This is a genomic window from Achromobacter sp. UMC71, from assembly GCF_014170305.1.
Lineage (GTDB): Bacteria > Pseudomonadota > Gammaproteobacteria > Burkholderiales > Burkholderiaceae_B > Achromobacter.
Genome location: NZ_LZZT01000053.1, coordinates 1 through 83,055, shown reverse-complemented (window position 1 = coordinate 83,055; position 83,055 = coordinate 1). Strand labels below are relative to the sequence as shown.

The window sequence follows — 83,055 nt, the reverse complement described above, 5'->3', positions numbered from 1 at the left end:
CCTCGCCTCCATCGGCGTAGGCATCATCATCATCGCCGCCATCCCGTGGCTCTCGATCGGGTTCCTGCGCTAGGCACAACCACGCGCCATCCCCTCGCCCCGGCAAAGGCCGTCAGCAACGCATCGCTGACGGCCTTTGCCACAAGCATCCCCCCAAAATATGTGGGATCAGGTATGCGGGTTATCTATCGCGGGGTTTCCCTTAGCGCAATCCGGGCGCGTCACGATGCCGCGCCGGCATGGGCCCGGTTTGCGAGGATATTTTGGGGGGATGCTTGTGGCAAAGGCCGTCAGCGATGCGTTGCTGACGGCCTTTGCCGGGGCGAGGGGATGGCGCGTGGTTGTGCCTAGCGCAGGAACCCGATCGAGAGCCACGGGATGGCGGCGATGATGATGATGCCTACGCCGATGGAGGCGAGGTAGCCCATGATGGGCCGGATGCCGGCATCGGGCGAGACGCGGCCGATGGCGCAGGCGGCGTAGTAGCCGACGCCGAAGGGCGGGGCGAACAGGCCGATGCCCATGGAAAGGATGACGACCATGGCGTAGTGCACTTCATGGATGCCCATCTGGTGGGCGATCGGGAAGAGCAGGGGACCGAACAGGACGATGGCGGGGATGCCTTCGAGAACGCTGCCCAGGATGATGAAGGCGATGATGGAGACGGCCAGGAACGTGGCTGACCCGCCGGGCAAGCCCGACATGACGCTGGCAAGCTGGCTGGAGAAGCCGGATTGGGTCAGAGCCCAGGCCATGCTGGTGGCGGTGCCGATGATGAGCAGGATGGCGCCGGACAGGCAGGCGGTGTCGACCAGCATCGGCTTGAGCCGCTTGGGATCGAAACAGCGGTAGACCAGCAGGCCGACGAGCGTGGCATAGACGATGCCGATGGTGGAGACCTCGGTGGCGGTGGCGATGCCTTCGACGACGGCGGCGCGGATGACGAAGGGCAGGGCCAGGGCGGGCAAGGCGATGAGGAAAGCGCGGCCGATTTCGCGGCCGGTGGCTTTGCGCGCCGCGCGCAGCCCCTTGTGGCGATTGCGCCACCAGACGACCAGGCACAGCATCAAGCCCAGGACCAGGCCGGGCAACAGGCCGCCGGTGAAGAGCGCGGTGATGGAAACGCCGGTAACCGACCCGATGGTGATGAGCACCAGGCTGGGCGGCACGGTTTCGGTCTGTGCGCCGGTGGCCGAGAGCAGGGCGACCAGGTCGCCCTCGTCGGCGCCGCGTTTGCGCATTTCGGGGAACAGCACGGGCGCGACGGCGGCCATGTCTGCGGCCTTGGCGCCGGAAATGCCGGACACGACGTACATGGCCCCGATCAGCACATAGGACAGTCCGCCGCGTACGTGTCCCAACAGGCTGGCCAGAAACGCCACCATGCGCTGCGCCATGCCGGTCATTTCGATCAGGACGCCCAGGAACACGAACAGCGGCACGGCCAGCAGGATCAGGTGCGACATGCCTTCGTCCATGCGCCCGACCACCACCATCATGGGAACGTTGGTGGTCAGCGACAAGTAGCCGAACGTCGCCAGGCCGAACGCGAACGCGATGGGCACGCCCGCGAAGACGGTGGCGGCGACGACGCCGACAAAGAAGATCAGCAGATTGAGATTGCCCAGTCCCAGCAAGACCGGTTGCAGCAGCACCAGGATGCCGACCGCCGCACCCACCAGGGCCAGCGCCAGCCCGACGGTGCGCCACTGGGCGCGTTCGACCAGACGCAGCAGCGCGATCACCAGCATCAGGGCCGTGCCGGTGGGCAGCGCCGCGGCTCGCCAGATGTTGGGGATCTCCAGGGCGGCGGTGGTGACGTAGCGCTCTTCCGACGCGTATTCCAGGCCGGGCGCCTGCAGCAGCAGCAGGAAGGCCAGGGCGGCGGCAACGGCAACCATGTCCAGGACGGCGCGGGTGGCGGGGGAGGCCCGGTTGACCAGCGCCGCCATGCGCATGTGCTCGCCGCGCCGGAAGGCGACCACGGCGCCCAGCATGGCCAGCCAGAGGAACAGGATGGAGGCCAGTTCGTCCGACCAGACCAGCGGCGTGTGCAGCGCGTAGCGCGCCACGACCCCGGCGAACAGGATGACGATCTCGGCGACCACCAGGATGGCGGCCGGAATTTCAACCAGATGCCCCAGCGCGTTGTCCAGGGACTGGGCCCAGGCCCGGCGCGGCGGCGCGGCCTGGTCGTGTCCGGAATGCGGATCCACGGCCGGCGAGGGGCCGGCCTGCGCGACGGCCACCCTCATGACAGTCTCCCGACCGATTGCTCAAGCAGGCCCCAGGCCTTGTCCCCGTACTTTTCCTTCCAGCTGGCATAGAAGCCGGCCTTGCGCAGGGCGTCGCGCATGGGCTCGGCGTCGGGCGTGTTGAAGGCCAGGCCTTCTTCGGCCAGCTTGGACTGCAGCTGGTTGTTCAGGGCCAGCACGTCGGCGCGCTCGGCCATGCCCGCGGCATTGATGTGCCTGGCGACGATTTCGCGGATGTCGGCTGGCAGTTTTTCCCAGGCGCGGCGGTTGCCCAGGAACCAGAAGCCGTCCCACATGTGGTTGGTCATGGAGCAGTACTTCTGTACTTCGTAGAGTTTGGCGGTCTGGATGATGGCCAGGGGGTTTTCCTGGGCGTCGACCACGCGGGTCTGCAGCGCGGAATAGGTTTCGTTGAAGTTGATGCTGGCCGGAGAGGACCCCAGGGCCTTGAACATGGAAGTCCATAACGGGCTGACCGGCACGCGGATCTTCAGGTCGCGGAAGTCGCCAGGGCCGCTGATGGCGCGCGAGCTGGTGGTCACCTGGCGAAAGCCGCTGTCCCAGATGTGGTCCATGACGATCAGGCCGCGGCTGTTGATCTCGGCGCGGATATGCGCGCCGAGTTCGCCGTCCATCGCCTTCCAGACGGCGTCGTAGCCGGGGAAGGCAAAGCCCACGCCGCTGATGGACGCGCTGGGCACCAGGGTGGACAGGATCAGGCCGGACAAGGTGAAGAATTCGACCGCGCCGGCGCGCAACTGGCTCAACGTGTCGGTGTCCGAACCCAGCTGGCTGTTGGGGAACACCGCCAGTTCAAAGCGCCCGTTCGTGTCGCGCGCGATGTTCTGGGCCGCTTCTTGCGCCCGCAGGTTCATGGGGTGCGACGGCGGCAGGTTGTTGGCGTACTTGTAGCGAAACTCCGGCGCCGCCAGTGCCCGTTGATAGGGCGCCAGGGCCAAAAGCGCGCCGCCTCCCGCGGCGCTCATCAGTTTCCGACGAGTCGTATTCATGTTGTCTCCTTGATTATGAGAACCGGCCGCCGTCTAGGGAAACCGGATAAAGCGCCGTTGCCGGCATCTTGCTTTATTTCTACATCAGGTCCACTATATGAACCATTAACTAGGATTGAATATATTTAATCATATTGATTTAACCCGGTAAATCAATAAAATAAACGTCAAACAGGGCCATCATGAAAATCCAGGAAGAAAATAACGATCCACAATATGGACCTTCTGCAAATGCTGCGCAGGAGGGCGCTGCCCATGTCGGCGGCGCGCAGGCGATCTCCCGCGCCATGGTGGTGCTGCGGGGAGTCGCGCGCATGCGCGGCGAAGGCGCGGGCCTGCTCGCGCTGACCCGCGCCACCGGCATGAGCAAGCCGACGGTGCACCGGCTGCTGGCGGCGCTGGCCGCTGAGGGCATGGTCGAACAGGACCTGTCCAGCCGGCGCTACTTCCTGGGGTCCGAATGTCATGTGCTGGGCAATCTGGCTAGCGAACGGTTCGGCATCAATCGGCGCGCCGCGCCCGTGGTGGCGCGCCTGGCGCACGAGTGCGGCGATTCGGCGTTCTTCTCGGTGCGGCGCGATGTGTTCGCGGTCTGCGTATTGCGCGAAGACGGCGACTGCCCCCTGAAAACCCACGCCTTGCTGCCGGGCGATCGCCATCCCCTGGGAGTCGGTGCGGGCAGCCTGGCCATTCTGGCCGCATTGCGCGACGAAGAGGTCGAGGAATGCCTGCGGGCCAATGCCGACCTGATCGCGGCGCGCTATCCGCACTATTCGGTGCCCCTGATCCGCAATCTGGTCAACGAAGTGCGTGAACGCGGCTATGCCGTGAACCGCGGGCTGGTGGTGCCGGGCTCCTGGGGTATCGGCATGGCATTGCTCGACGCCGATGGCGGCGTGCTGGGCGCGCTGAGCATCGCGGCGGTGGAGTCGCGCATGGAAAACGAAGACCGGCAGTCCCAATTGGCCAAGCTGTTGTCGCGCGAGGCCAAGCGGCTGCAGGCCCAGTCCAACCCTGGAGACCGGCAGGCGCGGGCGCGACCTCCGGTTCCGAAACTAAAGCCCTGAGTCCGCGGTCCGGCGGGCAAGGGGCCCCCCCTTTTAGGAGACAGCAATGAGCAAGCGTGCCGTGATTGCGGGATGGTCGCACAGTCCCTTCGGAAAACTCGACGATCCCGATACCGAAAGCCTGATGGCCCGCGTCAGCGGCGCGGCACTGGCGCATGCGGGCTTGTCCGCCGGGGCGGTCGACGGCATCTACGTCGGCGTCATGAACGGCGGCTTCCAGAAGCAGGACTTTCAGGGCGCGCTGGTGGCGCTGTCGCAACCCGAGCTGGCCTATGTGCCGGCAACGCGGCTGGAGAACGCCTGCGCCACGGGCTCGGCCGCGTTGTATGCGGCCATGGATTTCATCGAATCCGGGCGTGGACGGGTCGCGCTGGTGGTCGGCGCCGAGAAAATGACATCCCGTCCCAATGCCGAGATCGGCGACATCTTGCTCAACGCCAGCTATCGCAAGGAAGAGGCCGGCATTGACGGCGGCTTCGCCGGGGTGTTTGGCCGCATCGCCACAGCCTATTTCGAGCGCTATGGCGATCAAAGCGAAAGCCTGGCCCGCATCGCCGCGAAGAACCATAAGAACGCGGTCGACAATCCCTATGCCCAGATCCGCAAGGACCTGGGCTTCGATTTCTGCAATACGGTGTCGGACAAGAATCCCTACGTGGCCGCGCCGCTGCGCCGCACGGATTGTTCGCCCGTGTCCGACGGGGCGGCCGCGCTGGTGCTGGCCAGCGAAGACATGGTGGGAGATCTGCGCCGCGCCATCCGTTTCCGCGCCCGCCAGCAGGTCAACGACTTCCTGCCGCTGAGCCGGCGCGACCCCACCGCGTTCGAGGGCGCGGCGCGGGCCTGGCGCGCGGCGCTGGCGGCGGGCAAGGTGTCGCTGGATGACCTGAGCCTGGTGGAAACGCACGATTGCTTCACGGTCGCCGAGCTGATCGAGTACGAGGCAATGGGCCTGGCGGCGCCGGGTGAAGGCCGGAAAGTGGTGCTGGAAGGGCTGACCGCGAAAGACGGGCGCCTGCCCGTCAATCCGTCCGGCGGCCTGAAGGCGAAGGGGCATCCGGTGGGCGCCACCGGCGTGTCCCTGCATGTCATGGCGTGCCTGCAACTGATGGGCGAGGCGCAGGGCATGCAGATCCCCGGCGCGGCGCTGGCCGGCGTGTTCAATATGGGCGGCGCGGCGGTGGCCAATTACGTCAGCATCCTGGAGCGCGCGAAATGAGCGCCCCGCCGGTACTGGAGGCTCTCCGCGCGGACGCGCCCGCGGGCGGCCTGGCGCCGGTGTCGCGCCGCGTCATGAACCTGGCGCACTTCGTGACCCAGGCCGCGCGCCGGCACCCGGAGCGGGCGGCGCTGGTCTGCGGCGATCGGCAACTGAACTGGAAGGCGTTTGATGCGCGCTGTGCGGCGCTGGCGCGGGCCTTGGCCGATCATGGCATCGCCAAGGGCGATCGCGTGCTGGTGCATTCCCGCAATGGCTTCGAGCTGCTGGAAACCCTGTTCGCCGTGCTGCGCCTGGGGGCGGTGTGGGTGCCCACCAACTTTCGCATCACGCCGGACGAGGTCGTGTATCTGGCGCAGGCATCGGGCGCCCGGGCCTTCCTGTGCCACGGCGACTATCCCGAGCATGCGGCCGCGGTGGCGCAGGCGGTACCCGGGCTGGCGTTGCTGGCGCGGCTGGGGCCCGGCGCCTTCGGTCAGTCGGATACCGGCAGCCTGATCGCGGCGCGGCTGGACCAGCCGCTGCCCTGCGCGGACGTGCAGTATGACGATCCGTGCTGGTTCTTCTTCACGTCCGGCACCACGGGGCATCCCAAGGCCGCGGTGCTGACGCATGGGCAGATGGCGTTTGTGATCGCCAATCATCTATGCGACCTGATGCCGGGCACCACCGAGCGCGACGTGAGCCTGGCGGTGGCGCCGCTGTCCCACGGCGCGGGAATCCACTTTCTGACGCAGGCCGCGCGCGGGGCCTGCACGGTGCTGCCGCTCCACGAGAAATTCGACGCCGCCGAACTCTGGCGGCTGGTCGAGGCGCATCGGGTGACCAACATGTTCACGGTGCCGACCATCGTGAAAATGCTGGTAGAGCATCCGGCCGTGGATACCCACGACCACAGCAGCCTGCGCTATGTCATCTACGCGGGCGCGCCGATGTACCGCGAAGACCAGAAGCGCGCCCTGGCCAAGCTGGGGCCCGTGCTGGTGCAGTACTTCGGCCTGGGCGAGGTGACCGGCAACATCACCGTGCTGCCGCCCGAGCTGCACCACGCCGACGATACGCCCGCGGCGCGCGCCGGCACGTGCGGCTTCGAACGCACCGGCATGCAGATCAGCATCCAGGACGACGCGGGCCGCCGCCTGCCGGCCGGCGAAAGCGGCGAAATCTGCGTCTGCGGACCCGCGGTGTTCGTGGGCTATTACGCCAACCCGCAAGCCAATGCCAAGGCTTTCCGCGACGGCTGGTTCCGCACCGGCGACCTGGGCTACATGGACGACGAGGGCTTTCTGTACATCACGGGCCGCCAGTCCGACATGTACATCTCGGGCGGCTCCAACATCTACCCGCGCGAGGTCGAAGAGAAGGTGCTGACTCACCCGGCGGTGGCGGAAGTGGCGGTGCTGGGCGTGCCGGATCCCACGTGGGGCGAGGTGGGCGTCATGGTGTGCGTGCCGCGCGCGGGGCAGACGCTGGCCGAAGACGAACTGCTGGCCTGGATGGCGCCGCGGATGGCCCGCTACAAGCTGCCGCGCCACGTCTTCTTCTGGGATGCGCTGCCGCGTTCCGGCTACGGCAAGATCACCAAGAACCTGGTGCGCAATGCGCTCTACGAACGCGGCTGCCTGCCGGCCGCCGACAAGCCGTAGCGCGGCGCGCCGCGCAGGACCGGCGACAAGGAGGGCCGACGCGCAAGGCAGTGACCCGAAGCAGAAATCAAAAAAGTGGAGACAGAATCATGCAGACGAATCAAGACGCGATCCTGGTGACCGGCGGCGCGTCAGGCATCGGCCTGGCGCTCGCGCGCGGTTTGCTGGACGCCGGCCGCACCGTGCTGGTGGCGGATGTGTCGCAAGAGCGGCTGGACGAAGTCCGGGACCTGGCTGATCCCCAGCGCTATGCGTGCGTGCGCATGGATGTGTCGGACGAAGCCGGCGTGGTCGAGGCGCTGGGCCGGCTGGAAGCGCGCTTTGGCGCGATCCGCGGCCTGGTGAATTCCGCCGGAATCGGCCGCGACGTGCCGTTCCTGGACACCGAGACCGATCTGTTGCGGCGGATCCTGGAAGTCAACCTGGTGGGCTCGTTCGTGGTGGCCCGCGAAGTGGCTCGCCGCATGCGCGACGGCGGCCGGGGCTCGATCGTGAACATCGCCTCGGTCTCGGGTATCCGCGGCAACGCCGGCCGGGCCGCGTACGGGGCGTCCAAGGGCGGGGTCGTGACGCTGACGCGGGTGATGGCGGTGGAACTGGCGGCCTATGGCATCCGCGTGAACGCCGTGGCGCCGGGGCCGGTCGAGACGCCGCTGGTCAATCAGATGCACACCACGCAGGCGCGCCAGGCCTGGGAACGCGTGGTGCCGCAGCATCGCTATGCGGCGCCCGAGGAGTTGAACGGCACCATAAGCTGGTTGCTCGATGACTCCAAGTCCAGCTATGTTACGGGGCAGGTGATCTGCGTGGATGGCGGTTTCACCGCCGCCGGCATGTTGCCTGCCTAGCACTGAGTCGTTGCCCAGGTTCCACTTGATGCGCCACAAGCGCACGGAGTCAAGACCATGCGATACACCACCGTGGATCGTTCGTTGCGGGGAACACCAGCATTGCCCCGCCCCAGAACGCTGATTCATCCGGGTGCCTACAACCCGGTCCGCATACATAGCTGTTCGGCGCTTCAAGGCCGCCATATCCGCCTGGCATTGCGCCCGGGCGCCAGCCTGTTCGACGCCATCGTCCTGGCCTTGTCCCAGGCCGGCGTGGCCAATGCGTCCATGACGCTGCTGGGCGGCGCTTTCAGCCATATCGACTACTGCACCGCGCCGCCGGATCCGTCACACCGGACGGTCGTGGCCTATACCGAGCCCATCGCCGTCGGGCCGGCCTACCTGATCTTCGGCAACGCTACGCTGGGCAAGACCGATAGCGGCATGCCCCTGGTGCATTGCCACGCCGCTTTTCGCGGCGACCGGGGGCCGCCGGCGGGGGGACACCTCGTGCCGCAAAGCACGATCGTCGGGCCACGGCCCATTCCCGTGCTGGTGACGTCGCTGGAAGGTTTCGACCTGCGCGCCAGCTACGATCCTGAAACCAATCTCAGGCTGCTGCAGCCGCAAGAAGGAGGGCGCGATGAGCTCCGCGGAAGTTGAATTCGGCAGCATGGGACGGGTGGCCTACGCGCGTATCGGTCCCAACGAGGACCTGGTGCAGGGCGTGGAAAAGCTCTGCCTGGCGCAAGGCTTTCGTAACGCGTTCGTGCGTGGCGCGCTCGGCAGCCTGGTGGATGCCTGCCTGTATACGCGCGATGGCGGATTCAGCCATATCGCCGGCCCGGCCGTGGAAATCGTCAGCCTGGCGGGCGAGGTCCGGGCGCAACCCGACGGGTCGGTCAGCGCCACGCTGTCGGGCGTGGTGGCGGATCCGCAAGGCCAGGTGCATGGCGGGCCTTTCGTGCCCGGCGCCAACCCCATCTGCATGACGTTCGAGATCACGCTGGAAGAATGGCTGCCCGCCGCCGACGGCGAGGCGGCTGACCGGCTGGAGCGTCGGTAGCGGCGTCCGGCATACCCTCTCTTGCGGCGCGAGAGAGGGGCCGGCGCGGCGTTCAGTTCCTGTTGCGGTCCACCAGCTTGTTGGCGGTGATCCACGGCATCATGGATCGCAGCTTGCCGCCGACGCGTTCCAGCTCCGATTCCGCATTGATGCGGCGGCGCGCAGCCAGCGTGGGCATGCCCGCGGCATTCTCAAGCACGAATTTCTTCGCGTATTCCCCGCTCTGGATGTCGTGCAGGATCTGGCGCATGGTCTCGCGGGTTTCGCGGGTGATGATGCGGGGCCCGGTCTCGTACTCGCCGAATTCGGCATTGTTCGAGATCGAGTAGTTCATGTTGGCGATGCCGCCTTCATAGATCAGATCGACAATCAGTTTCAGTTCGTGCAGGCACTCGAAATATGCCATCTCGGGTGCGTAACCGGCGTCCACCAGCGTGTCGAATCCGGCCTTGATCAATTCCACCGTGCCGCCGCACAAGACCGCCTGCTCGCCGAACAGATCGGTTTCCGCTTCCTCGCGGAAGTCCGTTTCGATAATGCCGGCGCGGCCGCCGCCATTGGCGCTGGCGTAGGACAGGGCGACGTCGCGCGCGGCGCCGGACTTGTCCTGGTGCACCGCGATCAGGTGAGGCACGCCGCCGCCTTGCGTATAGCTGCTGCGCACCGTATGGCCGGGCGCCTTGGGCGCGACCATGATTACGTCGATATCGTTGCGCGGCGTGACCAGGCCGTAATGCACATTGAAGCCGTGGGCAAAGGCCAGCGCCGCGCCGGGCTTGATGCGGGCATCGATCTCGTCGCGGTAGACCTGGGCGATGTGTTCGTCGGGCAGCAGCATCATCACCAGGTCGGCCTGTTGCGCCGCATCGGCGACCGCCTCGACCCGCAGGCCGGCGCTGGCGGCCTTGTGCCACGAAGCGCCGCCCTTGCGCAGCCCCACCACGACCTCCACGCCCGAATCGCGCAGGTTCTGGGCGTGGGCGTGGCCCTGCGAACCATAGCCGATGATGGCGACCTTGCGCTCCTTGATGGGAGAGAGATCGCAGTCCTTGTCGTAGTACACCTTCATTGAAGCTCCTTCCTGTCGGCCTGGGCCTGTTGGCGTGGGTTGCAAAAAACCGGGGCTACGTCTTTGTCCTGGACCTGAGGCCGTGCGCGACCAGGCTCATGGCCTTGCCCAGGCTTTGGTAGACGCCCTTACCCACCAGATACTCGCGCCCCATGCCGGTATAGCTGCCGGGGCGGGCGACCGCGGCGGACAGCGCGGCAGGCGCGGTGGCGGGCAGGCTCAGGCTGAGTTCGACGGCGCCCTTGATGTTGTGCAGCACTGTCTCGTATGCGATCGCGGGCGGCACGCCGTCGGCCTGCAGTTGTTCCGCCAGGACCTGGAACATGTCGTAGAACCAGCCGTGGGCGCAGGCCGCGGCGGTCATCACGGAGAACGTCGCCTCGTCGGGCGCCGGTATCACCCGGCCCAGCGTCGCCAGCAGCGCCGCCGCATCCGTGTGGGCGGGATAGAGCGGAATGGCGCCGGCGCCCACTTCAATGGAAATCACCGGCATGAAGCGGACGACGCCCGCCTGATCGCCCGCGGCGCGGGCGACGTCCGCCAGCGTGACGGTGGCGACGGCCGACAGGAGCAGGTGTTGCCGTTCCAGCGGCAGGCCCGCCAGCGCCGCCATGGCGTCCGCGGATTTCACGGTCAGGAAAATGGTTGGACACTCGGCGGCCAGGGCTGCCTTGTCGGCGGCGATGCGGCAATGCCATTGATCCGCGAGCTGCCGGGCCACGCCCGGGCTCCGGGGCAGCAGGTAGATGGGCCGGCGCGGGGATACCCTGCGCAGGCCCTTGACGATATGCGCGGCCAACTGGCCCACGCCGATGATGCCCAGCGGCTCGTCGCCGCCGGCGGATCCCTGGTCAAACTTCATCGCGGTCATGCCATCGCTTCCAGGAGAGGTAGGCGTTAACGCCGGGCTTGAGCAGTGGCTCGGGGACGACCCTGGACGGCTGCTCGCCGCCGTAGGGCGTCAAATCGTCGGGCAGGCCCAGGGCGATGTGCGCGGCCCGGATGCCGTTGAAGGTGCCGCGCACGCTGCCCAGTCCGTTCTGGCAGCAGGCGGTGATCAGGCCGGGCGCTACTTGCGCGACCGCCGAGGCCCCATTTCGGGACAGGCACAGCCGGCCCGCCCAGGTATGGGTGATGCCGATGCCCCGCAAGGCGGGAAAGCGGCGATTGAAGCCCTTGATGTGCTCTTGCAGCGAATGCGCCAGCTGCGCGGGGCTGGCCGGCTCCAGGCCGATGGCCTGGAAGACGCTGCGGTAGAAGATCCGGTCGCCGCCGAACAGCGGGCCGCGTACCCGGCGCAGCGTGGATCCATGCGGCGCGGCGGGCGTGATCGACCAGGTGTCGCTGCCGCCCAGTGCGCGCGATTGGCCGTCCGTCATGCTGCAGGTGATGGACGCGTAGGTGGTGACGTCGATCAGGCGGTTGGCGTAGTGCCCGAATGCGCGCACGTGGCCGTTGGTCGCCAGGATCACCCGCCCGGCGGCGATCTTGCCCAGCCGCGTGTGCGCGACCAGGCCAGCGGAGCGGTCCAGCCGGGCGACGGGTGAGCGCTCGAATATCCGGATGCCTTGGGCCTGCAAGCCCAGAGCCAGGCTCTTGATGTAGGCGGCGGGCTGGATCATCACGGTGCCCGGCGTGTGGATGCCGCTGCGGTAGTAGGCCGAACCAGTCAGGCGCTGCATGTCGGCGTCGTCCAGCAAGCGGTAGGGCTCGCCCAGCTGGTCCAGGTGACTGGCGTAGCGTTTGACGAGTTGCATGCTGCGCTCAGTGCAAGCGCCGTTGACCTTGCCGCTGCGTGCCATGACGCCGTCCTGGAATCCGTATTCGGCGGCGGCATCCAGCGCGAAGGCAATCGCGTGGCGGTTTTCCTGGATGGTGTGGCGGGCGCGCGTTTCCTCGCCGCCATAGTCTTCCGAACTGAGATCGTGCGTCAGGTCGATCATGAAGCCGGCGTTGCGGCCCGATGCGCCTTCGCCGATCCGCAAGGCCTCCAGCACGATGACGCGGGCGCCGGGTGCCTTCAGGCGCACGGCGCGGGCCGCGGACAGGCCGGCGAAGCCGCCGCCGATGATGAGGACGTCGCACGATTCGTCCTGCTCGACGCTGGCAAACAGGCGTTCGGGCAGGAAGAAGCTGTCCCAGGCCGACACGCCGGCTTCCACCGGCAGCACCCCGGTTGCCGGGGGGCTCATGCGTTGGCGGCCATGGCGCGGCCCTGGCTGGCAGTCACGCGTTTGCGGCACAGGTACAGGCCGCGGGCGCTGGACAGGCCGATGGGGTCGAACTCCAGGGTCAGTCCGGCCGCATCGAACGCACGGCGGTAATCGTCGGCCGAGAAGAAGGACATCTTGTGCTCTTCCACGAAATACTGCACGCCCGCGCTGTCGCTGGTCAGGTAGTGCAGCCACAGGGTCAGCTTGTCGCCGTCGATGCGGTGCCGGGAAATGCGCGCGATGCTGGTCTGACGCGCCGTGACCACCTGGGCGGCGGGGAAACTGTCCATGGCGTCGGGCGCCAGCCAGGGCTCGATCAGGATGACGCCGCCCGGCGCCAGGTGATCGCTGAAGCACTGGATGGCGCTGTGCAGCGCGGTGGTGTCCGGCAGATAGCCGATGGAGCTGAACAGGCAAAGAATGGCGTCGTAGCGGCGGCCCAGCGCGAAGGCATCCATCGACGCCAGGTGATAGCCGCCGGGCCGCGGCCGCTGCCGGTTCTTGGCGCTGGCGATATCCAGGAAGGTCTGGTTGTTGTCCAGGCCGTCTATCTGGTAGCGCGGATTGAAATACCGCGCATGTTCATGGCTGCCGCAGGCCACGTCCAGCACGGCCGCATCCGGCGGCAGGACGTCCTTGATCAGCGCTTCGATCGCCGCCACGTCATCCTGATAGCGCCGCTGGCTGTAGAAGATGTCGTAATACTCCGCGCTCATTTCGAATTGGGTCGTCATGGTGTTTTCCGGGAGGGCAGGGCAACGGGATGGGAGCGGGGGCGGGGCGCCGTCAGGACCAGGGTGGCCATCGTCAGGATCGCGCCGCCCAGCAACATGTACACGGTGCCCAGGGACCCGCCCGTGGTCGCCCACTGGCCGATGGACCAGTTGGCCATGGCGCTGAACAGGCCGAACGCCACCAGGCCCAGCGCATCGATCCGCATGGTGGCGGTGGGCGGGAAGAACGTGCCGATGTAGGCGGCCAGCAGACCCCAGAACGGGTTCAGGGCAACGCCGTGGCCGATGCCCGCCAGGGCAATGGCCGAGGACGTCGGCGCCCACGCCAGAAACCAGGACGCGGCGGCAAACGCCAGGAAGGTCGCGATGATGATCTTGCGGTGGTCCATGCGGTCGGCGATGGCGCCGATCAGCACGCCGGACATCGCGCCGGTCACGCCCAGCACCTGCCAGACCGAGCTGGCCACCTTTTGCGCACGGCCGACTTCGCCGATCAGGTAGGTGCTGAGATAGGTCGTGAAGGGAATGGCGGTCGCGCCCACCAGCCCGGACAGCACGATGGCCAGGCCCGCCACCCGCTTTTGCTCCAGGGTCCAGCCATGCATGCCGGCCACGCTTGCGGCGTGCGCCGATGGTGCCGTGTTCGCGGCGGAGCGGCGCAGAAACGGCGCCAGGATCAGCAGTCCTAGCAAGGCGAAGCCCGACCCCAGCACCCACAGGTCTTCGGGGGCGAACAGCGCGCGGCCATAGTCGGTCAGCACCCCGATGGACAGCATGCCCCACGAGCCTCCGCTGGCGCCGATGGTCAGGATCAGCCCCCGGCGGCCCAGCGGCAGGCAGCCGTTGATCACGCCCACCGCGCTGCTCCAGCTGATGGCCGAGAAGGCGCCCAGCAAGGCAAAGGCGGCCAGCATCAGGTCCGGGCTGTGGTTCAGCCGCAGCAGCAGCATCAGCGCGCCGCAGCAGACGGTGGAGCCGGTCAGCCAATAGCGGGCCGGCAGGCGGTTGCCGGCCAGGCCGAGCAGCAGGGCGCCGCACATGTATGCCACTTGCAATGTGGCGGAAGCCGTGCCGATGAAGGCGTAGTCAAAGCCATACTTCACTTGCAGATCAGGCAGGATGGCGCCGAACAGGAACAGTCCGTAGCCGTGCGTGCCGATCATGATCAGCGTGACGGCAAGGGTCAGGGCATAGATCACGTCCGTCCGTCCCGTTTGCCCTGCAGGCCGGCAAGCAACGCATGCATCAGGGCCAGCGTGCGGTTGTCGATGTCATTGGCGGGGTTGAATTCGGATATCTCCATGCCGACCAGGCGCGGATCGTTGTAGACGCCCTGCATGGCGGTCAGCAACTCGGCCTTGGCCAGCCCATTGGCCGCCGGGGTGCTGACGCCGGGGGCGTCCTCGGGATTCAGGCCGTCCAGGTCGATCGTCACGCCATAACCGCCGGACGCCTGGCGCACGAGGCGCAGCGCATCCTCGAACACGGCGGGCAGTCCCCGGTAATGGATTTCGTCCATGAAGAAGATCCGCACGCCCAGGGATTGCAGCAGCGTTTTTTCCTCGGGCTCGTAGTCGCGGGTGCCGATCAGGCAGACATGGGCGGGCTTGAGCTTGGGCCGTTCCGACAGCAGGGTGGTCAGGCCTTGGTGGCCGTATCCCAGCAACGCGGCCAGCGGCATGCCGTGGACGTAGCCGTTCGGGCTGGTCTGAGGCGTGTGGCTGTCCATGTGCGCGTCGATCCAGATCAGGCCGACGTCGCCTTCGGGCGCCAAGGCCGCGCAGATTCCGGACCAGTAGCCGGCGGCGGCCGAATGGTCGCCGCCGATGAGCACCGGAAAGCCGCCCTCGGTAATGATGTCGAACGATGCCTGCGCCAGTTGCCGCGACAGCGTGATGATCGATTCCAGCACCTGCTGGCTGCCCAGTTCCGAGAAGGCGCGGCCGTCTTCGATCCAGCTATGCCAGCCTACGCGCTTGCGCAGGTCGGCGAACTGTTCGATGTGGTTGCGAAATGCGGCGGGTCCGTCCCGGCTGCCCGCGAACTGGCCGCCGATGCCGCAGGCATAGGCGACGATCTGGATGGGGGGCGGCATTTCAGAGCCGCTCGAGCGCGTATTCAAAAGCATGCAGGAACTCCTCGACCAGCTCGGGGGAAATGTTCAGGGGCGGGGCCAGGCGCAGGGCATTGCTGTCGACGTTCTTGCACAGGATGCCGCGCGCCCGCAGATGCGTGACCAGTTGCGCGCTGGCCTGGGCGGTGCCGTGCAGTTCGACGCCGATCATCAGCCCGCGTCCGCGCACTTGCTTGATCTTGGCGCCTTCGTAGGGCTTGAGGCGTTCGATCAAATAGCCGCCGGTATCCAGCGCCCGCTGGCACAGGTTCTCGTCTTCCAGGATCGACAGCGCCTCGAGGCCGACGGCGCCGGCCAGGGGATAGCCGCCGAAGGTGCTGCCGTGACAGCCGGGGGTCAGCACGTCCATGACGTCGCGCCGCGCCAGAAACAGCGACACCGGAATGGCCCCGCCGCCCAGCGACTTGCCGATCACCACGGCGTCCGGCTGCACGTCGTAGCCATGGCAGGCCAACGCATGGCCGGCGCGGCCCAGGCCGGTCTGGATTTCATCGGCGATCAGCAGCACGTTCTGCGCTTTGCAGATCCGCGCGCAGCGTGCCAGGTAATCGGCGGACGGCACGATGATGCCGGCCTCGCCCTGGATCGGTTCCACCAGGAAAGCCGCGGTGTTCCGGGTGATCGCGGCGGCCAGCGCGTCGGCATCGTCGAAGGGAATCGGCTTGATCCCCGGCAGGTAAGGGCCGAAGCCCTCCCGCGCCTGCGCCGACGTGGACATGGAAATGATGCCCGTGGTGCGGCCATGGAAGTTGTGGGCGCAGCAGATGATCTCGGCCTGTTCCGGCGCGATCCCCTTGCGCTCGTAGCCCCATTTCCGGGCGGCCTTCATCGCGGTTTCCACCGCCTCGGCCCCGGTATTCATGGGCAGGGCGGCCTGATGGCCGGTCGTCTCGCACGCCTTCTGCAGGAAAGCGCCCAACTTGTCCGAATGGAAGGCCCGCGACACGATGTCCAGCGTGTTGGCCTGTTCGGTCAAGGCGCGGACGATGCGGGGATGGCAATGCCCGAAGTTGGCGGCCGAATACGCGCTCATGAAATCCAGGTAGCGGTTGCCTTCAACATCCCAGACTTCCGCGCCCCGGCCCCGGTGCAGCACGACCGGCAAGCTGGCGTAGTTGGGAGCGCCCCACTGGCGCTCGGCTTCGATGAATGCGCGGGCGGTATCCACGTCAATGGCTCCGGCTGCGCGCGCCTGCCGTCCTGGCATAGGACCGGATGCAGGCGTCCAGGATGTCCAGCCCGCGGGATATCTTGTCGCTGTCCGCGCCCAGCGGAATCCGGATGGATTCCGACCGCATGCCCGAATAGTTCTTGGACGTCGCCAGGATCAGCCCGTGGCGCACCAGCGCGTAGTCGGCGAACGCCTCGACGTTGGGCACTTCGCTCTGGACCATGACCTGGGTGCCCGCGGAGCAGGTTTCGAACACCAGCCCGGGAATGGCGTTCAGCATGTCGAAGATGACCGGCCGCGACTGGTCGACGTGCGACACCAGCGGCGTATTGGTCTGCGCGATGATGCCGGCCGCCTGGGCCTGGGCCTCGCCGCAAACCGCCACGCATTCCCGTTCCAGATTGCCCGTCAGGGTTGCAATGGTGTTGCCCGACCCGACCACCCAGCCGATGCGCAGGCCGGGCACGCCGAAGTTCTTGCTGAGCGAGTTGATGAGCACGACCTGGTCGCTGTCGGGCATGCGCGGCAGATGCGAGGGCTGGTTGTCGAACACGAAGTCTTCGTAGACCGCGTCGATGATCACCTTGGCGCCCACCGTTTCGGCGCGCGCAATCAGCTGGCGCAGCACGTCTTCGGGCAGCACCAGCCCGGTAGGATTGTGCGGCGTGTTCACGTAGATGGCCGCCACCTCATCCGACAGCGTTTCGCACATCCAGCCAACCATGTCCGCGTCTTCGGGCGGGTGGACCACGTCAAAGCCATGCGCGGTCATCAAGGCGGTGATGCCGACAAAGGTGGGCGCCTGGCACAGGATGGTCTTGCGATGGCGGGGCATCGCGCCCAGTATCAGCGACAGGCCCTGCGTTGCGCCGTTGGTGACCAGGAGATTCTGCGTCGTCAGCGAGGCGGACGTATCGCCGCCTGGCCGCGCCGCGCGGCTGTTCTCGCGGTCCACCAGCAGATGCAGCAACGCGTCGTTGCCTTCGGCCGGAGCGTAATGGAAGATCTCGCTGCTGGCGGCCGAGCGCGGCCGGAAGCGCTTGGGCCAGACCGGCACGTTCTCGACCAGGTTGATGGCGTCGATCTTGTGGCGGCTGGCGTAGCCGAGCCGCTGCGACAGGTACGACAGGGGGGAGTTATCGCTGGTGATGCGCATCTCAGGCCCTCCTTTTCAGCAGGTAGCCGATTTCCAGGCGGGTCGAATCGACCTCGTTGTCCGGGTAGTCCTGGTGCACGATGTCCAGCTCGCATTTGGCGAATAATTCGCGCCACCACTGGTCGGTGGTCAACTGCTGTTCGGTGAACTCGTGGATCAGGTAGTAGGGGTTGTAGTAGGCCTTGGACAGCCCGTGTTCCATGATGGTCGGGTTGTTGATCTGGTTGTCGACCTCGATCACGATGAGATTCATCTTGGGATAGCGGTTCGTCACCGTCTTCAGGAAATCGATCAGGCCTGCCTCGTCTTCCTGGCCCAGGATTTCATGCAGGATGAACCCCAGGACCATGACGTCCGGTTCCCAGCGGTGGTCGCTGTTGATGAAATCGCGCACGTTCTTGTTGATGACCTTGACGCGGTTGGACAAGCCTTCCTGGTCGATGATCTTTTCCGCCGAGACGCAGGCGTCCTTGCTGGGCTCGACGCCGTAGGCCGTCAGGCCAGGCATGGTTTTGCAGAACTCCACCAGGTACATCGCGTTGCCGCAGCCCAGGTCCAGCAGATTCTTTGGCGGCGCGTCCATGTGGCCCATCAGGCGCTTGGTCAGCGGAATCGCGTCGTAGTGGCTGATACCGCAGCTGCCGATGCCGACCTTGCCGACGTCGCGGGTGGCCCACTTGCCTTCGCCCTTCAGACAGTCGCCGATCTGCACGAAGGTCTGGGTATAGCCGCCGACCAGCATCGTGTACCAGGCCGAGTAGGTAGCCAGCTGCTGCGCCTGTGCCGTGACCGAATACAGATCGCCGTCCTTGGCCACCAGGTTTTCGTTCTGCAGATAGTTCAGGAAGCCGACCAGGCGGTTCTGTTCCAGGTTCAGGCTCTTGGCCATGCTGGCCGCATCCGTGGCCTCTTTTTCCAGCTTGCGGTAGATGCCGGTTTCGAAGAAATGATTGACGCAGATCGCCAGCGTCATCTGGCGGATGGGTTGCAGGGCGGTGATGAGATCTTGCTCGATGTTCTTCAACATGGGGTTCCTTTCGAGTTGGACTGATAAGGGCCGCTATGTCGGCCGGCAATACCCGGCCTTGCGGACAGGACGTCGCAAAGATGTCTACGCGCTTGTGCGCCGCACGCCTGGGAGCGTGGCGGACGAGGGCCGGCGTTTGTGCCCGGGCTGTTCTGGGTGCAGGCGCCCGGTGCGCGCCAGGCTCAGTTCAGGACCAGTCGCCCGTCTTCATCGACGGGTTTCCATTCCTCTTTGAGATCGGCATTGCCATTCGGGCTGGCGATCAGCCCGGGGTAGAACACGCGCCTGCCGTTCTCGTAATCGCCGCCGTAGGGATTGGCGACGTTGCCGAACCAGCGCGAGTCCTTGACGTCGTCCTTCAGCTGATACCGGGTATCGGAGCTGAGACGGCATCGCTTCTGCGAGCTGTTGTTGTCCAGAGCGCCGTGGACGACGTGGCCGCTGAAGCACAGGACGTCCCCAGGCCGAAAATGCGTCGACAGCCAGCGGCCGCCTAGCTTCTGCTGCAGGGCCACGGGATCGCGTTCGAGCCAGCCCAGTTTTTCCTTGGCGGCATCCTTGCTGAAGTAGCCATCGAGCAGAGGATTCTTGTGGCTGCCTTCCAGGATGATCAGCGGGCCGTTGTGCAGGGGAATGTCGCCAAGGGGAATCCACGAGGTCCAGACTTTGCGGGTGCCCCGGCCGATATAGGGAATATCGGCGTGGATGCCGCAGCCTTCGCCGACGCGCATCATCCGCGGCCAGCGGAAATCAAACGGCTGGACCGCGCCGCCCAGAATGCGCTTGAACAGGCCCAGAAGCTCCGGGTGCAGCACCACGCTTTCGTAATGGGCGCCGGTGCGCAAAGAGGTGACGAAGGCGTCCAGATTGATCTGCGTGATATAGCTGGAATCGCGCAGGACGCCATCCATCGGATCGTTGTGGATATTGTCTATTTCACCGACCGTCGCGTACTTCAATAATATTTCGCGGCGGGCCTTCAGCACCGTATCCGGGTCGATCAGACCCCGGACGAATATATAGCCGTCGTCCTCGGCTCTTTGTTGGAGCGCCTTGCCGTCTTCGAGAATATCGTTTGACGCCTTGAGTTCGCCGAAATAGGCCGCGTCCAGGTCAACGGGATAGCCGTTGCAGCTGGTTTTATCCATTTTTCTGCTACCTCCACACTGTGAAGCAACTGGCTGCGGACCCCGTACGCTGTTTTCCGGATCTGCCCTGCGACGGGCAGACTGCGTCGGCTTTATCGAAAGTTGCCGGACTTCGATAATGGTCCATATTATGGACTGCTGTTTTGTTAATACAGTATCTGTGCGCAGGATAAATACTGTCAATATTTTTTTATTAATGGTCCATGATATAGACCTAATAATATTATTCTGATCTTTGAGACGAAAAAATGCTGTTTTCCGCGAGTGCGAAATCACGCGGATAACGGGCCGTTCGCGCAGCGCGAGGTGGGCGCAACGCCCGCCTGAAACCGGGTGCACAAACCCGGCAGGTTCAGTCGCCGGCGGCGGCGGGGGGGCGTTGCGCCGTGATCTGCTTCAGGTAGTCGACCAGGCGTTGACAGGCGGGCGTCAGGGGACGGTCCGCGCGAATGGAGTAGCCCACGTCGCCGAAGGCGCCGAAGACGGTGGTGGGCAGGCGGGCGAGCAGGCCCATGGAGAGGAATTGGGCGGCGGCGTCGTAGGGGATCAGGGCCAGGGCATCGCTGTGCATCAAGATGCCGATGTTGGTCAACAGCGATAGCGACTCGACATGGCGCGCGGGCAGGCGCAGGCCGGCATCGAAGAAGCTGCGTTCGACCGAGGCGCGCAGGGGAGACGTCGGAGCGGGCAGGATCCAGATGTAGTCGATGAGGTCGGCCAGGGCAACCTGCGTGGCGCGGGCCAGCGGATGCTGAGCGCCGACGACCAGGCATAGGTCTTCGCGATATAGCTTGTGGTGGTCGACAGCCACGCCGGAAATGGACGCCATGTCGGAGCCGGGCAGGCGGCCAACGACGATGTCGACGTCGCCGGTGGCCAGGGCGGGCAGCAACTGGGCCGAGGGACCCTCGCGCACGGTGACCTGGATGCCGGGATGTTCGGTCATGAGGCGGGCGATGGCTTCGGGCAGCAGCTTGGCGGACGCGGCGATCAAGGTGCCGACGACCACGTGGCCGCTGGCGCCGCCCAGCACGGCGTCGATGTCGTCGGCCATGTAGCGGATCTCGGCCATCATCGCGTGGACGCGGCGGCCGAGCACCAGGGCCAGCTCGGTTGGCGTGACGCCGCGGTTGGAGCGTTCGAACAGCGTCGCGCCGAAGAAGGCCTCCAGGTCGTGGATGGCCTTGGTGACGGTGGGCTGGGTCAGATGCAATTCACTCGCGGCGCGCGACAGCGAGCGGCGTGCCAGCACGCGTTCGAAGATCTGCAGCTGGTGCAGTTTCAGCTTGTGGCTGAGCGCGTTGGGCGTGATGCGGAAGTTCGACATGCGCGCGGCCGTCCCGGTTGGACGCCGGGGGCGGGGATCCTGTTCCGAAGGAAAAACCGGAAGACGGCCGTGCGCCATGACCGCGCGCCGTCAGGGCTGGCGCGCGAGCGGCTTGTAGGCGACCGCCTTGATTTCAATCAGCAATTGCGGGTGCGGCAACTGATGCACCGCCACGGTGGTGCGTGCCGGCCCATCGGCGTCGAAGAACTCGCCGTAGACTTGATTGTAGCCACCGAAGTCGTTCATGTTGACCAGGAAAGTACTGATCTCGGCCACGTCGGCCAGCGTCGCGCCAGCGGTGGCGAGGATGTCGCGGATGTTCTCGATGACGGCGCGCGTCTGCACGCGGATGTCCAGCGTGGCGGTGCCCATGGCGTCGACCTCGGCGCCGGCGATGCGGTTGTCGGGCAGGCGCGAGCTGGTGCCGGAGACGAACAGGAAGTCGCCTGCCCGCTTGATGTGGGGGTACTTGCCGCGGGGCGTGGCTTTGCCGGCGACGACGGTGGCGCTGACGGGGGCAGTGGTCATGGGTGTCTTCCTTGGATGTGTGGGGATCAGAGCTTGATGCAGACGTTGGTGGGTTCGGTATAGAAATGCAGCGAATGGCGGCCGCCCTCGCGGCCGATGCCGGACAGGCCGCTGCCGCCGAAGGGCGTGCGCAGGTCGCGCAGGAACCAGCAATTGACCCAGGCCAGGCCGACCTTCATCGCCTGGGCCACGCGGTGGCCGCGGGTCAGATTCTGGGTCCAGACGGCGGCGGCCAGGCCGTAGCGGGTGTCATTGGCCAGCCGGATGGCCTCTTCCTCGGTGTCGAACGGCGCCACGTGGCAGACGGGGCCGAACACTTCTTCCTTGATGCAGCGGGCGGTCTCGGGCAGGCCGGTCCAGATGGTCGGCTGCACGTAGGCGCCGGCGTCGCGGGCATCGCCGAACTCGGGCACGCCGCCGCCGGTGATGACCGTGGCGCCTTCCTCGCGCGCCAGGGCGAAGTACGACAGCACTTTCTCGCGATGCTCGCGCGATACCAGCGGACCCATGCCTGTGGCGGGATCGTCGGGCCAGCCGATGCGCAATGCCTGCGCGCGCTCGGCCAGCGCGGCGACGAAGCGTTCGTAGATCGGGCGTTCGACGTAGACACGCTCCGTGCACAGGCAGACCTGGCCGCAATTGGCGAAGACCGAACGCGCGGTGCCCTCGACCGCCGCGTCGAAATCGGCGTCGGCGAATACCAGCGCCGCGTTCTTGCCGCCGAGCTCGAACGACACCGGCTTCACGCCCGGCGCCACGGCGCGCATGATCGCCGCGCCCGTGGCGGATTCACCGGTGAAGGTGATGCCATCGATGTCCGGATGCGTGGTCATGAATTCGCCTGCCGATCCCGGTCCAAAGCCATGCACCAGGTTCAGCACGCCCCCCGGCAACCCCGTGTCGCGCGCCACTTCCGCCAGTAAGGTGGCGGTGGATGGCGTGACTTCCGACGGCTTCATGATGACGGTATTGCCAAAGGCCAGCGCCGGCGCCACTTTCCAGGTCAGCAGCAACAGCGGCAGGTTCCACGGCGAGATCACGCCGACCACGCCCAGCGGCTTGCGATAGGCGTAGTTCAGCGCCTGGCGGCCGTCGGGCGTGTCGGTCATGTAGCTTTCCATGTCCAGCGTGCGCGCCAGTTCGGCGAATGCACGGAAATTGGCGGCGCCGCGCGGGATGTCGATCTGGCTGGCCCACGATACCGGCTTGCCGGTATCGCCGATCTCGGCCTGCAGGAAGTCGTCGAAGCGGCGGTTGATGCCGTCGGCCAGGGCCAGCAGATGGTCGGTGCGGGCGGCGACGGACAAGGCCGCCCACGCCGGCAGCGCGCGGTGCGCGGCGGACACGGCCCGGTCGACCTGCTCGCGGCTGGCTTCGTGCGCCTGGGCGATCAGCGCGCCGTCCACCGGGCTGTGCTTGTCGAAGGTGGATGCGCCGTCTTCGAAACGGCCGTCGATGTAGTTGCGCAGTTGGCGGATCGTCATGATCGAGATTTCCGAAGGGGCCACGGCGCGCGGATTCGCTAGCCGTGGCAATAATGTACGTATACGTACTATTATGGCGATATTAGGCAGCTGTTCAGACGAAGTCAATGCAGGGTTTTGCCGAGGGCGGCGCGATGTGCGCGTCGCGCCAGCAGGTCAGCCTGGCCCTGGCCCGGGGTAGCGGCGCGCCGCCAGCGCCTACAATCGCCTCGCGTATTCCATGGAAAGCCCGATGACCGCCTCCCGTTCCGCCGCCCGTCCGGCCCCGCCGCAAGCATTGCAGGATTTCGACCTGACCCAGGTGGCGTCCCATTTGCTGCGGCGCGCGCATTTCCGGGCCGAGGGGTTGTTCGCGCAGGCCTTCCCGGACGAAGACCTGACCCCGCGCCAGAAGGCGCTCTTGATCACGGTCTATCAGAACCCGGGCGCCACCCAGAACCGCATCGCCGAGCTGATCGCGCTGGACCGCAATTCCTTCGCTGAAATGATCGCGCGCATGACCACCAAGGGCTACGTGCGCCGCACGCGCTCGGCGCAGGACGCCCGCGCCTATGCACTGGAGATCACGGACGAGGGCATGGCGCTCTTGGCGCGCATCCTGCCGCAGGATGCGCAAGTCGAGGCGCAGGTGCTGGCGCCGATTCCGCCCGAATTGCAGCCGGTGTTTCTGAAGTGCCTGCGCCTGATGGCGGGGCTGGAGCCCCCGGACGCACCTTGATGGGCGGCGCGCCGCGTCAAGACGCGGGCGGCCCGGATGGGGAGGGCTGAGGGGGCGCGGGCGTGGATGGCGTCTTCGCAGCACGCCCGAAGCGCAGCGCGAACTGGCGCGTGAACACCGCGCCGAAGAAAAAGATCTGCGCCGAGTAATAGATCCACAGCAGCAACGCGATCAACGACCCCGCCGCGCCATAGGCCGACACCGCCGCACCTCGGCTGAGATACACGCCGATGCCCCATTTGCCCACCAGGAACAGCGCCGCCGTCACGATGGCGCCCGGAATGACGTCGCGCCAGGAAATCCTGGCGCTGGGCAAGAGCTTGAAGATCACCGCGAACAACGCCACCACCACCGAAAACGAAAAGGCGGTGGATAGCCAGTCGGCCACGGTTGCGAACGCCGACGCGGCCCACAGGTCGCCGTAGTATTTGCGCGCCGCGCCCAGCGCCGCGTTCACGGTCAGGGAAATCAGCAGGAACAACGCCAGCACCAGCACCAAGCCGAACGACAGCATCCGGCTGCGCACCATGCCTTGCAGCCCGCCCTTCTGGTTGGCGGATACCTCCCACAGATCGTCCAGGCTGGCCTTGAGCTCGGCAAATGCCGTGGTGGCGCTGAAAATCAGCACGAAGATCGAGATCAGTGCTGCGATCCAGCCGCCGCCCGATTCATGCGCGCTGGCCAGCACCGTCTGGATCACTTCGGCGCCGCGTTCGCCCGTCAGGTCGCGCAGCGACGAGAACAATTCGGACCGCACCGCGTCTTCGCCGAAAAAGGCCCCCGCCACGGCGATCACCAGGATCAGCATGGGCGCCAGGGAAAACACCATGTACAGGGCCAGTGCCGCGCCCTTGCTGGACGCGCGGTGGGTGGACCACTGGTTGGCGGAATCCATCAGCAGCCCGCCGATCTCGGACGGACGCAGGGCGCGCAGGCTCTCGGGTAGACGCATGGGGCTTGGGCTCGGACTTGGGATCCCTCATTGTAGGGACGCATGCGCCGGCGCGAAACCCGCAACTTGTAGGCAAACGTTCCGGCCCCGGCCGGCACGGCCGAAAAGCCGCCTCAATCAGGACGCCGCGGCAGATCGCGTCGCCCAAAAAGAAAAACCCCCGGGGCGAAGGTCCGAGGGTCTTTCAGGGTACTGATCCCCGGCCGGAGCCGGGGAGGCCTTGCAGGAGAAGCGGGACTTAGAAGTCCATGCCGCCCATGCCGCCCATGCCACCCGGCATGGCCGGAGCAGCGGGCTTGTCTTCGGCCAGTTCGACCACGGCGGCTTCAGCCGTCAGCAGCAGGCTGGCGACGGAGGCAGCGTTTTGCAGGGCGGTGCGGGTCACCTTGGTGGGATCCAGCACGCCTTGCTCGACCAGGTCGGTGTACTCGCCGGTCGCGGCGTTGTAGCCGTAGTTGCCCTTGCCGTTCAGCACGTTGCTGACCACGACGCTGGCTTCTTCGCCGGCGTTCGTGACGATGGTGCGCAGGGGCTCTTCCACAGCGCGCAGGATCAGCTTGATACCGGCGTTCTGGTCAGGCGTGTCGCCCTTCAGGTCAGCGATGGCTTGCTTGGCACGCAGCAGGGCCACGCCGCCACCAGCCACAACGCCTTCTTCCACGGCAGCGCGGGTAGCGTGCAGGGCATCTTCGACGCGGGCCTTCTTTTCCTTCATTTCGACTTCGGTGGCAGCGCCAACGCGAATCACGGCAACGCCGCCGGCCAGCTTGGCCACGCGTTCTTGCAGCTTTTCACGGTCGTAGTCGGACGTGGCTTCTTCGATCTGGATACGGACTTGCTTGACGCGAGCCTCGATCGACTTGCTGTCGCCAGCGCCGTCGATGATCGTGGTGTTTTCCTTGCCCACTTCGATGCGCTTGGCTTGGCCCAGTTCAGCCAGGCCGGCCTTTTCCAGCGACATGCCGGTTTCTTCGGAGATCACCGTGCCGCCCGTCAGGATGGCGATGTCTTCCAGCATGGCCTTGCGGCGGTCGCCGAAGCCCGGCGCCTTGACGGCGGTGGTCTTCAGGATGCCACGGATGTTGTTCACCACCAGGGTGGCCAGCGCTTCGCCTTCGACGTCTTCGGCGATGATCAGCAGCGGACGGCTCGACTTGGCGACTTGTTCCAGCACGGGCAGCAGGTCACGGATGTTGCTGATCTTCTTGTCGAAAATCAGGACAAACGGATCTTCCAGCACGGCAACTTGCTTTTCCGGGCTGTTGATGAAGTAGGGCGACAGGTAGCCGCGGTCGAATTGCATGCCTTCGACGACGTCCAGTTCGTTTTCCAGCGACTTGCCGTCTTCGACGGTGATGACGCCTTCCTTGCCGACCTTGTCCATCGCGTCAGCGATGATCTGGCCGATGGACGAATCGCTGTTGGCCGAGATCGAACCGACTTGAGCGATTTCCTTGCTGGTCGTGACCGGCTTGGATTGCTTCTTCAGTTCGGCCACGGCGGCGGCGACAGCCTTGTCGATGCCGCGCTTCAGGTCGATCGGGTTGAAACCGGCGGCAACGTACTTCAGGCCTTCCATGACGATGGCTTGAGCCAGCACGGTGGCGGTCGTGGTGCCGTCACCGGCGTTATCGGAGGTCTTGGAGGCAACGTCCTTGACCAGTTGGGCGCCGATGTTCTCGAACTTGTCCTTCAGTTCGATTTCCTTGGCGACGGACACGCCGTCCTTGGTCACGGTCGGGGCGCCGAACGAGCGCTCCAGCACGACGTTGCGACCCTTGGGGCCCAGGGTGGTCTTGACAGCGTTGGCGAGGACATTCACGCCGCGGACGATGCGCACGCGGGCGTCGTCACCGAACAATACTTGCTTGGCAGCCATTTCTTAGCTTCCTTCGAAAATTCGTTTGAGGCAGGGTTTACTGGACCACGGCGAGGATTTCGTCCTCGCGGATGACGAGCAGCTCTTCGCCGTCAACCTTCACGGACTGGCCGGCGTACTTGCCGAACAGAACCTTGTCGCCAGCCTTCAGGTCGACGGGCAGAATCTTGCCGTCTTCGGTCTTCTTGCCGGGGCCAACGGCCACGACTTCACCTTGATCGGGCTTTTCAGCGGCGCTGTCGGGGATGACGATGCCAGAGGCAGTCTTGCGCTCGTTTTCGAGGCGTTTGACGATCACGCGATCGCCCAGGGGACGCAAGGCCATGAGGAACTCCTGTTACTTAAGAAGAAAGTGAATGATCGGTTAGGCCCGGGAGGGCTGTTAGCACTCACCAGAGTCGAGTGCTAATTATAGGGATGATGTGGTGGGGTTCAAGGGGGTGGGGGTGGGCTGTTACATCTTGGCGGCCCGGTGTCGAATGTGGTTCAACTTGGAATGGGGGCACTCAAGTTGAAACTAGCTGCGTCCCCATATGTCGATAGGGATGCCCTCTGGTGTCGAAATTCATCCAAGTTCGGTTTGGAAATTCCCATGACTATGTTGCAGCGGAAGTGGACCTTGACGGTGGCTGGGTAGGTCCTCGGGCGCGGCAAGCCATGGATTTATCTAGGATGGAAATTTCATAGCACATGAACTTCGAGTGCGGTGTCGCGTGGCGCTACACTCGAAACTGTGCAGTTTCGCCCTCGTCGCTTCGCCTCGTAAAGCAAGTCGTCTGCTCGCTTCATCGCATTGGAGAAAGGTTCTCCCGCTTGTACCAAAGTCACCCCCATACTGGCCGTGAAACGGGAGCTGGGAGCGTGCGGGTCCCAGCGTTGCGCCACGAACTTTGCACGGATCTCCTCGGCGATTGCGGCGGCGCTATCCAAATTTGCCGCGGGCAGTAGCAATAGGAATTCTTCTCCTCCCAATCGAGCAGCGCAGATGTGGGAGGCTGCCACCGGCCGAAGCAGGGCGCCAAATCGCGCCAGTACGATGTCGCCAAACGGGTGGCCGAAGACATCGTTAATGCGTTTGAAATTGTCGATATCGGCCATGATCAGTGCGGTCGGCGTAGCCGCATCCGATAGGGCGCGCCTGGAAACGACGGCGAGAAGGCTGTCCAGCCCCTGTCGGTTCAGCAGCCCCGTCAACGCGTCGGTATGGGCTTGGCGACGATATTTCTCTATTCTGTCGCAGCTCGTCGCTATGAAAACCGCGAGGGTCAGGACAATGCTCCCAAGTAGCCCGGTGTATTGGATCAAGGTCCCCCAGACGGACGTTCTCCATTCTCCCACTGCCAGAAGAGGTGTCGGGGCGGTAATGTACAAGACGCATTGACCTGTCAAAACAAGCGCGATGAAGATAAACGCGGCGCTGAGCACCTTGTCCGACGTAGTTGCAACCTGCATTGCAAAGGAGAGCGCGGTTCGCCAGATCACGAGCGCGCAAAAGGCCTGGACGAAAAACGTCTCCAGCTTAGCGCTGGCAAACAGCACGACTGAGACGATTACCATTATCGTTGAGGCCAGTAGGACCGCAATATCAATGTAGTAAGGGGTCTGCCTGCGACGACGGTTTTGCAGGGCGCGGCAGGCCAATATGACGCCGCCCAAAATGAACGCGTCCTCGACGACTTGTTTATATGGGGAAAGCTCTGTGGCCTGCACGAGCATCACGGTGTAACCAATGCCCAGGCAACCAAGTGCAGAGCCCCACTGGAGCGTGTAGAAGCCAACCGAGCGTGCAGCGCAGAGTCCGAAGGCGCACAACAGAATCGCCGCTGGCACAGACCATTCGAGCAGGGTTGCAGGCATAGATGGGCGAGTACTTGGAAAAGGTTGGGGCGGAGGCGCAGAGCCATTCTGTCGATAGCCGTCCAGCCCTCCGCGCCGCCTGGTCTAGCGTCCGGCACGGACTATGCACACTGCATATGTCGTAAAAGAGTACAGTGTGTCGCAATGTATCGCCAGGTTTCAAAAGTCAAGGATCGTCAAGCGATGCGGCGCGCAATGTGAGCACGAATCGCATTCGCGGAGAGAGTTTCTCCTAATTTGCTCGCTAGGCACATCGTGACGAACGCACGGTGCCGTGGACGTCTGCACTGCCACTTAGTGACGGCCCGAATGACGCAATCGCCTTCTCATTCGTCCGAGAACATATCGGCGTGGACCAACCTGCACAAGAATGGCAAGCAGCTTGGCGCCGCGTGGCATGTCAGTAATGACCGCATCTGGCCGGCAAGCGACCGCTCGCCAGCCAGGATGCATCAAACCTCGGTTTGCTCTGCCATCTCAAGGGCATCGGCGGCCTCGAGCCGTGGCCAGCCATACGTGTGTCCCATCCCGGCCGAGGTCGTGCCGGCGTTCATGCGGAAGTGAAAAATGCCCCCGAGGGGGCATTTTTCATAGGAGTGGCGAAGAACGTTCAGGCCGGCAGGGACGGTGCGTATTGCGCGTCCGAGTTGATCTTTTCGTGGAACTCGACCACCCGGCGCACCACCTTGACGGGAGCGTCTTCGATGATGAAGAGGTCCAGGTCGTGTGCGCCGATCATGCCATTTTCCGAGGTGGCGAACCGCCGCTGAGGGAGTCGCCCACGATCAGATCGCCTCCGACGGTCCAATGCGGCGTTTGGACCGCCCCAGGCACTATCTCCGGTACTGGAGACCAGCTGGGCATGGGCGGGATGCGCGACAGTGTGCTCATAGCGTCATGGTGGGCTGGTCTTCGATCTGGAAGAACAAGGCACGCGGTCCGAGGAAGTCCGCTCCGTCCAGATACTCGAACGCGACGCCCTGGCCCGGTGCGGCCTCCTGCCCGAAGTGCTCGACCCGGTACATCACGCCGCCGATGCGATAGTTGTGGACCAGCGTGGAGACGTTCGGGTTGGTCGTGCGCACGCGGTAGGTCACGATCTCTTCGACCACGCCGCGCACCCCGTGCTTGTAGCGGGCGCGCTTAAGCCTGGGGCTGCGCATGCCCAGGACGAGTCCCATGAGTACGAAGAATGCGGCCAACAGGATCAAGGGCCCGAGGAACAGGCTGCCGGCCAGGGCTACCAGGGCGAGCGCGTAGAAGAGCTTGCGCGCGCCCAGTTCTTCCTTGCGCACCGTCTCGCGGTCGGCATCGCTGATTTCCTCGACCGAATTCAAGGCCTGTGCGCTCATCGGGTATTCTGACCGCAGCAGCACCGGCGGCGAGCCGGGCCACAGCGTCAGCAGATGCAGGCGCACTGGCAAATCTGTCAGCGCCACGGCCGTCAGGGGGCACGAGCCATGACGGGTATCCCTCGTGATTTCGTTCCAGAACGGCAGGGCCACGTCCACGCGCTGCTCGCCGAAGAGGTAGCAGATGCCAGGCCCTTCAGACGGGCCAAAGCCGGTCAGGTGGCCGGAAACGATCTGCTTGGATAGTCGCCCCCTCAACGCCTGGTTGAAGCGGCGCCAAGCGCGCGGCATGCGCAACAACCTGCGTCCAAGAACGGCCGCGAAGCCCCCCACCGCCACCGCGCACGACAGCACCAGCATGCCGTCGGCACCGTGGCGCAGGCTGGGATCGGACACGACCAGGACGACGCACAGGATCGCGCTGCTCGTCAGCAGCAGGAACATTAGGCCAGCGAACACGGCCATCAGCGATCTGCCGCTGCGGCTACGGCGCAGCAGCCGGATGTCCTCCTCGGCCAGGGGTTCTTCCGTGACTTGCAGGATTGCACTCATACTCGCGTAGCCGTCTCCATTGTCACATTCAAGGACTTACGGCAGGCGTCGCCCCGAATGAAAGGTGGCTTACTGATATTGCCGAAGTCCCAGTTGGCGCGATCGGCGACTGCCACTTGGCGTTCAAGGCAGCCAGCGTTTGATCCGGCCGGCCAGCGCCTCCCGGTTGATACCATACCGATCATGCCGCATGGGGAGGGCGCCAGCGACTAATCGGTACTTGCAGCGCACCGACTCGACCAAGCTGGCCTCATCCAGCGGCTTGATGGTCGGGCTTTGCATTACCGCCACGTCGATGTTGTCCCGTGCCAACGCGGCCCGCCTACGACTTCATCCATTAGGTGATCGCCGAAGAGATCCATAACCGTTCAGCCGCTTCGCCTTCGCGCGAATGCACTCGTTCTGCTCGGCCAACGGTAACGTCGACAGGATGGCGAGACCACCTGCACCCGGTCCCAAAGGATTTCTGCTGCCGACATTGACTGTCAGCACCAGGTCGCTTCAGCAACAGGTCTTGAACCTCGCTGGGCGTGTACTGAGCTGGTATTGACCTGACACCGGCCCCCTGCCGGTGTTTTCTCAAGCCGCCTCGGCCGCCCCGGCAGCGGCCCACGGGCCGCCGCCGGGGCGGCTGCTGTGCGTCTCTTCTTCATCGGCATATCCATGGTCTTTAGCCCTCGTGATATGCCTCGCACACAAAATCACGGATGGGCCCGGGCGCTTACCATCAACCGCCGTAGCATTGCGCGTAAGTAAAGTCGACCAAGCGCTTGTCCGAGGCATCCTGTGGCGTGGACGGCTCTACTTGGAAATGCCCGAACATATCGTCGTTGCAGATCCTCACGTTCTTGCGCTGCGTACCTTCCTGCAATACGCAGGAGCCGCCAAAACTGTGATTACTCCCAGCGACGCCAACCGGTAGATCAATCAGCCGGCTGCAACCGATGATTCGGCCGTTTTGCTTCTGATGCGCCAACGATTGGTTGAACGATTCAACACGGGAGTTGGGATCACGAATCGCCACAACATTGACGCATTCGCCACTAACGGTTTGGTTGCCCGGCAGCTTGCAGTCTGAGTACACCTCGCCATTGGCAATATGTGCCTCATTACGCGCCAGCATGGCGATGCGGGTTGTGTATGCCTGCTGCAGGCAGGCGCTGTCTTGACAAATGTCACGCGCGTATTTAATCCAGTTGCGCTGTTCTTTAGTCAACGCTTTCTTGCCATAGGCATCGGTTGCGGCCAGTGCTGTTTCATAGGCCCCTTGCAATTTTCCATCCAGCGCGGATGTCTCGGCATCGCTACAGATCAACCTTTCGGTAGTGCCTACGGCCTTGTTGCAATCAAAACTGGCGGCTTGGGCGCCAGTCCATAGCGTTGCAAGGCCCAACGTAAAGAGAAGCTTCATCGCAGGTGCAAACCGTATCTTCAGTGCGTAGGCGGGTGGGCGTGTTGAATGCGGCTGGGTCATGATCCTATCTTCTCAAGTTGTATGTCGATGATGTCTTGCGTACGGCACAACACATCTGCCTTGTGACACGTCAAATCAGCTTAACCGAGCTAATGCAGATCTCTGGTCTTGTGATCTTGTCGCTGGAGCAGCAGAGGCATTCTTATTCCAATACCGGGCTCAGTTTTTAGGTGGTCGCGTAGTGCTGCCGCCCGCCGATTCCGGTCACGTGCTGCCTTTCCTGTCGGCGCAGGCCATAGACGCCAGGATATGACGCCAGCGTGCGTCAACATGCTGTGCCTGATTGTCCGGTTATTGGACTCGCACCGGCAAGCTGCAATCGGAGAAGAAGACCTCGCACTTCTTGCCGGTCGTTTTCTCGCACGCGTCAATCGCGTACTTGGACGCGATTTCCAGCGTCCGCCCGCGGGCCGAGACGGCATGGTTGCTGCCCCACGCGAGTGCGCCGCATTGATTGGAATAGGTGATGTCGACGCGGCAATTCTTGCCGCCCTTGCGCTGACACATGGCCGTAGCAGCCGTGATGGCGTCTGCCTCGGTGGGCTGGCTTCCGCCTATGCCCGTCATGCCGGAAGCAGCATCCATGACGATCGCGCCCCAGCGTTCCTCCCAGCGGACCTGGGGGGCGGCGTTCCCGCCCGGCCCTCTGTACAGGCCGGGAACCGGCCGGCATTCAACGCCGTTCTGCGTGGGAGTGGGTTTATAGCCGTCCGCGCATCCCTGTTCCGCCGCGGCTGGATTGACCATGGCGACCGTAACGGCAAAGGCGGCAAGCGCGAACGTGAAGGATCGGATGTTTTTCATGAAATTCCGTGTGACGGCCCAACGCCATTGGACGTGTGCGTATTCTAATCACGGAACCCTTTGAATGGGCCGAGGACGGCTTCGATGGCGGCCTTGCGATTTCAGTTGTCGTGGGTTCGAGTCCGGTAATCCCCCCGTAAAAGCGTTGTCGCTAATAATGGGGGAATTACCATGTGGCCGCTCTACGCAGCAAACTGGGGCACCGCGGCCAAAAGTTGCGCAAGCTCTCGACAAACGGGAAAATCGATCGCCTGGTCCATCATATCGGTGGCCGCAGACCATTCAGGAGTGAAAGACGTGCGCAACCCCGTTCTCGCGGCGATATCGCCCGGCATCACGGAAGGCCGGTGCCGGCAACGTGCCCAAGGCAAACACGCGATCCTGCATGCGGTAATCGGGGCGGTTCTCGCCAGCGCTCCTTTCCTGCCGATTCGTGCCGCGCATGCCGCCGGCTTCGACTGCAAGGCCGCGAAAACCCATGTCGAACATCTCATCTGCGCCGAACCCTCGCTGTCCAAGCTGGACGATCAGGTGAAGGCGCTTTACGACAAGATTCAGGCCGAAACCGCTGGCCGTGACGGTGAAACCGGGGAATGGCGCGATCCGGTGGCGAAAGAGCAGACGCAATGGCGCACTACCGTGCGCGACCGTTGCCCCGACGCCGCCTGCCTGAAATCCGCTTACGTGGACCGCATCGCCGCCATGAAAAAGAACTGGGCCGAGGCGCTGGGCCCCGCGGGCAAGTAATACGCGAAGCCCTCCGGGGGGGCGAATTCTGCCATTCAAAAGCATCCTGCCGGCGCCGAAGTAAAACGTGAGCCACGGTGCCGGGTGGATCGCATCGCCCAGCGCGCCCCTGTGCCAGTTCCTGCCGACCTTGCCGTCGGTCTTCATGTGCCCGATCGGCGGTTCGATGGCGCTGCCGTTGACCGGGGGATCCGGTCAGTAATCCCAAATGACCGGGACCCAGCGGAAGGCGTCGCCATTGACGGCGACCCGGCCGACGGACGGGAACGGCAAATGGGCAGCCACAAGCAGCCCGCCGTTCGCGGCCAATTCCTGAAAGAGGCCGATGCGGACGCGGGCCGATTCTTCGGGATCATGCTCGAAGCCGTTGTGCCAGTCGGGGTGGTCAAAACCCACCGGGAACATGGCGTCGCCGGCAAAGGTCAGGCGCTCGCCGCCTGATACCAGGTCAACCACACTGTGTCCCGGGGTATGGCCGCCGGTGAGACGAACGATCACGCCCGGCGCAACTTCATGCGTGTCCTCGAAGATGCATAGCCGGTCGCGGTACGCGTTATAGAAAGCCGTGGCGGTCGAGCGGAGCACGTCGGGCACCGGCTTGGGCATGACGGTGTGCGTGAAATCGGGCGACGTCCAGAACGCGACTTCGGTTGCCGATACATGGATGCGCACGTCCGGACGCAAGCGTTCCTTCACGTCGGCGACAAGCAATCCGCCGACGTGGTCCATATGCATATGGGTGATGATCACGTCCGTCACGGACTCCAGTGCGATGCCGGCGGACGCCAAGCGCTGGGGGAATTGGCCGGCACGCGGAAAGCCGGGGAACTGCCCGCCCAACCCGGCGTCGATCAGGATCGTCTGGCCCGCGCTACGGGCCACCATCACGTTTAGCGGCCAGTCGAAGGCGTCCGGCGGCATGAACATGTGGCTCAGCCAATGCGCCAGGTCGGCCGGGTCGGCATTGGTGGCCATCGTTGCGGTGGGCAACGGTAGCACGCCATCGCTGACCACCAGCGCGTCGATGTCACCCACCTGCACCGCGTAACGGGACGGAACCAGGTCGATGGGCTTGAGGCCGTCGGGATGCAAGGTGTTGTCTGTGGAAAGCATAGCGAAATCTCCTGAATGAGGGCCGGTCTAGCCGGCTCGGATGTGCCAGGCGACTGGCAGCAAGTTGCAATGCGACGCTAGCGTCATCAGGCGCGCAGGAAGGCGAGCAGGTCGGCGTTGACGCGATCCTGCATGGTGGCAGTGAGGCCGTGCGGTGCGCCGGGGTAGTAGATTTCCTTGGCGTGTTTGACCAGTTGGGCCGCTTTCTTGGCCGAATCGTGCACCGGCACGATCTGATCGTCTTCGCCGTGCATGAACAGCGTTGGCACGTCGATTTTTTTCAGGTCTTCTGTGAAGTCGGTTTCTGAGAAGGCCTTGACGCATTCGTAGGCATTCTTCTGGCCGCTTTGCATGCTCCACAACCAGAACTGGTCCAGCAGTCCCTGCGAGACCGTGGCGCCATCGCGGTTGGCACCATAGAACGGAATGGCCAGCGCCTTGTAGAACTGCGAGCGGTCACCGGCCACGCCGTCGCGGATGCCGTCGAAGACCTCCAGCGGCAACCCTTCGGGGTTCGCGGCCGACTTGAGCATCACCGGCGGCACCGCGCCGATGAGCACGGCCCGGGCCACGCGGCCGGTGCCGTGGCGGCCGATATAGCGCACGACTTCGCCGCCGCCGGTAGAGTGGCCGACCATCGTTATTTTCTTCAGATCGAGCGTCTCGATCAGCTGCGCCAGGTCGTCGGCATAGCCATTCATGTCGTTGCCGGATGAGGGCTGGGCCGAGCGGCCGTGGCCACGGCGATCGTGCGCGATAACCCGAAAGCCATTGCGTGCCAGGAAGTGCATTTGTCCGTCCCAGGCGTCCGCGTTGAGCGGCCAGCCGTGCGAGAAGGTGACGACCGGGCCGTCGCCCCAGTCTTTGAAGTAGATCTGCGTGCCGTCCTGAGTAATGAAGGTGTTGCGGTTCATGGGCGTGCTCCGGTTTGGGGGGGAGGATTGCGTTGCGGGGCTGCTGCTGTTGCTGCGCGGGAGGTGAAGGGATCGTAGGTCTGCCCTGCGCCATGCGGTAGATCCTCCGAGGGAAGCACGCTGTTGTTCAGCGCGCACCAATGCGCTGATTGGTGCCCTCCGGACAACACCGTGCATCCTGCGACGGCCCTACCGCCCGGCAAGCGATACCTCTAGCATTTGTCCCGACGGTTGCCTGGCGAGCGACCCTCGAAGGCGCGACTCACCGCGCGTTGATTTGGCGCTTGAGAGCGCCAGGGGCGACACCATGCATCTGGGAAAATCCTATCGCTTGTGCGAATTCGTTGTCTGGACCCGCAGGAGCATCTACTGCTTGTTGGCGCTCAGCCTTGCAGCTGTGCTGCTGTACCAGGTCGCCGGTATGAAATGGCTGACGCTGCCTCTATCCGTGGTGTCCCTGCTGGGCACTGCCACCACCTTCGTCGTTGGCTTCAAGAATGTGCAAACCTACGCGCGCACGGTCGAAGCGCAGAGGATATGGATGAGCATCGTCAGCGCCAGCCGTTACTGGGGAGTGATCAGCCAGACCTACGTGAGCGATGCTGGCCAGACCGCGGGCCTGGTGAACCGGCATCTGGCCTGGTTGACGGCAATGCGCTATCAATTGCGAGAGACCCGCGTGTGGGAAAGCCTGGCAAGGCGGCCCAATGCGGAATACCAGAGGCGGTACGTGATCCCTGAGCGCGGCGAATCGCTGGAGTCCGCGCTGTCGCGTTATCTGCCGCCACAGGAGATTTCCGCCGTGATGCGGGCCGATGGCAAGGCGGCGCAGTTGCTTGCCATGCAGGGCCGTGCAGTCAGGGGCCTGCTGGATGAGGGCGCCATTACCGCGTCGGAATATGCCGAACTCAACAGCCGCATCAGGGAACTTCTGGATTTGCAGGGGCAGGCCGAGCGCATCAAGAATTTCCCCTACCCGCGCCAGTACGCCATCATCAATACCTTGTTCGTACGCGCTTTCTGCGTGGTGCTGCCGTTCGGCCTGGCAGCCCAATTCGATCAGATCGGCCAGAGCATCGGCGGCTTCATGCATGGCCAGATGGCATGGCTGGCGGTGCCGTTCAGCGTGATCATCTCGTGGATCTACACCGCTCTTGAGCAGGTGGGAGAAAGCACGGAAAACCCCTTCGAAGGCAGTGCGAATGATGTGCCCATCAGCTGGCTGAGCACAACGGTCGAGCGGGACGTCAAGCAGATGCACGGCCGCGCCGACCTGCCGGGGCTATCTACCGACGTGATCTTGCTGTAGTCCGCGGGGCCGCATACGGCAGGATTCGATTGCGCGGCCCGGGCGTATCGCGCTTGTCGCCCAGGGGCGGCTGCGGCAAAATATGTTCCCCCCGCGTTGCCTGGCTTGGCGTTTACCCTCTCTCCATGACTGACTCCATGCTTCTTTTCGAGCGTCATCGTCCTCGCCTGTATGCGATCGCTTATCGCATGCTGGGTGCGGTGGCCGAGGCGGAAGACGTCGTGCAGGACACATGGTTGCGCTGGGACGGCACAGACCGCTCGGCGATACTGAACGCCGAAGCCTGGCTGGTCACCGCCACCACCCGCTTGTCCATCGATCGCCTGCGCGCCGCCAAGGCCGAGCGGGAGAATTACGCGGGAGTCTGGCTGCCCGAGCCGATGCTGATGGCCGCGCCAGCCACGCCGGAACAGATCCATGAGCGGGCCGACGACGTGTCGGTGGCGTTTCTGTACATGCTTGAACGCTTGTCGCCAGACGCCCGGGCGGCGTTCCTGATGCGGGAAGTGTTCGACGCCGACTATGAAGACATCGCGCAGACGCTGGACAAGACGCAGGCCGCGGTCCGTCAACTCGTGCGGCGCGCCAAGCTGCAGTTGAGCCAAGGCGCTCCCCGTCAGACCGTGCCGCGCGCCACATTGCAACGTCTGCTGCAAGCCTTTGCCGATGCCATGCAGCGCAGCGATTTCCATGGGCTCCATGCGCTGTTGAGCGACGATGCCGAGCTCATTGGCGACGGCGGTGGCAAGGTCTCAAGCTTTGCCAGTCTGGTGGGCGGCAAGCGCCTGGCGCAGTTGTTCTACGCGGGCAAGCGTCGCTTCCGCGATGGGCTGCGCACCGAAGTGGTTCAGGTGAACGGCCAATGGGCCCTGTTGCGTTTCATCGATGGCCACCTTGAATCGGTGCAGGCCTACGAAACCGATGGTGAGCGTCTGACTCGAGTCCTGGTGCAGCGCAATCCAGACAAGCTTGCGCGCATTTCGGCGGCGCTGGCTCAAGGCTGACACCGGTATTGCGCGGGCGTTGGTGCATGCGCGGCAACATGGTGATCCCCTGCGCGTACCTACCGCCGCGCGGCCGGTACTTCTACGATGGGGCTCCTTACCGTTGCCAAGGATTGGCCATGTCAAAGATCACGAAGTTCGCGTTGCCGCTCCTCGCAGCTGGCGTGCTGCTAAGCCCATTTGTCCATGCCGCGCCCGATGCGTCGCCGGCCGACGCCATTGTCACTGAGCTGATGCGCAAGGACTTGCCGGACATCCCCGGCAAGGATGCGCTGATGATCGTCGTCGACTATCCGCCCGGAGCCGCCGATCCGATCCACCGCCACGACGCCTATAGCTTCGTCTACGTGCTTGAAGGCAGCATCGTCATGCAGGTCAAGGGCGGCAAGAAGGTGACGCTGACCCCAGGCCAGACTTTCTACGAAGGCCCTCATGACGTCCACACCGTGGGCCGCAATGCCAGTCAGACGCAGCCAGCCAAGTTTCTGGTCGTCCTGATCAAGAAGCGAGGGGGGCCAGTTCTGACGCTTGTCAAATAGGGGACGAATAGTCGTGATTGCTGGCTCCCGGCCGCGAAGCGGGGAAAGGCGGCGTGGGGAGCGGGGCATTCCCCGTCGGAACGCGACTTTTTTGGGCTCAATGTCACAGAATGACCCGCTGCGCCGTCTTACCGGTAGGATCAACCTATCTGCGACGCCGCCAACATGCCGACATTCCTCTCTGTTTCACCGGCTGCCCCTCTCGCCAATGGCCCGGATTCCCTGGCCGACAGTTTTGCCACCAGCTATGCCGGCGTCATGGCATTCATCGCCGTCGCCGTGGAAGGCAATTTCGCCAAGGCCGGCGACCGGCTGGGTATCGGCCGGTCGGCCGTCAGCCGCAGCGTGCAGAAGCTGGAAGACCAGCTCGGCATCCGGCTGTTCGTTCGCACCACGCGCAGCACCTCGTTGACTGCTGAGGGCCAGCGCTTCTATGAAGAGTGTCATCCGGGCGTGGAACGGATCATCCGGGCCCTGGACGACATGCGAGACCTGCGCGAGGGGCCGCCTTCGGGGCAATTGCGCGTGTGCTCCACAGTGGGATTCGGTCGCAAAGTCGTCGCGCCGCTCCTTCGCGGTTTCCGCCAGGCCCACCCGAACATCTCGGTCGAATTGTTGCTTGACGACGGGCCTACCGACTTCACCATCGATCGCGTCGACGTCTCGTTCCGTAACGGCCGAATGGAAGACAGCCGCGTGATCGCCAAGAAGGTGATTCCCATGCAGATGATGCTATGCGCTTCACCCGCCTATGTGGCCAGGCACGGGTTACCAGGCAGCGTGGAAGAAATCGCCGGTCATCATTGCGTGAACTTCCTGTTTGCGTCAGGGCGAGTCTACGAATGGGAATTCAAGGTGGACGGCCAGTTGCGCAAAGTGGCGCCGCCCGCCATGCTGACTTTCAACGATGCCGATCTGGTGCTGCAAGCGGTGCTGGACGGTGAGGGCATCGCGCAAATGGCGGGCTACCAGGTCTGCGATCACCTGCGCGCGGGCAGCCTGGTCGCCTGCCTGCCGCAATACGCGCCGGACGACCGTGGGCATTACCTGTGTTTCCTGAGCCGCGACCATCTGCCGGCGCGCATGCGCGTCTTCATCGACTACATGGTCGAAGGTATCCGCGCGCGAGACTTGCAGATACTCGACAGCCTGCTGCCGCATGCGGCGTAAGGCGCTATTGGGTCAGCGCTACCACGCTTTCTATTCCATTTTGGGCCATCTTTGAATAGGGGCAAAGGCGTTCCGTGGTGCGCACCAGTTCTTCGGCGACAGCCTTCGCCAGCCCAGGCAGGTGGATATTGATGTTCGCAACAATGACGTACAAGCCATCTACGGGATCGCGGCCGAAAGAAACGGTGGCCGTCACGGAGGCATCGGGAATGGCCAGCCCCGCTCGTTCTGCCAACATGCTCAGCGCGCCGTGAAAGCACGCCGAGTAGCCGGCGGCGAACAGCTGTTCGGGATTGGTGCCCCCGCCCGTTCCGCCCATTTCAACCGGTAGCCGCAGGTCCACCAGCAACTCGCCATCGTCCGAGATGGCGATGCCGCAGGCGCGGCCGTGTGCGGCGTCGCCTGCGCGCACCGTCACGCTGGTCGTGTACAGGGGGTGGAAATCCCGGCCCCGGTACTTGTCCAGGAGCGTCACGGGATCGGGCCGCAGTTTGCGCATGAAGGAGCTCGTGCCGGCGGCTACTTTTTTACGCCCGACTGGCTGAACCAGGATTCGAAATCGATCTTGCCCAACCACGGACCGGGTCCCGGCACCAGGGTTTCGTCGTTGAGCAAGGCGCCGAAATAACGGGCGTCCGGGGCTGCCCGCACGATGCGCGAGTCGCCCGTTCTCTCCATATAGCGTTGCGCCAGTTCGGACAGTCGAACCCGGTCGGGGCCGGCGATTTCCACTGTGCCGTTCACTGGCGCCGCCAATGTGATGTCAGCCATGGCCCGGGCCACATCGTCGGACGCGATCGGCTGCACGAAGGCGGGTGACAATCGCACATCGCCGCCCTCGGCCGCCGCCTGCACGATGCCGCCCAGGAATTCGAAGAACTGCGTGCTGTGCACGATGGTGTACGGGACGCCGGCGGCCACGATTAATTGCTCCTGGGCGATCTTGCCGCGGAAGTATCCACTTTCGGCCAGGCGATGAGTGCCTACCACCGACAGCGCGACGTGATGGCGCACGCCGGCGCGGGCTTCTGCGGCCAGCACATTGCGCCCCGAGACCTGGAAGAACTCCAGCACTGCTTTGTCCTCGAACGAGGGCGAGTTGGCCACGTCGACTACCGTGTCCACACCAGCCAGCGCTTCGGCCAGGCCTTCGCCGGTGATCGTATCGACGCCGGTGGAGGGCGATGCGGCAATGGCTTCGTGGCCGCGCTCGGTGAGCAGCTTGACGAGTTTGGAGCCGATCAGGCCCGTCCCGCCGATTACCAGGATTTTCATGATGCGTCCTTAGTTGAACTTGGCCTTGTCCAGGCCATACGCCTTGTCGGCCGAACCAGGGACGGTCCGGAACGCCACGTTCAGGCGATTCCAGCCATTGATCGCCATGACGGCGAAGCTGAGGTCCGAGATTTCCTTTTCGGACAGTTGGGTTCGGACGCGCTCATAGATATCGTCAGGAACGCCGTGCGCGCCAAGGGTGGTCAGCGCCTCGGTCCATGCCAGGCAGGCGCGTTCGCGCGGCGAGAACTCGGTGGATTCGCGCCAGATCGCAACATGGTGCAGGCGCAGCTCGCCTTCACCGTGGATCTTGGCCTGTTTCACATGCATGTCCAAGCAGAAGCCGCAGCCGTTGATCTGCGAGGCGCGTATTTCGACCAGGTCCAGGATGGACTGCTCGATTGCCCCGGACTTCAAGAGCATGCCGAATTCGACGAATTTCTTGAACAGCTCGGGTGATTGCGCGAAAGCGTTTAGACGCTGGCTCATGGTGACTCCCTAAGTGGATGGGCGTGTCCCGGCAATGCCGGGCGCGGTGCGTGTTTGCACAACGCCCAAATCGTAGATCCGCAGGGAAATCTGGAGTAGGCCCGGCCAAGGGACCATGGTGTTGCCTCAACGGCACCAATCGTCAGGCAGCCGCGGCGCGGCAGGCGCGTGGCGGCTGCGCGCGATCCGAGCGTGCCGTCAGGTGACTGGGGACCCGGATTACAGTTCGACCCGTAGACGCAGCCCAAGCGCGCGGACGACTTTGGTCAGCGAGCTCAGGCTGGGATTGCCGCGCAGGGACAGGCTGCGGTAGAGGTTTTCGCGCGCTATGCCCGTATCCCGCGAGAGTTGGCTGATGCCGTAAGCCCGGGCGGCTGTTCCCAACGCTTCGGCAATGCGCCTGGGGTCATTGGCACTGGCTTCGAAGGCGGTATTCAAAAATGCCGCCACCTCTTTTTTTGTTTGAAGACTGATCACCAAATTCATGGAGTTCGTCGCTTTTGATGGGTGGATGGATCGCATGGGGCGCGCATTCAGAACGCCATCCGGAAACCCGCAGTAGCGGTAACCGTGTAGCTACCGGAGAAATCGGCATCGGTGGCGACTTCCCCGTAGACGGCGTAGCGTTCGCTCCAGCCGTAGTTCGCCCCGACGCCCAATCCTGCCCAGGTGCGTCCCATGCGGCTGCTCACCGGCACACTCGACACCTGCACGCGGGTTCCGCCGAGGAATTCATGCTTCATGTTGACCACGCCATACACGCTGGCCTCGTGCGCTTTTCCGCCCGCGTCACGCCAACTTCTTCTGTAGTCCAACGCGACGCCTAAGCGGCCTTGCAGACTGTCGCCCTTGTCGCTGTCGACACGGGCGCCGAACTTATCGTTGAAATCGCCGAAGCGGGTCGACACATAGCTCAGCTGGGCCTGGGGGATGAGCGCAAAGCCCTCCTGCAGCGCAAATGCCTTGCCGGCTTCGACGCTGAGGCCATAGCTACGCGCGTTCTGGCCGTTTTCCAGCTTGCCGGCCAGGCTCGATTTGAGGTCGCTATCGAACCAGGTCGCCTGCGCCTGGGTGTCGACATAGGTGCCATCCTTGCCGTACCAGGTCAGGGTGGGGCCCAGGCCATAGGCCGTGGTGCCGATGCTGCCATTGCCGTAATCGGACTTCACATGGGTGTTGGCCGTGCCGTAGTTGACGACGAAGCCTCCCACCAGATGCGAACCGTCTTGCTCGCCGACCAGTATGCGATCCACGCCGAACTGCGCTTTCCAACTGTCGATGGTCTGATGCTGGCCGGTGGTCGAGACGGAAGGGTCCAGACGGCTCGTGGTGCTTTCCACCCGGCCCCACACGCCGTTGCGGCCAGCATCGGCCGGATCGTAGAGGCGGTTGCCTACCCGCTGACGCAGCGTAGGCAACTGGCTCAGGGACAGGAGTGTGTTGGCGTAGGCTTCGTACACCGGCACGCCGGGCTGGTACAGCGGCCGGCCTTCGGCGCCAGGGGAACCGTTGCCCGGGTTGGACGTACCGGCGTCCTTGAGCGATGAACGCAAATACCAACTGCCGTCGGCGGCGTCCTGCTGCAGTACATAGCCGTATGCACCGGCCACCAACGCCGGTTGTCCACCAATGACGTAATCGCCATTGGCCAGGTTGAACTGGCCGGCCGAGTTGCCGTTGACCTGCACTACCTGTATTCCGCGTTGTGTCTGCGCACCCGCGCCGCCAATGTTGGTCACCGTGACGGGCGTCGTGCCGGAGGTGGCGCCGGTGATGCGCAACGTGTCGGTGGGGGAGCTGTCATCGCCCAACCGGGTCCTGATGCTGAGGCCGCCACCCTGTGCAGCGTAGTCACCCGCAATCGTGAGCGTGCCGAAGCCGCTGCGCGGGCCTGGCGCGATCGTGCCCTGGTTGACGGTGGGCCCCACCAGGCCGGTACCGGTCAGCCGCGCGCCAACGCGCACGTTCGTCGGACCGCCCAGCACGCCATCCACCTGTAGCGTTCCCGCCTGGATGTCGGTATTGCCGGTAAAGGCCGAGCTATTACCGGTCAGCGTCAGCGTGCCGGCGCCCTGCTTGGTAAAGCTGGACGTGCCGGACAGGGCGGTGCCGATGCCGACGTCGTAGGTATTGGTGTCGAACCACGCGCCTTCGCTGCCCACGATCTGCGTGGCGAAGTTCCGCAGAAAATTGGATTCATCGCGATTGGCACGCAGGATGCCTCCGTTGAAGTTGAAGGTGACACCCCCCCCACCTTTGACCACGGCGCCCGTTTCCAGGACCCCCCGGCCCGTAGCGTCGCCGAGCAGGTTCAGGGTGCCTGTGCCGCCAGCGTTGCGGGCGATGATCGTGTTAAATCCCGTCCCCGCCAACCCGCCTTTTTCAATCGTCAGCGTTCCGGTCCCGCCGGGGCCGATTTCAATGCCGTCACTCGCGGTAAGGACCGACGTATTGCCCGTGGTGCTCGATACCGTGACCGTGCCGCTACTGCCGGGGTTCAAGCCAATGTAGATACTGGCAGCAGAAGTCGGCCCGCCTGGCCCAATGGTGCTTACCTTCGCACCGTCCTGGACCTTTAGATCCCCGCTCCCTTCGAAGCCGACATAGATATTGTTCCTGGTGTCCCAGGCCGTCGTGGAGCCGATGACGGTAACGTGCCCATCGCTGCCACCGTAGGCGCCGATGAGCGCCTGGCCGCTGCGCACGGTGCCGCCATTGCTGATCAGGAGTGTGCCGCTGCCGCCAGCGCCGATCAGGAAGGAGTTGGCCGTGGCAAGCGTCCAGGTCGATCCCGGGCCGGAGACGGTGACGGCGCCTACGCTGTTGTTATCCCGGCCGATGACGGCTGCGTTCCCGCTAGCCACGCCGCCGCCGAGAATATTGAGCGTGCCGTTGCTGCCTGCTTCGACACCAATGGATATCTGGCCGGAACTCGTCCAGGTCGAGGCCTGTCCGCTGTTATCGGTACCCGAGACGGTGACTGTGCCAATGCCGCCATTCTGGTTGCCCACGTAGGCATCGCTATTCTCGACCGTTCCCCCGGCGTCGATGGTCAATGTGCCGATAAGCGTGTCTCCGACAATCAGGTCTCCGCCCACTGGCCAGTGGGGCGTGAGGACAGCACCGGGAAACACGTCGCCCAAGCCACTGACCGATTGGGCCCTGGCGGCCCCCATGCCGTCGACCAGGCAAAAAAGCGTCATAACCGCCGTCGAAGTCCGGACAAACTTTTTATATTCTTCTGCCATGATATTCCTTGCGGGGCCAGCGTCAGAGGTGTCAGTCGCTGCACTTAAATACGGCATACGGCGCGGTATCTTAATAGGCATTTTCCCTAGGCGGGCGGCGATGCCGGCGCAGCGGGCCGCGCGCCCGATTGCGTTTCCCAGTGCTGGAGGGCTGCGGACACGATAGCGCGCGGCAATCTCCTTCAGGAATCGAGGGAGCGCCGAGCTTAGGGGCCTTCAGCCAGGCGATCAACCTCCATTGGCTGGATAGATTGTCCAGAAAATCCATCCAATCGGGAGGGGTTGAACAGGCACGTGATGCCTTCACACACCGCCCGGTGCCTCGCCCATTTCAGCTTCTTCCTGATGGGGGTGCCGGGGATCGCGGAAACGTTGACGCGTTTGCCGGTGTCGCATCCACTGGGGCAAGCCTGGCCATGCAGGCCATCATGACCAGGACCGCGCGCGGCGCGCCGCGCACAGCCAAGGCGTCGCCATGCGTTCGCGCGCCATCGATCCGTTGGGTCCGGCTCGTGTTGATGATGTCCGGGACCCGTACCGCAGCGAGCGTGTGCGTGCCCAGATGCAGACTGACCGTGTCGCGCCTGCGCAGCCGTTCGCCCACATCCTGGCCGGGCAACCGGCGGCGGCAGCAAGCACCGCGCCGCCGCCGTCAGCTGACGCGAGAAGGCGCGATCCGGGCGATTCGGTCGATAGGCGCCGCCGCTATGCGGCGGGCGTGCCGCCGATTCTGCCGAGGTGATGTCTAGGTGGCCGCATGGGCGGGGGCCGTCACGATCGACTTCAGCGCCGGCTCGGCCGGCTTGAGCCGCGCCAGGTCCGGCCGGGGGCGCTGCAATTCGGCGATGCCGGCAAACGCCTGTTCCATGCCTTGCGCCGCGGCCAGCACATCACGGTCTCCCCGGAAGCGGCCCACGATCTGCAGGCCGAAGGGCATGCCGTGCGGATCGAGGCCGCAGGGCAGTGTCAGGGCGGGATGGGTGGTGAGGGTGATGATGTAGGTCAGCGCCAGCCAGCGGTAGTAGTTTTCCTGAGGCTTGCCCTGGACCGTCCGCGCGTAGGGTTCGGTCCACGGGAATGGCGAGACCGGTGTCGTGGGCGACAGGATCAGATCGTAGTCGTCATAGGCGCGCTGGAACCGCTTGATCAGCCGGGTCTGTTCGGCCTGGGCCCAGGCGCAGTCCTTCAGGCTCATGGTCGCGCCCATTTCGAAGTTGGCGCGGCTGTTGGGGCCAAGGCTGGCGGGATCTTTTTCATAGGCGTCGCGCATGCCGGCCACGAAAGCCTCGGCGCGCAGCACGTCAAAGCAGCGATGGGCTTGCCCGACATCGATGTCGATCGGATCGCAGGCGGCGAACAGATGGCGCATGGCGGCGATCTTGGCGCGGAAGGTGGCGCGAATGTCCTCGTCCACGTCGCATGCGCCGAAATCTTCCGTATAGCCGATGCGCAGACGCCCCAGGTCGGCGGTGCCGGGTGCCAGGAATTGCAGGGGATCCAGGGGATAGCTGAGCGGATCGCCCGCGTCGACGCCGGCGCTGGCAGCCATCTGCAGGCAGGTGTCGGCCACCGTACGGCCCATGGGACCGACGACCGAGATCGGCGTCCAGCCCAACAGCTTGCGCACGCTGGGAACCACGCCCGGCGATGGCCGGAAACCGACCACGCCGCATTTGGCGGCGGGAATGCGCAGCGACCCGCCGGTATCGGACCCTGTGCACACGGGGAACATGTCGCTGGCCAGCGCAGCGGCCGAGCCACCCGACGAGCCGCCGGCATTCAGGTTGGGATTGAACGGGTTGCCCGTGGCGCCCCAGACGGTGTTGCGCGAGTTTGCACCCGCGCCCATGTCCGGTACGTTGGTCTTGGCGGTGACGATGGCGCCGGCGCGGCGCAGGCGCGCCACCAGCGTGACGTCTTCAGCAGGTACGTGGTCGCGGTATATCGGCGATCCGTAAGTGGTGAGCAGGCCGGCCGTGGGTTCCATATCCTTGACGCCCAGCGGCAGGCCATGCAGCAGGCCCAGCGGCGCGCCGGCCATCACCGCGCGTTCGGCTTCGCGCGCTTCGGCGCGGGCGCGGTCGAAGGCGGTGGCCGTGACGGCGTTGATGTAGGGATTGACCGCCTCGATGCGCGCCAGGCATGCCTCCAGCAGCTCAACTGGCGAGAGCTGGCGCGCGCCGATCAGGCGCCGTAACTCCACGGCCGTCAAGCCAACCAATGTGTCGTCCAGAATCATGGGGTTCCTTCAATCGAGTTTGATGTTTGCGCCGCGCGCGACGTCGCGCATCTGCGGCAGTTCTTTCTGGATCAGCGCCTCGCCCTCGGCGCTGCCGGAGAAGTTGGCTTCGAAGCCATGGGCTTGCAGGCTCTGGCGCACGGCGGGCAGGCTCATGGTGGTGCGCAGCGCGGATTCGAGCGTCTCTTTCACGTTCGCCGGCAAGCCGCGCGGCGCGGCGAACATGAACCAGGCATCCATCGCGACCGCCGGATAGCCCTGTTCGGCGAAGGTAGGCACGTCAGGCAGGAAAGCCGAACGATGTGGGGCGGAGACGGCAAGTACGCGCACCTTGCCCAGCTTGCTTTGCGGCAGCGAAGCCGAAACGGTGTCGACCGAGAAAGGAATCTGGCCGCCGATCAGATCCGTCATGGCGGGAGCGCTGCCCTTGTAGGGCACGTGGATCATCCTGATGCCGGCTTCGGCCAGGAAGGCCTCGCCCACGAAATGGGAGGTGGTGCCCGTGCCGAAGGAGCCATAGGCCGGGGGCTCTTTGCCGCGCGCGTTGACGTAGGCGACCAGTTCCCGCAGGTTCTTGACCGGCACGGCGGGGTTGGCCAGCAGCGCCAGGCCGGTGCGGCCGACAATGCCGATGGGCTCGAAGCTTTTTACCGGGTCGTATGGCAGTTTTCTCTGGATCGCCGGGGCAATCGTGAAGGTCGTGCCTGAACTGGCCAGCAGTGTGTAGCCGTCCGGCGCGGCCTTGGCGACAAAGGCCGCGCCGATCGCGGTGCCGGCGCCGGCGCGGTTTTCCACCACGATGGTCTGGCCCAGTTCCTGGCCCAGTTTCTGGGCGATGACGCGCCCCAGCACGTCGGTGGCGCCGCCGGGGGGATAGGGCACGACCAGCGTGATGGGCCGGACCGGATAGCGGCTTTGCGCCAGCGCCGGGGCGCTGACCGCGAGCGTTGCGGCGACGCCAATGGCAAGCAGGGCAGTCTTCATGATCGTGATCGATATCCAGAAAGAAAGGGGCGGGCATACCAAGCGTCATCGGACGGTCACATCCTAGGAGGGGCGGGTGGTTTGCAGCAATATGAATTGATAGAATCAATCGTTGCGTTTAGCGCAAAGCAAAACCGTTCACTGCAAATCAGGGGTAAACCCGATGAAGGCGCAAGTCCTGCAGGAAATAGCGGTTCGCTACTTCCTTGAAGTGGTCCGTTGCGGCTCCGTCAGTCTGGCGGCCGAACGGTTGGAGGTGGCCCCTTCGGCGGTCAGCCGGCAAGTCGCCCGGCTCGAGCGTGAATTGGGTACGTTGCTGTTCGAGCGCCGGGCGCGGGGCATGACGCTGAATGCCGCAGGCGAATTGCTGGCTGCCCATGCCCGGCGTGCGCAACAGGACGTGGACCGGGTGGCAGGCGAGATCCTGGGCTTGAAAGGTCTGCGCCAGGGCCTGGTGCGCATCGCTTGCACTGAAGGGTTCGCGCATGACTTTGTGCCCTCGGCGATTGCCCACTTTCGCCGGCACTACGCCGGCATCCACTTCACGCTGGATATCTGTTCCCAACGCGAGGTGCCGCTACGCGTGCGCGATGGTGCCGCGGATATCGGCATTACGCTCAGCCTGACCTCGCATCGCGACGTGCGGGTCGAACTGCGCATGCCGTCGCCGGTGCGGGCCGTGTTGCCGCGCGATCATCCACTTGCGCATCATGCCGAACTGTCACTGGCCCAACTGGTGGCCTATCCGCTGGCCTTGCCGGACGCCGATTCGACGCTGCGGCAATTGATAGAAATCAGCTGCAGCCGGCAGCAATTGCCGTGCGAGCCGGTGATGTCCAGCCGCAGCGTCGATGCGCTGGCGGCGTTCGTGGCGGCGGGCGGGGGGGTGACGTTCTGCGGTGAACTGGCGATGCGCGCCCGGCTGCGCTGGAAGCAGGTCGTGACCGTGCCGCTGCGGGACCGCGAAATGAATGAACGCCATTTCGAGGTGCAGACCCTGGCGGGGCGGGCGCTGCCTCTGGCCGTGCAGGCATTCATCGCCAGTATGCGCGAGCAATTGGAAGAGACCGCGGCATGGGATAGGATGACCGTTCCATCAAACGGAGGCGTTATGGATTGCTCAGTCGAAGGAAAAGTCGCGTTCGCGGATGGCCAGGCGTATCACTTCGCCACGGTGGACGCCGCGCTGGCGTTTGCCGAATGCGTGAAAAGCAGCGGCAATCCCGGCCAGTGCGCGGTGACGCACGGCAGCACGCGCCAGGTCGCGTTGCAGGACGTGCAGGCGCAGGAAGAGGCGGAACGGCGCGAGGACGACGGGCCGGCGCCTTAGGGCGCGATGCCGGGGGGCAACGCCGCCAGGTGGCGGCCCCCCCTGCGGCCATTTCCCTTATTGGGCACCTGCTCGAGGCAAGGCTACGCAAAACCGCGTCATGCCATTACGCGATTCGGCGTTGATGCGGCCGGCATGGGACAGCACGATCTGTTGCGCGATGAACAGTCCCAGGCCCAGGCCGCGGTGACCGCCGGGAGGGCGGGCGCCGCTGTGGAACGGGTTGAACAGGTGCGGCAGCAGGTCGGGCGGGATGGTGCCGCCGTTGCTGACGGTGACGACGACTTCGTGGGGGGCGGTGCCGTCCACATCGACGCGCACGGGGATGTCGGGGCTGCCGTGGTGCAAGGCGTTGCCGACCAGATTGGCAAGCACCTGAGATAGGCGTTCACCGTCCCACGTGCCCGCCGGATCGCCGCGGGTGCCGGACTCGATCTGGCGGCTGGCCGAGCCGGTACGGACTTCATCCAGCGTGCGGTTCACCAGCGTTTCCATGCTGACCGGCGCGGGCGTCAGCGTCAATCCGCCCGCCTGGCGGATGCGGGTCACGTCGAGCAGGTCTTCGATCAGGCGCGTCATGCGGTCGCTGCTTTGCAGCATGCGCTGCGCCAGGCTGGCGACGCGCGCGTCGTCGCTCTGGCGTTGCAGCAGTGACGCGCCCATGACGATGGCCTGCAGCGGGGTGCGCAGATCGTGGCTGAGCACGGCCATGAACATCTCGTTGACGCGCAGGGCTTCGGTGCGCTCTTCCAATTGCTGGGCCAGCGCGCGCTTGCGCTCGTGCAGTTCGAAGAACACCTGCGCTTTCGTGCGCAGCATGTAGGGATCGACGGGCTTGTACAGGAAATCCACCGCGCCGCTCTCGTAGCCGCGGAATTGCCAGTTCTGCTCGCGTGAGCCGGCGGTGATGAAGATCAGGGGAATGTGGCGCGTGCGCTCGCTGCCGCGGATCAGCTCGGCCAGTTCGAAGCCGTTCATGTCGGGCATCTGCACGTCCAGCAGCGCCAGCGCGACATCGGTATGGTTCAGCAGCAGCTCCAGCGCCTGTGGGCCGGATTGCGCCTTCAGGACCTCGATCCGGTCGCTGGCCAGCAACGCTTCGAGCGCGACCAGGTTCTCGGGGACGTCATCGACCAGCAGGCACTTGATGCGGGCGTCCGGGGATTTGGCGGGTGTCGTCAGGATCATGGTGTCAGGGCAGGTTGGGGGCGGGCCGCTGCGCGGGCAGACGCGCGAGCAGCGCGGCAATCTCTGCCGGCGCGAGCACGTGAGCCGAGGGAATGCGCGCGATGGCGGCGACGGGCATGGCGGGCATGGCGGACGTGGCGGGCGCTTGGACCACCGTGTGGCCGCCGGCGGCGTGGATGGCCGCCAAGCCGTCGGCGCCGTCGGCATTGGCGCCCGACAGCAGCACGCCCAGCAGTTTCGCGCCGAAGCAGTCGGCGGCGGAGTGGAACAGGACGTCGATGGATGGCCGCGAAAACAGCACCGGCGGGTCGATCGACAGGGCCAGGCGCGGCCCTTGATCGACCAGCAGATGGTAGTCAGGCGGCGCGAAATACAGATGCCCTGGCAGTAGCGGCTGCTGGTCCTCGGCTTCCTGCGCCGGCAGGGCGCAGCGATGGCTGAAGATGTCGACCAGCCGGCTGCGGCGGTCTCGCGGCAGGTGCAGCACGACCATGACCGCCGCCCGCAAGCCGGCAGGCAGGGCGGGCAGCAGGACGTTCAAGGCGTCGATGGCGCCGGATGAGCCGCCGATGACGATGGCGTCCCACGGACCCGGGGGCGGCGCAGGACGCTGAACGGACGCGGCGGGCTTGCTCACAGGCCGGCCTTCTTGCGGTAGATGCGGTCTTGCAGCACGAAGTCGTCGAAATTGTCGGCCTGGGCCGAAAACCGGATCGATTCGCGCGACCCCAGGCCCATGAAGCCGCGGTGGACCAGGGCGTCGTGGAACAGGCCCAGCGCGCGGTTCTGCAGGTCGCGCTCGAAATAGATCAGCACGTTGCGGCAGGACACCAGGTGGACTTCGGCGAACACGCTGTCGGTGGCAAGGCTATGGTCGGAAAAAACCATGTGTTCGCGCAGCGTCTTGTCGAACACGACGCGCCCGTAGCGGGCGGTGTAGTAGTCGGACAGCGAGCTGCGGCCGCCGGACTGGGCATGGTTGGCGGTAAAGGCGGCTACGCGGTCCAGGTCGAAGACGCCTTGTTCGGCGGCGCGCAAGGCATGGGGATTGATGTCGGTGGCGTAGATCAGCGCACGATCCAGCAGGCCTTCCTCGTGCAGCAGGATGGCGAGCGAATAGACCTCTTCGCCGGTGCTGCAACCCGCCACCCACACCTTGATCGACGGGTAGGTGCGCAGAATGGGTACGACCTCGTTGCGCAACGCCAGAAAATAACTGGGATCGCGGAACATGTCGCTGACCTGCACGGTCAGGAATTGCAGCAGGGCGGTGAACACCGCCGGCTCGTGCAGCACGCGGTCCTGCAGCTGCGACAAGGTCTTGCAGCCGAACTGGGTCAGCGCGCTTTGCAGGCGCCGCTTGAGCGAGGCTTGCGCATACTCGCGAAAATCGTAGTGGTACTGGTGATAGATCGCGTCGAGCAGCAGCCGCTGCTCGATGTCCTGGATGCGCGCGCGGGTCCGGTGGGGCATGAGGATGGTCCGTGAGAAGTCGCCGGCCCGGCGTTATTTGCGCATCCAGACGCGCACCAGGGACAGCAGGCGCTCTACGTCCAGCGGCTTGGCGATGTAGTCGTTGGCGCCGGCGGCCAGGCATTTCTCCTGGTCGTCCTTCATGGCCTTGGCGGTCAGCGCGATGATCGGCAGGCTGCGCCATTCGGGCCGCAGGCGGATTTCGCGCATGGCGGTGTAGCCGTCCATCTCGGGCATCATGATGTCCATCAGCACCAAGTCGATGGCGCGGTGGCCGTCCGAGCCGGCGCGGCCCAGGGCGTCCAGCGCTTCGCGCCCGTTGCGCGCAATCTCCACGTGCAAGCCGGTGGGCTCCAGGATGCTGGACAGCGCGAAGACGTTGCGCACGTCGTCTTCCACGACCAGCACGGTGCGGCCTTCCAGCGCCGTGTCGCGGCTGCGGGCAAGCTCCAGCATCTGGCGCTGCTGGGGCGGAAGATCCGCCTCGACCTGATGCAGGAACAGCGTGACCTCGTCGAGCAGGCGCTCGGGCGAACGCGCGTCCTTGATGATGATGGCCTTGGAGAAGCGGCGCAGGTGCTGCTCTTCGTCGCGCGACAGCGCGCGGCCGGTGTAGACGATGACGGGCGGGAACGACACGCTGTCCTGCTCGGCCATTTCGCGCAGCAGGTCGTAGCCGCTCATGTCGGGCAGGTTCAGGTCCATCACGACGCAGTCGTAGGTGGTGTCGCGCAGCAATTCCAGCGCGGCGGTGGCGGTGGCCGCCGGCATGATCTGGACGCCGTCGCGCGCCAGCAGCTCGCGCACGCTTTCACGCTGCCGGTCGTCGTCTTCGACCACCAGCACGCGGCGCACGTTCTGCGTGAACTTGGCTTCCAGGCGCTGCAGCGCATGCACCAGCTCTTCGCGCTTGACCGGCTTGAGCGCGTAGCCGACAGCGCCGCGGCCCAAGGCCTCTTGGGAATAGTCGGCCACCGAGACGATGTGCACGGGGATGTGGCGGGTGTGCGGATTGCGCTTGAGCTGGTCCAGCACGCCCAGCCCGGAGAAGTCCGGCAGGTTCATGTCCAACACGATGGCATCGGGCCGCTGCTGGACCGCCAGCGCCAGGCCTTCGTTGGCGGTGTGGGCGGCCAGGCAGCCGAACCCCATTTCGCGCGCCAGGTCGGCCAGGATGCTGGCGAAGCGTTCATCGTCCTCGATGACGAGGATGGTGCGGCCTGGCGGCTGGGCGGCGGCGGCATCGGTATTGATCGCCGTGGCCGCGGGCCTGGCCGGAACGGGCGCGGCCGGCAGGGCGGGCGGCTGTGGCGGGGCCACCGGCGCCGAGGAGTTGCCGCGCGCGGGCGGCTGGCCGGATTGCGCCGCCTCCAGGCGCAGCGGCAGCAGCAGCGTGAACACGCTGCCCTGGCCCGGCGTACTGACCAGCGACAGGGTGCCGCCCAGCAGCTTGGCCAGGTCGCGCGAGATCGACAGCCCCAGGCCCGTGCCGCCGTGCTTGCGATGCGTGCTGCCGTCGGCTTGGCGGAAGGCCTCGAAAATCAGTTCCTGCTGATCGGCGGCCACGCCGATGCCGGTGTCCTGCACGGCGAACGACAGGCGGTTGCCCGGCGCGCGCGACACCCTGAGCGCGACGGTGCCTTGCTCGGTGAATTTCAGGGCGTTCGACAGCAGGTTCTTCAGCACCTGGCCCAGGCGTTGCGGATCCGTATGCAGTGCCGCGGGCACATCCCTGGCGATATCCAATTCCAGCGCCAGGTGCTTTTCCTGGGCCATCGGCCGCAGCGGATCCAGCAAGCGCTGCAGGGTCGGGACGATGGCGACCTCTTCGACTTCCACGGTCGCCTGGCCGGCTTCGATCTTGGCCAGGTCCAGGATGTCGTTGATCAGCGCCAGCAGGTCGCTGCCGGCGGCGTGGATGGTCTGCGCGTACTTGACCTGGTCCGGGCTCAGGTTGCCCGGCTTGTTGTCCGACAGCAGCTTGGCCAGGATCAGCGTCGAGTTCAGCGGGGTGCGCAGCTCGTGGCTCATGTTGGCCAGGAACTCGCTCTTGTACTGGCTGGCCTGCGTGAGCAGCCGCGCCTTGTCGGTAAGCGCGCCCTGTATGCGCAGCAGCTGTTCGGCCTGGGATTCCAGGTTGACGTTGGTCTGTTCCAACTCGGTCTGCTGCAGCTCCATGCGTGCCTGCGATTCCTGCAGGATGCGGCTTTGCTGCTCCAGCTCTTCGTTGCTGACCCGCAGCTCTTCCTGCTGGGTCTGCAATTCTTCGGACTGGCGCTGCGTTTCGGCCAGCAGCGCCTCCAGCCGCGTGCGGTCCAGGCCGGCGCGAATGGCCGAGGCCAGCATTTCGGAGGCGCCTTCGAGCAGGCTGCGTTCGCTGTCGCCGACCGGGTGATTGAAGCCGAGCTCGATGACGGCGTACACACGTTCATTCTGGATGGCGGGGAACAGCACCAGTTCGGCCGGGTTGGAGCGGCCGGTCGCCGAGGCGATGTCAAAGTGGCCGGCGGGAACCGCGCGCACGTGCATCAGCTTGCGTGAGCGGGCGACCTGGCCGGCCAGCCCCTCGCCCGGCGCGATCTTCTGCGCCAGCCGTTCGGCCGGCAGGGCATAGCCGCCAAAGAGCTCGAGTTCGTCGCCGCCGCCGTTGACCACGTAGCCGGCGCCGACGTTGGCATTGGCGTACTGCGCCAGGAACTCCAGCGCCCGCTTGCCGATTTCGTCCAGGCGATGGTCGCCTCGCAGGCTCAGGCTCAGGCCCGACAGGCCGGTGGTGACCCACGCCTGGCGCGACTTGGCGCGGTATTCGCGCAGGGTCATGCCGGCCGATGCCAGGATCAGCATCAGCAACAGCAGCGATCCTCCCCAGGAGTAATAGGCCGAAATCGAGGCGGCCGAGGACCAGGCTTCGCGCTCGTCCTCCAGCTGGCCCATCTGCCGCGTGTACAGGTCCGCCACCAGATCGCGCAGCCGGTCCATCGCGTCCTTGCCGGCATCGGTGCGCACCACGGCCATCGCGCCTTCCACGTCGCCGGCCTTGCGCAGCTCGACGGTCTCGCGCAGTTCGGCCAGCTTCTGCTGGGTGATGCCCGCGATGTCGTTGACGATGCGGCGTTGCGCCGAATCCGATCCCGCCGCCTCCTGTACCAGCGCCAGGCGCTGTTCGATCAGCGGCAACGAGCGCAGGTAGGGTTGCAGGTAGGTCAGGTCGCCCGTCAGCAGGTAGCCGCGCTGGCCGAGTTCGGCGTCCTTGAGCGCCGAGTTGAACAGGCTGAGCTGGCGCAGCGTCTCGGTGACACGGTTCATGGCGTTGACGGCCTGGACCCGCGTGTCGGCCGAACGCACATTGACGAAGGCGATGACCAGCGTGGCGAGCGCCGCCGTCACGAAGCCGGCCATCAAGGTCCGGGGAAAACGGTGGCGGTTGGCGGGCTGCGACGTTGAATTCAGCATGAGGAAGGGGTACCGGATCGGGGAAGGGCGGGCACGGCGGGCGGCGCCGCGGCCCCATAGATTATAGGGACGGAGCGTAACGACTGGTCGGATCGATGAATATACAGGGCAAGGGGTTGTCGTTGCGTCCGGATACAATTACGACACACATGAACGGCCTGCCTGTCCTAGCATTCGGCCTACTTCGGTCCAACGACCCCATTTCGCCCGCCCGCCAGATGTTCTTGCGCTGGGGCGTGCCACAGAATCACCATGACGAAAATCCTTTTGGTCGACGACCAGCCGATGCTGCTCGCGCTGATGAGCGAGTTCCTGAGCAGCGAAGGTTATGACGTCACGACGCATACAGACGGCCTGACCGCGCTGCAGCAGATGCTGGCCGTGCGTCCGGACCTGGTCATCACCGACTTTTCCATGCCGGGCATGGATGGGGCGGCCCTGCTCACCGCCATGCGCGATAACGCCTATCTGGACGAAACGCCCGTGCTGATGCTGAGCGGACGCCCCGAACATGAAATCACCGAGGCCAGCGCCGGCCGCGCGACGCTCATGCGCAAGCCCGCGGAGCCGGCCGACGTGCTGGAGGCGGTGCGCCGCTTGCTGGCGCCGCCCGCGCCGCGGCACCATCCCAAGCTGGCCGCCTTGGCGGCATACGGGCGCGAGGCGCTCGTCGCCTAGCGCGATTCAGCGCGCGCCAGCGGCTTGCAGCTGTCTGGCGATGAGGTCCTGGCCGCGTTGCCGGGCGTGCCACAACGGGCTGCGCCCGTCGCCGTCGGCCAGATTCACATTGGCGCCGGCCGCGATGAGCTGCGCGACGACCGCCTGGTGATCCGGTCCGCCGTCGCTCAGGATGATGGCTTCCAGCAACCCGGTCCATCCCAGACGATTGACATGATCAGGATCGACGCCGGCCTGCAGCAGCAGGCGCACGGTGTCCACCAGGCCGCGCTCGCAGGCGGGAATCAGCGCGGTGCCGCCATAGCGGTTGGTGCTGCGCAGATCGGCGCCGTGGCGCAACGTCAGCGCCAGGATGCCGTTATGACCGCGAGCGCCCGCGTACAGATAGGCGCTGTCCTGCTGGTGGTTCTTGGCATTGACGTCGGCCCCCGCCGCCATCAGGGCTGCCGCGGCGGCTTCCTGATTGGCCAGCGTTGCGCGCAGTAGCGGTGTGTTGCCGTCGCCGTCGCGCGCTTCCAGCGGCGCGCCTTGTGCCAGCAAGGCCTTGACCCGCGCGGCGTCGCCGTCGCCGGCGGCGCGCAGCAATTCGGCGCCGATCTCGCCTGTCGTGGCCGCGCCGCTTTCCGCGACAGCCAGCAACGCGGCCGCCATGAACGTGCGCCAGGAACGGATGATGGACATGCGCTTTTCCTCCTTGTGATGACATGCAACGTTTCCAGGATTATGCCGTCCAGGCGCGATGCGGGCATCGCGCGAGGATCTTGTGGACCGTTCGCTCGCCGGGTAGATTGCAGGCATCGTCCATCTAGTCCAACACGCCGCCCGCCACGCAAAGGAGGCCCCCCATGACGACATCCCCGGCTCCCCGGAAGCTGTACCTGGAAGACCTTGCGGTAGGCGACACTTTTACCAGCGCGACACATCGGCTCGATCTGGAGCAGGTGCGGCGCTTCGCCTCGGAATTCGATCCGCAGCCGTTCCACCTGGATGAAACGGCGGCGCGGAACTCGCTGTTCCAGGGACTGGCCGCCAGCGGTTGGCATACCGCGGCCATCACGATGCGGCTGCTGGTCGACAGCATGCCTCTGGCCGACGGCGTGATCGGGGCGGGTGCCGAGGTCAGCTGGAGCCGCCCTGCGCGGCCGGGCGATACGCTGCAGGTGAAAAGCACAGTGCTTGCCATCACGCCCTCGCGCAGCAAACCGGACCGCGGCATCGTGCTGGTGGAAAGCGTCACGTTCAACCAGGACGGTGAACCCGTGCAGACGCTGACCAGCAAGGTGGTGAGTTTCCGCAGGAAGTAGCGTGGCGGGCGGTCGCCGCGATTGCGGGGACCACGGCCCTCGGTACAATCGTACGATCAACCCATCTTCCGAGGTATTCGTCCCATGCGCCATTGATGCCGCCGTTGTCATGACGGCAAATCTCCACTGCCCCCAGACGCGGGGGAGCTCTTTGCATCCTTGGAATACGAATACGCATGGCGACGCCCTATCTCGCCCTGGAAGACGTGTCTTACGTCTTGCCAGACGGCGCTCCATTATTTTCCCGCCTGACTGAAACCTTCGACCTGCGCCACACCGGCCTGGTCGGGCGCAACGGCGCGGGCAAGACGGTGCTGGCACGCATCCTGGCGGGCCAGTTGCCGCCCGCGCACGGGCAGTGCCGGCGGTCGGGCGCGGTGCACTATCTGGCGCAGCAGGTCACGCCCGTGGCGGATGCCACGGTGGCGGACCTGGCGGGCGTGCAAGGCGTGCTTGCTGCGCTGCGGCGCATCGAGGCGGGCAGCACGGCGCAGGCCGACTACGACGCGGTGACCGACCGCTGGGACATCCAGCGGCAACTACGGCAGGCGCTCGTGCAAGCGGGGCTGGCGCATCTGCGCGCCGACACGCCGGCAGAGTCTCTGAGCGGCGGGGAGTCCATGCGGGTGGCGCTGCTTGGCGCGATGCTGTCGGGCGCGGACTTCCTGATCCTGGATGAACCCAGCAACCACCTCGATGCGCCGAGCCGCCAGGCCCTGATCGCGCAACTGGCGCAATGGCCGCGCGGACTGATCGTGATCAGCCATGACCGGCAATTGCTCGATGCCATGGATCGCATCGTGGAACTGTCGTCGCTGGGTCTGCGCAGCTATGGTGGCAATTACGCGTTCTATGCGCAGGCCAAGGCCCACGAGCAACAGCACGCCGTGGCCGAGTTGGAACGGGTCAAGCTCGATCGCCTGCGTGAAGAACGCGCCATGCGCGCGCAACGCGAGCGTCAGGACAAGCGGCAGGCACGGGGCGCGCGCAGCGTCAAAGAGGCCAATCAGGCGAAGATTCTTCTGGACCGCCAGAAAGCGCGCAGCGATCAATCGGCCGGGAAGCTGCGCAGGCAGCAGGCGGCCGCGCAGCTTGAACTGGCGCAGCGCGTGCGCGAGGCCGCCAGCCAGGTGGCGGATGACCTGGGCATTCATCTGCATGCCGGGACGGCCGCCGGCATGGCCCAGCGCGAGGTCGCGGTGCTGGATCAGGTGGAACTGCCGTTCGTGCCGCAGGCCACGCGCCACGTCAGTTTGCAGGCGCGGGGACAGCAGCGCATCGGCTTGCTGGGACCCAATGGCAGCGGCAAATCCACCTTGCTGAAAGTCCTGGCAGGCCAGCTTGCCCCGTTGGCGGGACGCTGCAAGGTGGCGGTCCCGCTGGTGTACCTGGACCAGGGGCTGGGGAATCTGGACCCGGCGATGTCAGTCCTGGAGGCGTTGCGGCAGGTCAACCGCGTCCTGGATGATGGCGAGCTGCGCATGCGATTGGCGCAACTGGGGCTGAATGCGGACAAGGTGGCGGCGCCCAGCGGGGCGCTGAGCGGCGGCGAACATCTGAAGGCGGCGCTGGCCTGCGTGCTGTATGCGGACCCGCCGCCGCAGCTGTTGCTGCTTGACGAGCCGAGCAACCATCTGGACCTGCCATCGATGCAGGCCTTGGAGGCCATGCTGTCGCGCTATCAAGGAGCCTTGATCGTGGCATCGCATGACCAGGCGTTCATGCACAATCTGGGCCTGACCGATCAGTGGGTGGCGACGGCCGATGGTTGGCGGTGCCAGCCCGTGGACGATCCGGCAATGGCGGCCAGATAGAAACAATCGAAACAAGAATTTGCGATGCAAGGCGCCTGGCAGCAGAGGGGGCCTTGCTGGCTGCGCCGCTTCATGTTTCAGCGTGGCTCATGAGTCTTGCGCGCACGCGCTGATTCAGTAGGATGCCGGCTCGACCCATCCACTCAGCTTCTTTTCAAGGACCGCCCCATGCCGTTGCCGCGCCCGCGTTTTGCCTTGTCTGCCTTGGCCCTTACGCTGGCCTTATCGGGTTGCGTGAATCTGCCGGCCTCCAGCGGCGAAGGCACTATGGACGATCCGCGCTACGGGCAGCTGCTGGACCTGATCGGCGAAGCGCTGAAGGACGACATGGCCGTGGTGCTGGTGGCCGACCTGATGCCGCACGCGAGCCTGAAGGACGCCATGACGATGACCCAGTGGACTGGCAACACGGTCTGGATGTTCGAACCGGACCCGCGGATCACCTTCGGCCGCAAGTTCCAGAACAATTCGCTCAAGCGGGACAAAGAGGCCACGTATCTGTTCAAGGCGTTCGAGGTGCATATCCTGCCGCCCGGCAAGTACCTGCTGACTGGCGGCGACGATTACAAGCTCAACGCCCTGCTGGACCAGGTGGGCGCCCCGCGCGGCGCGGTGGGCTCGGGGCGCGGCGCCAACGGCACCGCCTATCTGTCGCCCGAGCTGTATCGCGAGTTCTACAAAGAGACCAACTGGCACGAGGGTACGACCAGCACCCAGCTCAAGACGCGCACGGTCTGCACCGCCGTGCACCGGGGATCGGGCGCTTGCGTGGCCTGGGGCGAGGAGCAGTACAACGAGACGACGCAGGGCTCGCGGGCGGGCTACTACGAGGACACGGCATCGCGAGATATTCCCGCGATCAAGGTGCAGGCGCGCATTCCACCGAAGCAGGCGCTGGCCAGCTTTACGCTCAAGGGCGGCCAACTGGTGCTGAGCCAGCGCATGCATATGAAGACGCCCAGCTATCAGTTCAAGCAATCGGGCTGCCGCGCGGTAGACCCGAAGATGATCGAGTGCCCGCTGGAAAACCTGACCGTCCATACGTGGCCGGCGCCGATGGAATTCACGCAGAAACTTATCGCGCAGCGCACCAATATCACCGACGCGCAACGCGAGATGCTGTCCAGGATGATCCCCATGCAGATCACGCCGCTGGGCAAGCAGGGCATGGAAGATCCGGTCTGGGGCGTGCCGCTGTCGCGCAAGTGAGTGCAATGAGGGGCGTCGCAAAGGAGGGCACCCCTTCAGGCGAGCCGGAGCCCGCGCTGGATGCCGGTCAGATCTTCAGGACGTCGCCGCTCATGATGATGGGGCCGGTCGGCTTGCCCGTGGGTGAACCGCCCGGCGGTTCCAGCGTGATGGCCAATTGCTGCACGCCGGCCAGGCCCTGGGCGCGTCGCAGCGCCGTCAGGCCTTCGGGCGACACCAGGCCGACCGACTGCGGCGCCTGACCGGGCGGAATGGCCCAGAGTTCCAGGGCCTTGCCATCGGCCCGGGCGGCCAGGTTTTGCAGCGCGTGGATGTGCAGCCCCCCGGCCTCGTCGGCGCGCACCACCAGCATGGCTTGCGCCTCGGGGCTTTGCAGCACGGCCATCAGTTGCGCGCGGGCGGCGCGGTCGACCTGCATGGGGTAGAACACCACGCCGGCCACCAGCAGGGCGGCCAGCGCGCTGCTGGCGATGCGCCAGAACGCCAGCCCTTGCCACCAGGGCGCGGCGCCGGGATGCAGGCGGGCTTGGATGGCGCGCCAGACGCGGCCAGGCGGGGTCTGGGCGGGCAGCGACCAGAGCAGCGGGTAGATGTCGTTTTCCCACTCGCGGACCTGGCGGCGCAAATTGGCGTCGGCGGCCATCAGCCCCTCGAAGCGGCGGCGGGCGCCGCCGCGCATGGCGCCGGCGACATAGTCGGCGGCCAGCCGGGCGCGCAATTGCGGATCGCGGTAGTTCATGACAGGCACCTCTTGAGCCGTTCCATGCCGCGGCGCACCCAGCTTTTGATCGTGCCCAGCGGCGTCTGCAGGCGGCGGGCGATCTCGCTGTGGCTCAGGTCATCGAAGAAGGACAACGCAATGGCCGCGCGTTGCTGACCCTCCAGTTGCTTCAGGCAGTCGGCCAGGCGCCGGGCATCCTCGTCGGTTTGCAGCCGTTCCAGCGGGCCGGGCGCGTCGTCCGCCCACGCCAGCGTCAATTCGCCATCGGCGTCGGGACGCTCCAGGTCCGGCCGGCGCAGCAGGTCGATACAGCGATTGCGCACGATGCGGGTCATCCAGGTCATGACTTGGCTCTGCTCTGAAGAATAGCGGGCGGCATTGCGCCAGATATTGATGAAGCTGTCCTGGATGACCTCTTCCGCCCAGTCTCTTCTTCGCAATATACGGACGGAGAGCGCAAACAGATGCGGGGACGTAACTTTATAGAGTTCGGCCAGCGCGGATTCCTGGCCGCGCGCGCAATCCTGTATCAGAGCCTGCAGACGAAGCGGATCAACCATGGCGGATATCCGGGGTCAGGTAGGTGCAGCCGCGGAAGGCGACGAGTGGGCATGCCGCTACGTTTGGGGGCATGTCCATGGCCCCCAAATAATACAGGCAACAGACCTTTAGTCATCCGCCCGGCGGCAGCCGCGGCGATGCGAGCAGCCGTCTGTTTGTGGCGTCGTATAACGGCGGCGGCCCGTGGGTGCTGGATGGCCAGGGGTCCCATTTGCAACCAAACAATTATTAGAAACTTCTGATTCTATTGATGTTAAGCACGCTGCACACTCAAGTGCCATGACCGCGCCGCCGTTGTTGACCGGCGCGGTCCATCACTCACTTGAACACGCTTTTCGCTTGTCCGAGACACGCCTTACTCGTGGCTCGACCTCGTTCGATCGAAGCGTGTCGTCAACTTGCGAGCAGCGTTCATGCCTCTATTCCCTCTGCAACAAGGCACCCGCCGACCCTGTCGGCCGGTCTTCCTGATCCTGGGCAGGCCTGGCCGGATCCGCGGTCTGGCCCTGGCCGTCACGATCGCCAGCCTGTTTCCGGCCTGCCTGCCGTCCGCGCAGGCAGGCAGCCTGAACGGGGCGGACCAGTCGGCGACGGTCGACGGCAGCACTGCGTTGGCCAACTGGGACCTGACCAATGGCGCCAGCCTGTGGGTCACGGATGGCGGCGGGGTCGGCTCCGTCATCGCCAGCGACGGCGCCAGTCTGCGCATGGATGGCGGAGCCACGGCCACGGCGAGGTTCAACAACAACAGTGCCGCGGTCACATTGCGGGGCGCCAGCGCCGCCATTCAGGGCGCCACGCTGGACGGGACTCAATTCGGTCTTAGCGTGACGGGTGGACTGCCCGGTCTGCCCCCCTCCGCCACGGCGTCCATCGCCACGGTGGTCAACAGCACAATCACGGGGGGAGGGTCGGTGGGGGGAGCAGCGGTCAACATCGACGGCGAGCGTAGCGCGGCGGACATCTCCGGCAGCCATCTGAAAAGCGGGCATGTCGGCATCTACGCCCGCGGTGGTGGGCAAGCGACGGTGACCGATACGGATATCGAAGGCTTGACAGGGATCGCCGTGGGGGGCGGGGGAGCTCTTGGCGCAACCGCGACGGCGTCCCGGGTGCGCATCAATGCCGTCAACAGCGGAATTGCCGGGTATGCGGGGGCGAGGGTTGACGTCAGTGACTCCACCATTGATATCCGTGGTAATAATCCCGGCAGCCACGGAATCATTGTGATGGACGCCAACGCCCGGGTGCGGGCCCGCAACGTGGCCATCACCATTGCAAGCCGGACCTCCACGGGTATTCTCGTCGGAAGCCCGACGAGCGCCATCGATTTTCAGGGCGGCTCCATTGACGTCCTGAGTGCTGGATCCAAGGGGGCCAGCGCCTCGTTCAGCGCCGTGCTCACCCTCGATGGAACGCGGATGCGGGTCAACGGCATGGGTCTGCTGATGGAGCGGGGCGGAGTCATGCATCTCAATAATGTCGAACTCACTACGCTGGGCGGCGGAACCGGCGCTCAACTGCAAGACGGCGGCTCGCTGTCGATCGCCGCAAGCCGGATTCAGACCGCCGGCCAAGGCATCGTGATTGCCGGAACGATGGATTATTGGGGCGGCCATACCATCACCGTCGCCGATAGTCAGTTGCACGCGGGTGGCGTGACGATCCAGGCAAAGCAGGCCGGCAGCGCCGTCATCACATTGCGAAACAGCGACCTTGCAAGCGACAGCGGCAGGCTCTTTGTCAGCACAACGACGGGGAATATCGTGCTCAACGCAAGCAATACGCGCATGCAAGGCGATGTCGTGGTAGGCGCAGGCGGGGCCGATTTCAACCTGACCAATGGCTCGCTGTGGCGGGGCGGGAGCACGGGCCTGAATCACCTGTCTCTCGCAAGCGGTAGCCAATGGCACATGCAAAGCTCGTCTGATGTGCAATCCCTGAACAATTCGGGCACGGTGGCGTTCGCGCCCGGCGCGTTCAACACGCTCACGGTGCGCGGCGACCTGACGGGGGGCGGGCTATTCGAGATGAACACGGATCTGGCGGCAGGACGCTCGGATCTGTTGGCGGTGGGGGGTGCGGCGACGGGCACGCACCAGATCCTGGTCCACAACTCGGGCGGCGAGCCGTCGGTGGGCAATCAGCATCAGGAGATCGTGCGTACCGAGGGCGGTGATGCCCGCTTTTCGCTGGCCAACCGGGGGCAGGTGGTGGACGCCGGCACCTATCGATACCGGTTGCAGAGCAGTGACACCGTCGGCGGCCGGGCCACTGATTGGAGCCTGGTCCACGTGGGGCAGGTACCCACCGTGGTCCCGCTGAAACCGGGCGGCGATCTGTCTACGGGCGCGAACGCCGCGGTCAACACCGGCGGTATCGGCTCGGTGCAGAGCATCTGGTACGCGGAGATGAATTCCCTGGTCAAAAGGCTGGGCGAACTGCGGCTGGGTAACGACCGGGGCGGCCCATGGGCGCGAGCCTATCGCCAGCGGCAGTTGATCAATAACCAAGGCGGCCGGGGGTTCAGACAGAACGTCGGCGGCACGGAATTGGGCGCCGACTCGCGGATAAGCACCTCCAATGGCCGCTGGTATCTGGGCGCCATGGCCGGCTACAGCCGCGCCGACCGCAAGTTCGCCGACGAAGGCAATGGCGGCACCGACAGCTATCACGTGGGCGGCTACGCGACCTATATCGCGAATAGCGGCTGGTACGTGGATACGGTGGCCAAGGTCAATCATATGAAGCACGACTTCAAGGTAGAGGCCACCGACGGCGCGATGATCAAGGGCAACTACAAGAACCAGGGCGTGGGCGTGTCCGTGGAAGCGGGCCGTCAAGTGGACCTGGCCAATGGCTGGTTCATCGAACCGCAGGCCGAACTGGCGGTGTTTCGTGCCAACAGCGCGCGCTATCGCTTGAACAACGGCATGCGTGTCGCGGCCGAAGGGGGCAGTTCGGTGCTGCTGCGCGTGGGGTCGCTGGTGGGCCGCCGTCTGGAAATGAGCAATGGCAACACCGTGCAGCCCTACGTGAAGATCGGCTGGTCGCAGGAATTCGATGGCAAAAGCGTGGTGCGCACCAATGGCATCGGCACGCGCACGGACGTGTCCGGCGGACGCGCCGAGGTTGGCGCCGGCGTGATTGCGGCGCTTGGCAAGGATCACCGGCTGTATGCGGACTACGAATACAAGAAAGGCAGCCGCTTTGAATCGCCCTGGGCGGTCAACATGGGCTATCGCTATACCTGGTAGACGGCGTCAGCGGCGGCGTTCATTTCACTCATTGCACGTGCGTCGGCGTGGCCGTGCGCGAGGTCTGCGTCGGCATGCGCTCCTGGGTCAGTGTGCCGGGCGTATCGGGCGACGGGCGCACCACCACGGCGCTGCCGGGCGGGTTGACGCCCAGGTTGGGCAAGTCCGCCGGGCGCGCGACGGCGCTGGCGAACGGGCCGCCGCCGCTGGCGGGCACGCCGTCCAGGGTCAGCGCCGCCGCCCAGGCGCCGTCGTGGCGCGACAGCACCTGGTAGCGCTGCGGCCCGCCCGTGGTACGGGCGACGATATAGAGCGTGCCGTCGATCAGGTGCATCGCGGGGGGCGAGGCGGCCTCGGCGTCCAATTTGGCGGGTTTGCCGTGCTCGACCAGCCAGAGCGGACCGCCCGCACGTTCCAGAAGCGCCAGGACGACATTGCCTTGCGCATCGGCGTCGATGGCCGGACGGCCGATGTAGGGCACGCCCAGGTCCGTGGGGGCGCTGAAGGTAATGTCCAGGTCCGTGGTGTCGCCGGTTTCCTCCAGCCGCGTCAGGTGGTTGCCGGCGCGTTGGCGGAAATAGAGTTCGACGCGGTGTTCGTGGTTGCGGATCGCGGCCAAGCCGCCGGCCGCCTCGGGGGCCGTGATGCGGCGCCAGTGCTGCCAGTCGGGACGCTGGCCTTTGGCGGCGGGCAATTGCCGCGTGTAGAACAGCTGGCCGGCGGCGGCCGAGGCGAAGACGATGTAGCGGCCATCGTCGCCACGCACGACGGCGGGGGACCCCGTAGCGCCATCCAGCGGCGGCAGTTCCTGCCAGGTGCTCCAGCTGCCGTCGATGCCCGAAGGCGCAATCCAGTGCAGCCGGCCGTCGTAGCCCAGCGCCACGGCCGCCGCTTCGCCGCGCGGCGCCACGGCCGGAATCTGGGTGACGCGGATGCCGGCCAGCGCCTGCCAGCCTTGCCAGGTGCCGTCATGGCGCTGCTTGTTGGCCCAGACGCCGCCCAGCGGGTCGCGCGCCATCAGGCCGGCGGTGCCGTCGGCATGGGTGAATGACACCAGCGGCCCGCTGGTGCGTCCGCCCAGGCTCTGCCAGCGGTGCTGGCCCGAGTCCCAGCGGTTGACGGCCGCATTGGTTTCGCCGGCGGCAAACACCACCAGGCCGCCGCGGCCATCCGGATAGAGTTGCGGCGGCATGTCCTGGCGCGACACGTAGTAGGCGCGTTGCACCCAGGCCGCGGCCGGGCCGGCGGGTTCCTTGCAGCCGGTGGGGCCGGCGCAATAGTGGTAGTCGTTCCAGGCGTAGTGCTGGAAGATCAGCGCCTTGCTGGCGATTTCGGTATCCGCCAGATTGGTGGCGCGTTCCTGGCTGGGGTAGTCGATATAGCCGGTTTCGGCGTAGTTGCCCGGCACCCGCAGCATGGCCGCGCGCACCAGCCGCGCGCTGGCGATGTGATCGGGATGGCCGTGGCCGGCGCAGCGCCAGCACAGCTGGGTGTAGGGCACGGCGATGGTGTCGTCCAGGTGGCGCACGGTGGTGGGCGCGTACTGGCGGATCAGTTCGGCAAGCGTGTCGACCAGTTGTTCGCGGGTGTAGGTCTCGGGGTAGGGGCCGAGGGTGTCGACGCTTTGGCCGGGTTCGGATTCGGTGCGGCTGAGCGGCGTAAGGCTGCCCCAGCCCTTGCCTAGCCAGGGGTCCTTCAAGCGCATGTGCCAGAGCTGCACGCGGGGGTCGCCTTCCAGGGTGAAGCGCGCGATGCGGCGGCCGGCGACGATGCCGGTGTCTTCCTTCCATTGGTCGGGCTTGCCGGCCATGTAGGCGTAGGCGGCGCGCACGCCGCGCTCGCGGCCCAGCATGTAGGTGTCGCCTTCGCCCGCGTCGCTGGCGGTCAGGTAGACCACCCGCACGCAGCCGCCCGCCGCCACGTTCGAGGCGATGTCGGGGTTCATGAACAGCAGGTCGTCATCCAGGTGGGCGACGAAAGCCAGGTCCTTGATGCCGTGGCATTGCGCCAGCGTGGGCGGCGCGGCAAGCACGCAGGGGCTGGTCAGGGCGGCCAGGGCGAAAAGCAGTATCCGGCCAAGGGGGCGAAACAGGTCCGGTCGTCGGGGCATGGCATAGGGGCAGTCTGGCCCCGTTATTTTTAGACCCTTATTTATAGCGGATATGCCGTGCCGGCGTTCGTCATGGCCGTTACGCTTTTGTGCCGGACGTAACGGCGACGGCGCGTGTCACGCCGAAAACCCGCCGCAGCGCCCGGTTCGCCGGGCTGGAATAGCCGCTCGCCACGACGGCGCCGATCAGGCAGGAGGCCGTCAGATAGGCGCACAGCAAGGCCAGTCTGGCATCGCCGGGTGTCAGGGCGGGCGGCCAGGCCGTGCGCAGCAGGCCCAGAACGACCAGATGCAGCAGGTAGATCTCGTAGCAGTCGCGGCCGCAGCGTCCGAGCAGGCGCTGTGCCAAGCCGGTGGGCGGCCAGTCGGTCGCCGGCCGACGCAGCAGCAGCACGGCCGTGCCCAACGCCATCGCGCTGGCGCCCAGTACATTGCTGGCGCTGATGGGCCAGGCCAGATAGAAGAACAGCATGGCGATGCCGACCGCTGCGTGCACGAGCCGCCGTTGCAGGAAGGCGGGCGGATGGCGACGGGCCAGGACGGCGGCGACGCCACCGATGGCGATGGCGTCGAAGCAGGCCAGGTAGCCATACAGATAGGCCTCGCTGCCATCCTGGTGCGCCAAGCGATAGAGCGGGCCGGCGATGATGAGCGCCACCGCGAGCGCGCCGCGCATCCACGCGCGACGCAGCAGCAGGCACGCGAGAGGAAAGAGCAGATAGAAGGCCAGCTCGACCGACAGCGACCACATCACGCCCAGGGCATAGTTGAGCCACCCCTCGCGTATCACCAGCACGTTCATCCAGCCCGTCAGCGCGGCCAGGCTGGTCGTCCACAGCGACACGGCGGCGTCCGGGCGGTTGCCAAACAATGCCACGCCCGCCAGCGCCAGGGCGTTCACCACCGCCAGCGTCAGCAACAGCGTGGGCACGATGCGCGCCAGCCGCAGCCCGTAGAAGGAGGCGAGCCGCACGGCGCCCAGGCTGCCCCAGCGATCCAGCGCGTTGCGCGTGACCAGATACCCCGAGATGACGAAGAACATCGTCACGCCATAGTTGCCGTTGCGCGCAATGGCGTGCAGCAGCGGCCAGCCCAGCAGGCTGGCAAGCAGGGTGTCTTGCAGGGGATAGGCGATATTGAAGTGGTGCAGCAGCACCAGCAGGATCGACACGCCGCGTAGCGTGTCGATGCCGCCATCGCGCGCATCGGTCAGCATGGCGAGCGCTACTTTTGTGCCGCCGGGGCCGTCAGCGCCGGCCACTGGCTGATGAGTTCATCGCGGGCCCGCAGGCCAGCATTGGGGCGGGTGGCCTGTTCGTCCTGAATCAGGCGGGCGAACACGAGCTGGCGGTCATTCTTGCGGGCCCAGCCGACGAACCAGCCGTAGGCGTTGGCGGGCGTGTAGACGCCGGCATTGCCGGGCGACCCGGTGCCGGTCTTGCCGTAAATGCGCCAGCCGTCGGCGCTGCCGGCCTCGAACAGGGTGTCGGCCAGCGCGTAGGCCCCGGCCTTGATGGGCAGTTGCCGGTTGACGACCTGGCGCAGAAAGCCCAACTGCTCCAGCGGCGAGATACGCAGCGACGAGATGATCCAGGCGCCTTGCATGCCGTTGTGCTTGCCGGGTTCGCCCGACACATCTTCATTGCCGTAGCGGAACGCGGACGTGTACTGCTGGAAGCGCTGTGCTCCCAGGCGCTGGGCGACCTGCTGCGAATACCAGACCACGGAATACGTGATCCAGCGCGCCGGGTCTGTGGGCTGGCGCCAGGCGTCGCCGCCCCAGTCGGGGTAGTCAGGCTGGTAGTCCAGCACGGGCGCGTGCGGGCCTTGCAGGATGCCGGCGTCCGCGCCCATCAGGGCGATGGCAAGCTTGAAGGTCGACGCCGGCGTGTAGCGTGTGCCGCAGGCCTCGGCCGTGCCTTGCTGGAACACGATATTGCCCGTGGCGGCGTCGGCCACCACGGTGCAGAGTTCACGCGCCTGGGTTGGCGCGGCGGCCAGTGCCGTCAGGGAAAAGGCGACGCCCAGGGCGTGGGGCAAGAGTCGAACGGTCATGATCGATGCAGTCATCAAAGAAAAAGCCAACACTCAGGCGCGCGGCGTACGCCCATTGAGCAGAACCAGCGTCAGGTCGCGGTCGTCGATATGCAGGCGCATGGCCAGGCAGCGGCCCGCCTCGGTCGAGGCCCCGGTCTTGGACAGGCGGATGTCCCAGCCCTGCGCGCCGACCAGCGGATTGGTATTGCGGTAGTGCAGCGACGCGCCGGCCGTGGCAACGGTTTCGGCGAGCGCGGTGGTGTCGCGGGCGATCTGCGGATAGGCGGACGCGGCGGCCATGATCTTGCCGATGTCCACGGCGCTGGCGCGGTTGGCGCCCGACAGGCCGGTGGGTTCTTCCAGCGTGGTGTGTTGCAGATGCAGTGCGGCGGTCTTACGCTGCAAGGCGGCCTGGAACGCGGTTTGACCGCCCGGGTAGCTCCGCGCCAACGCATGGGCGGCGCGGTTGTCCGAAGACATCAGCGCCAGTTTCAGCAGGGTGTGCAGCGTAGCGGCGGTGCCCACCGGCAGGGCGCATGGGGAGGCCGCGGTGGCCTGCGCATCCTGTTCTTCGATCACGATGCGGCGGTCCAGGTCGGGCGCGGTGTCCAGCACGACCATGGCGGTCATCAGCTTGGTCAGCGACGCGATGGGCACGGCGTCGTTCTCGGCGCGGCCGAGCAGGGTGGCGCCGGACGCGTCGTCCTGCAGCAGCACGTGCGTGGCGCCGCTGGAGGCGATCAGGGCCTGGACGCCGGGTAGCTGGGCCAGGATGTGGCGGGCTTCGGTGGCGGTGGGCGCTTGACCGGGCCGGGCCGCGTGCAGCGCGGGCCAGGCGATGAACCCCGCCAACGCCAGTGTCATCGCCAGGATGGGCCCGGCGGCCGTGCGCCGCGCCGGCACGCTGGCGGGGGCGGCCAGGCGGCGGATGCGGTCCAGCAGATCGCCATCGCGTGCGCCGGGGGCGACAGCCGCGGGCGGGCGGCGGGCGTCGCTCAACCCATGCAAGGCGCGGGCCAGCGTCAAGGGGCTGGGCAGCATCGAGGCGGCCATGGCGTCGGCAATGCGCTCGCGTTCGATGCGCAGGCGACGCGACAGCCACCACACCGAGGGGTGAAAGAACAGCAGCGCCTCGGCGGCGTGCTGCAACAGGTTCACCAGGTAATCGTGGCGCCGCACGTGCGCCAGTTCATGCGCCAGCAGGGCTTGCAGCAGGTCGGCCGGCATGCCGGTCACCAGCGTGGCGGGCATCAGCACCACGGGCTTGAGCCAACCGGCGGTGACGGGCGTGGCCAGGTGGTGCGCCACGCGCAGGCTGACGCCGCGTGCCAGGCCCAGGCGGCGCGACAGGTCGGCGGCGCGGGCCAGCCAGACCGGGTCGGCCCAGGCCTGGCTGCGGCGCAGTTGGCCGCGCAGCCAGCCGATGCCCAGCAAGACGCGCACCGACGCCACGAGGCTGCCGATCAGCCAGGCCAACGCCAGCCACAGCGGCCAGCGGGCGGCGGCCGGCACGCCAGGGTCCTCACCCGTCGGCCCCGGCAACGCACGCCAGGCCGAGGCCACATCGGCCGCCAGCACTGCCACGCAGGCGCACAGGGCGGCGCACAGCAGCGCATAACGCAAGCGATTGTCGCCAGGTCGGGTCAGCGCCAGCAGGCCCGCCGTGGCGGCGTGCAGGCACAGGATCTTCCAGGCCACGGCCGGCAGGCTGCCGCCGATGGCCCAGGCCGTGGCGAGCAGGAGCGCGTTCACGGCTTGTCTTTGCGCAGCAGCGCTTCGATTTCGGCGCGGTCTTTCTTGCTGACGTGGCCATCGCGCAGCGCGGCCAGCACCAGCGCCTTGCCCGAGCCGGCGAAGGCGCGGCGGATCAGGTCCTTGACCAGGCCGCCTTGCGTGGCCGCCTGGGTCTGCGCCGCCGCATAGACATGGGAACGCTCGCTTTCGTCGCGCGTCAGCAGGCCCTTGCCGTGCATGAGCTGCATCTGCCGCAGCACGTTGGCGTAGGTCAGGTCGTCGCGCAGGGCGGCCATGGCGGCGTGGACCTGTTTGACGGTGGCGGGGCCGGTTTCCCACAGCGCGCGCAGCACATCGAGTTCGGCGCTGGTGGGCTTGGCGGCGGGTGGAGGCGTAGGGGACATCGAGGCGGACGTGGGCGGAAACGTTGATAGAACTATTTTTCTAGAATAGTTTTTCTAGAAAAAAAAGTCTACTTGGATTTGCCGCGATCCTGCCGCGTGCCTGGGAATTGGAGCGTTCGGGAGCGGGCGCGCGGACGCGGCTCAGTCCCTGGCCAGCGCCAGATAGATCCATCCCATGCCGTTCCCCTTATTGCTCTGCACAAAAAAGGGAAATATACCGGAGGGCAATGCGCGGGCGGCGCCAGGCCCATTCGCCCGGACCGCCAGCCAAACGCAGCGTTCATGCGCATTACCGCGCCAGCCGGGGATTGAACGCGTCGTTCAGCGCATCGCCCAGCAGGTTCAGCGACAGCACGGTCAGGATGATGGACACGCCCGGCAGCGCGGTCAGGTACCAGGCGGTGCGCAGCATCTCGCGGGCGCTGCCGATCATGCTGCCCCACGACACGGCGTTGGGGTCGCCCATGTTCATGAATGACAGCGCCGACTCCATCAGGATGGCGTTGGCGACCAGCACCGAGGTCGTCACGATGACCGGCGGCAGGGCGTTTGGCAGGATTTCGAGCAGGGCGATGCGGGCGTGGCTGTAGCCCAGGCTGCGCGCGGCCTGCACGAATTCCGATTCGCGCAGGGTACGGAATTCGGCGCGCACCAGCCGCGCGATCACGGGCCAGGACGCCACGCCGATGGACAGCGCAATCACCGCCACCGACGGCCGGGCGATGGCGACGATGACCACCACGAGCAGGAACGACGGAATGGTCTGCAGCAGTTCGGTGACGCGCATCAGCGCCATGTTGACCCAGCCGCCGAAATAGCCGGCGGTCGCGCCGACCGCGATGCCGATGACCAGGCTGAGCAGCGCGGCGGTGAAGCCCACGGTCAGCGATACGCGCGCGCCATGCGCCAGACCGGCGGCCACATCGCGCCCCATGGTGTCGGTGCCCAGCCAGAAGCCGGGGTCCTGACCGGGCCACAGGATGGGCGGGCCGACCATGTCGAGCGGGTCGTTCGGAAATACCCACGGCGCGGTCACCGCCGCCAGCAGGATCAACAGCAGCAGCACGCCGCCCGCGACCGCGGCGGGGTTGGTGAGAAGGCGGCCCAGCGCGCCGCGGCGGCGCCAGGGCAGTCGGGCGGGCGGGGCGCCCAGCGTGGATTCGATAGGAGCGGACATAAGGGAACTCAGGAAAGAAGCGGCGTCGTTTGAGCAGGCATGCGTGACTCAGGCAAGCAGCAGGCGCCGTTCAGCGCGCGCGGATGCGCGGGTCCAGCATGGTCTGCAGCAGGTCGACCAGGATGTTGGCCACGATGACCAGCAGCGACGACAGCACCAGGATGCCCAGCAGAACGACGTAGTCGCGACCCATGACGGAGTCATAGGCCAGCCGGCCCAGGCCGGGCCAGCTGAAGACGGTCTCGACCACCACCGCGCCGCCCAGCAGCGTGCCGACGTTCAACCCCGCCACCGTGGTGACGGGAATGAGGGCGTTGCGCAGCACGTGGCGCAGCGCCACCGCGCGCGGCGTCAGGCCCTTGGCGTGGGCGGTGCGCACGAAGTCCTGGCGGCTCACTTCCAGCATCGCGGCACGCGTCAGCCGCGCGAAGATCGCGACGTAGAAGCTGGCCAGCGCCAGCGTGGGCAGCACCAGATGACGCGCCACGTCCAGCGCATGGGCCAGTCCCGTGGCGCCCGAGCCGATGGTGGACACGCCGCCGGGCGGCAGCCAGCCCAGCTTGACCGACAGCAGGATGATGGCCATGAGGCCCAGCCAGAATCCGGGGGTGGAATACAGCAGCAGCGCCGCCAATGACAATGCGCGGTCCAGCCAGCGGCCGGCAAAACTTGCCATGACAGCGCCTAGTGCGATGCCGGCGGCCAGGGCGCAGGCCAGCGCGCTGCCCATCAGCAGCACCGTGTTGCCCAAACGGCTGAAGATCAGGTCCGACACCGGCAGGTTCAAGCGCGGCGAGACGCCCAGGTTCAACGTCGCCAGGTTGCGCAGGTAGTCGCCCAGCCGTTGCGACATGGACTGGTCCAGCCCGAGGTGCGTACGCAGCGCCGCCATGCTGGCCTCGGTGGCCGAGCCGGATTCGGCCGCGATCACGTCGGCGGCGTCGCCTGGCACGGCTTGCAGCAGGAAGAAACTGAGCAGGACAACGCCAATGACGGTCGGCACGGCCTGCAGCAGCGAACGCGCCAGGATGCGCAGGGTCCGTCCGGTCATGGTTGCAGGTAGACGTCGGCCAGATTGGATTCGACGCCGTCGGCGGTCAGCGAGTGGTCGTGCACGCGCTGATTGGCGATGGTGATGAACTCCGGCTGGTACAGGTTCAGGTCGGGCACGTCACGGGCCACGATCTGCTGGAATTCCTTGAACAGCTGAACGCGGCGGGCGGGGTCGTTTTCCACGGCGGCCGCTTCCAGCAGCTCGTCCACCTTGGGGTTGTTGTAGTGCGTGCCGTTGGAGAAAGGCACCCCCTTGATGAAGTTCTTGGACCAGTACAGCCGCTGCACGCCCACGGTGGGGTCGAACAGGTTGCTGGCGCCGTTGGTGGTGAAGGAGAAGTCGCGGTCGGTGTACACCCGTTTGATGAAGGCCGAGGCGTCTTGCGCGCGGACCGTCACCGCGATGCCGACGCGGGCCAGCGTAGTGCGCAGGTAGTCGGCCAGGCGCGGGCCGTCGGCGCCGATGGGGTTGTAGTCCAGCGTAATGCGGAACCGCACGCCGTCGGCGCCCTTTGGGTAGCCGGCTTCGTCCAGTAGCGCGTTGGCGCGCTTCAGGTCAAAGGGGTAGGGCGTGACGGCCGGGTCGTTGTAGGCCTTCAGGCCCGGGGCGATGGGCGAGTAGGCCACCTGGCCGACGCCGTAGTTCACGACCTTCAGGATGACGTTGCGGTCAACGGCGTGGGCCACGGCCTGGCGCACCTTTTCGTTCTTGAAGTATGGGTCGTCCAGGTTGAATTCCAGGCGCGTGACGTTGTAGGAATAACTGTTGCCGCGGGTCTCGAAGCGCAGCGACGGCACGGCCTTCAAGCGCGCCAGGTCGGCCAGCGGCACCGGCGTGCGGTAACCCAGGTCGGCCGTGCCGGTTTCGAAGGCGATGGCCGCGGCGGCCGGGTCAGCCACGATGCGCACGATCAGGCGGTCGATGTAGGGCTTGGGTTTGTCCCAGTAGTCCGGGTTGCGCTCATACACGATGTGGCTGCCGCGCACCCATTCCTTGAATTTGTAGGGGCCGGTGCCGATCGGGGCCGACGTGGCCGGGTTGGTCAACGGATCCGTGCCCTCATAGATGTGCTTGGGAATGATGGGCGTTTCGGTCGCGACGAAGGCGCGGATCAGGTAGGGCGCCGGCTTGGACAGGCGTAGCACGACGGTATGGTCGTCGGGCGTTTCGATGGCCGTGACGTTGGCGAAGGTGTTGCGCCCGCGCGGGTGGATCCTCTTGAGCAGATCGATCGAGAAGGCTACGTCCGCCGACGTGAACGGCTTGCCGTCATGCCACGTCACGCCCTGGCGCAGCGTGAAGGTGTACACGGTGCCGTCGGGGCTGATGGTCCAGGCAGTGGCCAGCTGCGGTTCGGGTTTGAGGTCGTAGTCGTACTTGAGCAGGCCTTCGGTGACTTTGGCGCTGACGCTCAGGATGGGGGTGGCCACATTGCCCACGGTGACCAGTGCGGTGGGCTCGGACGGCAGCAATAGCGTCAACGTGCCGCCGCGGGTGGCTTCGGCATGGGCAAAGGGGCTGGCGGCCAGCAGCAGGCCGGCAAACAGCAGCTTGAAGAAGGGACGGCGGGGCGATGTCATGGTCGTCGGAAAGGCTTCAGATGGGGCTTGGTCCTGGGCGGAGCCCTGGGGATATCAACGAGGGGGGGATCAGGGGGATGGGGCGGCACGTCCGTAGGCGTCTTCGGCTTGTTCGGCGCTGACCAGGCCGTAGCGCACATCGCGTTCGATGCTGGCGTCGGCGCGTTGGGCCGGGTCGCCCAAGCCGCCGCCGCCCGGGGTATGCACCACCAGGCGTTCACCGGCGGGGATCAACTGGCGGCCCTTGGCGCGCAGCGCCGCGCCGGAACCCAGCTCCAGCCTGCCGCCCGCGCCCGCCTGGCCGCCCAGCGCGCCGCGGGCCGGGTGGACCACGCGGTCGAAGGCGGCGGCGATGATCATGCCTGCTTGCGGGTCTGCGTGACGCACCACGATGGTCTGGCCCAGCCCGCCGCGCACGACGCCCGGGCCGCCTGAATCCTGGCGGTATTCCTTCTTTTCAAACACCAGCGGATTGGCGCTTTCCAGGATTTCCAGCGACACGTTGCGCACGCCGCTGGGGTAGGACGTGACGGACAATCCATCCTTGCCCGGACGCGCGCCGGTGCCGCCCGTGGAAAAGCTGGTGGCGTTGAAACGGCGGCCGGCCAGCAGGGCGTGCTGCTGTTCCTGGGTGGCGCCGGCGAGCGGTTCGCCGCCCACCAGGTGCAGGTTCCACAACGACGAGGCGCCTTCGGCCGGCACCTGGTCCGCCCGGGCCTGGCGCAGCGCGCCGAATACGACGTCGGGCAGCATCTGCCCGATGATGTGGCGGGCTGTCACCGCGGCCGGGAAGCGGGCGTTCAGGATCGAGCCTTCCGGCGCCGACACTTCCACCAGCGACAGCGAGCCGGCGTTGTTGGGCACGTCGGCGCCGATCAGGCAGCGGATGCCGAACGAGGTGTAGGCGTCGGTATAGGCTTTCACCACGTTGATGCCGCGCGTCACGCTGGGCGAGGTGCCGTCGAAATCCACCAGGATCTTGCCGGCCTGCACGGTGACGCTGGCCTGCAGCGTGATGGGGGCGTCGTAGCCGTCGATCACGAGCGTGTTGTGCCAGGTGCCGTGGGGCCATTCGGCGATCGCCTGGCGCATGGCCTGCGCCGATTGTTCGACGATGTAGCCGCCGAGTTGCTCCAGGTCCGCCAGCTGGAATTCCGTAAGCAGCGATTTCAGGCGGCGCCCGCCGATGTCGTTGCAGGCCACCAGCGCGTACAGGTCGCCTTCGACCTGTTCCGGTTCACGCACGTTGGCGCGGATGATGGCCAGCACGCCGGGGTCGACCTTGTGTTGGTGAAAGAAGCGCAGGATCGGCAGGAACAGGCCTTCGTGATAGACCTCCAGGCCATCGGCGCTGCTGCCGATGCCGCCGATGTCGATGACGTGCAGCGTAGACGCGAACAAGGCGACCAGCGCGCCGTCGTGAAACACCGGCGACACCATGGTCATGTCGAACAGGTGGCCGGTGCCTTTCCAGGGGTCGTTGGTCAGCAGCACGTCGCCGTCCCGCAGCGTGTCGGGCGGAAATACCTTCAGAAAGTGCTTGACCGATTCGGCCATGGCGTTGACATGGCCGGGCGTGCCAGTGACGGCCTGAGCGATCATCCTGCCGTCGGGCAGGAAGACGCCCGCCGACAAGTCGCCGGCTTCCCGCGTGGCGGTGCCGAAGGCGGAACGGATCAGGACCTGCGCCTGCTCTTCCACTACTGACAGCAGGCGGTTCCAGGCCAGTTGGAAGCGGATGCGTTGCTGGGGCGTGTGTTGCGGGGTGCTCATGATGCGAATTCCTTTCCCGCGCCGGAGGCGGGCTTGGCGGCTGACTGCAGGTCGTCCAGCACCAGCGAGCCCAGCCGGCTGCGCCGCGCTTCAAAGCCGGTCGGTACAAACGTGGTGGTTTCGTCTTCCACGACGAGGGCAGGGCCAAGCAGTTTCTGTTCGGCATCCAGCGATTGCCGTTCGTAGTACGGCACGTCCGTCCAGCGGTTTTCGTCGAAGTCGTACAGCGCGCGCGTGCCCGACTGGCGCGCGGCCGTGGCGGGCCCGCTGGCGACGTGATCCAGGGGGCGGGCACGGCGTTCGCCGGCCTGGGCGGCGACTGACCAGCTGACCGTCTCGGGCGCCACGTGAGGCAGGCTGCGGCCATAGAGCTGGGCGTAGCGTTCGGCGAAGGCCGCATCCAGCTGGCGGCTTGCTGCCGCATCGAAGGGGCCGTCCGGCAGGTCGACCGGGATTTCGTGGCCCTGTCCGCTATAGCGCATGAAGACCACGCGCTTGTGGCTCAGCGGCGCAGCGGGCGCCGCGCGCCGCACCACCGCGTCCACGCCGGCGGTCAATTCGTCCAGCAAGCGTTGGACGGCGGCGTGGTCGATGCTGGCCAGGCGCTGATGGAAGCTGCGCACGGCCTGGTAGGCAATGGGTGCCCACAGGAAGCCCACCGCCGAGCCCACGCCGGCGGATTCCGGGATGATGACGCGGCCGATACCCAGCTTGCGGGCCAGCCGGGCGGCGTGCAGCGGCGCGGCGCCGCCGAATGCGATCAGGGTGTGCTCTTCGGCGGCCTTGCCCAGTTCCGACGCATGCACGCGCGCGGCGTTGGCCATGTTCTCGGTGACCACGTCGATGATGGCCTGCGCGGCCTGGGGCGCCTCCAGGCCGGCGCTTGCGGCCAGGTGGGTCTGGATGGCGTGGCGCGCGCGCTCCGGTTGCAGGCGCACCTTGCCCACGGCGAAGCGTTCGGGCGTGACAGTGCCGATCAGGGCATGAGCATCGGTCACAGTCGGCCGTTCACCGCCGTTGCCATACGCGGCGGGGCCGGGCGACGAGCCCGCGCTGTCGGGGCCGACCTGCACCACGCCTAGATGATTCACGCGGGCAATCGAGCCGCCGCCCGCGCCGATCTCCACCATCTCGATCACGGGGATGCGGATCGGCAGGCCGGAGCCTTTCAGGTGACGGTGCACGCGGCCGAATTCGAAGCTGCGGCTGACCTGCGGCTCGAAGTCGTCGATGTAGCAGATCTTGGCCGTGGTGCCGCCCATGTCGAACGACAGGGCGCGGGCCGTGCCGGTCTGCTCGGCGATGTGCTGGGCCAGGATGGCGCCGCCGGCGGGGCCGGATTCCACCAGCCGCACCGGCTCGTCCACGCCGGTCTGCAAGGTGGCGATCGAGCCGCCGGAGGTCATCAGGAACGGCTCGCCGCGCAGGCCGCGCTGGCGCGCGGCGTCGTTCAGGCGGCGTAGATAGCCCGACACCTGAGGCTGCACGTAGGCGTTGGCGCTGACGGTGGACAGGCGCGGGTATTCGCGGATCTCGGCGCATACGTCGGACGACAGCGACACCCACAGCTGCGGTGCGTGTTCGCGCAGCAGCTCGCGGATACGGCGCTCATGACCGGGGTGGGCGTAGCTGTGCAGCAGGCAGACGGCCACGCTTTCGACGCCGGCGCGCGTCAGTTCGCCGGCCAGCGCGATCACCTGGGCTTCATCCAGCGGCGTCAGCACCTGGCCGTGCGCATCGACGCGTTCGGTGACGCCATGGCGCCAGGGACGCGGCACCAACGGTTCCGGCTTGTCCAGGAAAATGTCGTACTGGGCGAAGCGGTCTTCCAGACCGATCTCGACCAGGTCGCGAAAGCCTTCTGTGGTCACCAGCGCGGTGCGGGCGCCTTTGCGTTCGATCAACGCGTTGGTGGCCAACGTAGTGCCCAGGATCAGCAGGTCCACTCGCGGCCACGTCAGGCCGGCCTGGCCAAGCAACTCTTCGATGCCTTGCAGGACCGCGGTTTCGGGGGTGTCGGGCGTGGTCAGCAGCTTGGCCGACCAGCGCCGGGGTTCTTGTTCGAGAACGATGTCGGTAAACGTGCCGCCCACGTCGACGGCGACGCGAACCGGCGCCGTCGAGGCGGTTTCAGGAGGGGATTGGGACATGGATGCAGGAAGGGCGAATGCGGGGAGGAAACGCGGGGCGCCGGCAGGCGCCGTCAGCAAAAGACCGATCCTAAGCAGTCGGCGCCGCCGCTAGAAGGATGTTTTTCGCATGTCGATATTTGGATTTCGAGCGGTGATTTGCTTATCTCCGATCTGTCGTTAGACGCCGTCGCCGCGCGTCTTACCATCGGCCTCCCATGACCGAACTGCTACGCATCCAGAACCTGACGGTGGACCTGCCGGCCGGCGCCGACCGGCCGCACGCGCTCCACGACCTGTCCCTGTCCGTCAACGCCGGCGAAATCGTGTGCGTCGTTGGCGAGAGCGGATCGGGCAAGTCGCTGACCGCGGGCGCCATCCTGGGCCTGTTGCCGCAAGGGGTGCGCGCCAGCGGCGGCCAGGTGCTGTGGGAAGGGCAGGACCTGTTGCAGCTGTCGCCCGCGGCATTGCGCCGTCTGCGCGGCCGGCGTATCGGCATGATCTTCCAGGAGCCGATGACGGCGCTCAATCCGCTGCGCACCATCGGCGACCAGATCGGCGAAGTATTCCGCACCCACTCGCGCCTGGCTGGCGCCGAGATCCGCCGGCGCACGCTGGAGCTGCTCGATGCCGTGCGTCTGCCCGACCCGGCGCATGCGCTGGGCGCCTATCCCCATGAATTGTCCGGTGGCCAACGACAGCGCGCCATGATCGCCATGGCCCTGGCGCTGGAGCCGGCGCTGCTGATCGCCGACGAGCCGACCACGGCGCTGGACGTCACCACGCAGGCACAGATCCTGCACTTGATCCACGACCTGCAGCGACGCCGCGGCACGGCGGTGCTATTCATCACGCACGACTTCGGCGTGGTCGCGCAAATCGCGGACCGCGTGGCCGTCATGCAGCGCGGCGTGCTGGTGGAAAGCGGCAGCGCGGATGATGTGCTGGAACGCCCGCGCCACCCCTATACCCGCGCGCTGATCGCCGCGGTGCCGCCGCTGGCGCCGGGACGGTCTCCGCTGCAATCGGATGCGCCCGTCATCCTGGCGGCCGAGGCCTTGTCCAAGACCTATCACAAGCGCGGCTGGTTCAATAACCCCGGCCGGGTGACGCATGCGCTGGACGGCGTCACGCTGGCGCTGCGCGAGGGCAGCACGCTGGGCATCGTGGGCGAAAGCGGCTCGGGTAAGTCGACGCTGGCGCGCACGCTGCTGGGCTTGCTGCCGCCCGACACGGGCGCCATCACGCTAGCCGGCGAAAGCCTGGCATTCAAGGGCAGCCGCGCGCGGCGCGCGCATGCGCGGCGCGTGCAGATGGTGTTTCAGGATCCCTATGGATCCTTGAATCCGCGTCAGCGGGTGGGCGAGATCGTCGCGCGCGGCCCCATCGTGCATGGCATGCCGCGGCGCGAGGCCTGGGCCCAGGCGCGCGAGCTGTTCGAATTGGTGGGCCTGTCGCCGGACGCCATTCGGCGCTATCCGCACGAATTCTCCGGCGGCCAGCGCCAGCGCGTGGGCCTGGCCCGGGCGCTGGCCATGCGGCCGCGCGTGCTCATCGCCGACGAACCCGTGTCGGCGCTGGACGTATCGGTGCAGGCGCAGGTGCTGGCCTTGCTGGCGCGCTTGCGCGAACAGCTGGGGCTGTCGATCATCTTCATCACTCACGACCTGCGTGTGGCCGCGCAAGTCTGCGACCACATCGCCGTGATGAAGGATGGCCGCGTGGTCGAAGAAGGTCCGTGCGCGGACGTCTTCGCCAAGCCTGCGCATCCCTACACCCAGGCGTTGCTGGCGGCGGTGCCGGGCCGCAGATGGCGCGCGGACGCGGCGGTGGCGCGGCAGGCTGCCTGAACCTTCGCTGTAGGCATGTTGTCCATGCCGCCACCGAGGCGCAACAAACGCCGGGTGTGGGTGGTGTCGCGCTGACGGCGGGCATGATGGCCGTCGAAATCATCGCCGGCAATCTGTACGGTTCCATGGCGTTGGTCGCCGACGCCAGGCCCTAGTCGCACGCCTTGGCATCGCGCCGCGAGGGATCGACGCAAGCGGCCCAGGTCTGCGCGCCGAGCGCGGTGACCGGCAGGAAGCGCGTCATGGGCTGGGCATACAGGAACACCCGGCCGGGGGTGTCGTGCAGCGCCTGGTGGAAAGGCGCGATCTGTTCCGGGGCCAGCATGACTTGACCCTGCGCGTTGCTGCGGCCGTCCAACAGCACGGTCTGCACGGCGGGGTCCCAGGAGGGCAGGGCATCGTCGTCGAGCGTGTCGGCCGGCACGCGCACCACGCGCCACGGTTCGTCGGGGATCTCGGTGGTGACCACCGGCGATTCGCCGGCCCGCACCACCAGCACGCGGTCGGCCTTGGACTGCGGTTCGGCATAGGCGAGCAACGTGCCGGGATTGTCCGGGTCCGGCCGTGAACGGTACACGGCGCGCAGCGTGCCGTCGGCATTCAGGCTGCGCACGACTGCCCCTGCCGCGCCCGCGCGCAGGTCGATGGTGCGCAGCAATTGGCCGTCGGCGTTGCGCACGAAGTGGACGGGGTGCGTCGGCGTCGTGCCGCAGTTGTCGAGATACACGGCGCTGATGGCGCCGTGCGAGTCGCGGGTGACGCAGGCCTGGCTTTGCAGACCGGCCCCATCGCGGGCGGACGAAAATTCGGCATACGCGGACAAGCGGCCTTGCGCGTCGTAGGCCAGCCGGTAGCCGCCGTTATCGATCTGGCGCACGCCCCGGTTCAGCTTGCGGTCGATGCGGCACAGCCGGCCGTCGGCGTCGCGTTGCAGGATCGTGGTGCCGGGTTTTCCGGCGGCGCTGCCGTAGACGGACCAGTCCACGTCCTCGGTCCAGAACCGCGGAGTGGGGTCGCCGTCGTTCGCCACCGCAATCAGTGCGCCACGGGCCGGCACGCGTTCTCCGCGCAGGCCCAGCAGCACGCCTTCGCCGTCCAGCTCCAGTGCCAAGGGGTGCGCGCGCAGTCCTTCGGCGGCGGGATCATTGCCGAAGTCCGCGGTAAGGGGCGGGCAGGCGGCCCAGCTCCAGGCCGAAGCCGTCGCCAGCAAGGCAGCCAGCGCATAGGACGCGTATCGGATTCGGGTCGGATCAGCCATATTGCAAGTTGTCCAGAAACAGTACGGCATTCCAGAACTCGCGCGTCATGGCGCCCAGCCGCAGGCGCGGGCCGTCTTCGAAGATCAGGAACGGGTAGGCGTCGCGTTCGAGCGTGCCGTCCGGGGGCAGATGGTAGGGCTTGAAGCGGGCCGGGTCATTGAAATAGCGCTCCAACCGTCCCCCGTCGTCGAGGTGCAGATACCAGGCGCGCAGCGTCAGCGGCGCTTTACCGGCAGGGGTATCGATGTAGGGGCCGCCGTCACCCGCCACCACCGCCTGGCGCAGCAGGGCAAGCGTCAGGCGCGCGCGGCCTCGGAAGGCGATGCCGCCCGAGACCGACCCAGGGGGCTGCGCGGCCAGCTGACGCACGAAAGCCACCGCGCGGGACGACGGCACCACGGTATTGGCGAACAGCCGTTCGATATCGGCATCGGTGGGGTTTTTCACCGCGGCAAGCTGGGTCAGGTCGTTGTCGAAGTCCTTGACCCATTGCTGGTAGCGCCGGGTCTCTACCTGGCGGTCAAAGGCCTGTGCCGCGGGCGCCAGGGCCAGCGTGCACAGCAGAACCACCGCGCAGCGCACCATTGTCATATGGCGCTGCCAGCGCCGTGCGAGGGCGAGAGAGGGAAGGTGCATGCCCAGGTCTCCGGGGGGAGGTGGTTATCGTTCGTCAGCCCCTTGCGGCAGGGCCATTTGAACGGTCGGCTGGAGCCGGCGGTCAAGCGGGAATTATAGGTACGGAACGATTTGTGCCCTGGGGCGGCATGCCGCCGGCTTTTGCATGCGGGCTTGGAACTCTTTCGGTCGTGATGTTACCGAGCCGGATCGACGATGTATCGGAGTTCCCTCATGACCACATTCTGTCCCCGCCCCTTGCCGCTCGTGCTGGCCCTTGCCGGCGCGCTGTGCAGCGCACCGCCCGCTTTCGCCGTGGGCGCGGGAGGCAACGGCGCGCAAGGCGTCTTGGGGGGCGGCCCGTTCGGTGGGCCGTCCACCTTCGGCAATGGCGGCGGCGCGTTCAGCGTGCCGGGCTGGGGCGGAACCGGGGTCAGCGGGGGTACGGCAGGCAACAATGGCGGCGATGTGCAGGCTTCGGGGGGAGCGGGGCAAATAGGGAGTCAGTCGTCGGTGGTGAGTGTGAGCGCCCCGTCGTCGGTGGTCGGTGGCGGCGGGGGCGGCGCGGGCCTGACGATCGTTGTGTCCGTACTGGGACTGTCCGCCCAGGGCGGCAGCGGCGGTGCCGGGGTGCAGCTAGCC

Annotated in this window: 69 protein-coding genes and 3 pseudogenes; 21 read left to right on the top strand and 51 right to left on the bottom strand. The window is 66.0% G+C overall.

The annotated features are described in order from the left end of the window. Positions 1-347 precede the first annotated feature (347 nt). Together A9974_RS26465 and A9974_RS26460 are read right to left on the bottom strand one after the other, a co-directional pair. Positions 348-2,255, bottom strand: a complete 1,908-nt coding sequence (locus A9974_RS26465; protein ID WP_183007144.1) for a TRAP transporter large permease subunit — start codon at positions 2,253-2,255, stop codon at positions 348-350. Further along, positions 2,252-3,265: a TRAP transporter substrate-binding protein gene (locus A9974_RS26460; protein ID WP_183007143.1), complete on the bottom strand. Its 1,014-nt coding sequence runs from the start codon at positions 3,263-3,265 to the stop codon at positions 2,252-2,254. The genes A9974_RS26465 and A9974_RS26460 overlap by 4 nt, the downstream gene beginning before the upstream one ends. Before the next feature lie 182 nt (positions 3,266-3,447). On the opposite strand from A9974_RS26460, the gene A9974_RS26455 reads away from it, so the two are divergent. From A9974_RS26455 to A9974_RS26430, 6 genes are all read left to right on the top strand, one after another. Then, positions 3,448-4,332 carry an IclR family transcriptional regulator gene (locus A9974_RS26455; RefSeq protein ID WP_183007142.1) on the top strand — a complete coding sequence of 295 codons (885 nt, stop codon included), beginning with the start codon at positions 3,448-3,450 and terminating at the stop codon, positions 4,330-4,332. Positions 4,333-4,378: 46 nt separating this feature from the next. Further along, positions 4,379-5,551, top strand: coding sequence for an acetyl-CoA acetyltransferase (locus A9974_RS26450; protein WP_183007141.1), 1,173 nt, complete (start codon positions 4,379-4,381; stop codon positions 5,549-5,551). Beyond that, complete coding sequence (locus A9974_RS26445) at positions 5,548-7,197, top strand: acyl-CoA synthetase (protein WP_183007140.1); 1,650 nt, start codon at positions 5,548-5,550, stop codon at positions 7,195-7,197. Before A9974_RS26450 ends, A9974_RS26445 begins: the two co-directional genes overlap by 4 nt. An 89-nt stretch (positions 7,198-7,286) precedes the next feature. Beyond that, complete coding sequence (locus tag A9974_RS26440; RefSeq protein ID WP_183007139.1) at positions 7,287-8,045, top strand: SDR family NAD(P)-dependent oxidoreductase; 759 nt, start codon at positions 7,287-7,289, stop codon at positions 8,043-8,045. Positions 8,046-8,102: 57 nt separating this feature from the next. Beyond that, positions 8,103-8,690: a DUF296 domain-containing protein gene (locus A9974_RS26435; protein WP_183007138.1), complete on the top strand. Its 588-nt coding sequence runs from the start codon at positions 8,103-8,105 to the stop codon at positions 8,688-8,690. After that, complete coding sequence (locus A9974_RS26430) at positions 8,671-9,093, top strand: PPC domain-containing DNA-binding protein (protein WP_183007137.1); 423 nt, start codon at positions 8,671-8,673, stop codon at positions 9,091-9,093. The genes A9974_RS26435 and A9974_RS26430 overlap by 20 nt, the downstream gene beginning before the upstream one ends. A gap of 52 nt (positions 9,094-9,145) precedes the next feature. On the opposite strand, the gene ilvC is transcribed toward A9974_RS26430, so the two are convergent. The 13 genes from ilvC to A9974_RS26365 form a co-directional block, all read right to left on the bottom strand. Then, positions 9,146-10,162, bottom strand: a complete 1,017-nt coding sequence (gene ilvC / locus A9974_RS26425) for a ketol-acid reductoisomerase (RefSeq protein ID WP_183007136.1) — start codon at positions 10,160-10,162, stop codon at positions 9,146-9,148. A 55-nt stretch (positions 10,163-10,217) separates the two neighbouring features. Then, positions 10,218-11,033 carry a pyrroline-5-carboxylate reductase gene (locus A9974_RS26420; RefSeq protein ID WP_183007135.1) on the bottom strand — a complete coding sequence of 272 codons (816 nt, stop codon included), beginning with the start codon at positions 11,031-11,033 and terminating at the stop codon, positions 10,218-10,220. Then, entirely contained in the window at positions 11,014-12,354 is a 1,341-nt protein-coding gene (locus A9974_RS26415) for an FAD-binding oxidoreductase (RefSeq protein ID WP_183007134.1), read from the bottom strand. Before A9974_RS26415 ends, A9974_RS26420 begins: the two co-directional genes overlap by 20 nt. Beyond that, positions 12,351-13,109, bottom strand: coding sequence for a bifunctional 2-polyprenyl-6-hydroxyphenol methylase/3-demethylubiquinol 3-O-methyltransferase UbiG (locus tag A9974_RS26410; protein ID WP_183007133.1), 759 nt, complete (start codon positions 13,107-13,109; stop codon positions 12,351-12,353). The genes A9974_RS26415 and A9974_RS26410 overlap by 4 nt, the downstream gene beginning before the upstream one ends. After that, complete coding sequence (locus A9974_RS26405) at positions 13,106-14,308, bottom strand: MFS transporter (RefSeq protein ID WP_183007132.1); 1,203 nt, start codon at positions 14,306-14,308, stop codon at positions 13,106-13,108. The genes A9974_RS26410 and A9974_RS26405 overlap by 4 nt, the downstream gene beginning before the upstream one ends. After that, positions 14,305-15,237, bottom strand: coding sequence for an arginase (locus tag A9974_RS26400; RefSeq protein ID WP_183007131.1), 933 nt, complete (start codon positions 15,235-15,237; stop codon positions 14,305-14,307). The genes A9974_RS26405 and A9974_RS26400 overlap by 4 nt, the downstream gene beginning before the upstream one ends. Continuing rightward, positions 15,206-16,411 carry an ornithine--oxo-acid transaminase gene (gene rocD, locus A9974_RS26395; RefSeq protein ID WP_370539686.1) on the bottom strand — a complete coding sequence of 402 codons (1,206 nt, stop codon included), beginning with the start codon at positions 16,409-16,411 and terminating at the stop codon, positions 15,206-15,208. The genes A9974_RS26400 and rocD overlap by 32 nt, the downstream gene beginning before the upstream one ends. Position 16,412: 1 nt before the next feature. Next, entirely contained in the window at positions 16,413-17,570 is a 1,158-nt protein-coding gene (locus A9974_RS26390) for an aminotransferase class I/II-fold pyridoxal phosphate-dependent enzyme (protein WP_183007129.1), read from the bottom strand. 1 nt (position 17,571) lies between these two features. Further along, positions 17,572-18,597 carry a 2-ketoarginine methyltransferase gene (locus tag A9974_RS26385; RefSeq protein WP_183007128.1) on the bottom strand — a complete coding sequence of 342 codons (1,026 nt, stop codon included), beginning with the start codon at positions 18,595-18,597 and terminating at the stop codon, positions 17,572-17,574. Positions 18,598-18,779: 182 nt separating this feature from the next. Further along, on the bottom strand, positions 18,780-19,745 hold the full coding sequence (locus A9974_RS26380) for a phytanoyl-CoA dioxygenase family protein (RefSeq protein ID WP_183007127.1): 966 nt from the start codon (positions 19,743-19,745) through the stop codon (positions 18,780-18,782). Positions 19,746-20,097: 352 nt separating this feature from the next. Further along, entirely contained in the window at positions 20,098-21,150 is a 1,053-nt protein-coding gene (locus tag A9974_RS26375) for a LysR substrate-binding domain-containing protein (RefSeq protein WP_183007126.1), read from the bottom strand. A 12-nt stretch (positions 21,151-21,162) separates the two neighbouring features. Next, positions 21,163-21,600: a RidA family protein gene (locus A9974_RS26370; RefSeq protein WP_183007125.1), complete on the bottom strand. Its 438-nt coding sequence runs from the start codon at positions 21,598-21,600 to the stop codon at positions 21,163-21,165. A gap of 26 nt (positions 21,601-21,626) precedes the next feature. After that, positions 21,627-23,084 carry a 2-hydroxymuconic semialdehyde dehydrogenase gene (locus A9974_RS26365; RefSeq protein WP_183007124.1) on the bottom strand — a complete coding sequence of 486 codons (1,458 nt, stop codon included), beginning with the start codon at positions 23,082-23,084 and terminating at the stop codon, positions 21,627-21,629. Between the two features lie 232 nt (positions 23,085-23,316). On the opposite strand from A9974_RS26365, the gene A9974_RS26360 reads away from it, so the two are divergent. After that, entirely contained in the window at positions 23,317-23,802 is a 486-nt protein-coding gene (locus A9974_RS26360) for a MarR family winged helix-turn-helix transcriptional regulator (protein WP_183007123.1), read from the top strand. Between the two features lie 16 nt (positions 23,803-23,818). Here the strand turns inward: A9974_RS26360 and A9974_RS26355 are convergent, their stop codons facing one another. The 8 genes and pseudogenes from A9974_RS26355 to A9974_RS26320 form a co-directional block, all read right to left on the bottom strand. Continuing rightward, positions 23,819-24,754, bottom strand: coding sequence for a YihY/virulence factor BrkB family protein (locus A9974_RS26355; protein ID WP_183007122.1), 936 nt, complete (start codon positions 24,752-24,754; stop codon positions 23,819-23,821). Positions 24,755-24,992: 238 nt separating this feature from the next. Beyond that, positions 24,993-26,633 (bottom strand): chaperonin GroEL, encoded by a 1,641-nt coding sequence (gene groL, locus A9974_RS26350; RefSeq protein WP_006227642.1) that lies wholly within the window; start codon positions 26,631-26,633, stop codon positions 24,993-24,995. A gap of 37 nt (positions 26,634-26,670) precedes the next feature. Next, positions 26,671-26,958, bottom strand: coding sequence for a co-chaperone GroES (gene groES / locus A9974_RS26345; protein WP_006221616.1), 288 nt, complete (start codon positions 26,956-26,958; stop codon positions 26,671-26,673). 356 nt (positions 26,959-27,314) lie between these two features. Next, a complete protein-coding gene (locus A9974_RS26340) occupies positions 27,315-28,490 on the bottom strand; it encodes a GGDEF domain-containing protein (protein ID WP_183007121.1) in 1,176 nt (391 codons plus the stop codon). Between the two features lie 610 nt (positions 28,491-29,100). Continuing rightward, positions 29,101-29,235, bottom strand: a pseudogene (locus tag A9974_RS26335) (TIGR00730 family Rossman fold protein); the annotation flags it as partial. 142 nt (positions 29,236-29,377) lie between these two features. Then, positions 29,378-30,394 (bottom strand): hypothetical protein, encoded by a 1,017-nt coding sequence (locus tag A9974_RS26330; protein WP_183007120.1) that lies wholly within the window; start codon positions 30,392-30,394, stop codon positions 29,378-29,380. A gap of 727 nt (positions 30,395-31,121) precedes the next feature. Then, positions 31,122-31,868, bottom strand: a complete 747-nt coding sequence (locus A9974_RS26325) for a lysozyme inhibitor LprI family protein (RefSeq protein WP_255468331.1) — start codon at positions 31,866-31,868, stop codon at positions 31,122-31,124. 291 nt (positions 31,869-32,159) lie between these two features. Then, positions 32,160-32,672: a DUF4189 domain-containing protein gene (locus tag A9974_RS26320; protein WP_183007119.1), complete on the bottom strand. Its 513-nt coding sequence runs from the start codon at positions 32,670-32,672 to the stop codon at positions 32,160-32,162. Positions 32,673-32,843: 171 nt separating this feature from the next. Here A9974_RS26320 and A9974_RS29580 point away from each other — a divergent pair, with 171 nt between their 5' ends. Both A9974_RS29580 and A9974_RS29575 read left to right on the top strand, forming a co-directional pair. Then, a complete protein-coding gene (locus tag A9974_RS29580) occupies positions 32,844-33,419 on the top strand; it encodes a lysozyme inhibitor LprI family protein (protein WP_255468330.1) in 576 nt (191 codons plus the stop codon). A gap of 67 nt (positions 33,420-33,486) precedes the next feature. Then, positions 33,487-33,621 (top strand): hypothetical protein, encoded by a 135-nt coding sequence (locus A9974_RS29575; protein WP_255468329.1) that lies wholly within the window; start codon positions 33,487-33,489, stop codon positions 33,619-33,621. Here the strand turns inward: A9974_RS29575 and A9974_RS26310 are convergent. Together A9974_RS26310 and A9974_RS26305 are read right to left on the bottom strand one after the other, a co-directional pair. Further along, positions 33,615-34,532, bottom strand: a complete 918-nt coding sequence (locus A9974_RS26310) for an MBL fold metallo-hydrolase (RefSeq protein WP_183007118.1) — start codon at positions 34,530-34,532, stop codon at positions 33,615-33,617. The two genes, A9974_RS29575 and A9974_RS26310, sit on opposite strands and share 7 nt — an antisense overlap. A gap of 86 nt (positions 34,533-34,618) precedes the next feature. After that, the gene (locus A9974_RS26305) at positions 34,619-35,446 is read right to left on the bottom strand and encodes an alpha/beta fold hydrolase (RefSeq protein ID WP_183007117.1); all 828 of its coding nucleotides are present in this window, start codon (positions 35,444-35,446) and stop codon (positions 34,619-34,621) included. A gap of 307 nt (positions 35,447-35,753) precedes the next feature. On the opposite strand from A9974_RS26305, the gene A9974_RS26300 reads away from it, so the two are divergent. From A9974_RS26300 to A9974_RS26285, 4 genes are all read left to right on the top strand, one after another. Then, positions 35,754-36,755, top strand: a complete 1,002-nt coding sequence (locus tag A9974_RS26300; protein WP_183007116.1) for a bestrophin family protein — start codon at positions 35,754-35,756, stop codon at positions 36,753-36,755. A 125-nt stretch (positions 36,756-36,880) separates the two neighbouring features. Next, the gene (locus tag A9974_RS26295; protein WP_183007115.1) at positions 36,881-37,759 is read left to right on the top strand and encodes an RNA polymerase sigma-70 factor; all 879 of its coding nucleotides are present in this window, start codon (positions 36,881-36,883) and stop codon (positions 37,757-37,759) included. A gap of 119 nt (positions 37,760-37,878) precedes the next feature. Next, the gene (locus A9974_RS26290) at positions 37,879-38,298 is read left to right on the top strand and encodes a cupin domain-containing protein (RefSeq protein WP_183007114.1); all 420 of its coding nucleotides are present in this window, start codon (positions 37,879-37,881) and stop codon (positions 38,296-38,298) included. Between the two features lie 165 nt (positions 38,299-38,463). Beyond that, positions 38,464-39,468, top strand: a complete 1,005-nt coding sequence (locus tag A9974_RS26285; protein WP_183007113.1) for a LysR family transcriptional regulator — start codon at positions 38,464-38,466, stop codon at positions 39,466-39,468. 4 nt (positions 39,469-39,472) lie between these two features. Here the strand turns inward: A9974_RS26285 and A9974_RS26280 are convergent, their stop codons facing one another. From A9974_RS26280 to A9974_RS26250, 7 genes are all read right to left on the bottom strand, one after another. Then, positions 39,473-39,967 carry an Ohr family peroxiredoxin gene (locus tag A9974_RS26280; RefSeq protein ID WP_183007112.1) on the bottom strand — a complete coding sequence of 165 codons (495 nt, stop codon included), beginning with the start codon at positions 39,965-39,967 and terminating at the stop codon, positions 39,473-39,475. Positions 39,968-39,987: 20 nt separating this feature from the next. Beyond that, complete coding sequence (locus A9974_RS26275) at positions 39,988-40,743, bottom strand: SDR family oxidoreductase (protein WP_183007111.1); 756 nt, start codon at positions 40,741-40,743, stop codon at positions 39,988-39,990. A gap of 9 nt (positions 40,744-40,752) precedes the next feature. After that, a complete protein-coding gene (locus A9974_RS26270) occupies positions 40,753-41,232 on the bottom strand; it encodes a carboxymuconolactone decarboxylase family protein (RefSeq protein WP_183007110.1) in 480 nt (159 codons plus the stop codon). Positions 41,233-41,451: 219 nt separating this feature from the next. Then, positions 41,452-41,718 (bottom strand): addiction module antidote protein, encoded by a 267-nt coding sequence (locus A9974_RS26265; RefSeq protein WP_183007109.1) that lies wholly within the window; start codon positions 41,716-41,718, stop codon positions 41,452-41,454. Positions 41,719-41,765: 47 nt separating this feature from the next. Further along, a complete protein-coding gene (locus A9974_RS26260) occupies positions 41,766-44,435 on the bottom strand; it encodes an autotransporter outer membrane beta-barrel domain-containing protein (RefSeq protein ID WP_255468335.1) in 2,670 nt (889 codons plus the stop codon). Positions 44,436-45,225: 790 nt separating this feature from the next. Continuing rightward, positions 45,226-46,719: an amidase gene (locus A9974_RS26255; RefSeq protein ID WP_183007107.1), complete on the bottom strand. Its 1,494-nt coding sequence runs from the start codon at positions 46,717-46,719 to the stop codon at positions 45,226-45,228. A 9-nt stretch (positions 46,720-46,728) separates the two neighbouring features. Next, positions 46,729-47,703 carry a tripartite tricarboxylate transporter substrate binding protein gene (locus A9974_RS26250; protein ID WP_183007106.1) on the bottom strand — a complete coding sequence of 325 codons (975 nt, stop codon included), beginning with the start codon at positions 47,701-47,703 and terminating at the stop codon, positions 46,729-46,731. Between the two features lie 163 nt (positions 47,704-47,866). On the opposite strand from A9974_RS26250, the pseudogene A9974_RS26245 reads away from it, so the two are divergent. After that, positions 47,867-48,766: pseudogene (locus A9974_RS26245) on the top strand (LysR family transcriptional regulator); the annotation flags it as partial. Between the two features lie 324 nt (positions 48,767-49,090). On the opposite strand, the gene A9974_RS26240 reads toward A9974_RS26245, so the two are convergent. The 4 genes from A9974_RS26240 to A9974_RS26225 are packed head-to-tail and all read right to left on the bottom strand — an operon-like array spanning position 49,091 to position 55,147. Next, entirely contained in the window at positions 49,091-50,221 is a 1,131-nt protein-coding gene (locus A9974_RS26240; RefSeq protein WP_183007105.1) for a hybrid sensor histidine kinase/response regulator, read from the bottom strand. 4 nt (positions 50,222-50,225) lie between these two features. Further along, positions 50,226-50,858 carry a chemotaxis protein CheB gene (locus tag A9974_RS26235; protein ID WP_183007104.1) on the bottom strand — a complete coding sequence of 211 codons (633 nt, stop codon included), beginning with the start codon at positions 50,856-50,858 and terminating at the stop codon, positions 50,226-50,228. Then, positions 50,855-51,694: a protein-glutamate O-methyltransferase CheR gene (locus A9974_RS26230; protein WP_183007103.1), complete on the bottom strand. Its 840-nt coding sequence runs from the start codon at positions 51,692-51,694 to the stop codon at positions 50,855-50,857. The genes A9974_RS26235 and A9974_RS26230 overlap by 4 nt, the downstream gene beginning before the upstream one ends. A 33-nt stretch (positions 51,695-51,727) precedes the next feature. Beyond that, the gene (locus A9974_RS26225) at positions 51,728-55,147 is read right to left on the bottom strand and encodes a response regulator (protein WP_183007102.1); all 3,420 of its coding nucleotides are present in this window, start codon (positions 55,145-55,147) and stop codon (positions 51,728-51,730) included. 252 nt (positions 55,148-55,399) lie between these two features. Here A9974_RS26225 and A9974_RS26220 point away from each other — a divergent pair, with 252 nt between their 5' ends. After that, entirely contained in the window at positions 55,400-55,825 is a 426-nt protein-coding gene (locus A9974_RS26220) for a response regulator (protein WP_255468327.1), read from the top strand. A gap of 6 nt (positions 55,826-55,831) precedes the next feature. Here A9974_RS26220 and A9974_RS26215 read toward each other — a convergent pair whose 3' ends face one another. After that, on the bottom strand, positions 55,832-56,506 hold the full coding sequence (locus tag A9974_RS26215; protein WP_183007101.1) for an ankyrin repeat domain-containing protein: 675 nt from the start codon (positions 56,504-56,506) through the stop codon (positions 55,832-55,834). A 164-nt stretch (positions 56,507-56,670) separates the two neighbouring features. Here A9974_RS26215 and A9974_RS26210 point away from each other — a divergent pair, with 164 nt between their 5' ends. The 3 genes from A9974_RS26210 to A9974_RS26200 all read left to right on the top strand — a co-directional run bounded on the left by A9974_RS26210 (position 56,671) and on the right by A9974_RS26200 (position 60,152). Further along, entirely contained in the window at positions 56,671-57,129 is a 459-nt protein-coding gene (locus A9974_RS26210; protein WP_183007100.1) for a MaoC family dehydratase, read from the top strand. A gap of 176 nt (positions 57,130-57,305) precedes the next feature. Further along, positions 57,306-58,943, top strand: coding sequence for an ABC-F family ATP-binding cassette domain-containing protein (locus tag A9974_RS26205; RefSeq protein WP_183007099.1), 1,638 nt, complete (start codon positions 57,306-57,308; stop codon positions 58,941-58,943). Between the two features lie 168 nt (positions 58,944-59,111). Next, positions 59,112-60,152 (top strand): hypothetical protein, encoded by a 1,041-nt coding sequence (locus tag A9974_RS26200; protein ID WP_183007098.1) that lies wholly within the window; start codon positions 59,112-59,114, stop codon positions 60,150-60,152. Between the two features lie 67 nt (positions 60,153-60,219). Here the strand turns inward: A9974_RS26200 and A9974_RS26195 are convergent, their stop codons facing one another. After that, complete coding sequence (locus A9974_RS26195) at positions 60,220-60,891, bottom strand: anti-sigma factor domain-containing protein (protein ID WP_183007097.1); 672 nt, start codon at positions 60,889-60,891, stop codon at positions 60,220-60,222. Beyond that, entirely contained in the window at positions 60,888-61,433 is a 546-nt protein-coding gene (locus A9974_RS26190; protein ID WP_183007096.1) for an RNA polymerase sigma factor, read from the bottom strand. Before A9974_RS26190 ends, A9974_RS26195 begins: the two co-directional genes overlap by 4 nt. A gap of 414 nt (positions 61,434-61,847) precedes the next feature. Between A9974_RS26190 and A9974_RS26185 the strand changes: the two genes are divergently transcribed. After that, positions 61,848-64,691, top strand: coding sequence for an autotransporter outer membrane beta-barrel domain-containing protein (locus tag A9974_RS26185; protein ID WP_183007095.1), 2,844 nt, complete (start codon positions 61,848-61,850; stop codon positions 64,689-64,691). Between the two features lie 28 nt (positions 64,692-64,719). Here A9974_RS26185 and A9974_RS26180 read toward each other — a convergent pair whose 3' ends face one another. The 10 genes from A9974_RS26180 to A9974_RS26135 form a co-directional block, all read right to left on the bottom strand. Continuing rightward, positions 64,720-66,801, bottom strand: coding sequence for a PIG-L family deacetylase (locus A9974_RS26180; RefSeq protein ID WP_183007094.1), 2,082 nt, complete (start codon positions 66,799-66,801; stop codon positions 64,720-64,722). Between the two features lie 79 nt (positions 66,802-66,880). Continuing rightward, the gene (locus A9974_RS26175) at positions 66,881-68,017 is read right to left on the bottom strand and encodes an acyltransferase (RefSeq protein ID WP_183007093.1); all 1,137 of its coding nucleotides are present in this window, start codon (positions 68,015-68,017) and stop codon (positions 66,881-66,883) included. Between the two features lie 8 nt (positions 68,018-68,025). After that, entirely contained in the window at positions 68,026-68,856 is an 831-nt protein-coding gene (gene blaOXA, locus A9974_RS26170; RefSeq protein ID WP_183007092.1) for a class D beta-lactamase, read from the bottom strand. Positions 68,857-68,889: 33 nt separating this feature from the next. Continuing rightward, positions 68,890-70,590 carry a M56 family metallopeptidase gene (locus A9974_RS26165; protein WP_183007091.1) on the bottom strand — a complete coding sequence of 567 codons (1,701 nt, stop codon included), beginning with the start codon at positions 70,588-70,590 and terminating at the stop codon, positions 68,890-68,892. After that, on the bottom strand, positions 70,587-70,976 hold the full coding sequence (locus A9974_RS26160) for a BlaI/MecI/CopY family transcriptional regulator (RefSeq protein ID WP_183007090.1): 390 nt from the start codon (positions 70,974-70,976) through the stop codon (positions 70,587-70,589). The genes A9974_RS26165 and A9974_RS26160 overlap by 4 nt, the downstream gene beginning before the upstream one ends. Before the next feature lie 289 nt (positions 70,977-71,265). After that, positions 71,266-72,153 (bottom strand): ABC transporter permease, encoded by an 888-nt coding sequence (locus tag A9974_RS26155; protein ID WP_183007089.1) that lies wholly within the window; start codon positions 72,151-72,153, stop codon positions 71,266-71,268. Between the two features lie 70 nt (positions 72,154-72,223). Further along, a complete protein-coding gene (locus A9974_RS26150; protein WP_183007088.1) occupies positions 72,224-73,204 on the bottom strand; it encodes an ABC transporter permease in 981 nt (326 codons plus the stop codon). Further along, positions 73,201-74,787 carry an ABC transporter substrate-binding protein gene (locus tag A9974_RS26145; RefSeq protein ID WP_183007087.1) on the bottom strand — a complete coding sequence of 529 codons (1,587 nt, stop codon included), beginning with the start codon at positions 74,785-74,787 and terminating at the stop codon, positions 73,201-73,203. The genes A9974_RS26150 and A9974_RS26145 overlap by 4 nt, the downstream gene beginning before the upstream one ends. A gap of 69 nt (positions 74,788-74,856) precedes the next feature. Beyond that, positions 74,857-76,560: a hydantoinase B/oxoprolinase family protein gene (locus tag A9974_RS26140; protein WP_183007086.1), complete on the bottom strand. Its 1,704-nt coding sequence runs from the start codon at positions 76,558-76,560 to the stop codon at positions 74,857-74,859. Further along, the gene (locus A9974_RS26135; protein WP_183007085.1) at positions 76,557-78,710 is read right to left on the bottom strand and encodes a hydantoinase/oxoprolinase family protein; all 2,154 of its coding nucleotides are present in this window, start codon (positions 78,708-78,710) and stop codon (positions 76,557-76,559) included. Before A9974_RS26135 ends, A9974_RS26140 begins: the two co-directional genes overlap by 4 nt. A 197-nt stretch (positions 78,711-78,907) precedes the next feature. On the opposite strand from A9974_RS26135, the gene A9974_RS26130 reads away from it, so the two are divergent. Then, positions 78,908-80,539, top strand: coding sequence for an ABC transporter ATP-binding protein (locus A9974_RS26130; protein ID WP_183007084.1), 1,632 nt, complete (start codon positions 78,908-78,910; stop codon positions 80,537-80,539). 151 nt (positions 80,540-80,690) lie between these two features. Here A9974_RS26130 and A9974_RS26125 read toward each other — a convergent pair whose 3' ends face one another. Both A9974_RS26125 and A9974_RS26120 read right to left on the bottom strand, forming a co-directional pair. Continuing rightward, on the bottom strand, positions 80,691-81,797 hold the full coding sequence (locus A9974_RS26125; protein WP_183007083.1) for a hypothetical protein: 1,107 nt from the start codon (positions 81,795-81,797) through the stop codon (positions 80,691-80,693). Beyond that, on the bottom strand, positions 81,790-82,434 hold the full coding sequence (locus A9974_RS26120) for a hypothetical protein (RefSeq protein ID WP_255468326.1): 645 nt from the start codon (positions 82,432-82,434) through the stop codon (positions 81,790-81,792). Before A9974_RS26120 ends, A9974_RS26125 begins: the two co-directional genes overlap by 8 nt. A 213-nt stretch (positions 82,435-82,647) precedes the next feature. Here A9974_RS26120 and A9974_RS26115 point away from each other — a divergent pair. Further along, positions 82,648-83,055, top strand: a pseudogene (locus A9974_RS26115) (hypothetical protein); the annotation flags it as partial.

Excerpts from the sequence above, each read along its gene's own strand:
- A9974_RS26140 (WP_183007086.1), bottom strand. The coding sequence starts at position 76,560 with ATGAGCACCCCGCAACACACGCCCCAGCAACGCATCCGCTTCCAACTG.
- A9974_RS26240 (WP_183007105.1), bottom strand. The coding sequence starts at position 50,221 with ATGATCCTGACGACACCCGCCAAATCCCCGGACGCCCGCATCAAGTGC.
- A9974_RS26145 (WP_183007087.1), bottom strand. The coding sequence starts at position 74,787 with ATGACATCGCCCCGCCGTCCCTTCTTCAAGCTGCTGTTTGCCGGCCTG.
- A9974_RS26280 (WP_183007112.1), bottom strand. The coding sequence starts at position 39,967 with ATGCGCAAACTGCGGCCCGATCCCGTGACGCTCCTGGACAAGTACCGG.
- A9974_RS26200 (WP_183007098.1), top strand. The coding sequence starts at position 59,112 with ATGCCGTTGCCGCGCCCGCGTTTTGCCTTGTCTGCCTTGGCCCTTACG.
- A9974_RS26385 (WP_183007128.1), bottom strand. The coding sequence starts at position 18,597 with ATGTTGAAGAACATCGAGCAAGATCTCATCACCGCCCTGCAACCCATC.
- A9974_RS26160 (WP_183007090.1), bottom strand. The coding sequence starts at position 70,976 with ATGTCCCCTACGCCTCCACCCGCCGCCAAGCCCACCAGCGCCGAACTC.
- A9974_RS26465 (WP_183007144.1), bottom strand. The coding sequence starts at position 2,255 with ATGAGGGTGGCCGTCGCGCAGGCCGGCCCCTCGCCGGCCGTGGATCCG.
- A9974_RS26430 (WP_183007137.1), top strand. The coding sequence starts at position 8,671 with ATGAGCTCCGCGGAAGTTGAATTCGGCAGCATGGGACGGGTGGCCTAC.
- ilvC (WP_183007136.1), bottom strand. The coding sequence starts at position 10,162 with ATGAAGGTGTACTACGACAAGGACTGCGATCTCTCTCCCATCAAGGAG.
- A9974_RS26360 (WP_183007123.1), top strand. The coding sequence starts at position 23,317 with ATGACCGCCTCCCGTTCCGCCGCCCGTCCGGCCCCGCCGCAAGCATTG.
- A9974_RS26270 (WP_183007110.1), bottom strand. The coding sequence starts at position 41,232 with ATGAGCCAGCGTCTAAACGCTTTCGCGCAATCACCCGAGCTGTTCAAG.
- A9974_RS26380 (WP_183007127.1), bottom strand. The coding sequence starts at position 19,745 with ATGGATAAAACCAGCTGCAACGGCTATCCCGTTGACCTGGACGCGGCC.
- A9974_RS26450 (WP_183007141.1), top strand. The coding sequence starts at position 4,379 with ATGAGCAAGCGTGCCGTGATTGCGGGATGGTCGCACAGTCCCTTCGGA.
- A9974_RS26185 (WP_183007095.1), top strand. The coding sequence starts at position 61,848 with ATGCCTCTATTCCCTCTGCAACAAGGCACCCGCCGACCCTGTCGGCCG.
- A9974_RS26440 (WP_183007139.1), top strand. The coding sequence starts at position 7,287 with ATGCAGACGAATCAAGACGCGATCCTGGTGACCGGCGGCGCGTCAGGC.
- A9974_RS26305 (WP_183007117.1), bottom strand. The coding sequence starts at position 35,446 with ATGAACCGCAACACCTTCATTACTCAGGACGGCACGCAGATCTACTTC.
- A9974_RS26190 (WP_183007096.1), bottom strand. The coding sequence starts at position 61,433 with ATGGTTGATCCGCTTCGTCTGCAGGCTCTGATACAGGATTGCGCGCGC.
- A9974_RS26415 (WP_183007134.1), bottom strand. The coding sequence starts at position 12,354 with ATGAGCCCCCCGGCAACCGGGGTGCTGCCGGTGGAAGCCGGCGTGTCG.
- A9974_RS26265 (WP_183007109.1), bottom strand. The coding sequence starts at position 41,718 with ATGAATTTGGTGATCAGTCTTCAAACAAAAAAAGAGGTGGCGGCATTT.
- A9974_RS26175 (WP_183007093.1), bottom strand. The coding sequence starts at position 68,017 with ATGCTGACCGATGCGCGCGATGGCGGCATCGACACGCTACGCGGCGTG.
- A9974_RS26210 (WP_183007100.1), top strand. The coding sequence starts at position 56,671 with ATGACGACATCCCCGGCTCCCCGGAAGCTGTACCTGGAAGACCTTGCG.
- A9974_RS26420 (WP_183007135.1), bottom strand. The coding sequence starts at position 11,033 with ATGACCGCGATGAAGTTTGACCAGGGATCCGCCGGCGGCGACGAGCCG.
- A9974_RS26125 (WP_183007083.1), bottom strand. The coding sequence starts at position 81,797 with ATGGCTGATCCGACCCGAATCCGATACGCGTCCTATGCGCTGGCTGCC.
- A9974_RS26370 (WP_183007125.1), bottom strand. The coding sequence starts at position 21,600 with ATGACCACTGCCCCCGTCAGCGCCACCGTCGTCGCCGGCAAAGCCACG.
- A9974_RS26320 (WP_183007119.1), bottom strand. The coding sequence starts at position 32,672 with ATGAAAAACATCCGATCCTTCACGTTCGCGCTTGCCGCCTTTGCCGTT.
- A9974_RS26355 (WP_183007122.1), bottom strand. The coding sequence starts at position 24,754 with ATGCGTCTACCCGAGAGCCTGCGCGCCCTGCGTCCGTCCGAGATCGGC.
- A9974_RS26180 (WP_183007094.1), bottom strand. The coding sequence starts at position 66,801 with ATGCCCCGACGACCGGACCTGTTTCGCCCCCTTGGCCGGATACTGCTT.
- A9974_RS26155 (WP_183007089.1), bottom strand. The coding sequence starts at position 72,153 with ATGTCCGCTCCTATCGAATCCACGCTGGGCGCCCCGCCCGCCCGACTG.
- A9974_RS26205 (WP_183007099.1), top strand. The coding sequence starts at position 57,306 with ATGGCGACGCCCTATCTCGCCCTGGAAGACGTGTCTTACGTCTTGCCA.
- A9974_RS26295 (WP_183007115.1), top strand. The coding sequence starts at position 36,881 with ATGACTGACTCCATGCTTCTTTTCGAGCGTCATCGTCCTCGCCTGTAT.
- A9974_RS26260 (WP_255468335.1), bottom strand. The coding sequence starts at position 44,435 with ATGACGCTTTTTTGCCTGGTCGACGGCATGGGGGCCGCCAGGGCCCAA.
- A9974_RS26120 (WP_255468326.1), bottom strand. The coding sequence starts at position 82,434 with ATGCACCTTCCCTCTCTCGCCCTCGCACGGCGCTGGCAGCGCCATATG.
- A9974_RS26285 (WP_183007113.1), top strand. The coding sequence starts at position 38,464 with ATGCCGACATTCCTCTCTGTTTCACCGGCTGCCCCTCTCGCCAATGGC.
- A9974_RS26290 (WP_183007114.1), top strand. The coding sequence starts at position 37,879 with ATGTCAAAGATCACGAAGTTCGCGTTGCCGCTCCTCGCAGCTGGCGTG.
- A9974_RS26310 (WP_183007118.1), bottom strand. The coding sequence starts at position 34,532 with ATGCTTTCCACAGACAACACCTTGCATCCCGACGGCCTCAAGCCCATC.
- A9974_RS26460 (WP_183007143.1), bottom strand. The coding sequence starts at position 3,265 with ATGAATACGACTCGTCGGAAACTGATGAGCGCCGCGGGAGGCGGCGCG.
- A9974_RS26435 (WP_183007138.1), top strand. The coding sequence starts at position 8,103 with ATGCGATACACCACCGTGGATCGTTCGTTGCGGGGAACACCAGCATTG.
- A9974_RS26375 (WP_183007126.1), bottom strand. The coding sequence starts at position 21,150 with ATGGCGCACGGCCGTCTTCCGGTTTTTCCTTCGGAACAGGATCCCCGC.
- A9974_RS26150 (WP_183007088.1), bottom strand. The coding sequence starts at position 73,204 with ATGACCGGACGGACCCTGCGCATCCTGGCGCGTTCGCTGCTGCAGGCC.
- A9974_RS26390 (WP_183007129.1), bottom strand. The coding sequence starts at position 17,570 with ATGCGCATCACCAGCGATAACTCCCCCCTGTCGTACCTGTCGCAGCGG.
- A9974_RS26365 (WP_183007124.1), bottom strand. The coding sequence starts at position 23,084 with ATGACGATCCGCCAACTGCGCAACTACATCGACGGCCGTTTCGAAGAC.
- A9974_RS26275 (WP_183007111.1), bottom strand. The coding sequence starts at position 40,743 with ATGAAAATCCTGGTAATCGGCGGGACGGGCCTGATCGGCTCCAAACTC.
- A9974_RS26130 (WP_183007084.1), top strand. The coding sequence starts at position 78,908 with ATGACCGAACTGCTACGCATCCAGAACCTGACGGTGGACCTGCCGGCC.
- groES (WP_006221616.1), bottom strand. The coding sequence starts at position 26,958 with ATGGCCTTGCGTCCCCTGGGCGATCGCGTGATCGTCAAACGCCTCGAA.
- A9974_RS26445 (WP_183007140.1), top strand. The coding sequence starts at position 5,548 with ATGAGCGCCCCGCCGGTACTGGAGGCTCTCCGCGCGGACGCGCCCGCG.
- A9974_RS29580 (WP_255468330.1), top strand. The coding sequence starts at position 32,844 with ATGTGGCCGCTCTACGCAGCAAACTGGGGCACCGCGGCCAAAAGTTGC.
- A9974_RS26250 (WP_183007106.1), bottom strand. The coding sequence starts at position 47,703 with ATGAAGACTGCCCTGCTTGCCATTGGCGTCGCCGCAACGCTCGCGGTC.
- A9974_RS26255 (WP_183007107.1), bottom strand. The coding sequence starts at position 46,719 with ATGATTCTGGACGACACATTGGTTGGCTTGACGGCCGTGGAGTTACGG.
- blaOXA (WP_183007092.1), bottom strand. The coding sequence starts at position 68,856 with ATGACCGTTCGACTCTTGCCCCACGCCCTGGGCGTCGCCTTTTCCCTG.
- A9974_RS26215 (WP_183007101.1), bottom strand. The coding sequence starts at position 56,506 with ATGTCCATCATCCGTTCCTGGCGCACGTTCATGGCGGCCGCGTTGCTG.
- A9974_RS26225 (WP_183007102.1), bottom strand. The coding sequence starts at position 55,147 with ATGCTGAATTCAACGTCGCAGCCCGCCAACCGCCACCGTTTTCCCCGG.
- A9974_RS26455 (WP_183007142.1), top strand. The coding sequence starts at position 3,448 with ATGAAAATCCAGGAAGAAAATAACGATCCACAATATGGACCTTCTGCA.
- A9974_RS26330 (WP_183007120.1), bottom strand. The coding sequence starts at position 30,394 with ATGAGTGCAATCCTGCAAGTCACGGAAGAACCCCTGGCCGAGGAGGAC.
- A9974_RS26325 (WP_255468331.1), bottom strand. The coding sequence starts at position 31,868 with ATGACCCAGCCGCATTCAACACGCCCACCCGCCTACGCACTGAAGATA.
- A9974_RS26195 (WP_183007097.1), bottom strand. The coding sequence starts at position 60,891 with ATGAACTACCGCGATCCGCAATTGCGCGCCCGGCTGGCCGCCGACTAT.
- A9974_RS26340 (WP_183007121.1), bottom strand. The coding sequence starts at position 28,490 with ATGCCTGCAACCCTGCTCGAATGGTCTGTGCCAGCGGCGATTCTGTTG.
- A9974_RS26410 (WP_183007133.1), bottom strand. The coding sequence starts at position 13,109 with ATGACGACCCAATTCGAAATGAGCGCGGAGTATTACGACATCTTCTAC.
- A9974_RS26230 (WP_183007103.1), bottom strand. The coding sequence starts at position 51,694 with ATGCCCCACCGGACCCGCGCGCGCATCCAGGACATCGAGCAGCGGCTG.
- A9974_RS26400 (WP_183007131.1), bottom strand. The coding sequence starts at position 15,237 with ATGCTTTTGAATACGCGCTCGAGCGGCTCTGAAATGCCGCCCCCCATC.
- A9974_RS26135 (WP_183007085.1), bottom strand. The coding sequence starts at position 78,710 with ATGTCCCAATCCCCTCCTGAAACCGCCTCGACGGCGCCGGTTCGCGTC.
- A9974_RS26220 (WP_255468327.1), top strand. The coding sequence starts at position 55,400 with ATGACGAAAATCCTTTTGGTCGACGACCAGCCGATGCTGCTCGCGCTG.
- groL (WP_006227642.1), bottom strand. The coding sequence starts at position 26,633 with ATGGCTGCCAAGCAAGTATTGTTCGGTGACGACGCCCGCGTGCGCATC.
- A9974_RS26300 (WP_183007116.1), top strand. The coding sequence starts at position 35,754 with ATGCATCTGGGAAAATCCTATCGCTTGTGCGAATTCGTTGTCTGGACC.